The following is a 108844-nucleotide window of genomic DNA, read 5'->3' on the forward strand; positions in this document are numbered from 1 at the left end:
AACCTTCGCGTCGTCCAGACCGATGTCGAGCGTGGCCTGATCCTCGTCGAAGGCGCCGTTCCCGGCTCCAAGGGCGGCTGGATCCGCGTGCGCGACGCCGTCAAGAAGCCGCTGCCGAAGGAAGCTCCGAAGCCCGGCAAGTTCAAGGTTGCGGGCGGCGAAGCCGAGGCTGCGGCCCAGCAAGAGGGTGCGTGAGATGGAACTGAAGGTCACCACCCTTGAGGGTAAGGAGGCTGGCTCGGTCCAGCTGTCCGACGCCATTTTCGGCCTCGAGCCGCGCCAGGACATCATTGCGCGTTGCGTGCAATGGCAGCTCAACAAGCGCCAGGCCGGTACGCACAAGGCCAAGGGCCGCGCCGAGATCTGGCGCACCGGCAAGAAGATGTACAAGCAGAAGGGCACCGGCGGTGCTCGTCACGGCTCGGCCCGCGTGCCGCAGTTCCGCGGCGGCGGTCGTGCCTTCGGTCCGGTCGTGCGTTCGCACGCCACCGACCTGCCGAAGAAGGTCCGCGCGCTCGCTCTCAAGCATGCGCTGTCGGCCAAGGCCAAGGACGGCGATCTGCTCGTGATCGAGAAGGCCGCGCTGGAAGCCGCCAAGACCAAGGCGCTGCTCGGTCACTTCTCGGGCCTGGGCTTGACCAACGCGCTGATCATCGACGGCGCCGAGCTCAACAACGGCTTCGCCGCTGCGGCCCGCAACATCCCGAACATGGACGTGCTGCCGATCCAGGGCATCAATGTCTATGACATCCTGCGCCGTCAGAAGCTCGTTCTGACCAAGGCCGCCATCGATGCGCTGGAGGCGCGCTTCAAATGAGCAAGAACATCGAGCCTCGGCATTATGACGTGATCGTCGCCCCTGTCGTCACCGAAAAGGCGACGCTGGCATCGGAGCACAACAAGGTCCTGTTCAAGGTGGCCGCCAAGGCGACCAAGCCGCAGATCAAGGAAGCGGTCGAGAAGCTCTTCGACGTCAAGGTCAAGAGCGTCAACACGCTGGTCCGCAAGGGCAAGGTCAAGGTCTTCCGCGGCAATCTCGGCTCGCAGTCGAACACCAAGCGCGCGATCGTGACCCTCGAAGAGGGCCACCGGATCGACGTCACCACCGGTCTGTAAGGTCGCACGACGATGGCACTGAAGACATTCAATCCCACGACGCCGGGCCAGCGCCAGCTGGTGATGGTCGATCGTTCGGCGCTCTACAAGGGCAAGCCGCTCAAGGCGCTCACCGAAGGCAAGAAGTCCTCGGGTGGCCGCAACAACACCGGCCGCATCACCGTGCGCTTCCGTGGCGGTGGCCACAAGCAGACGCTGCGCACCGTCGACTTCAAGCGCGAGAAGACCGACGTTCCCGCGACCGTCGAGCGGCTGGAGTACGATCCGAACCGCACCGGCTTCATCGCCCTGATCAAGTATCAGGACGGCGAGCAGGCCTACATCCTGGCGCCGCAGCGCCTGGCCGTGGGTGACACCATCGTCGCCGGTAACTATGTCGACGTGAAGCCGGGCAACGTCATGCCGCTCGGCAACATGCCGGTCGGCACGATCATCCACAACATCGAGGTCAAGATCGGGAAGGGCGGTCAGCTCGCCCGTTCCGCCGGCACCTACGCCCAGCTGGTTGGCCGCGACCAGGACTACGTCATCATCCGCCTCAACTCGGGTGAGCAGCGCCTGGTGCACGGCCGTTGCCGCGGCACGATCGGCGCGGTGTCGAACCCGGACCACATGAACACCTCGATCGGCAAGGCCGGTCGCAAGCGTTGGATGGGCCGTCGCCCGCACAACCGTGGTGTCGCCATGAACCCGATCGACCATCCGCACGGCGGTGGTGAAGGTCGCACCTCGGGCGGTCGCCACCCGGTCACTCCGTGGGGCAAGCCGACCAAGGGCAAGAAGACCCGCACCAACAAGTCGACCAACAAATTCATTCTCCTAAGCCGCCACAAGCGGAAGAAGTAAGGAACGCCGGACATGGTTCGTTCAGTCTGGAAAGGCCCGTTCGTCGAGGGTTCTCTGCTCAAGAAGGCAGATGCCGCCCGCGCGTCCGGCCGTCACGACGTCATCAAGATCTGGAGCCGTCGCTCGACGATCCTGCCGCAATTCGTCGGCCTGACCTTCGGCGTCTACAACGGTCAGAAGCACGTGCCGGTGGCCGTCAACGAGGAAATGGTGGGTCACAAGTTCGGCGAGTTCTCGCCGACCCGGACCTTCCATGGCCACTCCGGCGACAAGAAAGCCAAGAAGGCTTGAGGATTAAACGATGAGCAAACCTAAGCGCGAACGGAGCCTCGCCGAGAACGAGGCCAAGGCGGTCGCCCGGATGCTGCGGGTGAGCCCGCAGAAGCTCAACCTGGTCGCCCAGCTCATTCGCGGCCGGAAGGCTTCCGCCGCGCTCGCCGACCTGCAGTTCTCGCGCAAGCGGATCGCGGTCGACGTGAAGAAGTGCCTGGAATCGGCGATCGCCAATGCCGAGAACAACCACGACCTCGACGTCGATGATCTCGTCGTGGCGCAGGCCTTCGTCGGCAACGGCCTCGTGATGAAGCGCTTTGCCGCCCGCGGCCGTGGCCGTTCGGGCCGTGTCTACAAACCATTTTCGCAGCTGACGATCATTGTTCGTCAGGTCGAAGCCGAAGCAGCAGCGGCTTAAGGGTCGCAGGAGAAAACGATGGGTCAAAAGATCAATCCGATCGGTCTGCGTCTCGGCATCAACCGGACCTGGGATTCCCGCTGGTTCGCCGGCAAGCAGGAATACGGCAAGCTGCTGCACGAGGACGTCAAGATCCGCGAGATCCTGCACAAGGAGCTCAAGCAGGCGGCCGTCGCCCGCATCGTGATCGAGCGTCCGCACAAGAAGTGCCGCGTCACCATCCACTCGGCTCGTCCGGGCGTGGTGATCGGCAAGAAGGGCGCGGACATCGACAAGCTGCGCAAGAAGGTCGCGGACATCACTTCGTCCGACGTCGTCATCAACATCGTCGAAATCCGCAAGCCGGAGCTCGATGCGACGCTGGTGGCCGAGTCGATCGCGCAGCAGCTGGAGCGCCGCGTGGCGTTCCGCCGTGCCATGAAGCGCGCCGTGCAGTCGGCGATGCGTCTCGGCGCGGAAGGCATCCGCATCAACTGCTCGGGACGTCTGGGCGGTGCGGAAATCGCTCGCATGGAGTGGTATCGCGAAGGCCGCGTGCCGCTGCACACGCTGCGCGCCGACATCGACTACGGCGTTGCGACCGCGTTCACGACCTTCGGCACCTGCGGCGTCAAGGTCTGGATCTTCAAGGGCGAGATCCTCGAGCACGATCCGATGGCCCAGGACAAGAGAATGGCCGAGGGCGAGACGGGTGGCAGTGGTGATCGTGGTGGCCGTCAGCGCCGCGATACGGCTGCGGCCTGATCAGCACAGGAATTTGAGGGCTTAAAGCCATGATGCAACCTAAGAAAACGAAGTTCCGGAAGGCGCATAAGGGCCGTATCCACGGCGTTGCGTCGTCGGGTGCGACGTTGGCGTTCGGCCAGTTCGGCCTGAAGGCGACCGAGCCGGAGCGCGTCACCGCGCGCCAGATCGAAGCCGCCCGCCGCGCGCTGACCCGCCACATGAAGCGCGCCGGCCGCGTCTGGATCCGGGTATTCCCCGACGTTCCGGTGTCGAAGAAGCCGGCCGAAGTCCGCATGGGCTCCGGCAAGGGGTCGCCGGAATTGTGGGTCGCCCGCGTCAAGCCGGGCCGGGTGCTGTTCGAGATCGACGGCGTCAACACCCAGACGGCGCGCGAAGCGCTGACGCTCGCGGCCGCCAAGCTGCCGATCAAGACGCGCTTCGTCGAGCGCATTGCGGAGTAATGGCCATGGCCCAGATGAAGATCGAAGACATCCGCGCGATGAGCCCCGACCAGCAGGACGATGCCGTCCTGAACCTGAAGAAGGAGCGCTTCAACCTGCGCTTCCAGCGTGCCACCGGGCAGCTCGAGAACACCTCGCGTCTGCGCGAGGCTCGCCGCGATATCGCCCGGATCAAGACCGTCGCCGCGCAGCAGCGCGCGAAGAAGAAGTAAGGGGCTAACGGATATGCCGAAACGTACTTTGCAAGGCGTGGTCGTCAGCGACAAGACTGCCAAGACCGTCGTGGTGCGCGTCGATCGCCGCTTCACGCACCCGATCTACAAGAAGACGATCCGCCGTTCGAAGAACTACCACGCGCACGACGAGAACAACGAGTTCAAGCCGGGCGACATGGTCTGGATCGAAGAGACCAAGCCGATCTCGAAGTTGAAGTGCTGGATCGTGATCCGGGGCGAACACAAGAAAAGCGCCTGATCTGTTGGCCTCGGCCGTTCATTTGGCCGACCGACTTCAGGGAAATGTTGAGCGCCGGCTAGGCTGGCGCAAAGAGAAAGAGGACGAGGTGCATCAATGATTCAGATGCAGACCAACCTCGACGTGGCCGATAATTCTGGCGCACGCCGTGTCATGTGTATCAAGGTGCTCGGAGGCTCCAAGCGCCGCTATGCCACGATCGGCGACATCATTGTCGTCTCGATCAAGGAAGCCATTCCGCGTGGCAAGGTGAAGAAGGGCGACGTGATGAAGGCCGTCGTGGTGCGCGTCCGCAAGGACATCCGCCGCGCCGACGGTTCGGTCATCCGCTTCGACCGCAACGCCGCCGTCCTGATCAACAACCAGGCCGAGCCGGTCGGCACCCGTATCTTCGGGCCCGTGCCGCGCGAGCTGCGTGCGAAGAACCACATGAAGATCATTTCGCTCGCGCCGGAGGTGCTGTGATGGCTGCGAAGATCCGCAAGGGCGACAAGGTCGTCGTGCTGACCGGTCGCGACAAGGGCCGCACCGGCGAAGTGTTCGAAGTTCGCCCCGACGCCGGCACGGCGCTCGTGCGCGGCATCAACATGGTCAAGCGTCACCAGAAGCAGACGCAGGCCCAGGAGGGCGGCATCATCTCGAAAGAGGCGCCGATCCAACTGTCCAACATCGCGTATGTCGGCAAGGACGGAAAGCCGACCCGCGTCGGATTCAAGATTCTGGCGGACGGCAAGAAGGTTCGCATCGCCAAGAGCTCGGGAGCTGAGATCGATGGCTGAGACCGCTTACACCCCGCGCCTGCGCGCGGAATACGATGCGAAGATCCGCACGGCGCTGACCGAGAAGTTCGGTTATCAGAACGTCATGCAGGTTCCGCGTCTGGACAAGGTCGTGCTGAACATGGGCGTTGGCGATTCCGTCAACGACCGCAAGAAGGCCGAGACCGCCGCTGCCGAGCTGACCCAGATCGCCGGCCAGAAGGCGATCGTGACCTACTCGCGGATCGCGATCGCGACCTTCAAGCTGCGTGAGAACCAGCCGATCGGCTGCAAGGTCACGCTGCGCAAGGCCCGTATGTACGAGTTCATCGATCGCCTGGTCAACGTCGCGCTGCCGCGCGTCCGCGACTTCCGCGGCCTGAACCCGAAGAGCTTTGACGGCCGCGGCAACTACTCGCTCGGCATCAAGGAGCACATCATTTTCCCCGAGATCGACTTCGACAAGGTCACGGAAGCCCGCGGTATGGACATCACCGTCTGCACCACGGCCAAGACCGACGAAGAGGCGAGGGCCTTGTTGACCGCTTTCAATTTCCCGTTCCGGCAGTGAGACGCTGACCTAAAGCCTCTCAAACGCGGATACCCAGGAGCCAAGCATGGCAAAGAAGAGTTCAGTCGAGAAGAACAACCGGCGCAAGCGGATGGTGAAGAACGCCGCCCCGAAGCGCGAGCGGTTGAAGGCGATCATCGCCGACAAGACGCTGCCGATGGAGGAGCGGTTCGCCGCGACCCTGAAGCTTGCGGAAATGCCGCGCAATTCGTCGGCCACCCGCATCCGTCTGCGTTGCGAGCTGTCGGGGCGCCCGCGCTCGAACTATCGCAAGAACAAGCTGTCCCGTATCGCGCTCCGCGACCTTGGCTCCAAGGGCATGGTCCCGGGCCTCGTGAAGTCGAGCTGGTAAGGAGGGTCGTTTAGATGTCTACGCACGATCCAATCAGCGATCTGATCACCCGCATCCGCAACGCGCAGATGCGCTCCAAGAGCAAGGTCTCCACGCCGGGCTCGAAGATGCGCGAGAACGTCCTCGAAGTGCTCAAGAGCGAGGGCTATATCCGCGGTTACGCGACCCTCGAGCACGCCTCGGGCCGCAGCGAGATCGAGATCGAGCTGAAGTATTTCGACGGTGAGCCCGTCATCCGCGAGATCGAACGTGTCTCCAAGCCCGGGCGTCGCGTGTACGCCTCGGTGAAGAACCTGCCGCGGGTCAATAACGGGCTCGGTATTTCGGTGTTGTCGACGCCGAAGGGGATCATGGCCGACCACAGTGCGCGTGAAGCGAACGTGGGCGGTGAAGTCCTCTTCACGGTGTTCTGAGAAGGGTTTTTGATCCATGTCACGAGTTGGCAAAAAGCCTGTGGCGGTGCCGTCCGGTGTGACCGCGACCGTCGATGGGCAGACCGTCAAGATGAAGGGGCCGAAGGGCCAGCTTCAGTTCGTCGTCCATGACGACGTCGAGGTGAAGCTCGAGAACGGCCAGGTCAAGGTCAAGCCGCGGGCCGAGACCAATCGCGCGCGGGCGCTGTATGGCACCGCTCGCGCCCAGGTCGCGAATCTGGTCGAAGGCGTCACCAAGGGCTTCGAGAAGAAGCTCGAGATCACCGGCGTCGGTTACCGCGCCGCGATGCAGGGCAAGAACCTGCAGCTCGCGCTCGGTTACAGCCACGACGTGATCTATCCGATCCCGGAAGGGATCACGATCGCCGTGCCGAAGCCGACCGAAATCACGGTCTCGGGCAGCGACATCCAGCGCGTCGGCCAGGTTGCCGCCGAGATCCGCTCCTATCGTCCGCCGGAGCCCTACAAGGGCAAGGGCGTGAAGTATGTGGGCGAATTCATCTTCCGCAAGGAAGGCAAGAAGAAGTAACGGAGCCGGTCATGTCCAAAGCCAAGGTTACCAATGCCCGGCGCAAGCGGAGTGTGCGGCTGAAGCTGCGCCGCTCCGGCGGTGGTCGTCCGCGTCTGTCGGTGTTCCGCTCGTCCAAGCACATCTACGCCCAGGTCATCGACGACCTGAAGGGCGAGACGCTGGCCTCTGCCTCCTCGCTCGAGAAGGCGATGCGCGACGGCGGCAAGACCGGCGCCGACATCGATGCGGCGAAGGCGGTCGGCAAGCTGCTGGCCGAGCGCGCTGCCGAGAAGGGCGTCAAGGAAGTCGTGTTCGATCGCGGCAGCTACCTCTACCACGGGCGCGTCAAGGCTCTCGCCGACGCTGCGCGTGAGAGCGGGCTGAGCTTCTAACAGAATTTGAGGATTGAGGCGCAAGCCTCTGAAGGATTGGAAAAATGGCAGAACGCGAACAACGTGGTGGACGCGATCAACGCGGCGGCGGACGTGAACGCAAGGAGCGCGAGGAGCGCGACAGCGAGTTCGTCGACAAGCTCGTCCACATCAATCGCGTGGCCAAGGTCGTCAAGGGCGGCAAGCGCTTCGGTTTCGCAGCGCTCGTCGTCATCGGCGATCAGAAGGGCCGCGCCGGCTTCGGTCACGGCAAGGCACGCGAAGTGCCTGAGGCGATCCGCAAGGCCACCGAGTCCGCCAAGCGCAACCTGACCCGCGTGTCGCTGCGCGAGGGCCGCACCCTGCATCACGACATCGCCGGCCGTCATGGCGCTGGCCGCGTCTATCTGCGTGCAGCTCCGGCCGGTACCGGCATCATCGCCGGCGGTCCGATGCGTGCGGTGTTCGAGACGCTCGGCGTCCAGGACGTGGTGGCGAAGTCGATCGGCTCGTCGAACCCGTACAACATGGTTCGCGCGACCTTCGATGCGCTGAAGCATCAGGATAGCCCGCGCTCGGTCGCGGCGCGCCGCAACATCAAGGTGTCCACCCTCCAGGGTCGTCGCATCGGCGGCGATGCCGAGGCGGCTGCGGACTAACCAACGCTTTTCGGAGTAGATCACGATGGCCAAGGACGCCGCTAAGTCCGCAAAGACGATCAAGCTCGAGCAGACCGGCAGCGCGATCCGCCGCCATCACTCGCAGCGTTCCACGCTGATCGGGCTCAAGCTCAACAAGATCGGCCGCGTCAGCGAATTGCCGGACACCCCGGCCGTCCGCGGCATGATCGAAAAGGTTCACCATCTCGTTCGCATCGTCGACGAGAAGTAAGATAGCGCGCATGATCCCGGTTTTCGGGCCAGATCATGCGCAAAACACAAGGAGCAGGGCGATGAAGCTCAGCGATATCGCCGACAACGCCGGCTCGCGCAAGAAGCGCATGCGCGTCGGCCGTGGCATCGGTTCGGGCAAGGGCAAGCAGTCGGGCCGCGGCGGCAAGGGCCAGACCGCGCGTTCGGGCGTGCGCATCAAGGGTTTCGAAGGCGGCCAGATGCCGTTGCATCGCCGTCTGCCCAAGCGCGGCTTCAACAACATCTTCCGCGTCGAGTACGCCGAGATCAATCTCGACCGGCTCCAGGATGCGGTCGATGCCAAGAAGCTCGACACCGGCAGCGTCGTGAACGTCGAGGCCCTGGTGAAGGCGGGCGTGCTGCGCCGCGCCAAGGCCGGTCTGCGGCTGCTCGGCCGCGGCGAGCTCAAGGCCAAGCTGAACATTGAGGTCCACGGCGCCACCAAGTCCGCAATCGAAGCGGTCGAGAAGGCCGGCGGATCGGTGAAGATCCTTGCCCCTGCGAAGGAAGAAGGCGAGGCGGCGTAACAACTGCGTCATTGGCCCGCGGCTCGCGGGCCTTTTCGCATGCGGGACGATGGACTTATCGAAGCCGAAGCGCCAGATAATGTCCGGCGTCCGCTAAAGTAGCCCGGCCGCGGGTATGACGGCGCAAAAGGCGGCGGGAGAAAGTCCAATATGGCCTCAGCAGCGGAACAACTGGCAGCCAACCTCAATTTCGGCGCGTTTGCCAAAGCCGACGAACTGAAGAAGCGTATCTGGTTCACCCTGGGTGCGCTGCTCGTTTATCGGCTCGGCACCTACATCCCGCTGCCCGGCATCGATCCCAACATCTGGGAGCAGGTGTTCAAGTCGCAGGCAGGCGGCATCCTCGGCATGTTCAACATGTTCGCCGGCGGCGGCATCCACCGCATGGCGATCTTCGCGCTGAACATCATGCCGTACATCTCGGCCTCGATCATCATCCAGCTCCTGACCACCGTCTCGCCGCAACTCGAGGCGCTGAAGAAGGAAGGTGAGGCGGGCCGCAAGACGCTGAACCAGTACACGCGCTATCTGACGGTGATCCTGGCCGCGTTCCAGTCCTACGGCATCGCGGTCGGTCTCGAAGGCGCCGGCAACGTCGTCAGTGACCCCGGCATGTTCTTCCGTCTCTCCACCGCGATCACGCTGACCGGCGGCACCATGTTCCTGATGTGGCTGGGCGAGCAGATCACCTCGCGCGGCATTGGCAACGGCATCTCGCTGATCATTCTCTCCGGCATCGTCGCCGAGCTCCCGGCGGCGCTCGCCAACATGCTCGAGCTCGGCCGTCAGGGCGCGATGTCGACCGGCCTGATCCTGATCGTGATCGTGATGGCAGTCGCCGTGATCGCCTTCATCGTGTTCATGGAGCGCGCTCAGCGCCGGCTGCTGATCCAGTATCCGAAGCGCCAGGTCGGCAACAAGATGTTCGAGGGCCAGTCCTCGCATCTGCCGCTCAAGCTCAACACGTCGGGCGTGATCCCGCCGATCTTCGCATCCTCGTTGCTGTTGCTGCCGACCACGGTCGCAAACTTCAACGCGGGCAAGGGACCGGAATGGTTCCAGTGGATCACCACCCAGCTCGGCCACGGCCGTCCCCTGTTCCTGGTGCTCTATCTCGCGTTGATCGTGTTCTTCGCCTTCTTCTACACCGCAATCGTGTTCAACCCGACCGAGACGGCGGACAATCTGAAGAAGCACGGCGGCTTCATCCCTGGCATCCGTCCGGGCGAGCGCACGGCCGAATATATCGACTATGTGCTGTCGCGCATCACCGTGCTGGGTGCGATTTATCTGGCGATCGTCTGCTTGATCCCGGAAATCCTGATCTCCTACGCCTCGGTGCCGTTCTACTTCGGCGGCACCTCGCTGCTGATCGTCGTCAGCGTCACCATGGACACGGTGGCGCAGGTGCAGGGCTATCTGCTGGCCCACCAGTATGAAGGCCTGATCCGCAAGTCGAAGCTGCGAGGCCGCCGCCGCTAGGGCTCGGCGTCCTCTCGCGGGCGGCACGCCTGTGCCACCCGATTCGCCGCGCAAGCGATGCGCGGCGTCCGCCAAGGCGATCAGCCCGTCCTTTGGTCGCATCGGATGAGCTGCTCTCACTGCAGCGCAATCCCTGATTTCAAAGGCCTTCTTGGCGTCCGGGCACTTGCTCCCTTATGATATGGGTAGCGGCGCGGCGCTGATTATGATTTGCACTGTTGCTGAAGTTTCAAACACGGGTGCGCGACGTATCGCTCACCAATCCGGGGGGCGTACGCCGATGAGAATTATACTTCTTGGACCGCCGGGGTCAGGCAAAGGGACCCAGGCGCAGCTGCTGGTGCAGCGCTATGGTATTGTCCAGCTCTCGACCGGCGAGATGTTGCGTGCAGCGGTCGCGGCCGGCACGCCGGTCGGGCTGAAGGCCAAGGAGATCATGGCAAGCGGCGGTCTCGTCCCTGACGATATCGTGGTCGGAATCATCTCCGACCGCATCGACCAGCCGGACGCCAAGCACGGCTTCATCCTGGATGGCTTCCCCCGCACCGTGCCGCAGGCCGAAGCGCTGGACGAGCTGCTGAAGCACAAGCACATGAAGCTCGACGCCGTGATCGAACTTCGTGTCAACGAGAGCGCGCTTCTGAACCGCGTCGAGACCCGTGTCGCCCAGATGCGGGAGCGCGGGGAGGAGGTCCGGGTCGACGACACCCCGGAGGTCCTGACCAAGCGTCTCGCCAGCTATCGCAGCCAGACCGAACCGCTGATTCACTACTATTCCGAGCGCCGCAAGCTTTCGACCATCGACGGCATGATGGCCATCGATGAGGTCACCCGCGCCATCCACCGCCAGCTCCTGGCGCTGGGCGCAATCGAGCCCAGAACTCACGCCAAGAGCGCCGCCAAGGCAGGGCCGGCCAAGAAGGCAGCCAAAAAGCCGGCGAAATCCGCCAAAAAGGCCGCCAAATCTACCAAAAAGGCCGTGAAGGGCGCCAAAAAGACGGCCAAGAAAACCGCCAAGAAAACGGCCAAGAAAACGGTCAAAAAGGCGGCCAAGAAGGCCGTCAAAAAAGGTGCCAAAAAGGCTGCAAAAAAGGTCACGAAAAAGCGAGCCAAGCGCTAGCGGCGGTTGACGAAAGCCCCCGGAATCCCTTAATAAGCCCCGCATCCAAGTCGGATAGTTTCAAACGATGCCGGGCCCCAGGAAGACCAGGGGTGGGCGTCGTGTTCGCGTTTGTGAACACCTGCCCGAGAAACATAAGCACTTAAAGCCCGATTCCTGACGAGGGGTCGGCAACAGGAGAGAAGGCCGTGGCCCGTATTGCCGGCGTGAACATTCCGACCAACAAGCGCGTGCTGATCGCGCTCCAGTACATCCATGGCATCGGCCAGAAGATCGCTGGTGAGATCCTCGAAAAGGTGAAGATCCCCGAGGATCGTCGCGTCAATCAGCTCAGCGACGCTGAAGTGCTCCAGATCCGCGAAGTGATCGACCGCGACTATCTCGTCGAGGGCGATCTGCGTCGTGAAGTCGGTATCAACATCAAGCGTCTGATGGACCTCGGCTGCTATCGCGGCCTGCGTCATCGTCGCGGTCTGCCGGTGCGCGGTCAGCGTACCCACACCAATGCGCGTACGCGCAAGGGTCCGGCCAAGGCCATCGCCGGCAAGAAGAAGTAAGTTTTCTATTCCAATCGCGGCGTGTGGCGATAGGGGAAACCCTTTCGCCACGCGCCTTTCGTTCCACAGGTGTAGCCGCTGGCATTACGGCGGCGTTTGAGATCTTCAGGAAAGGTACTCTATGGGCAAGGAAGCCACCCGCGTTCGTCGTCGTGAGCGCAAGAACATCGCCTCCGGCGTCGCGCACGTGAACTCGTCCTTCAACAACACGACCATCACCATCACCGACGCGCAGGGCAACACCATTGCCTGGTCCTCCGCCGGCACGATGGGGTTCAAGGGCTCGCGCAAGTCGACCCCCTATGCCGCGCAGGTCGCCGCTGAAGACGTGTCCAAGAAGGCGCAGGAGCACGGCATGCGCACGCTGGAAGTCGAAGTCGCCGGTCCCGGTTCGGGCCGTGAGTCGGCGCTCCGCGCGCTGCAGGCCGCGGGCTTCACCGTCACCTCGATTCGCGACGTGACCACGATCCCGCACAACGGTTGCCGTCCGCGCAAGCGTCGGCGCGTCTGATACGAAGATGCGGGCGCTGTGGTGCCCGCGATGCTTTTTTAAGAAGCCGCGGGTTTGATCTGCGGCCTTTCTCCAACGCCAGTATTTGAATTTTCAAATCGGCTGGCCTGTATGGGTGAAACAGTGACGATCCAGAAAAATTGGCAAGAACTGATTCGGCCGAACAAGCTCCAGGTGACCCCTGGCAGCGACCCCTCGCGTTTCGCGACCATCGTCGCCGAGCCGCTCGAGCGCGGTTTCGGCCAGACGCTCGGCAACGCGCTGCGCCGCATCCTGCTCTCCTCGCTCCAGGGCGCGGCGGTGCAGTCGGTGCACATCGACGGCGTGCTGCACGAGTTCTCCTCGATCGCTGGCGTCCGTGAGGACGTCACCGACATCGTGCTCAACATCAAGGACATCTCGATCAAGATGCAGGGCGAAGGCCCCAAGCGCATGGTCGTGAAGAAGTCCGGCCCGGGCGTCGTCACCGCCGGCGACATCCAGACCGTGGGCGACGTCGTGGTGCTCAACCCGGACCTGCAGATCTGCACCCTCGACGAGGGCGCCGAGATCCGCATGGAGTTCACGGTCTCGACCGGCAAGGGCTACGTGCCCGCCGAGCGCAACCGTCCCGAGGATGCGCCGATCGGCCTGATCCCGGTCGACAGCCTGTATTCGCCGGTCCGCAAGGTCTCCTACAAGGTCGAGAACACCCGTGAGGGCCAGATCCTCGACTACGACAAGCTGACCATGACGATCGAGACCAACGGCGCGATCTCGCCGGATGATTCGGTGGCCTACGCCGCCCGCATCCTGCAGGATCAGCTCAACGTGTTCGTCAACTTCGAAGAGCCGCGCAAGGAAGTCGCCCAGGAGATCATCCCGGACCTCGCCTTCAACCCGGCCTTCCTCAAGAAGGTGGACGAGCTCGAGCTGTCGGTGCGTTCGGCCAACTGCTTGAAGAACGACAACATCGTCTACATCGGCGACCTCGTGCAGAAGAGCGAGGCGGAAATGCTCCGCACTCCGAACTTCGGCCGCAAGTCGCTGAACGAGATCAAGGAAGTGCTGGCCCAGATGGGTCTGCATCTCGGCATGGAAGTGCCGGGCTGGCCGCCGGAGAACATCGACGAGCTCGCCAAGCGCTTCGAAGATCACTACTGAGAATTCGTCGTTCCGGGGCGATGCGTCAGCATCGAACCCGGAACCTCGAGATTCCGGATCGTCGCTTCGCGCCGTCCGGAATGACGACATGATCCAGGAAAAGTGCGGAGCGGTTTTCCGGCAAGGATCATGCTCTGACAAGAAAGCGAAAGCGCCTCGCGCTTTCGCGGGCGAACGCAGGCAGCCCACCTGAGCAACTGGTCCGACGAACCGTCGCGGCAGTTCTAGAACAAGGAATAGTTACATGCGTCACGGCAAGGTTCATCGGAAGCTCAACCGCACGGCCGAGCATCGCCGCGCGATGTTCGCCAACATGGCGGCCGCGCTGATCAAGCACGAGCAGATCGTCACCACGCTGCCGAAGGCCAAGGAGCTTCGTCCGATCGTCGAGAAGCTGGTCACCCTCGGCAAGAAGGGCGGCCTGTCGATGCGCCGCCAGGCCATCTCCGAGATGCGCGACAAGGACCAGGTCAAGAAGCTGTTCGACGTGCTGGCGCCCCGCTACAAGGATCGTCAGGGCGGCTATACCCGCATCATCAAGGCGGGCTTCCGCTACGGCGACAACGCCGCGATGGCCGTGATCGAGTTCGTCGATCGCGACGTCGATGCCAAGGGCCAGGACTCAGGTCCGGTGCAGGCGAAGGAAGCCGAGGCGGCGTAAGCCAACTCGCAGCATTGAGTTTGAAAACGGCGCCTTCGGGCGCCGTTTTTGTTTGGAGAATGTCGGCCTATCGATCCTACAGGTTCTCGCGCTGCCTTCGCTCTCCGGGCCACGGCGGCCGCGTTTGTCAGAACGCTGCAACCAAAGAAATAGGTGCTGTAGGGTGGGCAAAGGCGCGCGTGCTTCGCGCGCCGTGCCCACCACCTGCAGATGGTGGGCACGCTTCCGCCTTCGCTCTTCGAGCTTCGGCGGACAGGCCGCTCTGCCCACCCTACAAATTTGCCGTTGTGGCAGCTCTCACGCATCGGTGAGCGGTGATTGCACCCGCCCGTGCAGCGCACGATATCCGCTTCAACCTCAGCGGAGATGACATATGAAGATCGATCTTTCCGGAAAGACTGCCCTCGTCACCGGCTCGACTGCCGGCATCGGCCACGCCATCGCGAAGGGCCTTGCGGGCTCTGGTGCGAGCGTCGTGATCAACGGACGCGGCCAGGACAAGGTCGATGCCGCTGTGCGCAAGTTGGAGGGGGCGGGTGCCAAGGTGCGCGGCATCGCCGCCGACGTCTCGACCGCGGCCGGCTGCAAGGCGCTGGTTGCGGCGCTGCCCGAGGTCGACATCCTCATCAACAATGCCGGCATCTTCGAGCCGAAGGGCTTTTTCGAGATTCCGGACGAGGACTGGATCCGCTTCTTCGAGGTCAACGTGATGAGCGGCGTGCGGCTCTCGCGCGCCTACATGCAGGGCATGCTGAAGCGCAATTGGGGCCGCATCGTCTTCATCTCCTCGGAGTCCGGCCTCAATATTCCCGCCGAGATGATTCACTACGGCATGACCAAGACGGCTCAGCTCGCGGTCGCCCGTGGCCTCGCGCAGCTCACCCAGGGCACCGCCGTCACCGTGAATTCGGTGCTGCCTGGCCCGACCATGTCCGAGGGCGTCGAGACTTTCGTGAAGGATCTGGCCAGGCAGAACGGGCAATCGGTGGATGAAGCCGCCGCCAATTTCGTCAGGCAGCATCGCCCGAGCTCGCTGATCCAGCGTTTTGCCAGTGTCGAGGAGATCGCCAACATGGTGGTCTATGTCGCCTCGAAGGAGGCATCAGCGACCAACGGTGCGGCGCTGCGTGCCGAAGGCGGCATCGTCAACACCATCGCTTAAGCCGCGATTGGCGCTGGAGGGGCCGCCTAGCTGCTCTGCTCTTGCGCCCCCTTTCATTCGTGCCGGGACTGGCTAAAACGGGGCCTCCATGCTCTGGCCCTGGCCCCTCTCGACCCGCCACAAGCGCCTGTTCAGGCTGACCTCCGCACGCTGGCAGCGGCGGGCGATCTTTCTGCTCGGCGGGATCGGGGTCGGCGCAGCAGCCGTCGCGCTGGCGCAGCTTGCCGATCTCGCGCAGTACGCCTTCGCACTCCTGTTGGCGAAGTCGCGCTATGCCGTGCTCGCGGTGACGCCGCTCGGTTTCATGCTGTCGGCCTATATGACCCTCCGTTTGTTCCCGAATGCGCAGGGCAGCGGCATTCCACAGGCGGTTGCCGCGCGGCAGCTGACCGATCAGGCCGCCCGCGAGAGCCTGGTCTCGATCCGGATCGCGATCGGCAAGATGATCCTGACGCTGTTCGGGCTGCTGTGCGGCGGCTCCGTGGGGCGGGAAGGGCCGACCGTTCAGGTCGGCGCCTCCATCATGTTCGCGCTCGGTCGTGTCTCGCCGCGCCGCCAGCCTGGATTGATCCTGGCCGGAGCCGCCGCCGGTGTCGCCGCGGCCTTCAACACGCCGCTGGCGGGAATCGTCTTCGGCATCGAGGAGATGAGCCGCGCCTTCGAGACCCGCACATCCAGCCTGATCATTGCCGCCGTGATCGCGGCCGGCCTGACCTCGCTCGCGTTGGCCGGCAATTACGCCTATTTCGGCAGCAGCGCGATGACGCTTTCGCGGGGCGCCGACTGGCTGGCCGTTCCGGCCTGCGGCGTCGTCGGTGGCCTCGTCGGCGGCCTGTTCAGCCGCGTCGTCATCGCCATGGCGCGCGGTTTCAAGAGCCCGCTCGGACGCGCGATCAAGGGCCATCCGCTGTGGTTCGCCTTTGCCTGTGGCCTCGCGGTCGCCATTTGCGGACTGGTATCCGGCGACACCATCTACGGCACGGGGTACGTACAGGTGAAAGAGGCGCTGGATCACGGCACCCCGCTGCCGCAGGATTTTGGCGTGCTCAAGCTGCTGGCGACGAGCTTCGCCGCGATCAGCGGCATACCGGGCGGGATCTTTTCGCCCTCGCTCGCCGTCGGCGCCGGCATCGGCAGCAACATCGCCGCGTTCTTCCACGACGCGCCGCTCGGTGCGATCATGCTGCTCGGCATGGTGTCGTATTTCGCCGGCGTCGTGCAGGCGCCAATCACCGCCTTCGTGATCGTGACCGAGATGACCGACAATCACGGCATGGTCGTGCCGTTGATGGCGGCCGCCCTGATCGCGCATTTCGTCTCGCGGATGATCTGCGAGGAGGGTATCTATCACGCGCTCGCAAAGGGCTTCGTTGAGCGCGCCACGCGCCCGCGTGAGGGAGAAGGAAGATGAGCCGTTTCTGGAGCAGCTTGACGCATGAGCTGAAACCCTACGTGCCGGGCGAGCAGCCGCGCATGGCGGATCTGGTCAAGCTCAACACCAACGAGAACCCGCTTGGTCCGTCGCCGCGTGCGCTGGAGGCGATCCGGGGCGCGGCGGCCGATACGTTGCGTCTCTACCCGGACCCGCAGGCGACCGCGCTGCGGGCGGCCCTTGCCGCCTATCACGGCGTGAGACCCGAGCAGGTGTTCGTCGGCAACGGCTCGGATGAGGTGCTGGCGCACGCCTTCGTCGCGCTGCTGAAGCACGATGCGCCGCTGCTGTTTCCCGATATCACCTACAGTTTCTATCCGGTCTATTGCCGCCTGTTCGGCATCACCTGCGAGACCGTGCCGCTCGATCAGGCCATGCAGATCCGCACCGCTGATTATCGCCGGCCGGCCGGCGCGATCATCATCGCCAATCCGAACGCGCCGACAGGCATCGCGCTGTCGCGCACCGAGATCGCGACACTGCTCGACGACCACCCTGATGTGCCCGTCGTCGTGGACGAGGCCTATGTCGATTTCGGCGCCGAGACGGCGATTCCGCTGGTCGCGTCTCATCGCAATCTCCTGGTCGTGCAGACCATGTCCAAGTCGCGCGCTCTCGCCGGGCTTCGCGTCGGATATGCCATTGGGGACGCCGATCTGATCGATGCGCTGACGCGCGTGAAGGACAGCTTCAATTCATATCCGCTCGGCCGGCCTGCCCAGCAAGGTGCGATCGCGTCCCTCGAGGATGATGCTTATTTCCAGCAAGGCCGCCGTCGCGTGATCGAGGGCAGGGAGCGGCTGACCCGCGGCTTGAAAAGCGCCGGTTTCGAGGTGCTGCCCTCGCTCGCCAATTTCGTCTTCGCGCGCCATCCCGCGCACGAGGGGGCCAAGCTTGCGGCGGCGCTACGGGAGCAGGCGGTGATCGTCCGTCACTTCTCGGCGCCGCGCATCTCGGATTTCCTGCGCATCACCGTCGGCACCGATGAGCAGATCGATCGGCTGTTGTCGGCGTTGTCCGGGATATTGCGATAGAGCGAGAAATCGTAGGGTGGGCAAAGCGTAGCGTGCCCACCATCTCTTGCCGCCATTGCGAGGTGGTGGGCACGGCGCAAGTGCGCCTTTGCCCACCCTACGCAGCCGTTGCCTACCACCCTTCCAGCACGATCTTGCCGCGCGACTTGCCGCTCTCGAGCAGCGCGTGCGCGCGCTTGAGATTGGCCGCGTTGATCGTGCCAAAGGTCTGGTCGAGCGTGGTACGCAGCACGCCCTTGTCGATCAGATCGGCGACATCGTTGAGCAGGTGATGTTGCGCGATCATATCAGGCGTCTGGAACGAAGAGCGCGTGAACATCGATTCCCAGTGCACCGAGATCGCCTTGCCCTTGAACGTGCTCATGGTGAATTCCGGGGGATCGTCGATCAGGCCGAACCGGCCTTGCGGTGCCATGAACTCGGCGATGCTCTTGTAGTGCTGATCGGTGAAGGTAAGGCTCGCGACCAGCGCGACCGGCGGCAGCTTGAGCTTCTCGATCTGCTCCTTCATCGGCTTGCCATGATCGATCACCGCATGCGCGCCGAGATCGAGGCACCATTTCTGCGATTCCGGCCGCGTCGCGGTCGCAACCACGGTGAGGCCGGTGAGGCGGCGGGCGAGCTGGATCAGGATCGAGCCGACGCCGCCGGCGCCGCCGGTGATGAGAAGCGCGCGCGGATCGACACTCTTGCCCGGGACGGCGCCGAGGCGATCGAACAGCAATTCCCACGCTGTAATGGAGGTGAGGGGAAGCGCCGCGGCCTGCGCGAAGGAGAGCGATTTCGGCTTGTTGCCGACGATGCGTTCGTCCACCAGGTGGAATTCGGCATTGGTGCCCTGGCGCAGGATCGAGCCCGCGTAAAACACCTCGTCGCCCGGCTTGAACAGCGTGACCTCGGGCCCGACGGCTTCGACGATGCCGGCGGCGTCATAGCCCAAGATCTTGGTCTCGCCCTCGGGCGGCGCGGCGCGCTTGCGCACCTTGTAATCGACGGGATTGGCCGAGATCGCCTTCACGGCGACGCGGATGTCGCGTCCCTTCGGCTCTGGCTTGGCGGTCTCGAAATCGATCAACGCATCCTGATCCTCGATCGGAAGCGACTTCTTGTAGCCGACGGCCTTCATGGCTTGTCTCCATCAGATGGCGTTTTCGCCCGCGTCTTACCTGTCGCGCTGGCTCCAATTTGGCAAGTACTGTACATTCGGGGACATAGTCCCTGTTTGGATACTATTGGGAAAAACGCATGAAACGGCGCGATTTTGCCCGTCGTCCCGGCTGCTCGGTCGAGGCGACGCTGGATTTGATCGACGGCAAATGGAAGGGCGTGATCCTCTATCACCTGCAGAGCGGCACCCGGCGCTTCGGCGAATTGCGGCGCACGATGCCCGGCATCACCCAGCGCATGCTCACCAAGCAGCTTCGCGCGCTGGAGGAGGACAAGCTCGTCATCCGCAAGGTCTATGCCGAGGTGCCGCCGCGCGTGGAGTATTGCCTCTCCGAGTTAGGCGAGAGCCTGCGGCCGGTAATCGATATTCTGAAAGCCTGGGGCGAGAGCCATCAGCAGCGGCTGTCCTGCGCACCGCCGCCTGTGGTCGTGAAGAAGCCGAAGCGCGCGGCGTAGAGCTCCGGGAGCGGCGTGCCGCTCCCGGATGAGAGCCTCAGAACGCGACCTGCGTGCGCATCGCCACGGCGTTGAACGTCGAGCCCGTGTTCACCGAGGAGGTGGCACTTGCCTGCTTGGCGATGTCGCCATGCAGATAGTCGAGCATGAAGCGGACGTTGTTGTTGACGTACCAGTTCAGCGCCGCGGTGTAGATGGTCTGGCGTCCCCCCGCGATGCCGGCGGCGGTCGCGAGCTGATCGTTCAGATTCATCGTGCTCACGCGTCCGGCGATTTCCCAGGCACCCCAGCCGCCACCGGCCAGCGAGAAGGGATTGGCCGGCTTGATGCCGCCGTACGAGGCGCTCGCCGCATTGTAGGCTCGGCTCTCGCCGGTCAGCACGTAGCCGACCTGCGCGTAGCCGCCATCGAATTTCAGGCTCGACGCGCCGAATGGCGGCAGGCCGGTATTCGCGGTGCGGTCAACGTTGAACCAGTAATATTCGCCCTGCGCGATGAACGAGCCGTAGGTCGCGGCCGCTTCGACGCCGTAGACCTGCGCGCCTGACACATTGGCAATCGCGCCGGTCGAGATCAGCGTCGTCGGGTCGATCCGCAGTTCGGGCCGATCGCTGAGCGTCAGCGTCTGCGCCTGCGTCACCAAATTGCGCGGCGGCTGGATCAGCCATTCCGCATCGGCACCGATATGCAAGGAGTAGCCGTTGCCGCTGATCGGGTTGCCGGCAATGCGGGCGACTGCGCCATATTGCTCGCTGCTCCCGGGCGGGGAAACGCTGGAGGCCGAGTGGATCTGGCCTGTGGTCGGTCCGGTGACATAGGCACCCACCCAGAGCTTGTCATTCCACCAGCGGGTACCGACGGCGGAGCGGAAGTCACCGGCTGCGATGTTCTGCGCGATCACGCCAGCCGAGGCGCGCTCCAGGAACATGATGTCGTTGGAGCTGGTGGACTCGTCGAGCGTCCAGGCAATGTCCATGACGCCGGCTTCCACCGCCATCTTGCCGCCGAACGGCTTCAGGCCGGTGTAGCTGAGAAAGGCATTTTCGATGCCCGACGTGCCGCCGCCGGGCAGGAAGCCGACGGCGGTGGCGCCGGCCGCACCAGTGCCGCCAAAACCGTCGGACGTGCCGCCGAAATCGTAGATCAGGGAGTAGTTCCAGTCGCCGAAGAACTTGCCGACGATGCCGATACGGGCACGGCGGATGTTCTCGCCGCTGTCGAGCTTTTGCGGCACAGTTGATGCCGTGTCGGGGCGGTAATTGTACCCTCCGACATCCCAGTGCACGCGGCTCGTGATGGCAACGCAGTTCTGCTCGTCCGCGGTGCAGATGGTCGGCCGGTTGTTCGGCATCGTCACCACGACGCCTGATGGGGCCACCGGGCCCTTGACCGGAATGGCCGCGTTGGCATTGGCGAGGGCGGCTTTCGCCTCGGAGCGCGCTTCAGCCTTGGCCTCGGCCTTCGCTTCCTGCCTGGCTTTCGCCGTGGCGGCCGTGTTCGCGGCGGTCTGGCTCTGGAGCTTGTCGAGCTTCTGCTCCAGCATTTTCAACTGCTGCTTCAGGAGCGCGATCTCCTGCTCGCTGGTACTGGCCGATTGGGCCTGGGCCTGTGAAGCCGTCAGCACGCCGGCGAGACCGATCGCCGTGGCTGCTAGTCTTGTCCTGCTCATATCGTGCTCCATCCTTTGACGAACTTCCCCAAGTCGCAACGGGAGAGCCTAAGAGTGATCGATGACTGCCCCGCGACGCGCGCGCCCGGCTCTGCGGTTCCCACTGATGCCAATTCGCCGCAACCGAATCCGCCTGGCACGAGCATGCAGGATGATGCGCATCATGCCAATCCATCGTCGCGGCAGATTGTGATTTCGCACGCTGCGCTTGCAGGTGGGACACACCGGAAAGGGGCTGAATATTGCCGCCCGGCGCCCTTCTATTGGGGGGCGAACGCGCCTATATTCCGGCGTCTTTTCCAAGAGGTAGGGATGTTTCGAGCGAACTTGACCGCCGTCGTCACGGCATTGTGCATAGGCTTTTCGGCCCACTTCAATCCGGCTGCGGCGCAGGACCGTCGCGTGCCCTCGTCGCAGGCCGAGCTGCGGTTGTCCTATGCGCCGATCGTGCAGCGGGTGCAACCGGCGGTCGTCAACGTCTATGCCGCCAAGGTGGTACAGAACCGCAACCCGCTGCTGGACGACCCCATCTTCCGCCGTTTCTTCGGCGGCGGCCAGCAGCAGGAGCAGGTGCAGCGATCGCTGGGCTCGGGCGTGATCGTCGACGCCTCCGGGCTCGTCGTCACCAACGTCCACGTCATCGAAGGTGCCGACCAGGTGAAGGTGTCGCTGTCGGACAAGCGCGAGTTCGAGGCCGAGATCGTGTTGAAGGACTCCCGCAGCGATCTCGCGGTGCTGCGCCTGAAGGATGCCAAGGAAAAGTTCCCGGCGCTCGAATTCACCAATTCGGACGAGCTGATGGTCGGCGACGTCGTGATGGCGATCGGCAACCCCTTCGGCGTCGGCCAGACCGTGACCCACGGCATCATCTCGGCGCTGGCGCGCACCCAGGTCGGCATCACCGACTATCAGTTCTTCATCCAGACCGATGCTGCGATCAATCCCGGCAATTCCGGCGGCGCGCTGGTCGACATGAACGGCAGGCTCGCCGGCATCAACACCGCGATCTATTCGCGCTCCGGCGGCTCGCAGGGCATCGGCTTCGCAATTCCCGCCAATATGGTGCGCGTCGTCGTCGCCTCCGCCAAGAGCGGCGGCAAGGCGGTGAAGCGGCCATGGCTTGGCGCGAAGCTGCAGGCGGTGACGCCGGAGATCGCCGATAGTCTCGGCCTGCGTTCGCCAAGCGGTGCGCTGGTCGCGAGCGTCGTTCCCAATGGGCCCGCGGCGAAGGCCGGGTTGAAATCCTCCGACCTCATCACCGGCATCGACGGCCAGGCCGTGGACGATCCCAACGCGTTTGACTATCGCTTTGCCACTCGCCCGATCGGCGGCACGGCGCAGATCGACGTGCAGCGCGGCGGCAAGCCGATCAAGCTGACGATCGCGCTCGAGACCGCGCCCGATACCGGCCGCAATGAGCTCGTCGTCACCGCCCGCTCGCCGTTCCAGGGCGCCAAGGTCTCGACCATCACGCCTGCGGTTGCCGACGAGCTGCATCTCGACGCCGACACCGAAGGTGTCGTCATCACCGATCTCGGTGATGACTCGCCCGCCGCCCAGGTCGGCTTCCAGAAGGGCGACATCATCCTGGCCGTCAACAACCAGAAGATCGGCAAGACCGGCGACCTCGAGAAGGCGGCGGCCGTCAACCAGCGGCTCTGGCGCATCACGCTGGTGCGGGGCGGTCAGCAGATCAACGTCACGCTGGGCGGATGAGTCCGAAGCGACCACAGCAGACGCCAACTCTCTTCGCCGCGGCGGGGCTCGATCACGATGCCCCGCATCCGCTGCCTGACAGGCTGCGGCCGCGGACGCTGTCGGAGGTCGTCGGCCAGGATCACATCCTCGGGCCCGACGGCGCGCTGACGCGCATGCTGGAGACGCGCACGCTGGGATCGCTGGTGTTCTGGGGCCCGCCCGGCACCGGCAAGACCACCGTGGCGCGGCTGCTCGCGGATGCGACCGACCTGCATTTCGAGCAGATCTCCGCGGTGTTCTCCGGCGTCGCCGACCTCAAGAAGGCGTTCGATGCCGCGCGCGCCCGCCGCGAGATGGGCAAGGGCACCCTGCTGTTCGTGGACGAGGTGCACCGCTTCAACCGCGCCCAGCAGGATTCGTTTCTGCCTGTGATGGAAGACGGCACCGTGGTCATGGTCGGCGCCACCACGGAAAATCCGTCCTTCGAGCTCAACGCGGCGCTTTTGTCCCGCGCACGGGTGCTGGTGTTTCGCTCGCTCGATGCCGCCGCGATCGAAAAGCTGTTCGCGCATGCCGAGGCGGTGGAGGGCCGCAAGCTGCCGCTCGATGCGGAGGCGAGGGCGGTGCTGGTGCGCATGGCCGATGGCGACGGCCGCGCGTCGCTGACGCTCGCCGAGGAAGTCTGGCGCTCGGCGCGGGCAGATGAAATCTTCAACGCCGCGCAATTGCAGGACATCCTGCAACGGCGCGCGCCGATCTACGACAAATCGGCCGACGGCCATTACAACCTGATCTCGGCGCTGCATAAATCGGTGCGGGGCTCCGATCCCGATGCTGCGCTGTATTATCTCTGCCGCATGCTCGATGCCGGCGAGGACCCGCTGTTCCTGGCGCGCCGTGTGGTACGCATGGCGGTGGAGGACATCGGCCTTGCCGATCCGCAGGCGCTCGTCATCGCCAATGCGGCCAAGGACGCCTTCGACTTCCTCGGCCATCCCGAAGGCGAACTGGCGATCGCGCAGGCCGTGGTCTATCTCGCCACCGCGCCGAAATCGAACGCGGTCTATACGGCCTTCGGCACGGCGATGCAGGTGGCAAAACAGGCCGGCTCGCTGCTGCCGCCAAAGCACATCCTGAATTCGCCGACCAAGCTGATGAAGTCGGAAGGCTACGGCTCAGGCTACGAATACGACCACGACGCGCCCGACGCTTTTTCGGGGCAGGACTACTTCCCGGAGGCCCTGGGACGCCAGACCTTCTACGATCCGCCTGAGCGCGGCTTCGAGCGCGAAATCAGGAAACGGCTGGATTACTGGGCCAAGCTGCGCAAGGAGCGGGGTTCGCGTTAGAGGTGGCCATTTCGCCGTGACGAAGGGCCGCTTTTAGGGTACGCAGGCAGCCATGAGCCGCCGTATCAAAAGAACCAATCAAGAGCCCCGTTCGCGCGATGAGCGCAAGGATTCGCGTCCGCATCAGTCGCGGAGCGCGAAGAAAGCGGGACCGCGTCCGGGCGGCAAGCCCAGCAAACCGCCGCGCTTTGCCGGCGAGCGCGCCGAGCGACGTCCGCCCAAAGCTGCACAGAACAAGGCTGCACAGGAAAGGCCGGCATCGGAGAAGCCTGTCGAGGCGCTGCTGCCGACCAAGGTGCAGACCGTCACGGTGACGGCCGACGAGAACAATATGCGCGTCGACCGCTTCCTCGAAGCGCGCTTTCCCGGCCTGTCATTCTCCCACATCCAGCGCGTCGTCCGCAAAGGCGAGCTACGCGTCGACGGCAAGCGCGTCGACAGCAAGGACCGGCTGGAGGAGGGCCAGAGCGTCCGCATTCCACCGTTGAAGCTCGACACACCGAAGGCCGTCGGCGAGCTCTCGGAGGCCGCGCAGAAGACGCTCAAGGCGCTGAAGGAGATGACGATCTACGAGGACGACGACGTCCTCGTGCTGAACAAGCCCGCCGGCCTTGCCGTGCAGGGCGGCTCGGGCATGACGCGCCACATCGATCAGATGCTGGAGGTGATGCGCGATGCCAAGGGGCAGAAGCCGCGCCTCGTGCATCGCATCGATCGCGAGACCTCGGGCTGTCTGCTCATCGCCAAGACGCGATTTGCTGCCTCGCATCTCACCGGCGCGTTCCGCTCGCGCTCGGCGCGCAAGGTCTATTGGGCGCTGGTGCCGGGCCTGCCGAAGCCGAAGCAGGGCCGCATCTCGACCTTCCTTGCCAAGGAGGAGAGCGAGGACGACACCATCATGCGCATCGCCCAGCATGGCGACGAGGGCGCCAGCCACGCCGTGACCTACTATGCGGTGGTCGAGACCGCCGGCAACAAGCTGACCTGGGTGTCGCTGAAGCCGGTGACAGGCCGCACCCACCAGCTTCGCGCCCACATGGCCCATATCGGCCATCCCATCGTCGGCGATCCCAAATATTTCAACATCGAGAACTGGCAGCTGCCGGGCGGCCTGCAAAACCGCCTGCATCTGCTCGCGCGCCGCATCGTGATCCCGCATCCCCGCGGCGGCGTCATCGACGCCACCGCGCCATTGCCGCCGCACATGCAGCAGTCGTGGAATTTGCTCGGGCTCGATGCCAGCCGGTTCGACCCGATCGAGAACGCACCGGAGGAGTAGGTGTTGGGTGTCGTCCCGGCGAAGGCCGGGACCCATACCGCGGAATCTATCGGTAGCGGGCGGTGCTTGTACCGGCGAGCGGATTGGGACTACCGGTCTTCGCCAAAGCCCGCTGCGGAGTATGGGTCCCGGCCTTCGCCGGGACGACACCGAGGATTGGGCTGGCGATTGCAGCCCTAGTCAATTCCGAAACTGCTCCAGAAACATCCGCAAGCTGTCATGCGGGCTCTCGACATCCATGATCAGCCAGCCCTCGGGGCCGTTGACGAGGATGAAGTTCAGCGCGACCTTGCGGCCGTGATTGTCGAAATTCGCCGCGACATAGGTCTTGTCGTATTGCTTGCGGGTGATCGCGATCGTCACAGGGCCGAGCTTCCAGTTCGGGCTCTGCACCAGGAAGTCATAGGGCTCGCTGCGCGGCGCGGACCATGCCTTGCGCAATGAGGGGTCGAAGAATTGCCGGGTCGTGGCATCGTCCCGCGGCAGGCCTCTCGACAGCTCCGGCGCGCCGTTGCCGTAATGGGCATAGACGTTGCGGATCAGCGATTCCGGGGTCCGAAAGCCGGCCCCGGCCGCGACCGGCCAAAGCCCGGCGAACAGGGCCACAATGCCCGCAAGTTCCCTCATGCCCGCCGCTCGCTTTATCGGCCACAGGTCTTACTTTAGAAGCCTAAAGCATGATCCGGGAAAGTGCGAAGCGGTTTTCCGAAAAGATCATGCTCAAACAATAACCTAAAGCGCGATGACGTTCATCCTGATCTCATCGCGCTTTAGCACCCAGCGACCGGGACCGAAAACTCACATGCGCGAATTGTTCGAAGAAGCAGCCAGCCAGCCCCCGCCGGACCCACGGGAATCGGCACGCGCCTCCGCGCGGACGCCGCTGCGCAAGCGCTTCTACAAGGAGGTCGGCGTCACCGAGACCGAGGGCGGCTTTGCCATCACGCTCGATGGCAGGCCGATCCGCACGCCGTCCGGCCGCCAGGTGGTGATCCCGGCGCGGGCGCTGGCCGATGCCGTGGCCGCGGAATGGGCCGCCCAGGGTGAGGCGATCGACCCCGTGACCATGCCGCTGACGCGGATCGCCAACAGCGTGGTCGAGGGCGTGATCGACCGCGTCGAGCTCGTCAGGGACGATCTCGCCAAATACTTCGAGACCGACCTGCTGTTCTATCGCGCCGGCCATCCCGAGGGGCTGGTCGCCCGAGAGGCCGCGCATTGGGACGGCGTGCTGTTCTGGGCCGCAGAGGCGCTGGGAGCGCATTTCATCCTCTCCGAGGGCATCATGCATGTGAGGCAGCCCGATGAGGCGCTCCGGGCTGCCCGTGCGGCGCTGCCTGGCGATCCCTGGTCCTTGGCCGCGCTCCACATGGTGACGACCCTGACCGGCTCGGCGCTGCTGGCGCTGGCGCTGGCCCATGGCGTGCGCGACGCCGACCAGGTCTGGGCCGCGGCCCATGTCGATGAGGACTGGAACATCGACCAATGGGGCGTGGATGAGGAGGCGGCCGCCCGCCGGGCCACCCGCCTCAGGGATTTCGAGGCCGCCGTCGCGGTGCTGGCGGCGGTGAACCCGCCTTGGACCTAAGGTCCTTAACGAGAGGTTTACGCCGGGGCCCTAGGGTGGGATTCGCATTCCCCGGGCCCCTGAAATGCCGACGCCGATAAGCTCGATCCTTCCGGTCAGTGCCGCCAGCCCCGTGGCTGATGCGGCAACGCCCGACCTCGTGCTCCAGGCCGGCACCGTCGTCGATGCCAGGGTCGTCAGCTTGCTCGCCGACAATTTGGTGCGGATCGCGATCGCCAACCTCTCGATGGACGTGATGTCCGAGGTGTCGCTGACCCCGGGGCAAAATCTCCAGCTCGCGGTCTCGCAGAACGACGGCACGATCAGGCTCGCCGTGGTCAACGGGGCAGGCGAGGCCAGCGCCGATCAGGTCACGCTGACGCCGACCGCAGCCTCGCTGGTCGAGAGCCCGCCGCTGGCGCCGTCGGTCAATGCGGCCCGCAACACGCTGACACCTTTGGAGCAGGTCGCCGTCACCGCTGCCTCGGCCGAGGCAGTCACAAAACAGGGCAGCCAGGCGCCGCTATTCGCCAATCTCGCATCGGTCGTATCAGGCAGCGATCTGCCGGCCGGACTGAAGCAGGCCGTGCTGGACGTGCTGGCACAGCAGACGCCACTCAACATGGCGTTGGATGGCGGCGATATCGAATCCGCGTTCCAGAAATCCGGCCTGTTTCTCGAGGCTTCGCTGGCCGCGGGCGCAACGCCGCAGCCAGGGGCCGTGCCGGACTTGAAGGCCGCGCTGCTCGTGCTGCGCCAGACACTGGCGGCGACGTCAGTCACGCCAGCGCCTGCCGCGCCACAAGTCGCAGCACAGAACACAGCACCTGCGCCTGGCACGCCGGTTGTTCTGCAGACTGCAGTCTCAGCGCTGCCGGTGGCAGGCGAAACAGCACAGGCGGTGCTTGCGTCGCCTGCTGCGGCGATTGCTCAATCTGCACAATTGCCGCGCGAGGCTGCGCAGCCCGCTGCCGTTCTGGCCGACATCGCCGGCGAAACGCCGCAGGCGGCTCTGCCTCGCACCACCATGTCGGCGGGTGTCGCCGCGAGCCTGCTGCAAGAGGTCACGCAAAGCCTGCCGCGCCTGACCGGCAACGTGCCGGGTGCGACCAAGGCCGTTCCTGACGGCCATATCTTCGAGGCAGCTACGCGCACGACGACGCCACCGCCGTTCCGCGGCGCGCTACCGGCGCAGCAACCCGTCGCTTCGCCGTCGCTCGCGCCCACCACACCGCTCGCTGCCACCGTGCATCGCCTGCTCGGCGACACCGATGCTGCGATCGCGCGGCAGACGCTGCTTCAGGTCGCTTCGCTGCCTGATCGCGCTGACGCCAGTGGCCATCGCAGCGACCCGACCGCGCCGCAGTGGAATTTCGAGATTCCGTTTGCGACCCCGCAAGGTACCGCGATGGCGCAATTCGAGATCTCGCGCGACGGCGGCAACGAAACGCCCGATCCCGCCAAGCGCGCCTGGCGCGCGCGCTTCACCATCAATGTCGAGCCATCAGGACCCGTGCACGCGCTGATCACGCTCAACGGCGACAAGACTTTTGTGCGGATGTGGGCCGAACGGCCGGCGACCGCGCAGCAGCTCCGCGCCGGCATCGGCGAGCTCAATCAGGCGCTGACCAAGGCCGAGCTCAAGCCCGGCGACATCATCGTGCGCGACGGCACGCCGCCGCTGGCCGCGCCGGCGCGCGCCGGGCATTTCCTGGATCGCGCCACATGAGCGACGAATCCAAGCTCGCGATTGCGCTGCATTACGAGAAGGGTAGTGGTGCGCCCGTCGTGGTTGCCAAGGGCAAGGGCACCATCGGCGCCAAGATCGTCGAGATCGCCAAGGCTCATGACATTCCGATCGAGGAGAACGAGATTTTGGCCGGGGCGCTCTCCAAGGTCGAGCTCGGCGACGAAATCCCGCCCGACCTCTACAAGGCCGTCGCCGAAGTTCTGGTGTTCGTGCTGCGGCTGTCGGGCCGCGCGCGCTAGCGCACAACGCCAGCGCGTCTCTCTCCACACGTCATTGCGAGCCAACGGGACCGCGCAAAGCGCGGCCCGATGACAGGCTCCGCGAAGCAATCCAGAATCTTTCTGCGGAGGGGCTCTGGATTGCTTCGCTGCGCTCGCAATGACGGTGTGTGGGGTCGCTATCCCAGCTTGAACAGCGCCTGCAAAAACTCCACGACTGCTTTCTTCGACTCCGCGGCCGTTGTCGGATTGCCGCCGACATGCGGGTTGAGCTCGACACAAGCGTCCTTGTAGGTGAAGGGCGCGTTGGTATCGCCGTTCATCAGCACGCCGCCGTCGCCCTCCTTGATATGGCAGTTGCGCACGGTCTGAGCGTTGGCTGAAACCGTCACCGCATTGACGCCGAGCAATCCGCTGTCAAAGCCGTGCGCGCTGTCAGGATATTCGGTCAGCACCACGTTGCGGCCAGCAGCCTTGAGCCGTTCGACGAAGGCCTTGCAGCTCTTCACCGGGTTATAATCATCAGGCGTGCCGTGGAAGATGCGGATCGGGCGGGCCGCGACCTCGGTGTCGGTCTGATAGGTGGTCGAGCAGTCCGGATAGAACGGGATATAGCCCGCGAACTGGAGGCCAGACTTGTTCCAGAGTTTGTTGAAGCGGTCGAGGCTCGCATAGAGCGTCGCCTGCCCTCCGCGCGAAAAACCCATCAGCACGATGCGGTCAGGATCGACGCGCGGGTGCTTGGCCAGGATTTCCAGCGAGTGGTAGATGTCGATGATCAGGTTGAGCCGGCCGAGCAGGGCCTGGTTCGGCCCTGTCACCGTCAGCCCGCGGCCGGTGAAGCCGTCGATCACGAAGGTCGAGATGCCCATGGCGTTGAATTCGTGCACCCAGGCCTCCGTGGTGGCGCTGACACCGCCCGAGCCGTGCATCAGCACCACGACCGGCATCTTGCCGGTGCCCTGTGCCACGCGGAATTCGCCGGCGACGGTCACCGGCTTCCCGGCCGCTTCATCGCCGCTCAGAAATTGCTGGTCGGAGAGGGTGAGTGACGGGATCGGGAAGATCTCGGTGCGGGCGGGGGCTTCCTTGGGAAGCGATTGAGCGCTGGCGAGCCCTGATGAAACGCAGAGTGCGATGAGCGCCACAGCGACGCGGAATGCCGTCGGCATTGATCCTCCCCTAAAGTTTTGGGGAAGTAGATCAATGCCCATGCGCGCTGTCAATTTGCGCGCGGCAGTTTCACACCTTGTCGTCCGGCTTCTTCGCCGTCAGCGCCTGATCGATCGCAAAGCCTCCGATCTCGCTCATCGCCTGCGCGATCACGTCGCCCTTGCGCGCAAAGCCGCTGGAGAGATAGTCGAACTGGGTGCGCGCCAGCCGCAGCACCTCGATCGGCACGGTCACCGCGGTCTCGTTGAAAGCATCGACCGAGGCGCGCAACGTATCGAGCTCGGTGGCGAGCTTGCCGATATGGCTCTCCGCATCCTGCATCAGGCCGAGCAGCTTGCCGCGCTCGGTGTCGAACGCGGCACGCTCGCTGGCCGCGGCGGTCGTCACCTCGGCTAGCTGCGTCCGCAGCGCGGCGATCTGGCTGACCATCGCGTCGGATGCGAGTTCAGTGGCCTCGCGCAGCTCCCCCAGGCGCTTGTTCTCTTCCTGCTGCTCGTGAAACAGCCGTTCGGCCGACATGGCCCGCTGTTTGAGTGATTCAATCAGTGCGGCCGCGCGCAGCAGCATCTCGCCGTTCCGCCCCGACACCATGCTGGCCATGCGCCGCAGGAAGTCGGTGGTCTCGGACGCGCTGTTCGCAGGCAAGGGAACGACGGTGGCGGACATGAGGTGATGCTTGCAGCCGGACGTGATGACCGCCGCCGTACCGACTGAGCTCACGCAACATTCGGCGCCTGATCGCAAGCCTGGAGCAAGCCTGAATCGGCAGGCCCGGTCAACCGGCCAGCCGCGACAAAATCACGGTCATCCCGCCGCTCGCGCGGCAGCTCAGGCGCCGTTCTGCCGGCCGATCCGCCCCAGATGGGTGAAGCCGAACCCGGCGGAATATTTCAGGCCGTAGCCCAGCGCCCGGTCGATGCCGATATGAGCGAGCCAGATCAAGCCGATGGAGAGGGTGAGGGGCGCGGCGAGGCCAAACCCCAGCGTCAGCAGCGCCACCGGCGCCATGTAGCTGTGGGCGGCGTTGTAGACCAGCGCACCGAATTTGCCGTCCACGAGGTACGCCAGGAAGCTCAGATCCGGCACCAGGAAGAGCAGGGCATAGACCCACCAGGAGCCGCCCCAGGTCGCATAGAGCGCCGTCATGGCCGCGAACAGAGCGAGCCCCTCGAGCCGCAGCAGGGCCCTGACGCCGCCGGTCACGGCGCCGGTGTCAACAGCTCTCTCGTCCATCGTGGCCTCCAGGGCAAAACTTTGGAATTCCTTGCGCTTTCACGCTACGTCAAAGCAGCCCTGCGGCGCCGAAAGCCGCTTCCCGGCCTGCAAAATGCCGTGTTAGAACGCCCAGCACTTAAGGCTTAAGAACTGGCGGGAGCAAATGAAACATATCCTGGACGCCCTTGAAGATCGTCGCGCCGGCGCCAAGCTCGGCGGCGGGGAGAAGCGCATCGAGGCGCAGCATGCCCGCGGCAAGCTGACCGCGCGCGAGCGCATCGAGCTCCTGCTCGACAAGGGATCGTTCGAGGAGTTCGACATGTTCGTCGAGCACCGCTCCACCGAGTTCGGCATGGAGAAGACCAAGGTGCCGGGCGACGGCGTCGTCACCGGCTGGGGCACCGTCAACGGCCGCAAGACCTTCGTCTTCGCCAAGGATTTTACCGTGTTCGGCGGCTCGTTGTCCGAAACGCACGCGCTGAAAATTACAAAGCTCCAGGACATGGCGATGAAGGCGAGGGCGCCCATCATCGGCCTCTATGATGCGGGCGGTGCCCGCATCCAGGAGGGCGTCGCCGCGCTTGCCGGTTACTCCTACGTGTTCCGCCGCAACGTGCTGGCCTCGGGCGTGATCCCGCAGATCTCGGTCATCATGGGCCCCTGCGCCGGCGGCGACGTCTATTCGCCTGCTATGACCGACTTCATCTTCATGGTGAAGAACACCAGCTACATGTTCGTCACCGGGCCTGATGTCGTGAAGACCGTGACCAACGAGGTCGTCACCGCTGAAGAGCTCGGCGGCGCCTCGGTGCACGCCACGCGCTCGTCGATCGCCGACGGCGCCTTCGAGAACGACGTCGAGACGCTTTTGCAGATGCGTCGCCTGATCGACTTCCTGCCTGCTAACAACAGCGACGGCGTGCCGGAATGGCCGAGCTTCGACGACATCGGCCGCGTCGACATGTCCCTGGACACGCTGATTCCCGACAATCCGAACAAGCCCTACGACATGAAGGAGCTGATCCTGAAGGTCGTGGACGAGGGCGACTTCTTCGAGATCGCGGAAGCCTTCGCCAAGAACATCGTCACCGGCTTCGGCCGCATCGCCGGCCGCACCGTCGGCTTCGTCGCCAACCAGCCGATGGTGCTGGCCGGCGTGCTCGACTCTGACGCCTCACGCAAGGCCGCGCGCTTCGTGCGCTTCTGCGACGCCTTCAACATTCCGATCGTCACCTTCGTCGACGTGCCGGGCTTCCTGCCCGGCACCGCGCAGGAATATGGCGGCCTGATCAAGCACGGCGCCAAGCTCCTGTTCGCGTACTCGCAGTGCACGGTGCCGCTCGTCACCGTCATCACCCGCAAGGCCTATGGCGGCGCCTTTGACGTCATGGCGTCCAAGGAGATCGGCGCCGACATGAACTACGCCTGGCCGACCGCCCAGATCGCCGTGATGGGCGCCAAGGGCGCGGTCGAGATCATCTTCCGCAGCGACATCGGAGACCCCGACAAGATCGCCGCCCGCACCAAGGAATACGAAGACCGCTTCCTGTCGCCTTTCATCGCCGCCGAACGCGGCTACATCGATGACGTCATCATGCCGCATTCGACGCGGAAGCGCATCGCAAGGGCGCTGGCGATGCTGAAGGACAAAAAGACGGAGATGCCGGCGAAGAAGCACGACAATTTGCCGTTGTGAGAAATGAGTAGGGTGGGTTAGGCGAAGCCGTAACCCTCCCTACAGGTTCGATCAAAATCCCATGACCGAAGACGATCCGACCGACGAAATCGCCGACATCGAAGATCGCATCGAGCGGCTCGCCGAGATCGCCGAGCGGTGCCGGAAGTACATCCTGGCGTCCAAGATCGCGATTGGCAGCGGTGCGGTGCTGCTCCTGGCCACCATTCTCGGGCTGTTTGGATTTGGTCAGACCGCTGCGCTCGGCTCGATCGCCTTGGTGCTCGGCGGCATCGTCTCGCTCGGCTCGAACATCAGCACGTTGCGGCAGACGGACGACGCGATCGGGGCTGCCGAGGCGCGCCGGTCGGCGCTGATCGGCAGCATCGATCTGCGCGTGGTGGCGGATACGCCGATGAAGCTGGTGTGACGCCCCGGGCAGGCCGTACGCATCATGCGGCGGTCTTGAGGGTCAGCTCAGACAGTTCGGCGCGGCATTCGGCTGCGAAGGTTTGAAGCTGCTCCGCCGTCCGCCGGTCGAGGATGGCTTTCGCCAGCCGCTCGGCGCGGGCAATCTGTTCTCTGAGATATGCGATGCGGGACATGGGACACCTTTCTTTCTCTGAAATGGCTTCGCGGCAATTCGTTGTGGCTGTGATGACTGTAGAGCTACCGCGACGCCATGTGTGTGCGGTCGATCACATTGCCCGGGGCCTTATCGGCCGCCGCGACATGCGCCATGCGGTCTTCCGTCCGTGAGGTCGGCCATGGGCTGTCTCCGTGCTGTCTCAGCCCTAGGACGGATGGAGACGGCGCGCTCCGACGGGGGATGCGAATTTTTTGGCCGAGCGCAGGACGGATGGAGCTTCTTTCCATCGGGGCTCTCTGCAGTGAACCTGAACGGTCGATTCAGCGGCGGTTCATATCGGCGCCGCGACACTTGTTCTGCATCACTTGATCGATGAAGCAGAGGATTAAGTCATGGAGCGCCGGAACTTTTTGAAACTTGCATTCGGTGTCGCGGCGGGAGCTGCCGCGTTCACCGCCGCCGCGCAGGCCGCGCCGCTCGCGCCGCAAGTGCTGGGGAAAGACAGCCTGCCATCGGCGAATCCGGACGCTCATCCTGCCGTCACCACCAGCGAGGAAGCAGCCCAGCTCCAGCCGGAGCAGGTGCGTTGGGGTCACGGCCACTGGCATCACCGTCACTGGGGTTGGCATCACCGTCACTGGGGCTGGCGTCACCGCCACTGGGGCTGGCGTCACCGTCATTGGGGTTGGCGCCATCGCTGGCATCGTCGCCATTGGCGTCACTGGTAACGCCGCGTCCGGAATGAAAAAGGGGATCGCAATCGCGATCCCCTTTTTGCTGTTTCGCAATTGCGAGAGATCAGAACGGACGGCAGCGGCCGGCGTACCAGCGGAAGCCATAGGGGCACACGCGCGGACGCACCACGACAACAGGCGGAGCAACCACGACCGGCGCGGGAGCCACGACGACCCGCTCCATCGGACGGCAGCCGCCATAGGGGCCGCGGTACCAGCCCGGGCCGCAACCCCCGGCGGCGCTGGCGGACTCGCTGAAGCCGACGGCCGCGCTGGCGAGCATCGCGGCGGCGAAAAGATATTTCATCTGATTTTCCTTCTGGTCTCTGGGAGCAAGTTCTTGGAAGCAAGTTCTTGGAAGCAAGTTCTTGGAAGCAAGTTCTTGGAAGCAAGTTCTTGGGACAGGGGCTTAGCGCCTGCGGCGCGCAATGAATCAACAGACACGATTCGACACATTAAAACGAGTACGTGCCGTTACGTTGCGATCCAAACCTGCCAATCATGACCTGAATGCGGCATGAACATTTTTCGCGTGCGGCTTCGCGCGACATCGATGACGCGACAGCATGATCCGGAAAAGTGTGCAGCGGTTTTCCGAAAAGATCATGCTCAAACAAAGAGCTAAAGCGCGATGACGATTCAACCCAATCTCATCGCGCTTTAGCGGCCGAGAAAGCCCAACACGAGCTCTCGGTACTTCTCCGGCGCCTCCAGGAAGACGAGGTGACCGGTGTCCGGAATAATCTCGGCGCGCGCATTCGGCATCTTCGCAGCCAACGCTTTTGCAAGCTCGGCATTCTGCCCCATCTTTGCGCGCAACGCTTCCGGCGCATTCGGCCGGCCCGGGGCGTTGTGGTCGTCGGCGCCCATGATGAACAGTGTCGGCGCGGTGATCTCAGGAATTTCGTGCGCGACCGGCTCGCGATAGATCATCTGGCCGGATGAGACGAAGGCGCGCAGCCAGCGCGGATAGTCGGGGCTGCCCTTGATGTTGAAGCGGGCGTCGATGAACGGCGTGATCGCCTCCGGCGGCAGCTTGATCGCATAATTGGTTTGGAGCTGCTTTCGGTAGCCGTCGGCGGTGAGCTTGTCCTCGGTCTCGATGATTGTCTCGGTCGGAACCGGCGGCACGTAGAGACGATAGTCTTCGAGGCCGATCGGTGCGGTCAGCACCAAATGGGCGACACGGTCCGGATAGGCGCGGGCGATGCGCACCCCTAACATGCCGCCGAGCGAATGCGCGACGATGTCGACCTTGTCGATTTTGAGGTGATCGAGCAGCGCGATGGTGTTGCGCGCCAGATTGTCGAAATGCAACTCGCCCATCGGCTTGGAGGATTTGCCGAAGCCGATCTGGTCCGGCACGACCACACGATAGCCCGCGTCGTTGAGTATCTTGATGACATCAGCCCAGTAGCTCGACGGGAAATTGCGCCCATGCAGCAGCACGACGGCGCGGCCGTTCGGCTGAGCTGGGGCGACGTCCATATAGGCCATGGCGAGCTGCTCGCCGTCATTGACAACAGGCAGCAGATGCACGGGATAGGGATAGGCAAAGCCTTCGAGCGCAATGCCGTAAGGCTCGCGCTGGGGCGCGTCGGCGGCGTGGGCGGTGGCGAAGGGGGAAGCGAGCAGGGCGGCGGCGAGAGCGGCCGGGAGAATGCGGATCATAGTAGCGCGATCAGTCCTTGCTGTTCCCGAACAGCGCCGCGAATTGTTTCTCGCCGGTGCGGGTGAAATTCACCACACGGCTGCCGGGCGTGGCATCGCGCGCGGCCCATTTCAGCTCGGCAAAGCGCTGCATCATGGCAGCCCCGAGCGTGCCGGCGAGATGGTGGCGCCGCTCGCTCCAGTCGAGGCAGGCCTTGCAGACCGGGCGGCGCGGATGGCTGAGCATGTCGGGCGAGATCTGCAAATGCTTGGCGAGGAAGCGCTCGCCTTCCGTCGTCAGCTCGATCTCCTGCTTCTTCTGCTTTACGAGGTTGCGCGACCGAAGCGAGTCCAGCATCTGCACGCCGAGATCGCCGGCGAGGTGGTCGTAGCAGATCCGAGCCCGGCGCAGCGCCGGATCCTTCGGCCCGGTGCGCACGCGCATATGGCCGGTGCGCGCGGCAAGACCGGCGAGTCCTTCGAGCACGCCGGCGACGTCGTCGTCGGTGAGGCGGTAGTAGCGGTGGCGGCCCTGCTTCTCCGGCTCGACCAGCCCGCCGGCCTCGAGCTTGGCCAGATGCGAGCTCGCGGTCTGCGGCGTGATGCCGGCCTCCTGCGCCAGCTCGCTCGCCGTGAGCGCGCGGCCGTTCATCAGCGCCGTGAGCATGTTGGCGCGGGCGGGATCGCCGACCAGCGCGGCGACCATGGCGATGTCGGGTCCTGATTTCATGCTTCGATGGTAGCCGAAGCATTGTGGTCGAGCAAGAGCGTAGCGTCTCACCAAGTCGTCATCGCGGGACCCGTAGGGTGGGCAAAGGAGCGGAGCGACGTGCCCACCAATCGTCGTTGCAAGAGACGAGGTGGGCACGCTTCGCTTTGCCCACCCTACGAGACCTGCGCTCGCAATGACAGCGCGAAAACAGGAGCCCAACATGTCCGTCACCGTCTTCATCCGCTACCAGCTCGATCCCTTCAAGCGCGCGCAGTTCGAGGACTATTCGAAGCGCTGGCTGACCATCATCCCGAAATGTGGCGGCGACCTGATCGGCTATTTCATGCCGCATGAAGGCACCAACAACATCGCCTTTGCACTGATCACTTTCGAGAGCCTCGCCGCCTACGAGGCCTATCGCGCGCGGCTGCGGCAGGATGGCGAAGGCATCGCGAACTTCCATTTCGCCGAGGACAACAAGTTCATCCTGGCGGAAGAGCGCACCTTCCTGCGCAAGGTGGTATTGGACTAGCGCCGTCCTGCGAGCGTCCCTATCTCTGCGCGGCCAACAAGGGAGAGAAACATGCATGTGACAACGGCTGACAAGCGCGCGACGTTCAGGAAGCTGCACGAGAGCGGCTGCTTCATCCTGCCCAATCCGGTCGATGTCGGCGGCGCCAAGGCGTTGCAGCATCTCGGTTTCAAGGCGATCGCCTCGTCGAGCGCGGGCTTTGCCTGGACCATCGGCAAGGCCGACAATCGCGTCACCGTGGAGGACGTCTGTCAGCATCTGGCAGCATTGAGCTCGTCCGTCGACATTCCCGTGAACGCGGATTTCGAGGGCGGTTTTGCCGTCGAGCCGGACCAGGTCGCAGAAAATGTCGAGCGTGGCGTGCGCACCGGCGTCGCCGGCCTGTCGATTGAGGATTCCACCGGCGACAAGGACAAGCCGCTCTATGATCGCGCGCTTGCGGTCGAGCGCATCAAGGCCTCGCGCAAGGCGATTGGCGACAGTGGCACGCTGCTGGTCGGCCGCTGCGAGGCTTATCTCTGGGGCGTCACCGATCTCAAGCTCGTCATCGACCGGCTCACGGCTTACGCGGATGCCGGTGCCGATTGCCTCTACGCGCCGGGCTTGAAGACGCGCGAGGACATCGCCGCTGTGGTGAAGGCCGTCGCGCCAAAGCCGTTCAACCTGTTGATCGGCGGCTCCGGCTTGTCGCTGAAGGAGGCCGAAGATCTCGGCGTGCGTCGCATCAGCGTCGGTGGCTCGCTCGCCCGCGCTGCCTGGGGCGGCTTCATGCGCGCGGCGAAGGAAATGGCGGAGAAGGGGACGTTTAGCGAACTGGCCGGCGGCTATCCCGGCGGCGAGCTCAACAAGATGTTCAGCTAGCTCCCAACGAAAGCGGCGGGACCTTTCGATCCCGCCGCTCTCTCATCCTCTCGATGTCATGCCCCGCGCAGGCGGGGCATCCAGTAGTCCGAGGCTTATCGATTCGACTTCAACCGTCTCGGAGTACTGGATCGCCCGGTCGAGCCGGGCGATGACGTTTGTGTGCTACGCGAAGACGGTCGTGCCGTTACTTCGCGCCGTCAGACGGCGTCTGCGTATCCGGCGCCGGCTTGGTCGGCGCAGCACCCGTGGTTACGCCCGGCGCGGTGTTGTTGCGCGGCGTCACGTCACGCATGCCGGGAGGGGCGGCCGGATTGGTCGACGGAGCCTGCTGCGCGGTCTGCGTGGCCGGCGTATTGCTCGCCTGGTTGCCGGTGCCGGTGTTGTTCAAGCCATAGAACACGGCGCCCAACACCAGGGCGATCGCCACCGCGAACAGCGCTATCTTGCCGCTGGAGGCGGGGCCTTCGCCAAGCTCGGGATCTGCCTGAAGGTCGGCATCCCGGCGCGCCGCGCGAAGATACTCATCGTCGGCGAGGTTCGGGCGGTACGGATCGTTGGGAAAACGGTCGTCAGCCATCGATTGGGTCTCCTCGTTGATTGCCCTCAGACAACCCTCGGCTGCGAGATTCTGTTCCGGGTTCCCTAGTGCTTTCGTCGGATGTTGCCCTCGGGCGAGGAATCGGGAACCTGTTCATGCGGGAACTCGGCGCGTAAGTTCCGCCGCAAAAGAAGGGAACACAGCGATGTGGAGCCTGCCACCGACCGATAGCGTGCTCCATTTCATGTCGTTGGTCGCCGTCGCCGCGCAAGGCATGACGGCTGCGCTTGCGGCAGGACGGCGCAGCATGGATTGGCTCGGGGTCTGCTTCCTCGGTTGCATCACCGCGCTCGGCGGCGGCACGCTACGCGATCTCTTCCTCGGCCATTATCCGCTGGCCTGGGTGCAGAACCCGATCTATCTCGCGCTCGCCGGCGGGGCGGCGTTCCTCACGATCCTGTTCGCGCGTCTCGTGCACCGGTTGAAGATCGCCTTCATCGTGCTCGATGCCATCGGTCTTGTCGTCTTCACCATGGCCGGCTGCGACATCGCCTGGCAGATGGATGCCTCGCTGCCGATCGTGATCGTTTCCGGCATGGTGACGGGCTGCGCCGGCGGCGTGCTCCGCGACGTGCTCTGCAACGACGTGCCGCTCTTGTTTCGCTCCGAGCTTTACGCGAGTGTCTCCGTGGTGACGGGGCTGTTCTATGCCACCGCGTTCGGTTTGAATCTCAACGCCGGGCTATGGACCATCCTGACCTTCGCCCTCGGCATCACTTTTCGTCTCCTCGCCGTGCGCTACAAATGGGAGATGCCGAAATTCGTGTTCACGGGAGATGAGGAGCGGTAGCTCAACGACTTCTCGCGTAGTTCAGGGCCAGCGCTCTCCACGGCGTCATGGCCGGGCTTGTCCAGGCCATCCACGACCTTACCCGCAGCACAAAGAACGCAGATGCCCGGGACAAGCGCGGGCATGACGACCACTACGGCGCCTGCCTGCGCGCCTTCGCCACCTGCGCCGGCGTCACCAGCAGGCCGGCATTGCCCCAGGAATTGCGGATGTAGTTGGTGACCGCCGCGATCTCCTCATCCGATAATTGCTTGGCATAGCCGGGCATCTCGCCGGTGTTCGGCGCGCGCGGCGTCGTCACGGTGTGGGCGCCGTCGAGAATGACGCGCAAGGTCGAGGAGGGGTTGATGGATTGCAGCAGCGCATTGCCCGGAAGCGGCGGATAGATGCGGGGCGCGCCGGAGCCGTCGGCTTCATGGCAGGCGATGCAGAATTTTGCGTAGACCGCCTGGCCCGCTTTCATCTCGGCCGCCTCGGGCGGCGCCACGATGGTCTCGCGCCGCGCCGGCGGCAGGCTCTTCAAATAGATCGCGATCGCTCGGATGTCGGCATCGCTCATCTTCGAGGCCGAGTTGACGATCACCTCGGCCATCGGCCCGCCGGCATGGCTCCTGGCGTTGCGGCCGCTCTGCAGATATTCGGTAATGTCCTCAGTGCTCCACGATTGCAGCCCGGTCCGCGCAGCGCCATCGAGGCGCGGTGCGTACCAGCCGTCGATTTCGTTGCCGGTCAGCGCCTGCGCGCTCTTGTCTGCGCCCAAAGCGTTCTTCGGCGTGTGGCAGGCGCCGCAATGACCGAGCCCGGTGACGAGATAGCCGCCCCGATTCCACGCTGCGCTCTTGTTCTGGTCCGGCTCGAACAGCCCGGGCGTGAAGAACAGCAAGTTCCAGCCGCGCATCAGGAAGCGATAGTTGAGGGGCCAGTGCAGCTCCGGCGGCTTGTTGCGGCTGATGACGGGCGCGAGGGTGCCGAGATAGGCGCGGATCGCCAGCGTGTCGTCCTTGGTCATCCGCGTGAAGTAGGGGTACGGGAAGGCTGGATAGTAGAGCGAGCCGTCCGGCGCGGTGCCATAGCGCAAGGCGCGGGTGAAATCGGCGTCGGTCCAGGCGCCAATCCCGGTGTCGCGATCAGGCGTCAGGTTCGGCGCATAGATCGCACCGAAGGGCGTGTCGATGCGTCTTCCCCCGGCGAAGGGTTTGGCGGGATCGGCGGTGTGGCAGCCCGCGCAGTCGCCGGCCTCGACCAGCGTCTTGCCGTAGGCGATCAGCTCGGGCGACGGCTCGGCGGCGAGAGCGGCCTCCGCAACCGCACTGCACAACAGCGCAACAGCCAGAATCGTCCGCATCGAAAGCCTGCTCCTGCGACCATCAGTCGAATGCCCAATCATAGCGGCGTCATGTCGTTTCGCGACAGCGGGGGTATGGTGACACAAATTGAAAATCGCCAATGTCTTTCCGGCCACGAAATTGCGTTTTTTTCCCGTCGCCGCGGAAGGGCCAGATTTGTGATGCGCTGCGTTAAATATCCGACATAGAGTGGCAGAGGTGGTCGGCGTGCCCTAGCTGAAAACAACGGGCAGGCAACGGCTTAGGCAGCCAAACGCTCAAAAGGGCGGAAGAGGACAAGAATGGGCATCAACCAGGGTCCGATCAGTCTCGATCAGAAATACACGCAAGGCACCGGCCATATCTTCACGACGGGCATCCAGGCGCTGGTCCGTCTGCCCATGGCGCAGATCAGGCGCGACCGCGCCGCCGGCCTGAACACCGCGGGCTTCATCTCCGGCTACCGCGGCTCGCCGCTCGGCGGCTACGACCAGCAGCTTTTCGCCGCGCGAAAGCACCTCGAGCAGTACAACATCAAATTCCAGCCCGGCGTGAACGAGGACTTGGCGGCGACCGCCATCTGGGGCTCACAGCAGCTCAACCTCTCGCCCGGGGCCAAATATGACGGCGTGGTCGGTATCTGGTACGGCAAGGGCCCCGGCGTCGACCGCTGCGGCGACGTCTTCCGCCACGGCAATGCCGCCGGCTCCGCCAAGAACGGCGGCGTGCTATGCCTTGCCGGCGACGACCACGGCGCCAAATCCTCCACCGTCCCGCATCAGTCCGACCACGCCTTCATCTCAGCGCTGATGCCTTATCTCTATCCTTCGAGCATCCACGAGATGATCGAGATGGGCCTGCTCGGCATCGCGATGTCGCGTTATTCCGGCTGCTGGGTCGGCATGAAGGTGATCACGGAGACGGTGGAGACCACCGCCGAGATCGACCTCACCGACGAGATGAAGCCCTTCATCATCCCCAGCGATTTCGAGCTGCCGCCCGGCGGCCTCAACCTGCGCTGGCCCGACGATCGCTTCGAGCAGGACCGGCGCCTGCAGGACTACAAGGGTTTTGCTGCGATTGCCTTCGCACGCGCCAACAAGGTCAACCGCGTCACCATGGATTCGCCGAACGCCCGTTTCGGCATCATGGCCTCGGGCAAGAGCTATGAGGACGTGCGGCAGGCGCTGCGCGAGCTCGGCATCACCGAAGAGATCGCCGCTAGAATCGGCCTTCGTCTTTACAAGATCGGCATGCCCTGGCCGCTGGAGCCGGAGGGCGTGCGCCAGTTCGCCGTCGGCTTGGAGGAGATCTTCATCGTCGAGGAACGGCGCGAGATCGTCGAGAACCAGGTCAAGCAGGAGCTGTTCAACTGGCGCGACGACGTCCGCCCGCGCATCGTCGGCAAGATGGACGAGCACGACAAGCGCTTCCTGACCTTCGCCGCCGAGCTCAGCGTCGCCTCGCTTGCGACCTCGCTCACCGAACGACTGCTTCGACTTAATCTCAACCCCGAGATTGCGGAGATGCTTCGCGCGAAAGCCGACTGGTTCAACGGCCGGCAGGCGTCCCAGATGATCCCCACGGCGCCGGTTTCTCGCACCCCATATTTCTGCTCCGGCTGCCCCCACAACACCTCCACGAAAGTCCCTGAAGGCAGCCGTGCGCTCGCCGGCATCGGCTGCCATTTCATGGCGCTGTGGATGGACCGCTCGACCGAGACCTTCACCCATATGGGCGGTGAGGGCGTGCCGTGGGTCGGTATCGCCCCCTTCACCAACGAGAACCACATATTCGCCAACCTCGGCGACGGCACCTATTTCCACTCGGGCATTCTCGCCATTCGCCAGGCGATCGCCTCCAAGGCCAACATCACCTACAAGATCCTCTACAACGACGCCGTCGCCATGACCGGCGGCCAGCGCCATGACGGCGATCTTTCGCCGGAGAAGATCATGGCCCAGCTTCACGCCGAAGGCATCCGCGAGATCTATCTGGTCTCGGAAAACCCGGACGCCTATCCCGCCGACAGCATTGCGCCCGGCGTCAGGAAATATCACCGCGACGACTTGCAGAACGTCATGAAGATGTGCCGCGAGTACAAGGGCACCTCTGCGATCGTGTTCGTGCAGACCTGCGCCGCCGAAAAGCGCCGCCGCCGCAAGCGCGGCCTGATGGAGGATCCGGCGCGCCGCGTCATGATCAACCCGGCCGTCTGCGAAGGCTGCGGCGACTGTTCGGTGCAGTCGAACTGCATCTCGGTCGAGCCGCTGGAGACCGAGTTCGGCCGTAAGCGCGCCATCAACCAGTCCGCCTGCAACAAGGACTATTCCTGCCTCAAGGGATTCTGCCCGTCCTTCGTCACCGTGGATGGCGGCAAGCCGCGCCACCGCGCGCCGGCCGAGCTCGCCGATATCGGTGAGCTGCCCGAGCCGGCTTCGCGGCCGATGCTGGACAAGCCCTACAACATCGCCGTAGGCGGTGTCGGCGGCACCGGCGTGCTCACCATCGGCGCGCTGCTCGGCATGGCCGCCCATATCGAGGGCAAGGCCTCGATGATCCTCGACATGTCCGGCCTTGCGCAGAAGGGCGGCGCGGTGCTCAGCCACGTCCGCCTGTCGGATCATCCGGCCGAGGTGACGTGCTCGCGCATCGTCACCGGCACCGCCGATGTCGTGCTCGCTGCCGACGAGGTGGTCGCGGTCGCCAAGGACACCATCTCGCTGTGCGACACCAGCCGCACCCGCGGCATTATCAACAGTCACGTCATCCCCACCGCCGATTTCGTGCTCAACCGCGACTTCAACTTCCAGACCCGCAAGCTGACCGGCCTGCTGGAGACGGCGCTGCACAAGGATTCCGTGTTCTTCGATTTCACCAGGCCGGCCGAGCAGCTGCTCGGCGATGCCATCGCCACCAACATGATGATGATGGGCTATGCCTATCAGAAGGGGCTGTTCCCGCTGTCGGCGGAAGCGATCGAGCAGGCCATCGAGGTCAACGGCGTCTCGATCAAGATGAACAAGGAAGCCTTCCGCCTCGGCCGCCTTGCCGTCGCGGACCCTGCGCGCCTCGCCGAGATGCTGAGGGGCACGGACGAGGTTGCCGCGCCCAAGACGCTGGACGCCATGCCTCTCGATGAAGTCATCGAGCATCGCGCCAAGCATCTCACCGCCTATCAGAACGGCCGCCTGGCCAAGCGCTATCGCAAGCTGGTCGATCAGGTTCGCGATGCCGCGATCAAGGGCGGATATGGCGAAGTGCTGCCGCGCGCGGTCGCGATCAACTACGCAAAACTGCTCGCCTACAAGGATGAGTACGAGGTCGCGCGCCTGTTCTCTGACGGCGCTTTCGAGCAGCAGCTCCGCGACCAGTTCGAGGGCGACTACACGTTCAGCTTCAACCTCGCCCCGCCGATTTTGGCGTCCGGCGTCGATGCGCTGGGCCGCCCGAAGAAGCGCGCCTTCGGCCCGTGGATGCTGAAGGCGTTCCGCGTGCTCGCCAAGTTCAAATTCCTGCGCGGCACCCCCTTCGACATCTTCGGCCGCAGCGCCGACCGCAAGCTCGAGCGCGACCTGATCGCAGGCTACGAGAAGGACGTCGCCACCGTGCTCGGCCTGTTGTCGCCGCTCACGCACGACACAGCCGTCGAACTCCTCTCACTGCCCGACCGCATCCGCGGCTACGGTCCGGTGAAGGAGAAGGCCGTGGCCGACGCCAAGGCCCGCTACGCCCAGCTTGCCGCCGATCTGGCGAGCCCGCCCCCGGCGCCGCGGCAGATCGCGGCGGAGTAGGAAAGTCCCGTAGTCCCGTAGGGTGGGCAAAGGCGCGCTTGCGCCGTGCCCACCATCTCTCTCGACCACGAAAAAGGCGTGGGCACGCTTCGCTTTGCCCACCCTACAATTTCCTCTTTGAAATCAACCACCGTTCTACTGTGCATGGGGTTGTTTTCGATAAGGCGCTTCGATTTCGATAAAACGAAACGTCGCTTGTGCCGTCGGGCAAAACACCTGTAGGATTTGAGCTGTCTCGTCCGTCATTGCGCCCACCCGTTGCCCTCTCGCGAGGCGGAATATTTCGGCGCTTGCCAATCCGCCCATCGCGGTTCAGAAAAAAGAGCCAATAAGAGACGCGAGCGGAGACCTCTGTTTTGACCATCAAGGGCAAGGCCTACATTGCCGGGATCTACGAACACCCGACCCGGCATGCGCCGGACAAATCCACCGCCCAGCTTCATGCCGAGGTCGCCAAAGGCGCGATCGAGGATGCCGGGATCAGCAAGGACGATGTCGACGGCTATTTCTGCGCGGGCGATGCGCCCGGCGGCGCCTGGCCGATGGTCGACTATCTCGGGCTGAACACCAAAAAGCTCCGCCATGTCGATTCCACCGAGACCGGCGGCTGCTCCTACATCATCCATCTCGGCCATGCCGCTGAAGCCATCGCGGCAGGCAAGTGCTCGATCGCGCTCATCACGCTTGCGGGCAAGCCGCGCACCGGCGCGATGCCGCCGCGCGCGGCCGGCGCGGAAGCCGATTTCGAGTCTGCTTACGGTGCGACCACGCACAATGCCTATGGCATGTGTGCCATGCGCCATATGCACGACTATGGCACCACGAGCGAACAGCTCGCCTGGATCAAGGTCGCGGCCTCCCATCATGCGCAATACAATCCGCATGCGATGCTCAAGGACGTCGTCACCGTCGAGGACGTGCTGAATTCGCCGATGATCTCCGATCCGCTGCATCGCATGGATTGCTGCGTCGTCTCCGACGGCGGCGGCGCGTTGATCGTGACCACGCCTGAAATCGCCAGGAGCCTGAAGAAGCCGCTGGTGCGCCTGATCGGCCATGGCGAGGCGATGAAGGGTCCGCGGGGCGGCAAGGATCTCGATCTCACTTACTCCGCCGGTGTCTGGTCCGGCCCGCGAGCGTTCGAGGAGGCCGGCATCACGCCGAAGGACATCAAATACGCCTCGATCTATGACAGCTTCACCATCACGGTGCTGATGCAGCTCGAGGACCTCGGCTTCTGCAGGAAGGGCGAGGGCGGCAAGTTCGTTGCCGACGGCAATCTGATCTCGGGCGTCGGCAAGCTGCCGTTCAACACCGATGGCGGCGGCCTGTGCAGCAACCACCCCGTCAATCGCGGCGGCATGACCAAGATCATCGAGGCCGTTAGGCAGCTGCGCGGCGAGGCGCATCCGAAGGTGCAGGTTCCGAATTGCGATCTCGCCATCGCCCACGGCACCGGCGGCCTCTTGGGTGTTCGCCACGCCGCCTCGACGGCCATTCTGGAGCGCGTGTGATGAGCGAAGCGAGAAAATATCCAGCGCCGGTCACGAACCCCGAGACCGCTGCGTTCTGGGACGCGGCGAAAGCGGGCAGGTTCATGATCAAGCGCTGCACCGCCTGCGGCGAAGCGCACTACTTCCCGCGCTCGATCTGCCCGTTCTGCTACTCCGACAAGACGGTGTGGGAGGAAGCCTCGGGCGAGGGCACGATCTACACCTATAGCCTGATGCGGAAATCTCCGACCGGTCCTTACGCCATCGGCTACGTCACGCTGAAGGAGGGACCGTCGGTGCAGACCAATTTCGTCGACTGCGATCTCGAGAAGCTCAAGATCGGCCAGAAGGTGAAGGTGGTGTTCAAGCCGACGGACGGGGCGCCACTGCCGTTTTTTACGCCGGTGTAGGTCCTCATCCTGAGGAGCTTGCGAAGCAAGCGCCTCGAAGGATGGCCACGACAAGAAGCGTTTCGGGCATCCTCATGGTTCGAGACGGCGCAACAGCGCCTCCTCACCATGAGGATGAGAACCACCGGGAGGAAACCAAAAAATGTCCGCCAGATACGAAGAACTCAAAGGCCTGAAAAACCTCGGCCAGAAATATGCCTACACCGACCGCGAGGTGATGCTCTACGCCTACGGCATCGGTCTCGGCGCCGACCCGATGGACGAGAACGAACTCGCCTTCGTCAACGAGGGCACGCTCACGCCGCGGCCGCTGAAGGTCGTGCCGACCTTTGCCTCCGTCGCGGCCTGGGGCTCGGGCCCGGGCGAGATGAATCTCAACCGCGTCATGGTGGTTGACGGCGAGCGCGACATCACCTTCCACCAGCCGCTGCCGGTCGCCGCCAACATCACCGCCGATTCCTCCGTGCTCGAGGTCTACGACAAGGGCAAGGACAAGGGCGTCGTCATCAGCCACCAGACCGTGCTGAAGAACGAGAAGGGCGAGAAGCTCGCGACACTTGTCGCCTCGCGCTTCGCTCGCGGCGACGGCGGCTTCGGCGGGCCGAATCTCACCCAGCCCGATCCGCACAAGATCCCCTCGCGCGCGCCCGACAAGACCATCGACATCGCGACGCGCCCGGACCAGGCGCTGGTCTATCGTCTCTGCGGCGACCGCAATCCGCTGCACTCCGATCCCGAGTTCGCCAGGAAGGCCGGCTTCCCGCGCCCGATCCTGCACGGCATGTGCACCTACGGCATCACCTGCCGCGGCGTGCTGCAGACCTATGCCGACTACGATGCGTCAGCGTTCCGCCAGCACGTCGCGCGGTTCTCCTCGCCCGTCTATCCAGGCGAGACTGTCACCATGGACCTCTGGAAGGACGGCAACACGATCTCGTTCGAAGCCAAGGTGAAGTCGCGCGGGGTCACGGTGATCAAGAACGGCAAGACGGTGTTGGGTTAGCGTGCTTCGTCATTCCGGGGCAGCCCGCAGGGCTGAACCCGGAATCCAGAGGTTGTGGCGCGAGATTCCGGGTTCGCGCTTCGCGGGCCCCGGAATGACAACAAACAAGAACAGGGAGAAGCCACCATGGGACTACTCGACGGCAAGGTTGCGCTGATCACCGGCGCGGGCGGGGGGCTCGGTGAGGCCTACGCAAAGCTGTTCGCGCGGGAAGGGGCCTCGATCGTGGTCAACGATCTCGGCGGGCCCCGCGACGGCTCCGGTGCCGATAAGTCCATGGCGCAGCAGGTGGTGGACGCGATCAAGGCCGAGGGCGGCAAGGCGGTCGCCAACGGCGCCGACATCTCCACCATGGAGGGCGGCCAGTCGGTGTTCGACGACGCCATCAGGCATTTCGGCCGCGCCGATATCCTGGTGAACAACGCGGGTATCCTTCGCGACCAGACCTTTCACAAGGCCAGTGAGGCCGACTGGGACAAGGTCATCAAGGTGCATTTGAAAGGCACCTTCTGTTGCACCATGCCGGTGTTTCGCTGGATGCGGGAAAATGGCGGCGGCGTCATCGTCAACACCTCCTCGACCTCAGGCCTGATCGGCAATTTCGGTCAGACCAATTACGGCGCCGCCAAGGGCGGCATCTGGGGCCTGTCCAACGTGCTGGCGATCGAGGGTCGCAAGTACAACATCCGGATCTGGACGCTGGCGCCGGGCGCCCTGACCCGCATGACCGCAGACCTGCCCCGCTATAAGGAGAACCCAGGTGCAGCGCTGGGGCCGGACGGCATCGCGCCGGCCGTGCTATACATGGTCAGCGATTTGTCGGGCGACCAGACCGGCAAGGTGCTGGGCGTGTCCGGGCCCCGCGGCGTGCGCGAAATGCGGATGATGGAAATGGAAGGCTGGAAGCCGCCGCACTCGGGCTGGAAGGCCCAGGACATCGTCGATCACGCCAACGAGATCTTCTTCTCGGAGGAGCAGATCAAGATGGGGGCGCGGCGGTTTTAGCCACGGAAGAGACAAGGACGACGATGAAACTCACCGCCGACGCCAAGGGCACCTTCGCAATCGCGCCGACGCCGTTCCACGACGACGGCCGGATCGACGAGCGCTCGATCGACCGCCTGACCGATTTCTACGAGGAGGTCGGCTGCGACGGTGTCACGGTGCTTGGCATCCTCGGCGAGGCCCCGAAGCTCGATGCCGCCGAGGCCGAGCAGGTCGCGGTGCGCTACGTCAAGCGCGCCAGGAAGATGCAGGTGATCGTCGGCGTCTCCGCGCCGGGTTTTGCCACCATGCGCTCGCTGGCCAGGGCCTCGATGGACGCAGGCGCGGCCGGCGTCATGATCGCGCCGCCGCCCAGCTTGCGCACCGACGACCAGATCGTTGGCTATTTCAAGCAGGCGGCCGAGGCGATCGGCCCCGATGTGCCCTGGGTGCTCCAGGACTATCCGTTGACGCTCACTGTGGTGTTTACGCCCGCCGTGATCCGCAAGATCGTCATGGACAATCCGAACTGCGTGATGCTCAAGCACGAGGACTGGCCGGGTCTGGAAAAGATCACGACCCTGCGCGGCTTCCAGAAGGACGGCTCGCTCCGTCCGCTCTCGATCCTCTGCGGCAATGGCGGCACGTTCCTCGACTTTGAAATGGAGCGCGGCGCCGACGGCGCCATGACCGGCTATGCGTTCCCCGAGCTTCTGATCGACGTCGTCAACCTCTCCAAGGCCGGCAAGCGCGATGCCGCGCATGACATCTTCGACGCGCATTTGCCGCTGATCCGCTACGAGCAGCAGCCCGGCGTCGGCCTGACCGTGCGCAAATACGTGCTGCAGAAGCGCGGCATCATCGCCTCCAGCGCACAGCGCAAGCCGGGCGCGACGATGACGGCGACCGCGAAAGCGGAAGTCGACTATCTCTTGTCGCGCGTCGCCCGTTTCGACAAGCGCGCCAATCTCGGCCCGCAATCCAGTGCCGCAGGTTAGTTGAATGCCCGAGACATCAACATCGCGCCCGGCTTCGACAATCCTCCTGCTGCGTGATGGCGCCAAGGAGGTCGAAATCTTCATGATGGTCCGCCATCATCAGATCGAGTTCAACTCGGGCGCGCTGGTGTTTCCGGGCGGCAGCATCGATGCGGGCGATCAGGAAATCGTTGCCCGCGCCGATCTTTATTCGGGCGGCGAGGGCTTAAGCGAAGCTGACCGCGGTTTTCGTATCGCCGCGATCCGCGAGACGTTTGAGGAGAGCGGCATCCTGCTGGCACGGTCGAAAGGCTCGAACAGGCCTATTGATGCCAAACGCGCCGGCGAGATCGCCGAGGCGCATCGCGTCGCGCTCAACGAGCACAAGATCAGCTTCCTGAAAATCCTCGACGATAACGGCCTTCAGCTCGCGCTCGACACGCTCGTGCCTTACGCGCACTGGATCACGCCGGAGGGCATGCCCAAGCGTTTCGACACCTGGTTTTTTCTCGCGGCTGCACCGCCCGACCAGCTCGGCGCGCATGACGGGCGGGAGTCGACCGACTCGATCTGGCTGTCAGCACGCGAGGCGGTGGAGGGCGGTGAGAGCGGCCGCTTCAAGCTGCCGTTCCCGACCACGCGAAATCTGATTCGGCTGGCGAAGCAGCCAAGCGTGAGGGCTGCGCTCGATCATGCCAAGGGGATGTCGATCGTCACGGTGATGCCGGTGATGACGAAAACCGAAAGCGGGCGGCAGCTCCGCATCCCCCGCGAGGCCGGCTATGACGGCGAGGTGTTCGAGGTCGGCGCGGTCGGCTAGAACACTTCGATACCGAACGAAGTATTGGCGACCACTGATGAGCTAGGTTCCGTCCATCGCGAATGGATGGGACGGATCAGATGGACGCCAGGCAGGACACCAATATCGCCGTCGAGCTGGCGCTGCTGGTCGCGCTCGCAACCCTCTGGGGTGGCTCCTACACCTTCATCAAGCTCGGCGTCGCCACCATCCCTGCGGTCACGCTGATCGCCGCGCGCACGACGGTTGCGGGCCTGTTGCTGCTCGCGGTCATGTGGGCGAGGGGCATCAGCATGCCGACGGATGCCGCGACCTGGCAGCGCTTCGCGTTCCAGGCCGTGCTCAACAGCGTCATTCCATGGACCCTGATCGCCTGGGGCGAACGCCACGTCGATGCCGCGCTCGCCACCATCCTCAATTCGGCCGGGCCCATCTTCACCTTCCTGCTCACCGCGATCATCACCCGCCATGAGGCAACGACGCCACGAAAGCTGTTCGGCGTGGTCGCGGGTATGGCCGGCATCCTGCTGATCGTCGGCGTCGATGCGTTCCGCGAGATCGGGCGCGGCCTCGCTGCGGAGGCGGCAATCGTCGCCGCCACCATCTGCTACGCCTGCGCCGCGATCTTCGGCCGCAGCTTCAAGGGCCTCGATCCCATGGCGCCCGCCGCCGGCTCGCTGCTGGCGGGCGCGGCCGTGCTGATCCCGGCTTCGCTCCTGCTCGAGCAGCCCTGGACGCTGTCGCCGTCGCTAAGCTCCGTCCTCGCGCTGCTCGCGCTCGCGGTATTCTCGACCGCAGCCGCCTTCGCGATCTATTTCCGCCTGATCCAGACCCTCGGCTCGGTCGGCACCACCGCTCAGGCTTACCTGCGCGTCCCCATCGGAGTGGCCATCAGCGTCGCCTTCCTCGGCGAGACCCTGAGCCGGACCGCATGGATTGGCCTCGCCTGCGTCGTCCTCGGTGTCGCCGCCATGACGATCCCGGGGCGGCGGGCGGCTGTCGCTAAACCATCATGAAGAACAGCCCCTTCCGGCCCGTGGAGGCATGTTCCCCCGGAGGGGCGATACAGCGTATATTAGGGGCGTATGGAGTCCGGTTCCGTCCCAATGTCCGCCGAAACGCCACCGAATCCGCCGCCGAAGCGATCATTTTCGCTATCGATCGGCCAGATGACGTATGGCAGCTTCATCCTGGTGCTGGCGGTGATCATCGTCACCTCGACTGCGAGCGTGATCGCGATCCGGCACATCGATGCCACCTTCGCCGAACTCCAGCGGCTGCAAAGCGTCGGCGATCTCGCCGAAGACATCGACCGCCGCATGAACGATTTGCGGCTCGCCGCGCGTGACTTCGTCACCGATCCCGGCGCCGGCATCCAGTTCAAGCAGGTCGGCGAGGCCGCCTCGACGCTGAGCGACATCCTCAAGAAGACCCGGATCGAGCTCGCGCCCGAGCAGCAGGACATGATCGACGGCGTCTCCGAGCGGCTCGCGACCTATCGCAGCGGGCTGGATCGGATATCGACCCTGATCGATCGCCGCGCGCAACTGCTTGCCGGGCTGCCCCCGCTGCGCGACCAGTTCGACGCGGCGGTCTCCGAAAGCGGGGACCGTGATCTCGCCGCGCGCCTGTCGGAAGCCCAGAGCCGGATCGCGCTTGGGCTGCTCGCGCGCAATCCCTCGGCGGCCGAACAGGCCGCCCAGGGCATGCGGACGATGAACATTGCCGATGGCAAATTGAAGACGGCGGTGAACAATTACGCCGATGCCATCATCGCTGTCGCCGTGCGCGAACGGCAGATCGCCGATATCGACCGCGAGGTGCTGGGCACCGAGGGCCGGCTGATCGGGCGGGTCACCGAATTGCTGCGCGACGTCAGCGACCGCCGTGGCCATGTGCTGTCGCGCGACTTTGCCCGGACGCTGGCGGAGGCCCGCTGGCAGAGCATCGTGCTAGGCAGTATGGGCGTCTTGATCGGCATCCTCGCCGCCGTCCTCGTGGTGGGGCGCACGGTGCGGCCGCTGGCGCAGATCGCGCGCTCCATCCGCGCGCTTGCGGCTGGCGTGAAGGATACGTCGATCCCGTCGGCCGATCTCAACAACGAGATTGGCGATATCGCACGCGCGGCCGAAGTGTTCCGCCGTGCGCTGGAGGAGGCCGATACGGCCCGCGAAGCGGCGGTGCGCGCGCTCACCGAGCAGCGGCTGGCCGAAGAGAGCTACCGAAAACTGTTCGAGGGCTCGGTCGACGGCATCTACGTGACGACGCCGGCAGGCGATCTTCTCAACGCCAATCCGGCGCTGGCGCGGATGATGGGCTATGACAGTCCGCAGCACCTGATCGACAGCATCAACGACATCGCCCACACCATCTATGTCCATCCCGAGGCGCGCGCGGAATATCAACGGTTGATGCATCGCGACGGCATGGTGCGCGAGTTCGAGTATCAGGTGCGGCAGCGCAGCGGCGACATCCTCTGGCTTTCCGACAGCGCAACCGGCGTGCGGGACGAGCAGGGCACGATCGTCCGCTACGAGGGCACGCTGCGCGACATCACCGACCAGAAGCGGGCGGAAGATGCCATCGCCGAAGGCCGGCGCCTGTTGCAGCAGGTCATCGACACCGTGCCCGCGGTCATCAACGTCAAGGACCGCAATCTCCGCTACGTGCTGATGAACCGCTACATGGCCGGCATCTTCGGCATCGAGCCCGGTGATGCGCTCGGCCGCACCACCGCGGACCTGATGTCGCGCTATGGCGCTGCCAAGACCGACGAGAACGACAAGCGAGTGCTGAGCCAGCGCAAGGGGCTCGGATTCTACGAGGAGGAATACAAGGACGCCTCCGGCAACATGCGGCAATGGCTGGTCAACAAGCTGCCGCTGCTCGATGCCGAGGGCGAGATCGAGCGGATCGTCACCGTGGCGCTCGACATCGGCGAACGCAAGCGCGGCGAGCAGGAGATGCGCAAGGCCAAGGACGCCGCCGAAACCGCCTTGCGCAATCTGCGCGAGACCCAGGCCTCGCTGATCGAGGCGGAGAAGCTCGCCGCCCTCGGACGCCTGGTCGCCGGCGTCGCGCACGAGGTCAACAATCCCGTCGGCATCAGCCTGACGGTCGCCTCTGCGCTCGAGCGCAAGACCGCCATGTTCAGCGCCGAGGTCGAGCGCGGCGAGCTTCGCCGCTCGACGCTCAACGACTATCTCAACACCAGTCGCGATGCGTCCTCGCAGCTCGTCTCCAATCTGAATCGTGCGGCCGAGCTGATCCAGTCATTCAAGCAGGTCGCGGCCGATCGCAATTATTCAGACCAGCGCACCTTCGACCTCGCCGACCTCACCGAGCAGGTGGTGATGAGCCTGCGCCCGGGCCTGCGCAAGCAGAACCTGACGCTCAACGTTGAGTGCCAGCCCAATCTGACCATGAACAGCTATCCCGGCCCGTACGGCCAGGTGCTGACCAATCTGTTCCTGAATTCGGTGGCGCACGCTTTCCCCGACGGACGTCCCGGGATCATCGACATCCAGGTGCGCGAGTCCGGCAAGGACAATGTGGAGGTCATCGTCTCCGACAATGGCTGTGGCATGAGCCTCGACGTGCGGCGCCGCGCCTTTGATCCGTTTTTCACCACGCGGCGCGACCAGGGCGGTACCGGTCTCGGATTGCACATCGTCTACAGCATCGTTACCAACCGGCTCGGCGGCCGGCTCGATCTCGATTCCGAGCCTGGCGGCGGCACGCGCATCCAGATGATCTTGCCGCGCGTCGCACCACTGGAGCAGGCCGCAGAATAGTACGCGCTAGAGCCTTTCCCGTTCCGATGGAATCGGAACGGGGCTCCAGATTCTTGTTTTGACGCGTTTTCTTGACGCGAACCGGTATCCACTTCGCTCGAAAACGCTTTAATCGACGTCGACGAGCTTGTGCAGGGTCGCGCCGAAAATCAGGCTGGCCTTGCCGACCAGCGCCGTTCCCGTCATCTCCGCACGAGTATCGGTGTAGGTCCCGCTGACGCCGATGCCAACAGGGGCAGGGCCACCGAACAGCGGATTGTCATCGCCGCGCGGCGTGGTGTGTCGTTGCACCAGCACCTCGCCCTTGAACGTGTGGTCGTCCTTCACCACGTAGCGGCCGGTGTAATAGAGGTAGGCATCGCCGCCAAGGATCTTGCCGTCGCGAAAAAGAATCACGCCGCTGCCTTTCCCGACTCGACCATCGAGCAGGCTCACGTGAATCGAATAGAGGCCGTTCTTCATAACGTCCCATCGGCCGGCCACCATCGCCCAATGGCGTCACCGGTGAAGCTTTATGCCAAAGCGCAACCCCTCGCGCAACGCGGCAATTTTGCCGGCGGTGTCCTGTGCCGGCATGCGACCCGTAGTCGTCCCGGCTTGTCTGTAATGCAGATATGACGGTCTGATCATGCAGCGAGGCCAGTCGTTGCGAATCAGAGTTGGCCCGCGAAATGCATAACCATTGTTGCACTGGCCGCGGGGTGCTGGAGCAAGACGAACGTGAGCAACTGGATCAATTCCGGCGGCGAAGAGCCGCGTCTGTACGGTGCGACTACCACGATTTGTGAAATACAACGACGGCGGATCGGCCGTTCCACACGATGGCGAAGCGCGGCAAGTGTGGCTTGCGCGCTGGCGCTGATTGCCCCGCTCGGGCACGCGCGCGACCGCGGCCAGTTCGTCAACACCAGTACCGAGCTGAAGGCCTGGTTCGACAGCTTACGCAGCGGCAAGGGACCATGCTGCTCCGATGCAGACGGCTCGGCGATATCGGATTCCGATTGGGAGAGCAAGGACGGGCACTATCGTGTGCGCATCCCGCGCCTCGGCTACGTCATCGAAGGCAAGCAGCAAGAGCTGGTCTGGGTTGATGTGCCCGAGGAGGCCGTGATCTCGGAGCCCAATCGGGTTGGACGAACCATGGTGTGGCCGATCTATGGCTATATGGGCGTCACCATTCGCTGCTTTATGCCCGGTAGCATGACCTAGCTGACCGGGCGGCGCCTCGCCCGCCGCGTCAGGTATATTTCTTGTCGCGCTCGAGCAGCTCGACGGAGATGCCTTCGGGACCACGGATGAAGCAGATGCGTACGCCGGGCCGAATCGTGGTCGGCTCGCGCGTGAACGTCACGCCCTTGGCCTTGATTTCGGCAGCGACGGCGTCGATGTCCTTCACGGTGAGACCGAAATGGTCGAGGCCCTGATGCGGATGTTGAGGCGGCGGGTTGACGGCGCTGTCACCCTCCAGCGGCGCGATGAAGATCCTTGCGCCGCCGAGATTGACGTCGATTCGCCCCGGTGCGCGCACGATCTCGCCGCCGAGGATATCGCGCAGCCAGGCCGCGGTCGCTTCCGGATCGGGACTGCGCAGATGGACGTGATCCCAGGTGACGGCGAAAGGCATTTCAATTCCTCCCGATAAGGCCTTCGATGTTGCAGCGCATGTTAGCGATCCCCATCGACGATCGCCACTATGGCTCCGCCCTGAGATTTGCCACAGCGGCGGGAACCTCAATTCGTCTCGCGGATTAAACGAGGAGCGAGCAACGCATCCATGAAATCAGGGCTTGGCCGGATCGGACTGGGACCTTTCGTCGGGAACGGCGAGGAGCGGCAACGGGTCCAGGCGGCCACCAGCATTTGGTTGAAACGAGGCCTATTGTGGCTGCTGGCCGTGAGCGTGGTCGGCGCTTCCGTCTGGCTGTTGATGCCTCCCTCCGAAGGCAATGTCGTCCAAACCGAACCCGTGAAATTGGCACTGGCAAGTGACGATTCTGCTTCGCCAATTTCAGCCTCAGATACCTCGGCTCTGGAAGCCGCCGGGCTCGACCGGATGAAGATCTCGTCGCAGACCTGGCGTCGCGGCGGGCTCGGCTCGAAGGCGCTGGTGACGTTCACCGTGCGAAATGGCAACGACTATGCCGTAAAGGATCTTGAGATCGTCTGTGCGTTCATGCGGCGCGACGGCAGCCACCTGACCGACCGCAGCCGCGTTCTGGCGGATACGGTCAGCATGAAGAGCCGCAAGACTTTTGCGCGCGTTCCCGTTGGATTCGTCAACGTGAACGCCGATCAGGCGAAGTGTTCGCTGGTGACGGCGCGGCGGGCCTGAGGGGCCATTCCGCTAGCGGAAAAGTTACCGTCCTTGCCCCTTGGCCAAAAATCTTGGCGTTGCCAATTGAACCTAAGGCTGGGAGCAGGAACCAATTAGAGGATCGCCGGTTGAGGCGATGGGCCCACGCGGGGATGCGGGGCGGAGCGCGGTCAATGCCCATCTTTCGGTATTTCATGTTTGTCGGTGGAGCGCTGCTCGCATTGTTGTTTGCGGCAGATTTTGTTTGGCCGATAGCGCCGATTGCCCAAACCGTCGGCGTTGCGAGTTACGACCAGCCGCTGATCCGGATCCGGTCCGATCGCCATTTGCCTGACCGGGTCGTGCTCGACACCAACCAACCTACCGTTGCCGCGCCGATGGTGAGGACGGCTTCCGCCGCGGCGCCACAGCCGACCGCGCAGGCAGACGTGTTGGCTGACATGTCAGCCAAGGCACGGGTGCGCGAGACATTCGCTCAGCTCACGCCAGCCGATGCGGCTGCGGCCAAGAAGGCTGACGCCAATCCGCAAGCTCAGGTTGCCCAGGCCCAGACGCCCCAGGCGCCGGCGCACCCGAGGCGCAAGGTCGTCCGGGCGCGTCCGATGCCGCAGCGTGGCCAGCCGATGATGCTGGTGGCGCAGCAGCCGCATTTCGGTCTGTTCAACACCACTTGGTGAGAGCGCTTTTGACCCGTCTCGAAACGAGGCGGGAGGGCTTTTTATTGTCCGGCCTCTCTGCTAATTCGAACCGAACCGAACGTCGTCGGTGTGCTGGCCTGCCAGCATACGACCGCGGCGCTTCGGCTGGTGGCCCAATACCTGGGGTCAGGCGCTCGTAGCTCAGCTGGATAGAGCATCGGATTTCGATTCCGAGGGTCGGAGGTTCGAATCCTTCCGAGCGCGCCAGGCCGGGCCGTCAGCTGCGGATAATTTCCGGAACAGGGACCGCGTCATCACAGGGAAGCCGCCTGCGTTCATGGATAGGCGTTGCGTCTGGAAGACCGTGAACAGGGCCTGGTATGCGGCGGCGCGCTTGATGATGACTGCGCCATCCGCTGCGCGTTAAAAGGCCTGGAGCCGGGTTTGCCGGGCCCGCGCCAGTGTGTCCGAGGGCGCTTCGTGGAAGGTCGCGCGATAGGCCGCGGCAAACTCGCCGAGGTGATGGAAGCCCTGGGCGCGCGCGCACGAGGCGATTGAGGTGCCCCCGCTTCTGAGGAGTTGTGTGCGGGTGGCCCAAAGCCGCTTGAGGCGGATGTATTGATGCAGGCTCATGCCGCGCACCTTGGCCACGGCGCCCCCGAGCGTGCGGACCGAGACGCCGAATTCATCGGCGAGATCGGCCGTATAGATCGGAGCGGTCGGATAGGCACTGATGTAGTCGTCGATCTGCTGCACGAGCCTGGCCGACCGTGCGCCCGCTCTTGGGGCGCAGCGATCCGACAGCGGGTTCATTCGAAACAGGTCGTCGAAGGCGAGCAGGAGGCCCTCCTGAAGATGGGCGGCGGCCTCCGTGGTCTCGAACATCTGTGGCTGGACCGACGCGGTCCACAGGATGTCCTGCACAAGCTGCCGCGCGTAGGTTTGTGCGGAGGGGTCGGCAATGCGGACCCACAAGGCATCGGCATGATCGAACCAGCCGCGGTCCTGAAGCGTGGGCGAGAACATGATCAACGCGTGATGATTGATCTGGGGCTCGACGAAATGGCAATGGTGGTTGCCGCGCAGGGCGATGAAGAAGCGCGAATCGATTTCCATTCCGCTCGAACTGGCGCGCAGATCATCGCTCATGGGCAGGATCACCATGCCGCCCGGCGCGCGGTAGGTGGTCTCGAGGATGCGCGCAAACGACCTTGCGACGATGATCCGGCATGCCGGCAGGTTCACGATTGCTCGCGCTGCCGCGAAATTGGCGACGTCGAGGGGAATGCTCCGGGAATCTTCCAAGGCTTCGGCCGGTCGAAACGAGTCCACATCGGTAAACCGGGTTACCTGGAGTGCGGAGGAGGGGGCGAGAGCGTCGAAGAACATGCGTCTGGCCGGATGCTGCAATGTGACAATAAAATGAACGTCGATATGTGGCCATCCATGGCGAAACATGGCGATTCAGTAAACCGGATATCCGGCCTTAGTATTGCGGACATCATGCCGCCATCGATGTCACCGTCAACGGTCGCGGCTCATCGGCTGACCGGTGGTAAGGTCGATGAAATGGAGCCTTGTACAGGCGGGGCAGTTAAAGGATTCAAAGCTCCGGCCCTCGTGCTCCTGCCGCCTTTCGAGATGGGTTTGCACATTCATGCCCGTCTGCGGGCATCGGAAAACAATCAAATCAGCCATCAGAACAGAATGACAGCAGGGCAAATTTTATCTTTGATCTAGATCAGTTTTGGAATTGCGCCAGGCTGATCGGCCGTGGCAGTCCCGCTATCTCGCAAAAGCGAAGGGGCCCAGAGGGCCCCTGCAAATCTCACCAGCGGCGATAGCCGTAATAGCCATAATAGCGAGGGCCATAATAACGCGGGCCGTAATAGCGCGGCGGCCCATAATATCCATATCCGGGCCCGTAACCGTAATAGACGTTCGGCCGCCACCAGCAGCGTCCCCAGGCGTTGCAGACCATGCGGACCTGCTCGACGTCAGAGACCTGCGCGGTCGCAGGCGCCGGCGCAACCGGCATGGCCGACGCCGTCGACGATGCCGCAAGAGCACCGAACAGGGACGCGGCGACGAGGCCGATCTTGAGATTCATGATGTATTCCTCCGTTTACGCAACGAAGGATATCGAAGTTGTTCTGATGAAATTGTGGCGGAGCCGAAATGTAATGCTGATGAACAAATCTTCCGCTCTTCCGTCGTAGGCCCGACCATCACTTGCCGGGCCAGCTCCTCGATCATCGCCACCCTTGTTGATCCTGCGCAATTCGTCAGTGCGCCTTCGTGCCTAATCTTGCAATGGTGGCCGTCCTTCGCCGAATTCGAAGAATAGGCGCACAGATGGTTTGGAGCAGTGCAATGAACAAGATGAGGATCGACAAGGGCGACTGGCTCGTCGTGTGCGACGGACGCAAGGCGCTCATCCTGGAAAATCTCGGTGACGAGATGTTTCCGAACCTTCACACCAGGGAGGTTCGCGAGCAGGACAATCCATCCACGGCCGCGCAAGGGACCGACGCGCCTGGCAGGTTCCATGCATCCGTCGGCGGTGCCCGCAGCTCGGCGGAGCAGACCGATTGGCACGACGAAGCCGAACGCACATTCCTGCGCAGTCTGGCTGAGCGGCTCGATACCGCGCTCAGCACCGGAGAGACCTCAGGCCTGACCATGGTGGCCTCACCGCGCGCGCTGGGCATGATCCGGACCGATTATTCGGACGCTGTGCGCAGGGCGCTTCGCGGAGAGGTCGGCAAGGACCTCGTCAAGTTGCCGGTCTATGAGATCGAGAAGCAGTTGCTGCTGTCGGGTGCGGTCGGATAGGGACTGCCCGCCGGGAGAGGACGCTCGCGGCGCCCCTCAGTAGCAGGGGTGCCGGCGGCGGTCCTGACCGACATAGCCAGCCGCGCTCTGGTAGCAGTGGTTGGTCGACGGGCCGTCATAGTAGGCGAAGGTGCCCGGGGTGATACCCGGGCCATAATTGTGCAGATAGCTGATCGGGTAGGGCAGCGGATTGGCGTGATAGCGATGGTACCGGTGGTGCACCCGCGCCTCCGCGTAGCCAGGGGCAAGGACTGCCGCCGACAGGGCAGCAACAGCGGCTACAAGGGCCAACTTGCTCATCTCGATTCTCCGGAACCCGCAAATAAGTCTGTCATCTATAGCCATTTCGGGCCGCCGGGGCACCCGTCTGAAGCCTCGAAATCGGGGCAAATCCGGCAGATTCCTCGACGGGTGTGACAGAATTGCCGGTCCCAGGGGCGAACGCTGCCCATTTTTGGCCTTTTCGGGATGCTTAACGAATTCCCCACACAAGTATGGCCAAAGAGAATCCGGTTAAAGATTTCTCGCGCCGGCTCCTTTGGGGTTTTGTCTGGGGTGCTCTTCGGGGCCGGTTCGTTTCCTTGCAAGGTTTTCGTCGTCAAGCTGCCATGCGCATCACGCTCCTCAGCCTGCTGTTGCTCTTCGTCGCTGCCGCTACTCCCGCGCGGGCCCAGCTGCATATCACCCGCGACCACGGCGGCTATGTCGAGGAGTACAAGGCCAAATACAAGCGCGTCCGCGACACCGGCGAGCGCGTGATCATCGATGGCATCTGCAATTCGGCCTGCACGCTGGTTCTCGGCATCGTGCCGCTGAACAAGATCTGCGTGACGCCCAAGGCGAGCCTCGGCTTCCACCAGGCCTACTACGACAAGGCCTTCACCTTCGGCATCAAGGTCACCAGTGCGGAAGGGACGTCCGACCTGATGTCCTACTATCCGGATACGGTGAAAGACTGGATCCGCCGCAATGGCGGGCTCACCACCGACATGAAGAAGATCAAGAACGGGGTCGAACTCTGGAAGATCATCGATCCCTGTCCGGAAGAATGGTGAGCGGCTGATCTGAGCCGCCGCGTCCATCGCAGCGCAGCATCAGAAATTCGCATTGCCGCACGACCGCTCGCTCGGGCAATGAGGGGGCAATGAATCATAACCAAGATCATCTCGCTGCCCGCACAGCGCCGGTGCTGTTCGTCCTGCTCTGGAGCACCGGCTTTATCGCCACCAAATACGTCGTCGACAACGCCGATCCCTTCACCTACCTCGCCATCCGCATGGCGGTGGTGGTCGGCCTGATGGCAATCATCGCAGGCATCGCCCGACCGAAATGGCCTGATCGCGCAGGGATAGCGCACAGCGCCGTCGCCGGCGTCCTCGTCCACGGCTTCTATCTCGGCGGCACCGCGATTGCGATCGCGCATTCGATTCCGGCGGGGCTCTCCGCGCTCATCCCGGGGCTGCAGCCGATCCTGACCTCGACGATCGCCAACCGCTGGCTGGGCGAGAAGGTGACCCCGGTGCAATGGGCGGGCCTCGTGCTCGGCCTCGGCGGCGTCGGGCTGATCCTGCACAACCGCCCGATGTCCGGCGAAGCCGGGCTGGGCTGGCTCGCCTCGGTGGTTTCGCTGATCAGCATCACGCTTGGCACGCTCTACCAGCGCCGCTATTGCAACCACATCGACTGGCGTGCCGGCAATCTCGTGCAGTACGTGGCGGTGACGATCTTCTTCACGCTCGGCGCCTTTCTGTTCGAAGATCGGGTCGTGCACTGGACACGGGAGTTCGTGCTCGCATTGGCCTGGCTTGCGGTCGCGCTCTCGATCGGATCGATCGGCCTGTTGTACTGGCTGATCCGCCACGCTGCGGCGACATCGGTCGCGAGCCTGTTCTACCTGGTGCCAGCCGTGACTTCGCTGATGGCCTATCTGCTATTCGGCGAGAAGCTCGACGCGCTGGCGATCGCCGGCATGGCGATGTGCGCGGCTGCGGTGTTCGTGGTCAACCGCCGCTTCGGCGCGTAGGCGGGCTTGCCGGAATACATCCCTGACGTGCAAGGTCGATCATGTTAGGCTGACCGTATTTCAGCGGCCCGCGCACACGGTGATTTCCATGAAGACGGCAAAACGCGCATTGCTCGGCAGGTCCCTGAAGCCGGTCAGGATTGCCTGCATCAACTATGCCCGGGAGTCGATTGGCGACGGCGATATGAGGCTGCTCACCGCGGCACTGCAAAAGTGTTACGACAAACATTTCCTGCCGGTGTGGGGCTATCCGGTCGACCTCTATGTCACGCGCAAGCCGAAGGCCACCGATTGGCAATTGGTTTATTTCGACGATGCCCTGCACGAGAATATGCTCGGACGCCACGAGCTCACCTATCGCGGCCAACCGATCTCGAAGATCTTCGTCAAGGCGCTGGATGGCGAGGCGGTCAGCGTGGCGGCCTCGCACGAACTGTTTGAGATGGTGCTCGATCCCATGGCCAATCTCTGGGCCGACCAAAATCGGAACACCCAATACGCCTATGAAGTCTGCGACGCCGTGGAGGAAGACACCTTCAAGGTCGACGGTTTGCCGATGTCGAACTTCGTTTATCCGTCCTGGTTCGAGCCGTTCAGGCATCCCCGCGGCACCAAGTTCGACCACAAGGGAACGCTGAAAGCGCCGTTCTCGATGGCCGAGGGCGGCTACGTTATCAAGAAGGTCAACGGACGGAAGGTGATCAGGGCGTTCGGCTCACCTGCGAAGCGGCGACGCTTCGCGAAAGAGGACCGGCGGGGCCATCGCAGCGAGTTTCGCGATCCGAAGGGCCAGCATCACCCGGGGCGGCGCGCCGCCAAGCGGCGAGGGTAGGAGGGGCCTCCGGACGCGCCCACACCCGGAGACCCACTTTGCGCTGTGATCAGCGCTTGGCCTTCTTGGCCTTCTTTTTCGACTTGGTGGCTTTCTTCCCAGATTTCTTGGCAGCCTTTTTCGCAGACTTCTTGGCTGCTTTCTTCGAAGACTTCTTTGCAGCCTTCTTTGCAGCCTTCTTGGCTTTCTTCTTCGAAGCCTTCTTGGGCGCGGCTTTCTTCGCGACCTTCTTGGCGGCCTTCTTCACCTTCTTGACGGCGCTGACGGCGGCGTCCTTGGTTGCTTCCACGGCGGTGGTCATCGTCTCCATCACCTGCGCGGTGATCGGCTTGTCGTCGTCCATATCGTGTCCCCCACGGTTTGCATGGAACGATGACGATAGCGGGTTTCACGATTGTGTCAAAGCAACGCTCAACCTTTGCGGATCTTTGCGTAGGCGGCGAGCGCTCGCTCGCGTGCCCTGGCATGATCGATGAGCGGTTGTGGATAGGTCTTTCCGAGCGTAACGCCTGCGCTCGCAAGCTCAATTGGTGTGGCCTGCCACGGCTGATGGATCAGCTTTGCCGGCATGTCCTTCAGCTCCGGCAGCCAGCGCCGGACATAGGCTCCCTCAGGATCGAACTTCTCACCTTGGAGCACCGGATTGAACACGCGGAAATAAGGTGCGGCATCGGCGCCGCAGCCGGCGACCCATTGCCAATTGGCCGGATTGCTGCCGGCGTCCGCGTCGACCAGCGTGTCCCAGAACCAGGCTTCGCCATCGCGCCAATCGATCAGCAGGTGCTTGACCAGGAACGATGCGACCACCATCCGGACCCGGTTGTGCATCACGCCGGTGTGCCAGAGCTCGCGCATGCCGGCATCGACGATGGGGTAGCCGGTGCGGCCGCGCTGCCAGGCGGCGAACGCCTTCTTGTCAGCCTTCCAGGGGAAATCGTCGAAGTTGGTTTGGAGGTTCTCGGTGGCGAGATTCGGATGGTCGTGGAGCAGGTGGCGGCAGAACTCGCGCCAACCCAGCTCACTCAGGAACTTGTCGATGCCTGAGCCAATCCGCGGATTCGCCGCCGCGGCAAAGCGCGCCGCGTGCCAGATTTGGCGCGGGCTAAGCTCGCCAAACCGCAAATGCGGTGACAGGCCTGAGGTGCTCTGGCGATCGGGGCGGTCGCGGTCGCCGGCATAAGTGTGCACGGTGTGCTTGAGGAAGTCGCGCAGACGCGTCCGGGCTGATGCCTCGCCCGGCGTCCAGCTCTCGCGCAGGCCACCAGCCCAGTCGGGCTTGCTTGGCTCGAGCTGCCAGCTCTCCAGTCTGTCGCTCGCGATCTTCGGAGCCGGACGCAGCTCCTTCGGTGCGGGCAGCGGCTTGGGTGGGGCGCCGAGCGACAGCACCCGCCGCCAGAATGGCGTGAACACGCGCAAGCCCCGGCCTTCCTTGTTGCGGATCGCCGACGGCTGGACCAGCAAGTCGCCGGGAAAACTTTGCGAGTCCACGCCGAGCCTCGCCAGCGCTGTTTCGAGCTGTTTCTCGACGAGCTGATGCGGGGCCTGAGCGATCTCATTCCAATGGACGGCGCCTGCGCCAGTCTCCCGCACCACTTCGGGGATCACCCAGGCCGCCGATCCCTTGCGCAGGACCAGCGATCCGCCGTGCGCTGCAATGTCGGCGCCGAGCGCGCGCAGCGATTGGGCCAGCCACCAGCGCGCCGCGCCGCCAAGGGCCCGTCCGGCCGCTTCGTCGAGCACATAAAGGCAAATCACGGGCGCGCCGGATCTGGCGGCGGCGTGCAGGGCGGGGTGATCGGACAGTCGAAGGTCGTCGCGGAGCCAGACGATGACAGGCGGGGGGCTTGGCGGGGGCAGGTGCGTCCTCGTTTACGCTTTGGAAAGTATGCCGCGGGAGGTGGTGTGAACCAGCGTTAATGGGGCCGTAAGCGGATTGCATGAATATGCAGGAATTCCGGGGGTAGTTCCATTCATGACCAACTCGTTAACGGTGAAGTTCTTGCCTCGGTTCAAGCTGGGGACCAAGGCCGTCCTGTGCGCGGTCCTGCTGATTGCGATGAATACCGCATTGGTGGTCGGCGCCGGCTACTGGTCTCTTACCTCCGCCTTCAACGATCGCGCGTTGCGCGACATCGAGGTCAGCCTGCGCACGCTGGCGCTGGCCTTCGCCGAGGTCGTTCCTGACGCCAGGATCACCATGCGCGATGGTGCGGTGGCGCGCGCCGAGATCGCCAAGATGCCCGAGTTCAAAGATCACGCCATCGTCGATCGTGCGGTGTCCTATGTCGGGGGCAATGCGACCCTGTTCGTGTTCGACGATGCGAGCGGGCAGTTCGTCCGCCGCTCGACCAACGTGAAAAAGGAGAACGGCGACCGTGCCGTTGGCACCCAGCTTGCCGCCGACCATCCGGCACAAGCAGGCCTGCGCCGTGGCGAGGCTTATAAGGGGCCGGCCACGCTGTTCGGCAAGTCCTTCATGACGGCTTATTTCCCGATTTCGGATGCGACTGGCAAAATCGTCGGCATTCTCTATGTCGGCATCCCCATGGCGCAGTACGAGACCATGCTGTCTCAGGCCATCGCGAGCATGGCAATTGCGGCCGGCATCGCCGCGCTGCTGGTCCTGGTGCTGACCATGCTGGTCGTCCGCCGCGTCACCCGGCCACTGAGCTCGGTCACCCGTTCGCTGACGGCTCTCGCCAATGGCAAGAGCGATGTCGCGCTCGATTGCGAGGACCGTGCCGACGAGATCGGCGAGATCGCGCGCACCGTTGCGGTGTTCAAGAGCAATTCGCTGGAGCGGGCGCGGATGCGCAGCGAACAGGCGGAAGCCGCGACGGCGGCAGCCGAGCAGCGCAAGGCCGACCTTCGCAACTTCGTTGCTGAATTCCGCAGCGGCGTCGGTGGCATGCTCGACAAGGTCCTGCGTTCCTCCGGCGAGTTCGAGCGCGTGGCGCGGCAATTGACCGACACCGCGCGCTCCACCGCTGATCTGTCGGCGAAATCGGCCGGCGCATCCGAGCAGGCCTCCGACCACGTCCGAGCGGCGGCATCGGCCTCCGACGAGCTCTCGCAGTCGATCTCCGAGATCACAAAAAGGGTACAGGAATCCAACGCGATCTCCGCCGAGGCGGTGCAGCAGGCCGAGGCCACCGATCAGCGCATCGCGCAGCTCTCGGAAGCAGGCGCGCGCATCGGCGACGTCGTCAAGCTCATCACCTCGATCGCCGAGCAGACCAATTTGCTGGCGCTGAACGCCACCATCGAGGCGGCGCGCGCGGGCGATGCGGGCCGTGGCTTTGCGGTGGTGGCCCAGGAGGTCAAGACGCTCGCGGGCCAGACCGCGAAGGCGACCGACGAGATCTCGACCCAGATCGCGAGCATGCAGCTTGCGACCGAGGAGTCGGTGACCGCCATCAAGGCGATCACCGAGACCATCGAGCGCATCAGCGGCATCGCGGGCTCGATCTCGGCTGCGGTCGAGCAGCAGCGCAGCGCCACGCACAATATCGCGGCCAGCGTTCGCGCGGCGGCCTCGGGCACCGCCGACGTGGCCGTCAATGTCCGTCAGGCCGCCGAAGGCGCGAGCGAGACGGGCGAAACCTCGAGCCGGATGTTTGCCTCCGCCCAGGCATTGTCGGGCGAGAGCCGGAGCCTGAAGGCCGAGGTCGACAGCTTCCTCGATCGCGTGCAAGCGGCTTGATGAGCGAGGCGGGCCGAAACCATCGGCCCGCTGTGACGTAGCTGACGGCAAGATGTGACTGCCTGCGCCTTGCGGGCAGGGGAGGCCGCCAGTGAACCGCATCGCCGTGCTTTATGTCGCAACCCTTGTCGTGCTGACCGGGCTGGATTTCCTGTTCCTTGGTCTGATCGCCAAGGGCTTTTTCACCGCGGAAGTTGGCGACATGCTGGGTGAGCTGAAGCCTTTGCCGGCGATCCTGTTCTACCTGCTCTATGTCGGCGGCGTTCTGATCTTTGTCAGCGGCTCTGCGGATGCGACCTGGCAATCGACGCTGCTCTATGGCGCGCTGTTCGGCCTGTTTTGTTATGCGACGTTCGATCTCACCGCGCTGGCACTGCTCAAGCATTGGAGCTGGCCGGTCGCGTTCGTCGACATCGGCTGGGGCGCGGTGGTGACCGCGGTCTCGTCGACCGCGGGTCTGTTGCTGACGGATCGTTTTACTTGATGGCGTCATTCCGGGACGGTCCGCAGGACCGAGCTCAGGTGCGCGCTTGCGCACCGGAGAATCTCGAGATCCCGGGTTCGATGCTTCGCATCGCCCCGGGATGACGATTGGTTATTTCGGCTGCGGCACGATGCGGATGTAGGGCTTCGGTTCCTTCCAGCCCTGCGGATAGATCGTCTTGGCCTCGTCGTTGGAGACCGAGCCCGCGATGATGACGTCCTCGCCCTGCGACCAGTCGGCCGGCGTTGCGACGCGATGCTTGGCGGTGAGCTGGAGCGAGTCGATCACGCGCAGGATCTCCTGGAAATTCCGGCCGGTGGTCATCGGATAGACCAGCACCAGCTTGATCTTCTTGTCCGGCCCGATGATGAAGACGTTGCGGACGGTCTGGTTGTCGGCGGGCGTGCGGGTGAGGGGATCGCCCGAGGTCGAGGCCGGCAGCATCTCGTAGAGCTTCGAGACGTTGAAGTCGGTGTCGCCGATCAACGGATAGTTCGGCGCGGCGCCCTGGGTCTCCTTGATGTCTTCGGCCCATTTGGCATGGCGGTCGATCGGGTCGACCGAGAGGCCGATCAGCTTAACGCCGCGCTTGTCGAATTCCGGCTTCAGCTTGGCGAGTGCGCCGAGCTCGGTCGTGCAAACCGGCGTGAAGTCCTTGGGGTGAGAAAACAGCAGGGCCCAGCTATTACCGATCCAATCGTGGAACTTGATCTTCCCTTCAGTGGTCTCGGCTTCGAAGTCGGGGGCGGTGGTGCCGATCGGAAGTGTCATGGTTTGACCTCATCGCATTGAAATTGCTTGGAAATTACCGTCTGACCGTCAGGCCCAGTATAGGGACTTGTCGGCGCCAAGTGAACGCCAACTGAACGGCTTGAAGTAAAATGTGAATTCTTGCTCTGAAGGGCTGATTTCTCAGCACAATTTTGTTACGGCCGCACCTGCGGCGAAACATCTCCACCGGGGCTTCACGGTCTCGCTTGCCCCGATAATGCCTTTTATAACCCGCATCACGCCCGCCCGACGCTCTTACGGAACCGGAACGGTCCTCGCAGCGACTAATCGGCAACCATTGAGAAAAGTCGCGACCCCCGTATCCAATCATTAACCACCCCTTTACGCCCGCATGAAAATGCTGGTCGATCAGAAGAAATCTGGAAGTGAACTATGTCTGCCGCACTACCCAAGTCCCTTGAAGAGTCCGTTGAGTCGCCGTCGCTCGAACCGTCCTGCCGCGATACTGCGGCCCATGCCCTCACCATTGTGCGCGACGGCGTGATCACGGGGGAAGGTCCGACCACCAAGGGCCGGGTGCACTTTTCCCGCTCCATCGATGCCGATGACACCGCCTGGTGCGCGCGCATCCTGACCGCCGCCGCGGTCAACGACCAGCCGGTCAGCCGCGCCGAAGCCGAGGCGCTGTTCGAGATCAACGAGGCCGCGACCGAACGTGCCGACGGGGGCCGCTTCGACGATTTGCTGGCCAAGGCCGTCGCCCATTATGCCGCGAGCGCTTCGGGCTTGAAAGTGCCGCCGCGCAGCGTCGCGCTGGCTCAGGACACCGACATCGAGAGCTGGGCACCGTCCTATGCCTCCAAGGTCAAGAGCGAGATGTTGGAGTGGATCGCCGGTCAGATGCGCGGCAAGCGCCAGAACAACCGTCGCCTGATGGCGATGGTGGCGACGTTCCTGGGTGCCACCGCGCTGCCTCTGGCGGGCCAACTGCCAAGCGTCTTCGACATTGGAATGTAAAAGAATCTGGGCCTGTAAGAACCGAGATAGTCCCGCGCCCCTTGCGAGGCGCGAGAGCAAGCGGCGGGGTTATTTCCCCGCCGTTTTTTGTTTGCCGCTCGCCGGCTCGAGGCCCAGCGTGCGGCCGGGGAATCCGGCGGCGTCGAAATAACGCTGGCTGCCGACGCGCTGGACGTTGAGCACGGTCTCCAGACCGTTCTCGGACTTCTTCTTCGACCGCTCGACTGACTTGAACGCCTTCGGCACGACGCCGTTGGGCAGCGCCTCCGACATCACCCGGCCGACCAGGCCGCCATTCTGCGAACCGCGCAGGCCGAGCAGCTGCGCCGCCGTCATGCCGACGTCGGCATTGCTGACCGGCAGCTCGTCGACATAGCCGGCTTTGAAGTCCGGACCGATCGCAGCCATGAAGTTGTAGGTGTCGCCGCGGCTGAAGCTGCCGTGCATGCCCTGGCCCTGGCGCAGCACGGTGTCGGCCACCTGCACCGAGCAATTGGTCGGCGCCTCGCCGCATTCGCTGGCATAGGAGCGGAAGTTGACCACGATCGCCGGCGTCGGCGTCGCCGCCTTGCCGCGCAGATTGATGCTCGACAGCGGCAGGGTGCCGGGGAAGCGGCCGAGGGCGTCGTCGACGAACAGGCCGGAGACGTAGTCCTGCTCCAGCAGGGCGTTGATGGTCCTGGCCGCCAGCTTCTTGTCCTTGTTCGGCAGATAGATCAGGTCCGAGCCGCCATTGGTGGCAACGACGAGGTCGGGCTTGGTCGGGTCCTTGCCGAGCACGCCGTTGCCGGCCTTCGGATGAGCGTTGCCGGTGACGGCGGCGTTCTTGTCGTTGGGGTCGAATAGCGGCAGGTCGAGCGCCTTGGCCAGGTCGAGGGCGACGAAGCCCATCGGCAGGAAGTCCTTCGGTGTGTCGTCATAGCCGACCTTGGCCGAGGGGCTGGTCTTGCTCTCCTTGGAGATGGTCGAGAAGCCGTGGTCAGCCTGGATCATGATGTTGGTGCTCGCGGCAAGGCCGAGCTCGTCCAGCGCCTTGCGGATCTGGGCGAGGTTGTTGTCGACGTTCTTGATGCTCGCCATCGTGCTCGGTCCGTTGATGCCGGGCAGGATCTGGTTGAGGCTGTCGCCCTGATTGTGCTGGGTGCCGTCAGGGTCGCGCGACCAGAACACCAGCACGAACGGCTTGTTGCGTGCCTTGAACATCGGCAGCACCACCTTGGTGGCGACGTCGGCGAAATAGGCCTGCTGCGCGACGTTGGCGACCGTGGTGCCAGGCGTCTTGGCGTCGCCCGCCTTTGCGTTGTCGCCGCGCGACGGCGCAGCGAGGGGAAGGCTGGCCTTGGTCAGCGCCTCCTTGACCTCGTCCGACAGCGCCACGCCGTTCTTGCCGCCGGTGGCGTCATCGAACACGACCGAATGCAGGCCGGGCTTTTCGGGCTTGTCGGTGTGGTCGAACTGGTAGGTCGGACCATGCTTGCCCAGCGCGGCGGTGCTGTAGCCCTTGTCGCGGGCGATCTTCAGAATCGTCTCTTCGTTGAGATAGTCGCCCTTGAAATGCTCGTCGATGTCGCCGAGCACGGCGTCGTTCTCGATGAAGGGCACGACCGTGTCGCCGGCTGGCACCGAGGTGTAGTTGGTCCAGATCGTGTTGGAGAACACGCCGGTGTCGCCGAGATAGTGGCCGGTCGACATCGCCGAGCCGTTGGCCATGGTGAAGGTCGGGAACAGCGAATGCGAGTTCTTGAAGTTGACGCCCTTGTCGCGGACCTCGGCCATGGCCGGCGCGGTCTCGGGGGTGATCTTCAGGGCGCGCAGCCCGTCAGGAATGAACAGGATCAGGTTGCGGGGCGTGTTGTTCTCAGCGGAGGCAAAACCGCTGGACAGCAGTGTCAGCCCGGCCGACAGCAGCAGCAGTGAACGTCGCATCAAAATCTCCTAGCGGTGAGGCGGCTCGGCCGCCGATCCGCGGCCCCCGGCAATCGTTTAGTTTTGCTGTATGACGATTATGTTACAAGAGCGAGCGGGCATGCAGAAGTGATGGGGAGGGGGCAGGCATGCTGTGGCGTGGGCCCCGGCTCTGCAGCGCACCGCACCGGACGATGCTCCGCATCGCCGGGTACGCTGCGCTGCGTCCGGGGCACGAGTTTGCGTTTTGGGCGCACCTGCATCAACACCGTCATTGCGAGCGCAGCGAAGCAATTCAGAGTCTTTCCGCGGATACATCTCTGGATTGCTTCGCTGCGCTGGCAATGACGGAGTGTGTGGTGGCGGCGTCGCTCTTCAATCCGCATCTTCATCGCAGACACACTTTCGCATCCTCGCGGCTCATCTTGCCCGAGCTTTGTTTCATCGCCTTAACCCTCAATGAAAGAGGGTGCAGGGAAGGCCGGGTGCCCGACTGGCACCCGCGGTCCACTGTGCGATAGGTTGCGCTACAAGAGGCTGCACAGCGGCATACAGGTGAAGCCGAAACATCCGGCCTTCCCTGCGCAGTGGTTTGACGGCTTATGTCGTGATCTCCCCGGGGAGCGATGCACTATTGCCCCCGTCGTCTCGCAGATGACTGATGCAAGGACCCGGTCGGGTCACACGCATCACCACGAGCCTTGGCGCACAGGCTCCGGGCGCCAGGACCACACGATTTTGCCGTACGCGGACCACACCGGTCGTTTGCGCGATGTCTTCGCTCACGGTTGCCCGCCCTGCAAAGCCTGATCGCGCCGATGTGGCCCACGCCCACCGCCGTCCGGCCCGCGTCGTGACGATCGCGATACGCCCCTCTTCCATGGGCCGGGTTGCCTCGACATATACGCCATTTCCGAATTTCGGTAAAGTTGAATATTTTTAGGCGAGCGGATTGACCGGCATTTTGGGTGTTTTGCCCGACAGCCAACGCAAGATCTTGTCGCCCCTTCGTAGGGTGGATTAGCCGAAGGCGTAATCCACCACTGTCCTCTTCGCGGTGACAAACGCGGTGGATTACGCCGTCGACTGGGCTTCGCGCAGCCGTCGTCTAATCCACCCTACGAGACCACCGGGGTCCCATTAATCGCGTGCCTTAACCAATAATTAATTATAGGTTTGCGGGCAGGTGATGGACCGGCCTAGCGTTGCGATGGGGAGCAGTCTCGCGAAGCCAAACGAGTGTGGTGCGTATCATGATGTCCAGATCATATGGGGCCTTGTTCGCCTCGTTCAGCGCAGCCGCGCTGCTTCTCAGCTCCAGCGAAAGCTTTGCACGACCGGGCGGCGCCGCGCCGCACGGCATGGTGACCGCCGCGCCGGCAGTGCGCCCGCCGATCGCGCCGGGCGCGCGGTTCCATGGCCACGGCCATCGCTTCAACAATCCCTGGGTTTACTGGCCCGGTGGCGGCGCTTTCTACAGCGACGGAGCCGGCTACAGCGAGCCGTTCGCTTACGCCGACCAGCCCGCCACCAACGATGTTCGCTATACCTACACCTACGACGTTCCCTGGGACTGGGCGCATCGCTTCCCGCCGAACGTCGTGCCGTCCGACCGGCCCTATGTGTCGAGCTGCCCAACGGAGCAGGTGACGGTGCCGGGCCGCGGTGGTGCCGAGCACACGGTCAACATCACGCGCTGCTACTGAGCAGCGCGCCGCATTTCACGGCTTGCTACAAAATGCCTACGGCGGCCGCCTGGTCGCGCTCGGACTGTTTTCGCCTGACATTGGCGAGCTCACGGCTGCAGACGACAAACGCGTTCGTTCCCGGGCGCAGCCCGAACTGACCGCAGATATCCCGATCCTCATCGGCAATGACGCGCGCGAGCTCGGCCTGCGCGGCTTCCCGGATCGTCGGCACAGAGACGAGCGTGTGAAGTCCGAGGGCCGCCACAACGGCAAGCACCAACGCGGCCGCGATGCCGAGGCGCTCCGTGTCATCGCCCGTATGCTGGGAAGAGGGGATCTTGGTTCTGGCTTCGCTCATGAAATCCTCTCGATGAAATAGCGCTGGTCAAGAAATGTCGTTCGAGCCGTGCGGCAAAATTGGCGGATGCAACACGCATACACGCTGCGCCACAGCGGCGACGTGAACCAGATTACAAATTCCAGGACGGCACGTGCCTAAATCAAGATCGGGACTAGCCCAGTTCAAAGCTGGTTACGCCGAACACGCGGTCAAGCCGCAGTGACGGGATCGGTCCAGTGTACATTCGCGCCGTTTCGAATGTCGGCTTCAGCCCAAGGCATTCCGCAAGCGCAACAGCATCGCGGTTCATCGCGGGGATGTCGAGCACAAATTCGTTGCAGCCGGGGCTCGCCAGCAAGGCCTGCGCAACCGCTTCCGCCGCGGCACGGTCATCGGCTACCAGCGGGCCGATCTTGTGGCCGGTCCGGCAGGGGCGGATCACGCCCCACGCGGCAAGCTTGCCGTCGCGCAGCAGTGCGCGGCCGACGTGTCCTGGCGTATCGATCCAGGCGCGCAAGAACGCCGCGCGCGGGGCAGGGAAGACGGTGGCGTCGTCAGCTTGTACAAGCGCAAATGGGATCGTATCGAGCGCAACAATCTCGGCGGGTGGCTTTGGCGGCGATGCAACGATGCCGCCATAGCGCATATTGGCGTAAGCGAACTGGAAGCCTGACTTCTTGTAGTTGTCCTGCTGCGCCACGACGCCGTCGAGCCCGATGACCCGCGCGCCCGCATGCGCGATCGCGGCGTTCCAGATACGTAGGCCGTAGCCTCTGCCACGAAAGCCTGCGCGCACGATGTAGAAGCCGAGGAAGGCGAAGCGTTCGTCATAAGTGACGCAGGACACGGTCGCGACCGGCTCGCCGTCGATCTCGCCGACGAAGAAGCCTTTTGCGTCTGATATCGCGAAGCAGGCGGCGTCTCGCAGGCCGGGATTCCACCCTTCCGCCGCGGCCCAGTCGATGGCGATGGAGATCTCCTCAGGGCGCAGATTGCGGATCTGCAAATCACTCATGTCGTGGTGCCTCGTGACGATGGGCTTATTAGCAAGTCTGGCTTGCGGGCCAGTCTGGCTGTAGAAGGCCAGACGATAGGCTGAGCCATAGCAGCCTGAATTTGGGTTCGCCTCTACATTATCACAGGGATGATCAGTCATGGGAGCAGAGAAGGTCGCGCTCGTCACCGCAGGCGGCAGCGGCATGGGAGCAGGAGCCGCGCAGCGGCTTGCCGCCGACGGTTTTCACGTCGCGATCCTGTCGTCCTCCGGCAAGGGCGAGGCACTCGCAGCCGAGCTCGGCGGGCTTGGTGTGACCGGCTCGAATAAGTCGAATGACGATCTGAAGCGGCTCGTCGATGGGGCGCTGGCGAAGTGGGGACGCATCGACGTGCTGGTCAACAGCGCCGGCCACGGCCCGCGCGCCGCCATCACGGAGATCACCGACGAGCAGTGGCACATCGGTCTCGACACCTATCTGCTCAACGTGATCCGTCCTGTCAGGCTGGTGACGCCGGTGATGCAGGCGCAGAAGGGCGGCGCCATCATCAATATCTCGACCGCCTGGGCGTTCGAGCCGAGCGCGATGTTTCCGACCTCGGCCGTGTTCCGCGCGGGTCTTGCCGCTTTCACGAAGATCTTCACCGACACCCATGCGGCTGACAATATCCGCATGAACAACGTGCTGCCGGGCTGGATCGACAGCCTGCCGCAGACGGATTCGCGTCGCGACAGCGTGCCGCTGAAGCGTTACGGCAAGGTCGAGGAGATCGCGGCGACCGTCTCGTTCCTGGCGTCAGAGGGCGCGGCCTACATCACCGGCCAGAACATCCGTGTCGACGGCGGGCTGACCCGCTCGGTCTGAGGCAGGAGCTCAGGCGTGCGCCACCAGTCTCGCCAGCGCAGGCAGGATCTTGTAGCGGGCGATCTCGTGCGGATAGTCGCCGCGATTGGCGAGCAGCACGATGCCGATCCGGTGCGCCGGCACGAGGCCGATATAGCCCGATGCGTTGTTGAGGCCGCCCGGCTTGTCGACGATGGTGACGCCGGGCAGGTGGACGGTCTCCCAGGCCATGGCCTGGCCGAAGGTCGCCTGCTCGTATCTCTGGTCGACGTGGAAGGCTTCGCGCTGTGTCATGCGCAAAGCCTCCCGCAGACGCGGGTCGATGCTGCGGCCGTCGACACAGGCCGCGACGAATGTCGCGAGATCGCGCGCGGACGAGAACATCTGGCCCGTGCCGGGGAAGTCGAAATAACTCTGCTGGCCTCCGATCGGGCCGATCGCGCTGCCCTGGTCGGAATAGCCCTGCACGACGCGCCGCATTATGGCCTCATCCATGACCGCGCAGTTGTCCGGTCCTCGTTCGGGAACGGATGTTGCGCGCATGCCGAGCGGCTTGAGCACGCGGCTTTCGATCAGTCCGGCGATCGGCGTGCGATAGCAGCGCTCGAGCACGAGCTGAAGCAGGACGTAGCCGGCGTGGCTGTAGATGCGCTGCTTGCCCGGCGCGACGCCCGCGGGCGGCGCGAAGGCGTTGAGCATCGCGATGAACTGCTCCTGCGAATAGGACTCGTTGGGCCAGGGCGGGTGATCGGTCGGCAGCAGCAGTCCTGACGTGTGCGTGGCGAGCTCGCCGACTGTGACGTTGCGGATATAGTCACCGCTGAGTTCCGGCAGATATTTCGGCACGGGATCGTCGAGCCTGAGCTCGCCGCGCAGCGTGCCTGCTGCCACCAGCGCGGCCTCGAACGGCTTTCGCAACGAGGCGAGGTTGAACTGCGTGTCCGGCGTCACGGGCCGCCTGGTGGCGGCGTCGGCAAGGCCGTAGCTGAAGAATTCGACATGGCGGCCGGCATAGAGCGCGGCGGTGAGGCCGCCCGGGTGATCCGGCGTCGCGGTGGGCGCGAGCTCGGCAGCGACGATGTCGCGGATCTGGGCGATCATGTCGGAATCCGCCAAGGCACGGCGCGGCCTCGCCAGCGCGACCGCCAGGGGAACCAGCGCGGCGCGGGCGAGAGATCGCCGGGTGATGTAAGGGGAGATGGCAGCAGGCGGCACGTGCTCGGTCTGATCATGCGGTGCGCCCCCGAATGTTGTTCTAGCGGGGAGGGCTGCGCATCCCAATTCACGATTGCGCGTGCAGGTTCCGCTTCGGGCTACAACAAATACTTAGCTTCTGAGCTAACAATCATTGACGCCCGCTCGCGATGCGGTTATAGTTAGCTTCATGGCTAACCAATTAACCCAGCTCGACCAGGTCTTCGCGGCGCTCGCCGATCCGACGCGGCGCGCGATCGTGATGCGGCTTTGCGCCGGCGAGGCCTCGGTCGGCGAACTCGCCGAGCCGTTCGACATGGCGCTGCCGAGCTTCATGAAGCACATCCACGTGCTGGAGCTGAGCGGCCTCGTGCAGTCGGAGAAGTCCGGCCGCGTGCGCACCTGCCGCCTCAGTCCCGAGGCGCTGGTCGGTGCGGAAGACTGGTTCCAGCACCAGCGCGCGATCTGGGAGGCGCGGCTCGACCGCTTCGAGGCCTATGTGATGAAGCTCAAGAGGGAGAGGGCGGCCGCCAAGCGGCCGGCCAAGACAACAGAGAAGACAACCAACAAGCCAAGCAAACGGAAAGGTGCTGAGTAATGTCGTATTCTGCCAACGCTGCCCTGTCGCAATGGTCGCTCGACCGAGAGATCGTGATGTCGCGCGTGATCGACGCGCCGCGCGATCTGGTGTTCGAGGCGTGGTCCGACCCGAAACATCTGCCGCAATGGTTCGGGCCGAAGGGCTTCAGCATCGAGACCTTCGAGATTGACGTGCGGGTCGGCGGCGTCTGGCGCTTCAACATGATCGGCCCCGACGGCACCGTCTATCCGAACCGGATGCGCTTCCTCCGCATCGAGCGGCCGTCCCTCCTGGAGATGCACCACGGCGACGACCAGGACGATGATCCCGGCATGTTCCGCTTCACCATCACCTTTGCCGAGCAGGCCAACGGCAAGACCGTGCTGATGATGCGGCAGCTGGCCGCGAGCACCGAACAGCGCGACGGCATGATCGGCTTCGGCGCCGTCGAATACGGCTACCAGACGCTGGACAAGCTGGCGGCCTATGTCGGCGGGCTGAAGAAATAGATGCCGACGGGATTCGGGGGCGCCCTCGAAGTGGCGTCCCCGGAATAGACCTGGAAGCGCAGGCGCCTTTGCGATTATGACAGCGCGCCCAGGCCAATTATGACAGTGGCGTCACTCAGATTTCTGTCGCCGGGAACGAAGGATTTATGACAGGATTGCTACCGTTGGATGTCAAGATGACTACGGCGGAGCGGTTCATGTTGCGGTGGCAGGCACGGTCAAATCCCCTGGCGTGGTGGTGGGGGTCCCTGACGCTGGTCAGCGCTGCGAATATTCTCGTTTGGTTCATGCTGTATCGCGAGTTCTATCCGAACGTCGCCGGCAGCGTCGGCGGCGGCTCGGATATCGGGCTGATGTTCCTGCTCTGCGCGGCCTATGTGTTCGGCTGTGCCTTCCGCTCGGTATTGCCGCGCGCGGACGTGCAGCGCATCTGCCTGTTCGACACCTGGCTGTCGAGCGTGTTTGTCGGCCGCACGGTCGCGACCGTGGCCGAAGTCTGCTTCGCCGCGCAGTGGGCGATCATCCTGCATCAGCTCGGCCGGATGACGGGCGCCGACGCCGCGGTGAACATCGCGCTGGTGATCGTGCCTGTTATCATCATCGCGGAGTGCTTCTCCTGGTACGCGGTGGTGACGACCAATTTCCTCTTCAACGCGATCGAGAACTCGCTGTGGGCGGTGACCTTCTTCCTCGCCGGCATCGCGCTGTGCCGCCTGACGCCGGAATTCCAGGGCGTGGTGCGCTGGGCGCTCATCGCGGGGATTGTCGGCATCGCCTGCTTCCTCGCCTTCCTCGTCACCGTCGACGTTCCCATGTATCTCAGCCGCTGGCGGGCCGGGCACGCCGAGGGCGGAAGATTCCTGGGCCTCCTCGAAGGCCTGCATGACGTTGCGACGCGCTGGGTGGTCACTCACGACATCGCGCATTGGAAGGGCGAGCTGACCTGGATGTTCCTGTATTTCAGCGCCGCCGTATGGTCGAGCCTCGCGCTCTGCGCGCTCTATGCCATGGAAAGCTATCTCACGCGGTATCTCGCCTGAGGGTTATTTCCCGACCAGGCTGCACTTGCTGCGGTCGAGCGGGCGGAAGGCCTGGTCGGGCGGAATGGTCGCGACCAGCTTGACGAAGTCCCACGGGCCCTTGGATTCCGCTGGCGTCTTGACCTGCACCAGATAGAGATCGTGCACCATGCGCTGGTCCTCGCGGATGCGCCCGTTCGTCGTATAGGCGTCCGACACGGGCGTCGCCTTCATCTTTGCCATCACGGTCGCGCTGTCGTCGGAATCCGTATCCTTCACGGCTTGCAGATAGTGGCGCACGGCGGAATAGACGCCGGCCTGGATCTGTGAGGGCATCGCCTTGCGGCGGGCATAGAACGCATCGGAGAACTTTCGCGCGGCCGGTGAGACGTCCTCGAAGAACGAGGTGACGATGAGATCGCCGCGCGTCGCCTTGAGGCCGACCGCCTCGATATCGACGTTCTGGAACGACATCGGCACGATCTTGATGCCTTGATCTGCAAGGCCGAACTCCTCCGCTTGCTTGATCGCGGTGGCATTGTCGCCCGCGACATTGATCGCCAGGATCTTGGCGCCCGAGGACTGCGCCTGGAGCAGGAACGACGAGTAGTCGGGCGTGCCGAGCTGGGCCTTGACGCTGCCGGCCACCTTGCCGCCGAGTGCGGCGATCCGGTCGCGCGCGGTCGCTTCGATGGAGTGGCCGAAGGCGTAGTCGCCGGTGATGAAGAACCACGGCTCCTTGCTGGTCTGCATGACGCCGGAGACGACAGCAGTTGCGGTTGAATAGGCGTCCTGGGTCCACTGCACGCTCGACGGCGCGCAGGCCTCATCGGTGAGCTGGTTGGCGCCGGCGCCGGAGATCAGGAAGATCTTTCCGTTGCCGCGCACCAGCTCCTGCACGGCGAGTGCCGCGCCGGAGCTGCCGCCATCGGCGATCGCCTGCACCCCGTCGCTGAACCATTTTCGCGCGAGCGAGGCCGCAAGATCCGGCTTGTTCTGGTGATCGGCCTGCAAGATCTCGATCGGCTTGCCGTTGATCTTGCCGCCGAACTCTTCTGCCGCCATCCGCGCCGCCTCGACCGAGCCGGGGCCCATCGCGGTCGCGAAGATGCCGTTCATGTCGGTGAGGACGCCGACGCGGACGGCGTCGCTTTTGATCTCGGCGCGGGCAGTGCCTGCCAGCGCCAATGTGATCAGCAGGATGGCAGGGGAGGGGGTGCGGATGGCGGCCATGGCGTTTCCTGATTTTATCGTTGATGAATCGGCTGCAAGGGGTCAGGCTGCCTCGGCGATGACCTTGTTGCGCAAGATTCCGATGCCGGAGATCTCGACCTCGACGGTGTCGCCGGGGCGCATCCACAAGGGCGGCGTGCGCTTGGCACCGACGCCGCCGGGCGTGCCTGTCACGATGACGTCGCCGGGGGCGAGCGGGCAGATCGTCGAGATATAGGCGATCAGCTCGGGGATGGCGGTGATCAGCAGATCCGTCGTCGTGTCCTGCACCACGGTGCCGTTGAGGCGTGTCTGCAGCGTGAGCTTCGACGGATCGGGAATCTCGTCCGTTGTCACCAGCCAGGGGCCGAAGCTGCCGCTCTCGGCAAAGGTCTTGCCGGAGAGGAACTGGCTGGTGTGGCGCTGCCAATCGCGAATGCTGCCCTCGTTATAGCAGGCATAGCCGGCGATGTGGTCGAGCGCGCCGCTCGCGGGGATGTGGCGGCCCTGCTTGCCGATGACGAGTGCGAGCTCGCCCTCGTAGTCGAAATCGTCGCTCACTTTCGGCTTCACGATCGGCTGGAGATGGCCGACCTGGCTGCAGGGGAAACGGACGAACAGCGCCGGCTTCTCGGTGACGGTGCGCCCGGTTTCGGCGACGTGGTCGCGATAGTTGAGGCCGACGCAAATAATCTTGCCGGGATCGGGAATGACGGGCGCGAAGCTGATCGCGTCGAGCGGATGATCCGGCGCGGTGGACGCAACCAGCTTTGCGGCTTCTGCGATACGGCCAGTTTCGAGCAACTGCCGCAGGGTGGTGCATCCTGCCATGCGCGTGCCGAGATCGACGACGCCGTTGTCCTTGACGGCTCCGAAGGAGGCGCGGCCGTCGGCGATGAAAGAGAGCAGCTTCATGAGGTATCCTGCGTAGGGTCAGGCCGCGGACGGCACTTGGGTTGAAGGCGCAACGGTGGCGACAAGCCGGTCGAGCTCGGCATCGTTGCGCGCGGCGCCGCGGATGTAGCGGTCGGGGCGAACGAGCGCGGCGACGATGCCGTGCTCGCGCAGCCAAGGGCCAATGCCTTCGGCATCGTCGCTGGCGAGGATGTTGATCCCTGGCGGTGAACGAGCAAAGCGCGCCGCGCTTTCGACAAGCAGCAGGTGGCTATAACCAATCCGGTCGTCGCTGCGGCTGCCGTCCTTCAGCGCGAACTGCGGGGCGAGATGTCCGGCGAGCGGCAGATCGCCAAGCGCGAGCCCGGGGCCGAGCAGGGGCTTTTTGACTTCAAGTTTGACTGGCGCATTCTTGCGCGCTTGCCCGGCGGCGAGGCCGGCTTCGATCGCCTTGGTGTTGATGACGCCGCCGAGGCGGATGGCGAGCTCGATGAATTCGCGGACATGCGGCTGGCGCTCGCTCTGATAGGTGTCGAGCAGGCTGGCATCGGCGCCGCCGTTGATGACGCTCGCCAGCTTCCACGCAAGATTGGCGGCATCGCGGATGCCGGCGCACATGCCCTGGCCGAGGAAGGGCGGGGTCTGGTGCGCGGAATCGCCCGCAAGCAGCAGCCGGCCGTTCCGCCATTGCTGGGCGATCACGGAATGAAAGGTGTAGACCGCGGCGCGCTCAAGTTCGGCATCGTCAGGCGTGATCCAGCGCGACAGCAGCTCCCAGACCTTGGCGGGCTGCGCGACGTCGTTCGAATCCTCGTCCGGGAGAACCGTGATCTCCCAACGCCGCCGCGAGCCGGTGCCGCGGACATAGGTCGCCGGCCGCCTGGGATCGCAATGCTGCAGGCTGTAGTCGCCGAGATCGTCGCGCTCCCGCTTGAGCAGCGCGTCGATCACCAGCCAGCGCTCGTGGAAGCCGAGATCGTCCATGCCGGAGCCGATGAAGCGACGCACCAGAGATCGCGCGCCGTCGCAGCCGATGACGTAACCGGCGCGCACCTCGCTGAGCTTGCCGTTGGAGAGGTCCTCAAAGCGGACCCGCACGCCAGTCTCGTCCTGATCGAGTGCGAACACATCGCAGCGGCTCCGCAAGCTGACATGCGGCCAGCGCGCGAGGCCTGAGATCAGCACGTCCTCCAGGTCAGGCTGGTGGAAGCGGTAGCTGAGATTCCAGCCCATCGGCGTCAGCGTCTGCGGCCGCGACCAGTCCAGCAGCATCTTGCCCTGGGCATCGAGAAACAGCATGCCGGGGCTGAGGATGAGGTGCGGCAGGATGGCGTCGGCAAGGCCAATGGTCTGGAACACGCGCATGCATTCGTCATCGAAATGCACCGCGCGCGGCAGATGATAGGTCCGCGCCTCGCGCTCCAGCACCAACGTGCTGATACCGCAGAGGCCGAGCAGGTTGGCGAGCGTCGCGCCGACCGGGCCTCGGCCGACGATGACAACATCGAATTCTTCGAGGGTTGATTTATCTTGCATGGGGCTATCTCTTCCCCAAGCCGCGCCGCAGCATCAACGTCGTCGCGCCAAGTGTCCGCTCTGCGGACGGGCCCTAGACCTCGACCGGAATGGCCCGCGCCGTCTCCTGAAGCTGCGCCGCAAATTGCTTCACCGCTTCCTCGATCCCCAGCGCCGAGCGGATCCAGATGATGGAGATGCAACCGTAGACCGCGTCGTTCCGCACGATGGGGACGGCGATCGATGCCGTCTTCGGATTGTATTCGCCCTCGCTGCGGATCGCGTAGCCTCGCCCCTGCGTCTCCGCGATCATCTGGTCGAGGCGGCCCTGGTCGAGGAAGGGGCGGTCGTCGGCTTCGTCGATGCGGCGGAGATGGCTGATGATGAGGTCGCGCTCGCGCGCCGGGCAGGCGGCCAAATAGGCCCGGCCTGCGGAGGTCCGCAGCATCGGCAGGCGCTTGCCGATCATGCCGCGGTCGATCGAGAGCGGGCTGCGGGAATGCGTGGTCTCCTGCACCACCATCGCGGCATTCTCATAGGTCGAGAGATCGACCGGCCAGACCAGGGTTTTGCTGAGCTCGGCCAAATAAGGCGCCGCCGCCTGGCAGATCACCACGCCGGGGTCGTAGCCGTCGCCAAGGCTGAGGGCGAGCCGGGTGACGCGAAAGCGGTCGTCGCTGGCGCTGCGGGCGACATAGCCGAGTTCCTCCAGCGTTTCGAGCAGGCGGTAGACGGTCGGGCGGGGCAGGTCGAGCGCGCGGGCGACATCGCCAGCGCGGATGCCGCCGGAGCGGTTGACCTCCTGCAGCACGTCCAGACCGCGCTTGAAGGCGCGGACGCCTTCCGACTGCCGCGGTTGGCCGGTCCGCGTCCGCTCCTTGGACACTTCGTGTTTTCTCCCTTGTGGCAGATCGCGACGCGATTATCGTCTTTGCGAACGCGAAGCGATTGCGCCACCGTAGGATCGCGCGCGGCCGGTATCAAGATCGCCGCACTGCGGCGAAGGCGGTGCTCTCGGGAGGAATTCGATGGAAATCACCGCGCTCGGCTATATCGGCATCAATTCGTCGCAGCTCGATCAGTGGGGCCAGATGGCAACTAGCCTGCTCGGCATGCAGCAGGTCGATCGCGGCGGCAAGATGCGCGCCTTCCGCATGGACGACCGCAAGCAGCGCCTGATCGTCGACGGCAGCAGCGACGCCGGCCTTGCGGTGATGGGCTGGGAGGTTGCCTCGACCGCGGAGCTCGACCAGCTCGCCGGCCGGCTGGAAAGCCATGGCGTCAAGGTCACGCGCGGCTCGCGCGCGCTGGCTGACGAGCGGCATGTCGCCGAGCTCATCACGTTCGCCGATCCGGCCGGCAACAGGCTGGAAGCGTTCTGCAAGCCCGAGCTTGCGAGCGAGCCGTTCAAGCCGGGCCGCCCCATCTCGGGCTTCCGCACCGGCGCGCTCGGCATGGGACACGTGGTGCTCAATGTCGAGCATGTGGAGCCGTTGCTGCCGTTCTATCGAGACGTGCTCGGCTTCCATGTCTCCGATTTCGGGTTGAAGCCCTATGGCCTCTATTTCTTCCACGTCAATGGCCGCCACCATTCCTTTGCGATGGTTGGCTCGGGACGCAAGGCGATGCATCACTTCATGGTCGAGCTCGGCAGCCTCGATGATGTCGGGCAGGGCTACGACCTCGCGCAGATGGACGATGGCCGCATCGCCTATACGTTGGGCCGTCACACCAACGACCACATGACCTCGTTCTATGTGAACACGCCGTCCGGCTTCTTCATCGAATATGGCTGGGGCGGGCGTGTCATCGATCCCCAGACCTGGCAGCCGCACGAGACCTTCGACGGTCCGTCCCTCTGGGGCCACGAGCGGCTCAACATGCCGGATGAGCAGCGCAAGCGCCTGCGCGACATGCGGATGGATGCGGCCGCGCGCGGTGTGCGCGTTCCCGATCCGCGCGTGCCGCCGCTGAACTGCGCCTGGCTGGATCAGGTGGTCGCGCGCGAATGATCGGCTCAGGCCGCGCCGAGATCGGGCTCCGTGAGTATGCCCTGGCGCAGCGCCAATCGGACCAGCTCGATGTCGGAGCCGACGCCGAGCTTGTCCTTGATCAGCGAATGCAAATTGGCGACCGTTTTCGGACTGACGTGGAGCGTCTCGGCGATCTGCTCCGTCGTGTTCTCGGCGAGCAGCAGCCGCAGGACCTCGAACTCCCGCGGCGTGAGGACATCGGCGGCGGAGCTTTCGCCGCCGAGCCGGCTCAGCGCCAGCTCGTGGTCGATATCGGGGCTGATCGCGATCTTGCCGGCGAGCACGTCCATCACCGCACGCACCAGCGTCTCCGGCGGGCTGGTCTTGGTGACGTAACCCCGTGCGCCGGCGCGGATCGCCTGCACCGCAAACCCGGCATTCTCATGCATGGTGAAGACGAGGATTTTTGCCGCCTTGTCCCATTGCCTGATACGCCTGACGGCCTCGACGCCGCCAATGCCGGGCATGCTGAGATCCATGATGACGAGGTCGGGCGCTTCTGATTTGAACAGGCGATAAGCCTCCGCGCCATCGCCGGCCTCGGCAATGACGCGAAGTCCCGGCTGCTTCTGCAGCACGGAGCGATAGCCTTCGCGGACCACCGAATGGTCGTCGACCAGCAGGATCGTCGCGGTCATGCCGCGTGCTCCAGCGCCTGCGGCCCCGCTGATGCGAGCGGAATGACGACGCGCAGCGCGGAGCCGCCTTGCGGGCCGGCTTCAAAGCTCAGCCGGCCGCGCAGCGCCGCGACACGCTCGCGCATGCCGAGCAGACCCATGCCCGATTTCGCGACAGGATCGGTCGAGCGTCCGTCATCGTCGATGGCAAGCGCGATCTCGCCTTCATGCATGGTCAGCTCGAGATTCACCTTGGTGGCGCCGGCGTGCTTGGCGGCGTTGGTGAGCGCTTCCTGCACGATGCGGTAGAGATTGGCGCTGATCGAGGCCGGCAGGGTCTCGAACGTGCCGTCGAAGCGAATGGCAAAGCGCGTCTCGCCGCGGCTGCGTCCGTTCCAGCCTGCAACGAGGCCTTCGAGACTGGCGACGAGGCCGAGCTCCTCGACATCCGGCGGTCGCAGCCGGAACAGCGCGCCGCGCAGCGTCTCCATCATACCCGATGCGGTCCGCGCGATGCCGTCGCATTCGCCGAGCAAGGAGGGGCAGTCCTGCGCGGCGGTCTGGCGGGCGGAGGAGGCGAGGGCGCGGATCGCGGCGAGAGACTGGCCGAACTCGTCGTGCAGCTCGCGGGCGAGGTGGCGCCGTTCCTCGTCCTGGAGCGCGATCAGCTTTCGTGTCAGTTCGGCGCGCTCGGCGAGCGCGGTGTCGAGGCTTTCGGCGAGATGGTTGAAGACGTCGCGCACCGCCGAGAGCTCCGCGAGGTCGAATGGCGGCAGCCGCGTTGTGAGGTCGCCGGCGGCAATCCGCTCGAGGCCGGTGCTGATCAAGCGGGTAGGGCGCAGCGCGCGTGCCAGCGCGGCAAAGACCAGCACGCACAACAGCGGCAGGGCGATTGCAAGCGCCAGCATCAGGCGGCCAGCCTCGTGCCAGGCATCGGCCGTCTGCACCGCGGGGTCGACCGAGACCACCGCCTCGCCCAGCCTGCTTCCACGCAGCATCACCGGCCGTGCCGCCTCGCGGCCGGGGTCGAACAGGCCAAGGTAGAACGCCGTAAAAATCTGCGGCGGCGGGTCGGCCGTGACGGGCGCGCCGCTGCAGAAGCGCTGGATCATTTCGCCGCTGGGCCCCCGGAAGGCGAGGCACAGGCCGGGCGTCATCACATAGGCCGAAACGGGATCGAGGTTGGGAAAGTCCGGGCGCGGGTTCGCGGTCCAGAGCACCTTGCCCTGTTGCAGCTCCAGCGTCTTTGCGACGATGGCGGCAACGGCGTCGATGCGCCCATGTGCGGCGCGGTCCGCCGTGATCAGGAAATAGGCCGATATCGCGGCGAAGCAGGCGGCCGATATGGCGGCCACGCGCAAGGTCAGGCGGACCTTGAGATCGAATCTCGGACGGTTCCACATCGGCGCGCACCTGATGCGAACGGAATTGTCGCCTGCGCATTATCCGGCAGAACCCTGCCTGCGCAAAGCGCCACTCTTGCCGCGGTGCAACGTCGTGAAATTTTCCCGGTAACGGCCGGGAAAGCCACTGCTGCGGTGCTTCGCTGGCTCAGCCCTGAAGCCGGCCTGCCCTCAGAACGTCAGCTGCACCTTCATCGATTGCGAGCGGTCGCTGGCGAGCTCGAACGCCGCGACCGCGTTTTCGAACGGCATGGTGGCGGTGATCAGCGGCCTGACGTCGATCAGGCCCTCGCCCATCAGTCGCACCGCCAGCTCGAACTCGGGATCGAAGCGGAAGGTGCCGCGAAGCTGCAATTCCTTGGCGACGATGGAATTGATCGGCAGCGTCATCTCGCCGCCGAGGCCGAGCTGGACCAGTGTGGCGCCGGGGCGGAGCACGTCGAGCGCGGTGCGCAGCGCGGCCTGATTGCCTGATGCTTCGAACAGCGTGTCGAACACGCCCTTGCCGGCGCGCCAGGGGTCGAGCGCGGTGGCATTGGTCGCGACGTTGATGGCGTGCGTGGCGCCGAGCTTTTTCGCGACGGCCAGTGGAGCGTCGGCGACATCGGTCACCACGATCTCGGAGGCGCCACCGAAGCGTGACACCAAGATCATCAGCGCGCCGATCGGGCCGCAGCCGGTGATCAGCACGCGCTTGCCGAGCAGGGGGCCGGCCTGCTTGCCGGCGTGCAGGCAAACCGCGAGCGGCTCGGCCACCGCGGCTTCCGCCAGCGACAGCTTGTCGGAGATGGGGACTGCCTGCGTCGCATCGACCGTGATGAACTCGCGGAAACCACCCTGGACATGGGGAAAGCGCATCGCGCTGCCGAGAAAGCGCATGTCGAGGCACTGGTTGCGCATGCCCTCCTGGCAATGCAGGCACTGGCCACACGGCTTGCTCGGATTGACCGCGACGCGGGTGCCAGCCTTCACGCCGGTGACGCCGTCACCGACCGCCGCGACCACGCCGGCGATCTCATGCCCCAGCGCCATCGGCTGCTGGATGCGCACCACGCCGAAGCCGCCGTGGTGGTAATAGTGCAGGTCGGAGCCGCAGATGCCGCCATTGGCGATCTTGACACGGACCTCGCCGGGGCCGGGCGCGGGATCAGGATAATTGTCGATCCGCAGATCCTTCGGGGCGTGAATGACGACGGCGCGCATGTGCTGTTTCCTTGTTCGCGACTACATCGCGGCGATCATGCCGCCATCGACATAGATGATCTGGCCGTTGACGTAAGTGGAGGCATCCGAGGCGAGGAAGATCGCCGCGCCCACCAGCTCGTCCGGCTTTCCCCAGCGCTTGGAGGGGATGCGGCCCATCAGCCAATTGTTGAAATCGGGATTGTTGACCAGCGCCTCGTTCATGTCGGTGAGCATGTAGCCGGGGCCGATCGCATTGGCCTGGATGCCGTGCTGGGCCCATTCCACCGCCATCGAGCGGGTCAGGTTCTTGATGCCGCCCTTGGCCGCGGTGTAGGGCGCAATCGTCGGGCGCGCCAGCTCGCTGCCGAGCGAGCCGATATTGATGATCTTGCCGCGCTTGCGCGGGATCATGCGCTTGCCGGCCTCGCGGCCGATCACGAAGGCGCTGGTGAGATCAGTCTCGATCACCTTGCGCCATTCGTCGGTGGTGAATTCCGCCAGCGGCTTGCGGTGCTGGATCCCGGCATTGTTGACGAGAATGTCGACCGCGAGTCCTTCGCGGTCGAAGCGCTCGAACGCTGCAATGATCGCGGGCTCGTCGGTGACGTTGAAGGCCGCGCCTTCGGCCTGATGGCCGGCGGCGCGAAACTCGGCGACGGCCTGCTCGACCCGCTTCGGGTCGACACCGTTGATGATGATTTTCGCGCCGGCCTTGGCCATGCCTTCGGCGATGGCGCGGCCAAGCCCGCGGGAGGAGCCGGTCACGAGGGCGGTGCGGCCGGAAAGGTCGAACAGGGCGGTGCTCATCTCAAATAATCCTCAGGCGTTGGAGCGGCGCACGATCAGATCGGAGCGCTCGAAGACGGCGGGCAGAAGGTCGACGCCAAGGCCGGGGCCTTCCATCGGGAAGACGTAGCCGTCCTTGATCACGGGCATCGTGGTCACGAGCTCATTGTACCAGCCCTTGTAGAAGGCGCGCACGGATTCCTGGATCAGCGTGTTGGGCTGGCTGAAGGACATGTGGATGGCGGCGATGAAGCCGATCGGGCCGATGCAGTCATGAGGAGCAAAAGGCCGGTGATAGGTCTCAGCCATCGCGGCGATCTTGCGACCTTCGGTGAGGCCGCCGGTCCAGCACAAATCCGCCATCACCACATGCATGGCGTCGCGGTCGAGCATGTCCTTGTAGGGGAAGCGCGAGCCCAGCGTCTCGCTGGCGCAGACCCAGACATCGGTCGAGCGGGCGTATTCAGCGAGCGCCTGCGGCGAGTTCATGCGGATCGGGTCTTCGTACCACGTCGGCTTGTAGGGCTCGAGCGCCCGGGCGATCTGTTTTGCGGTCGGCAGATTCCACAGCGAGTGGAGCTCGACCATGATCTCCATCTTGTCGCCGACCGCTTTACGGATCTTCTCGAACGGCTCGATCGCCTGCTTCATCTGCGCGGCAGTGATGTAGAGCCCCTTGTTCTCCTGCGCCGCCGGATCGAACGGCCAGATCTTCATGGCGGAGATGCCGCTTTCCAGCAGGCTCTCGGCCAGCGCATCGGCGCGGTTCATGAAGCCGTCGAGATCTTCGTAGGGTCCCTTGGAGGCACCGAGGTTCCAGTTCGAGACCGGGCTGATATTGGTGGAGCGGACATATTGCGTGCCGGCGCAGGTGTTGTAGATGCGCTGCTTGTCGCGGCAGAGGCCGCCGAGCATCTGGTGCACCGGCTGGCTGCAGACCTTGCCGAACAGGTCCCACAGCGCGATGTCGATCGCCGAGGCTGCACGATATTCGACGCCGGTCGAGGACTGCGCCATCGGCAGGTTCAGCATGTCGCGATGGATCGCCTCGATGTGCAGGGGATTGCGGCCGAGCAGGCGGCCGGCAAAAGTATCGTGAATCTGCGCTTCGACTGCGCCCGCGCCATAGAAGGTCTCGCCGAGACCGATCACGCCGCTATCGGTGTGAACGCGCACCCAGATGACGTTGGAGAATTCCTCGGTGCGCAGCGTCTCGATCGACGTGATCTTCACGGCAAGTCCTCCCGTCAAAGGCGCCTCGCGCCATCGTGTTTTCATTTCGCACCGCAACATATTGCGGCGTCGGCGAAAGTCTTACCGTCGCTTGTAATATATCACAACATGTTTTAAGGGTGCCACAAATTAAGGCGCCGCCCTGCAGCGAGAGCGCAGGCGGTCGGGAGGACATGCGATGGCACGGCGCAAGCGCGCGCTCGAGGTGGTGAGACCAGAGGACGGCGGGGGCAGGCCCTCCCGGCGCAATCGTCTCAACTTCTTCGAGCTGGCCTATCAGCGGATTGAAGAGCTGCTGGTTCATTGCGAGCTCAAGCCCGGCCAGTTCATGACCATGCTGGAATTGCAGCAGATCACGGGCTTCGGCCGCACGCCGGTGCATCACGCCGTCAATCGTCTGTCCGCCGACACGCTCATCATCATCCGCCCGCGCCACGGGCTGCACATCGCGCCGATCGACCTCGCGCGCGAGCGCATGCTGCTGGACCTGCGCCGCGACATGGAGCGGTTTGTCATCCGCCTCGCGGCCGATCGCGCCAGTCTCTCGCACCGCAATCAGGCGCTGCACATCGAACGCCTGCTGCGTGAACGCCGCGCCACCTTGACCCTGGACGAGTTCAACAGCCTCGACCGGCGCATCGATGCGCTGGTGCTGGAAGCTGCCGGCGAGCCGTTCCTGGTGCATACGCTGCGGCCGCTGCACACGCTCTATCGCCGCATCGGCTACATCCATCATCGCTTCATGCCGGGACAGACCGATCTGTCAGGAACGATCGATCATCATCTCGGTATTCTCAACGCAGTTGCGAACCGCCGCGTCGAGGATGCCGTGAAGGCGAGCGACGCCTTGATCGACTACATGGGCGAGATGTTCTCAGGGATGGAGGCGGGGATCGATCCACGCCTGCTCGATTGCAGTATCGAGCCGCTGCTCGGCGCGTAGAGAGTTTTGAAGAGAGGACCAAACATGCAGACAATGGCCATGCCACAACCGACCGCGAGCGAAACCGCGGTCCGCTACCTCATCACCAATTACAGCCCCAAGGGCAACAAGGTCGGCTGGCTGATGATGGCCTCGATCCTGGTCGAGGCCTGGGATCTCTATTCGATCGCTTTCGTGCTGATCTTCATCAAGGAGCAGTACAATCCGGATCCCTTGATGCTCGGCCTTGCCGCCGCGGGCACGCAGGGCGGCGCGCTGATCGGCGCGCTGCTCGGCGGCTGGCTGTCCGACAAGATCGGCCGCCGCGTCATGTTCCTGATCACCATGGTGATGTTCATCGTGCTGGCCCTGGCGCAGGCCTTCGTGCCCAGCGTCGGCTGGCTGGTCGTGATCCGCTTCCTGCTCGGCGTTCCGCTCGGCTCCGACATCTCGACCGGTTACACCTACATCATGGAATCCATGGCCAAGGGTGAGCGCGAGGTGATGGGCAACCGCTGGCAGTTCATGTTCGCCGTCGGCGAGGTGCTGACCATCGGCGTCATCGTGATCTTCCTCTTGATCGACATGCAGCACGAGATGCTGTGGCGCGTGACGCTCGGCCTCGGCGCGGTGCCGGCGCTGATCATCCTGGTGATGCGCCACGACGTGCCGGAGACGGCGGTGTGGCTGGTGCAGAAGGGACGCTACCGCGAGGCCAAGCGGGTCGCGCGCGAGATGTTCAACGACGATCTCGCCATGCTGCCGGACCAGGACGTCGAGGTGCCGAAGGTTTCGACCCGGGCATTCCTCGCCGACCTCAAGAAGGATCCGATCCGCTGGCGCGCCACCGTCTACGGCTGGATCGCCTGCTTCGCGCAAGGCAGCGAATTCTCGACCTTCGCCTTCTACCTGCCGGTGCTGTTCGTGATGGTCGGCGTCTCCAGCGTGCTTGGCAACAATCTGGTGACGATGGGCCTGTTCTGCTTCGCCGCGCTGTCGGGCTGGGTCGGCCCGCTGCTGACGCCGAAGATCGGCCATCGCGGCATCGCCATTGCGGGCTTTTCCATCGTGTTGGCCTCGCTGCTGGTCGCGGCCTTCGCGCTCTACACCGACAACAAGATGCTGCTGCCGTTCGCGGCCGCCGCCATGCTCTGGGGGCATTATTGGGACGCGTCGAACTGCATGACGATCCCGACCATGGTCGCCAAGCCGAAGTACCGCGGCACCGCCAGCGGCTTCGCCTACATGTTCGTGAAGCTGCCGTCGTTCCTGGCGATCTTCCTGTTCCCGTCGCTGTTCGCGGCGATCGGGCAGGCCAGCGCGACGCTGTTCGTCGCGATCTTCCCGCTGATCGGATTGCTTGCGGCAATCTTCATCCTGCCTGAGGTCTACGGCTACGAGAACGACTAGGAGAGAAGCTACCTGATCGCGGCAGCCAGTGCCGCGATCAGGGCCGGCGGCGTCACCAGCACGCCGAGCTTGAGGAACGGCCAGGCGCCGACCTCGATCTTCTCCCGCCGCAACGCCACCAGCCACAGGATGGTGGCAAGCGATCCCGTGACCGACAGATTGGGCCCGAGATCGACACCGATCAGGATGGAGCTGACGACGGGCGTGGGCAGGTGATCGCTGGCAGCGACCGAGCCTGCGACGAGCCCGACCGGCAGATTGTTGGCGATGTTGGTGGCGATCGCGGTTGCGATGCCGACGCTCCAGGCCGCCTTCGGGACCGATTGCGCCACCGCTTCATGCAGCAGCGCGCTGAGCTGGCCGATGACGCCGGTCTTGATCAGCGCCTCCACCATCACGAAGAGACCGCCGACCAGCGGCAGCACGCTCCAGGATACGCCTCTCAGCACCGGCATCGGCGATTGGCGGCTGATCAGCAGCACGACGGCTGACGTCACCACGCCGCAGACGAAAGTCGGCAGCCCGAGCTGCTTGTCGAGTGCGGACGCTGTGACCAGCACGATTCCGACAGCGATGATGCCGACAGCCGTGAGCTTGCCGCCACGGCCGAGTATTGGATGCGGCACGCTGCTTGCGATCGTTTCCTCCTTCAACGCGTGATGCTGGGTCAGGCGCAACACGATATAGGTCAGCAGGATCGACGCCGCCGAGGGCAGGGCGAACAGGCGCAGCCATTCGCTGAGCTGCGGCATGCGCGCGCCGAACACGACGAGATTGGCGGGATTGGAGATCGGCAGCACGAAGCTCGCGGCATTGGCGATGAAGGCACAGACGAAGAGATAAGGCAGGGGTTTTGCGCCGGCCGCACGCGTCGCGGCGTAGACGGCCGGCGTCAGCACGATCGCGGTGGCGTCGTTGGAGAGCAGCACGGTGACGACAGTGCCGACGATGTAGATCAGCAGGAACAGCCGTTGCGGCGATCCGCCGGCATATTCCACCGCAACCGCGGCGAGATAGTCGAACAGGCCCTCGAGCCGCGCCAGCTCGGCGATCAGCATCATGCCGATCAGGAAGAGATAGACGTCGATGCCTTTCTCGATGCCGACAAGCGCATCCTGCCACGGCAGGAAGCCGAGCAGCACCAGCGCGCCGGCGCCGAGCACGGCCCAGACCGCCTCGGGCAGGTGGAAAGGGCGGATGATGACGCCGGCAGTCGCGGCGACGATGATGCTCCAGGCCCAGATGGCGTCAGACGGCAGGGTCGGCACGGACAGTCCTTGGCGTGGAATGAATTTGGAAGCGTCAGAATTTCACGGCGAGCAGCACCGCCCCGGCACCGATCATGGTGATCCCGGTCCAGCCCTGCGCGCTCGGCCGCTCGCCGAGAAAGACGAAGGCGAACAGCGCCACCAGCACGACGCTGAGCTTGTCGATCGGCGCCACCAGCGTCGCTGGCCCGAGCTTCAGGGCACGGAAATAGCACAGCCACGACGCGCCGGTCGCAAGCCCCGACAGCACCAGGAACAGCCAGGTCTTCGGCGAGACCGCCGACGGCACCGTGAACTGGCCGGTGAAGAACAGCAGTACCGAGAAGGCCAGCAGCACCACGATGGTGCGAATGAAGGTGGCGAGATCGGGATTGATGGCCTCGACGCCGACCTTGGCGAAGATCGCGGTCAGCGCGGCGAAGCAGGCGGAGAGCAGCGCCCAGGTTTGCCAGGCGGAGAAGAGGGCGGGTTTCATGAGGGACGTATCGCTCGGTTCGACATGATGCAGGCAGGTGCATCCTAGCACTCTGCCGTCGTCCCGGCGAAGGCCGGGACCCATACCCCAGGGAGGGGTTTGACACGAGATGGTTATTGGCAATCTTCCGCAAAACACCTTTTCGTGGTTATGGGTCCCGGCCTTCGCCGGGACGACAGCGGAGCGTGTGGCTCGCACTCAACGCGCCACCGACAGTTTCTCCATGATCGCCTTGCGCAGGATGCGCGAGAGCGATTCCACCGAATACGGCTTCTGGATCAATTCAAAGCCGCGGTGAGCATTTTCCGCGAGCACGTTGCTGTAGCCGGAGGTGAGCACGACGGGCAGGCCCGGATAGCGCTCGCGGATGATGCCGGCGAGCTCGACGCCGTTCATGCCGGGCATGATCACGTCGGAGAAGACGAGATCGACCGCGAACTCGTTCTCGCCAAGGATAGCGAGCGCGGCGTTGGCGTTGGCGACGCGGCGGGTGACGTAGCCGAGGTCCTCCAACAGCTCCGTCGAGAACTGGCCGACATCGTCATTGTCCTCGACCACGAGCACGCGATAGCCCCGGCCGGTGGTGGCGCCCTCAGTGGTCAGCGAGGACGCTTCCCTCTCGGCGCTGGGGCTCTGCGCCTGCGGCAGATAGATGGTGAAGGTCGCGCCCTGGCCCGGTGTGCTCGTCACGGCGATGTCGCCCTCGGACTGTTTTGCAAATCCAAAGGCCTGGCTGAGGCCGAGCCCGGTGCCCTTGCCGACCTCCTTGGTGGTGAAGAAGGGTTCGAAAATGGCGTCGATGTTCTCGGGCGCGATGCCGCTTCCGGTGTCCGCGATCGAGATCGCGACATAGTCGCCGCTGCGCGCGGACTGCGCGCGCAGGTTCGGAATGCCCTGGACCTTGCGCACTGAAATGGTGAGCCGGCCTTCATCGTTCATGGCGTCGCGGGCATTGATGGCGAGGTTGATCAGTGCGGTCTCGAACTGCGCGATGTCGGCTACGGTGAAGCAATCGGCATCGTCGATCTCGACGACAATCTCGATGCGGCCACCGACCAGCGGCCGGACCAGCTGCGCCACGCCCTCGACCTGGCTGCCGACATTGAAGATCTGCGGCTTCAGCGGCTGCCGGCGCGCGAAGGCCAGCAGCTGCGCGGTCAATTTCGAGGCGCGCTCGACGGTGTCGGAGATGGCGTCGACATAGCGGCGGCGGCGCTCCTCCGGCAGCTCGCGCCGGCGCAGGAAGTCGGTCGCCGAGCGGATGATGGTGAGCAGGTTGTTGAAATCGTGCGCGACGCCGCCGGTGAGCTGCCCGATCGCCTCCATCTTCTGCGACTGCCGCAGCGCTTCCTCGCCGCGGCGGCGCTCGGTGACGTCGACGGCTTCAGGCACCGCGCCGGTGATGTTGCCATGGCGGTCGAGCACGGGGCGGATGCTGAACTCGAAATCGCGCTCGCCGATGGGCAGACGCAGCCGCATCTCAAGCCGCACGGCTTCGCCCTTCAGCACGGTGTCGAAGGCCTCGCGCACGGTTGCGCTCATGCGTTCCGTACCGGTGAACCAGGGCGTGTCCCAGAACGGCTTGCCGATGACCTCAGCAGAACTCGCCTTGATACCGTCGAGCGCGGTCTTGTTGGCGTAGAGCAGCTCGCCCTTCAGGTTGACCAGCCCCTGATACTGGTTGCTGGTCTCCAGGATGGCGCGCAGCCGGGCCTCGTTGGATTCGAGCTCGGCGGTGCGCTCGACGATGCGCTCTTCCAGCGTCTCGTTGAGCTTCCGCAGCTCGATCTCGGCCTGCTTGGCGGCGGTGATGTCGTGGGCGACGCCGATGAATCCGATATGCTTGCCGGTCGGGTCCCAGCGCGGTTGCGATTCCGAGCGCAGCCAGCGCCATTCGCCTGATGCGTTCTTGTAGCGCGCCTCCAGCACGAACGGTTTGAGCGAGGCTTCGCCCTGGACCGATTGCTGCAACACATGCGGCAGGTCGTCAGGGTGCAGCACCTTGCGCCAGTCGAAGGCGATGGCCTGCTCGTAGGGCAGGCCGAGGAAGTCGACATAGGCCTGGTTGGCGAAGGAGCGCGTGCGGTCGAGCTTCGTCACCCAGATCGGCACCGGCGCGCTGTCGGCGATCAGCCGGAAGCGCTCTTCGCTCTCGCGCAACGTCTCGCGCGCCAGAGCCTGGTCGGTGATGTCGATATGGGCGCCAACCAGGCGGATGGCGCGGCCGTCGCGGTCGCGCTCGATCTTGGCGACGACACGGATCCAGCGAGTCTGACCGTCGCTGGGGCGGATGATGCGATATTCGGCCGCGTAGTCCTCGCCGGTCGCGGCCAGCGCATCGAAAAAATGCTTCACGGTGGCATCGCGGTCGTCGGGATGGATGCGGTTGACCCAAGCCTCATGCGTCTCGTCGACGGCGTCGGGCGGCAGCCCGTGGATCATCAAATATTCCGGCGAGCGGCGGTTCTTGAAGCCCTCGCGGAAGTCGACCTCGACCCCGCCGACCATGCCGATGCGCTGAATGCGCGCGAGGTCGGCCTCGCGCTCCTGCAGCGCGCGATAGGCCTCGTCCCGCTCGCGCGCGATTTCTTCGAGGTGCTGGCGCAGCCGTTCGGCGGCGATGGTCTCGGGCAAAGGATCGTTCAAGGTATCGGCCGTTGTGATGCGGGGGCGCACGTGCCGGACCGATATTCACATAGACACGGCGTGATAGCCATTGCTCAAAAGGGAATAGCTTGAGGAAACGCCCACCGCACCGCATCCGGTGATGTGAATGAACGTGGGGGCTGGCTATTTGTTCCTAAAGAAGGAACGATGAGCGGCCTGCGCGCGTATCTGCGTGGCGCCATAGTTGACATCAGTAAGACACACCTTCCCAAGAGGCTCGATCTTGAAGCTCTTTGTTTGCCAGGATTGCGGCAACGTTCTCTATTTCGAGAACCGCGCCTGCGGACGCTGTGGCCACCGGGTCGCCTTCCTGCCGGAAAAGGAGACGATGTCGGCGATCGAGCCCGATGGGGAGGGTTGGAAGACGCTTGCGGACAAGGGCGAACGCCGGATGCTCTGCCGCAATGCCGATTACGACGCCTGCAACTGGCTGACCGATGCCGGCGATACCACGGGCTATTGCCGCGCCTGCCGTCACAACGGCATCGTGCCCGATCTCTCCGACCCCGCGCAGCTCGCCGGCTGGCGCGAGTTGGAGGTGGCAAAGCACCGGCTGTTCTATTCGCTGATCCGCTGGAGGCTGCCGCTCCAGACCCGACAGGACAATCCCGAGCACGGCCTGACCTTCAATTTCCTCGCCGACGATCCCCACACCGGGCAAAGGATCATGACCGGTCATGACAACGGTTTGATCACGATCGCGCTCACCGAGACTGATACCATCGAGCGCGAGCGGCGCAGGCTGGAGATGGGCGAGCCTTACCGTACGCTGCTCGGGCATTTCCGCCACGAGGTTGGGCACTATTTCTGGGACGTGCTGGTGCGCGAGGGCGGCAGACTGGACGAATGCCGCGCCGTATTCGGCGACGATTCCGCCGATTACGGTGAGGCCCTGCAGCGGCATTATGCCCAAGGCGCGCCGCCGGACTGGCAGCAGAATTACGTCTCGTCCTATGCGACGACGCATCCCTGGGAAGATTTCGCCGAGACCTGGGCGCATTACCTCCACATCGTCGATACGCTGGAAATGGCCGGCGAGTTCGGCATGGAGGTGCGCCCGAAGGTCGACCGCGACGGGGAGCTGTCGACGCGGATCCGCTTCAACCCTTATGAGGCGCGGGACATTCAGGCGATTGTCGATGCATGGCTGCCCTTCACCTTTGCCATGAACAGCGTCAACCGCGCCATGGGCCTGCGCGACCTCTATCCCTTCATCTTGTCGCCGGCCGTGGTCGCCAAACTCGGCTTCATCCACAGCCTGGTCCGGAACGTGGCCAAGGGCGGAAAGCCATAGGGCGTCAAGGCCTCAGGCCCACACCGGTCTTGCGCTGGTACGCCAGAGCGGGCCGGATTTTGCCCGTTGCCTCCGGCCCATTTTGCTGTACCACGACAGGATACGGCCCCGTCCCACCGGCCCGCCAAGGCGTGGGGCAGGGTCCCGCCCAGGGGACGAAGCTCAAGAAAATCATGTTCAAACGCATCCTGATCGCCAACCGCGGCGAAATCGCCTGCCGGGTCATCAAGACCGCCCGCAAGATGGGAATTCAGACGGTTGCCGTCTATTCCGAGGCCGACCGCGACGCCCTCCATGTCGAGATGGCCGACGAGGCCGTCCTGATCGGCCCGCCGGCCGCGGCCGAGAGCTATCTGGTGATCGAGAAGATCGTCGAGGCGTGCAAAAAGACCGGCGCCGAGGCCGTGCATCCCGGCTATGGCTTCCTGTCCGAGCGCGAGGCGTTTCCGCGCGCGCTGGAAGCCGCCGGCATCGTCTTCATCGGCCCGAACCCCGGCGCGATCGCCGCGATGGGCGACAAGATCGAATCCAAGAAGGCGGCTGCCAAAGCCAAGGTCTCGACCGTGCCGGGCTATCTCGGCGTCATCGAGGACGACAAGCACGCGGTCAGGATTGCCGACGAGATCGGCTACCCCGTCATGATCAAGGCCTCCGCCGGAGGCGGCGGCAAGGGCATGCGCATCGCTCATTCCAAGGCCGAGGTCGCAGAAGGCTTCAATCTCGCCAAGGCGGAAGCAAAAGCCTCGTTCGGGGACGATCGCGTCTTCGTCGAAAAGTTCATCGTCGATCCCCGCCACATCGAGATCCAGGTGCTGGGCGACAAGCACGGCAACGTCATCTATCTCGGCGAGCGCGAGTGCTCGATCCAGCGCCGCAATCAGAAGGTCATCGAGGAGGCGCCGTCGCCGCTGCTCGACGAGGCCACCCGCCGCAAGATGGGCGAGCAGGCGGTCGCGCTGGCCAAGGCCGTGAATTATGATTCCGCCGGCACGGTCGAATTCGTCGCCGGGCAGGACAAGAGCTTCTACTTCCTGGAGATGAACACGCGTCTCCAGGTCGAGCATCCCGTCACCGAGCTCGTCACCGGCGTCGACCTCGTCGAGCAGATGATCCGCGTCGCCGCCGGCGAAAAGCTCGCCATCGCGCAGAAGGACGTCACGCTCACGGGCTGGGCGGTGGAGTCGCGCCTCTACGCCGAGGACCCGTTCCGCAACTTCCTGCCCTCGATCGGGCGCCTGGTGAAGTACCGCCCGCCGGCGGAGGTGAGCAAGGACGGCATCACGGTGCGCAACGACACTGGCGTGCAGGAAGGCGGCGAGATCTCGATCCACTACGATCCGATGATCGCCAAGCTCGTCACCCACGCGCCGTCGCGTGCGGCCGCGATCGAGGCGCAGGCGACCGCGCTTGACTCGTTCTATGTCGACGGCATCAGGCACAACATCCCGTTCCTGTCCGCGCTGATGCACCATCCGCGCTGGCGCGAAGGCAATCTGTCGACCGGCTTCATCGCGGAAGAATTCCCCAAGGGCTTTTCCGTGCGCGTGCCCGAGGGCGAGGTCGCGCGTCGCATCGCCGCGGTAGGCGCCGCCATCGATCACGTGCTGGGTGAGCGCAAGCGGCAGATCTCCGGCCAGATGGGCGGGCGCGTCGTGCAGCGCGAACGCCGCCGCGCGGTCTGGCTCGACCGCCAGGAGATTCCGCTCGAGATTGCCCGCGAGGGCGATGCGATCGCGATCCGTTTCGTCGATGCCGACGGCACGGCCGGCAAGGCGCATCTGTTGCAGTCGCCATGGAAGCCGGGTGACCCGGTCTGGCAGGGCACCATCGACGGCCACTTCGTTGCGGTGCAGGCGCGCCCGATCGCCAACGGCATTCGCCTCGCGCATCAGGGCGTCGAGGTGCCGGTCTATGTCTGGACCGAAGCCGAAGCCGCCTCCGCCCGGCTGATGCCGGTGACGGCGGCCTCCGACACCGGCAAGAAGCTGCTCTGTCCGATGCCCGGGCTCATCGTCTCGATCGCAGTGACCGAAGGCCAGGAGGTCAAGGCCGGCGAGACGCTGGCCGTGGTCGAAGCCATGAAGATGCAGAACGTGCTGCGCGCCGAGCAGGACGGCACCGTGAAGAAGATCCACGCCAGCGCCGGCGCGACGCTCGCGGTGGACGCGCTGATCCTGGAGTTTGCGTAAGTGTGTGAGTGGGGCCCTGCTGGCCCCACCAACATCGTCATTGCGAGCGCAGCGAAGCAATCCAGACTGCCTCCCTCGGAAAGACTCTGGATTGCTTCGCTGCGCTCGCAATGACGGAGTATGTTGCGGCTGCGTCGCAATAGTGTGAGAGGGCACCATGGCCTTTCGTTCCCGCCGCGAGAAACTGCGTTCGATCATTTCGGGCCCCAACTGCGTCCATCCCGGCTCGGTCTATGACGCGATCTCGATCCGCATTGCCGAGGATCTCGGCTTTCCGCTCGGCATGTTCGGCGGCTCGGTCGCCTCGCTCGCCGTGCTCGGCGACCCCGATGTCACGCTGATCACACTCACCGAGCTTGCCGAGCAGATGCGCCGGATGTCGCGTGCCGCAGGCCTGCCGGTGCTGGTCGATGCCGATCACGGCTATGGCAATGCGCTCAACGTGCGCCGCACGGTGCAGGAGCTGGAGACGGCGGGCGCCGCCGGCCTCACCATCGAGGACACGCTGTTGCCGGCGGCCTTTGGCGAGGCCAAGGCGCAGCTGATCTCCCTGGAGGAGGGCGTCGGCAAGATGAAGGCCGCGCTCGATGGCCGCGGCGATCCCTCGCTGGTCATCATGGGCCGCACCGGCGCTGCCTCGATCACCTCGGTCGAGGATGCGATCCGTCGCGCCAGAGCCTATGAGGCGACCGGTGTCGACGCATTGTTCTTCACCGGCATCAAGTCACGCGCCGAACTCGAGGCGATCGCCGGCGCCACGCGTCTGCCCATCGTGCTCGGCGGTGCACCGGACGAATTGAACGCGATCGACTATCTCGCGGGCCAACGCGTGCGCATCGCGCTGCAGGGCCACGCGCCGATCGCGGCTGCCATACAGGCGGTCTACGACGTCCAGAGAGCGTTGCGCGAGGGCACGCCGCCGAAGGCGCTGAAGGGATTGCCGTCGGCGGAGCTGACCAGTCGCGTCATGCGCGAGGCCGATGTCAAAGTGCGCAGCGCCGATCTCCTTGGACTGAAAAGATGAGCCGGGCGATCCTCCAGGTGATGATCCGTGGGCGCGTGCAGGGCGTCGGCTATCGGGCCTGGGTCGAATACCAGGCAACCGCGAGCAGCCTCGAAGGCTGGGTCCGCAACCGCCGCGACGGCAGCGTCGAAGCGCTGTTCGCGGGCGCGCCGAAGCATGTCGCCGACATGGTCGCGCTGTGCCGCCACGGTCCGCCATCATCGCGCGTGGACAGCGTGACCAGCGAGACGGCCAGCATCGATGAACTGAACCTGCGCCGGGCAGGGGAGGCATTCTCGGTGTTGCCGACGGTGTAGCTTCAAAAAAGATCGTCATGCCCGGGCAAAAGCGCGAAGCGTGTCTTCGCGCTAGATGTCCCGGGCATCCACGTGCCTCAAGCGCGCGAAGCGATCATCACCGCGGCAGCTTCGAAATCGCTTCGCTCAGTTCGTGGATCTCATACGGCTTGCGCAGGATCGGGAAGTCGCCGCGGACGCCGGCGGCGGCTTCGCTGTAGCCGCTGGCGAGCAGGATCGGCAGGTCGGGGTGGGTCTGGCGCAGGACGTGGGCCAGGCCGAGCCCGTCCATCTTGCCGGGCATGACGATGTCGGAGAACACGAAGTCGACGCCGTCGCTCTCGAGCTCGCGCAGCGCCGCTTCGGCATCTGCAACCCGGCGCACGCTGTAGCCGAGCTGTTCCAGCAGACCGGTGCTGACGAGTGCGACATCGGGATTGTCCTCGACCAGCAGCACCGTGCCGCTGCCGCGCACCGTCGCCGCCTCTGGCGTCTCGTTCGACGCGGTCGTGGTTTCGCGCGGCAACAGGATGGTGAAGGTCGTGCCCTTGCCGAGCTCGCTTGCGACTTTGATCGTGCCGCCAGCCTGATGCGCGAAGCCGTGCACCTGCGACAGGCCGAGGCCAGTGCCTTTTCCGACCGGCTTCGTCGTGAAGAACGGTTCGAAAATCTTGTCGACGACGTCGGAGGGGATGCCGAGCCCGGTATCGTTGACGGTGATGGCGACGTATTCGCCGTTATGGAGCGGATCGTCGAGGACGATGTTGTGCGCGCCGATCGTCACCGTGCCGCCGTCGGGCATGGCATCGCGTGCGTTGATGACGAGATTGAGCAGTCCCGTCTCGAACTCGGAGATGTCGGCCTTGACGGGCCAGACCTCGCGCTCGATGTCGAAGGCGAGATGAACCGCGCTGCCGACGCCGGCGTAAAGCACTTCGCGGATCGCCTCGATGCGGTCGGCCAAATGGATCGCCTGCGGATTGACGCTCTGCCGCCGCGCGAAGGTTAATAGCTGGCCGGTCAGTGCGGCGCCCCGCTTGGCGGCGGTCTCGATCGCCGAGATGGCGCGCTGGAACCTGGAATCCTCGGGATCGCCCTTCTTGAGGATGTGAAGGCTTCCGCTGATGATCATCAGGAGATTGTTGAAGTCGTGGGCGACGCCGCCGGTGAGCTGCCCGAGCGCATCGAATTTTTGCGACTCGGCAAGCTGTGTTTGCATCGCCTCGAGCCTGATTTGGGCATTGCGCCGCTCGGTGATGTCGCGCGTGATCTTGGCGAAACCGACCAGGGCTCCGTTCTCGTAGATGGGGTCAATCACCACGCTGGCCCACAAGAAGGTGCCATCCTTGCGGACGCGCCAGCCTTCCTCCTCGTAGCGGCCCTGCTCGCGGGCGATGCGGAGCGCACGGGCCGGCTTGCCGTTGGCCCGGTCGGCCTCGGTATAGAAGCGCGAGAAATGCTGGCCGAGAATCTCTTGGGGCGAATAGCCCTTGATCCGCTCCCCGCCAATGTTCCAGCTCGTGATGATCCCATTGGGATCGAGCATGTAGAGCGCGTAGTCCGCGACTCCTTCAACCAACAGCCGGAAACTCCGTTCGCTTTCGAACAAGTCTCTCTGTTGACTGGACTTTTTGACCATTACGTACCCCGCCTCGACCGGAGCAAACGCCTTGAAGGGCCTTTGGTTCCCATCTGCTGAGAGGTTTTTAGGCAAATGTTGCGGACGGTATGCAGGTGGGAAGGCTTCGACAAGTGCTTGACACGCGGGTCGATGTCGTCAGATATTTCTGTTATGACAGAAATAACCGGAAAGAAGAAACTCCCCGCCGCCGTCGAGCGCTTCATCCTGCATTGGGGCGACATGGGCGATCAGTGGGGCGTCAACCGCTCGGTCAGTCAGATCCATGGGCTGCTCTATCTCGCCGAGGCGCCGATGACCGCGGAGGACATCGCCGACACGCTCGGCATGGCCAGGTCCAACGTCTCCAATTCGTTGAAGGAGCTGCTCGCCTGGAACCTGATCCGGCGCGTGCCGATCCTCGGTGACCGCCGCGACCACTATGAGGCGGAGACCGACATCTGGGAGGTCGCAACGCGTATCGCGGCGCGGCGCAAGGAGCGCGAGTTCGATCCCGCGATCACGGCGCTGCGGGCCTGCGTGACCGATGCGGCCGACGATCCGACCATCAATCCGGTCGCGAGCAAACGGCTGAAAGAGATGCTCGCCTTCACCGAGCTCGCAGACCACTGGTTCATGCAGATGCTGAAAGTGCCGCGGCCGCGCCTGGTCGCCTTGATGCGGCTTGGCGAGAAGATCGCCAACCTGCTGCCGCTGGGCAAAGCCAAATAGGTTTGAGGAGGGTGCGATGACGTCGGCTCGATTATCAGGCTCCAACGCACCAACCACTGCTCACATCAAACTGCTCGATGATCGGCGCTTCCGCACATTGCTGTCGGACGAGGATTGGGGCCGGCTGCCGCTCGCGACCTGGCGGCGCTTCTCCAAGCGCGTCGCCGATGGCGACAGCGTGGTCTATGCCGGCGTGGTCGACGAGGTCGCCTTCAGCGACATCGGCTGGTGGTTCGCGCAAGCCGCGCGCCTGATCGGCGGGCCACTTCCCACGGGGCGCGACACCGGCGTGCCCATGATCGTGACCGTCACCGAGGACGGTACGACAGGCGGTCAGACCTGGACCCGGATCTGCGCGCGCAAGCGCGGCTTTCCGCAGGTGATCCATTCGGCCAAGCGTTTCGCCGGCCCTACCGGACTGGAGGAATATGTCGGCTTCGGCGTCTCGATAGCACTGCGCATCGCGGTCGAGGGTGAGACGCTGACCTTCCGCAGCGCCGGTTACGGCCTTCAGCTCGGACGCCTCTGGATCCCGCTGCCGCGATGGCTCGCGCCGGGCGATCTCACCGTGACGCATCGGGATCTCGGCGAGGGCGCCTTCCGCTTCACCCTCGATGTCATTCATCCGCGTTACGGCGCGCTGATCCACCAATCAGCATTGTTCAGGGAGGCCGTGTCATGACGCCGCTGTTGTGGACGCTCATCGCCATCCAGATCATGATGGGTGTGTTCGACACCTTCTATCATCACGAGTTCACCGAGCGCCTGGCCTGGCGTCCGTCGCAGCGTCTTGAGCTGAAGCTGCACGGCATCCGCAACATGCTCTATGCGCTGCTGTTCCTCATACTGGGCTGGCTCGAGGTCTATGGCGTGCTGGCGCTGCTGATCGTCGCGGTGCTGGTTGCCGAGATCGTCATCACGCTGATGGATTTCGTCGAGGAGGATCTGAGTCGCAAGCTGCCGCCGAGCGAGCGGATCAATCACACGCTGCTTGCGATCAATTACGGCGCCATCCTGGTGCTGCTGCTGCCGCTGCTGATCGCCTGGGCCATGCGGTCCTTTGGCGTCACCGTCGTCTATCAGGGCCTGCTCAGCATCGCTGCGACCGCCTGCGCGGTTGGCGCGACACTCTGCGGTATCCGGGATTTTGCCGCGATGCGCCGGCTCGGCCGCCTGCGAAGCGCTCCTACGGACGGTCTCGTCGAGAAGCTGCCCGGCCGCAAGACCGTCCTCATCACCGGCGCCACCGGCTTCATCGGCAGCCGTCTTGCAGCGAGCCTCAGCGGAGCAGGGCACCACGTCATTGCGCTGATCCGCAATCCTGCGAAGGCCGAGATGCTGCCGCCCCCGGTGACGCTGATCACCAGCCTTGATCAGCTCCCAGCCGATACGCATATCGACGCCGTCGTCAATCTCGCCGGCGAGCCGATCGGCAACGGCCTGTGGACCGAGGCCAAGCGCGCCAGGATCATCGGCTCGCGCATCGACATCACCGGCGAGGTCGTGAAGCTGATCGCAAGGCTCGAACGCAAGCCGGAGGTCCTGGTCAGCGGCTCCGCGATCGGCTGGTATGGTCTGTGGGCCGACCAGGTGCTCACGGAGTCCGCCAAGTCTCACGCCTGCTTCAGCCATGAGCTGTGCGCGGCCTGGGAGAAGGCGGCGCGGCCGGCGGAGGCGCTCGGCGTCCGCGTGGTCTTCTTGCGCATCGGCCTCGTGCTCGGCACCGAAGGCGGCTTCATCACGCGCCTCTTGACGCCGTTCGAGTTCGGGCTCGGCGGTCCCCTCGGCACCGGGCGGCAATGGATGTCCTGGATCGAGCGCGACGATCTGATCCGGCTGATCGCCTATGTAATCGCGACACCCGATCTCACCGGGCCCGTGAATGCGACCGCGCCGATTCCGGTGACCAATGCAAAGTTCACCGAGGAGCTCGGCCGCCGGTTGCGTCGACCCGCGGTGTTTCGCATCCCCGGTGGCCTGCTCCGCCGGATCGGCGGCGGCCTTGCCGATGAGCTGCTGCTCGGCGGCCAGCGCGTGCTGCCGAACAAGGCGCTGAGCCGCGGTTTCGTGTTCCGTCATGAGACGCTGCGCAGCGCGTTCGAGGCGATTTTGTAGATGCTCGCGGCGTTAAGCCGCCGCGCTCCGGAACGTCGCCGCCACCGCGCGCAGCGCGGTCAGCTTTGCGGGATCGCTGACCTTCGAATGCAGCATCACCTTCGAGCTGCCGAGTTTCGGGAGCTTGTGAGTGGGACCGATATCGACCAGCCCGGGAGGCGCGATCCGGCGTGCCAGCGGGGCGATCGCAAGCCCGGCAAGCGCGGCTGCGACCACCGCCGTCACGCCGCCGCCGACAAAGCGTTCGCGCCAGGGGAGGTCGGCCTTGTCGAGTGCCCGCACGGCAATCGCCCGGACGCCGCAGGGCGGGGCGAGCGTTGCCAGCGGCAACGCTTCGCCCTTCGGCAGCGTGAAGCGTCGCGACGCGAACCAGCCGAACTCGTCCTCGGCGAGCTTCTCGCCGCCGCGGCGGCTGCCCTCCTGGCGGACGATCACCGCGTCGAGCTCGCCGGCGTCATAGGCCTCCTGCATCTCGCGTGAGAAGCCGATGGTGACGGCAAGCGTCAGGTTTGACGACATCGCGTGCAGCCGTTCGAGCAGCGGCACCAGCTCGGGGCCGGCGGCATGATCGGAGATGCCGAGGGAGAGCGATTGCGCGGCCGGTGCGTCGCCCGACAGCGCGCGGTCGTGCGCCGCCATCAGCGCGCGGGCACGATCGAGGAAGCCAGTGCCGTCGGCGGTGAGCCGGACCGCGCGCGGCGAGCGCTCGACGAGACGTTTGCCCAGCAGCGTTTCCAGCCGTTGCAGCTTGAGGCTGACCGCAGCCTGCGTCGTGCCGAGCGCTTCGGCGGCGCGGGTGAAGCTCTGGAGGTCGGCGACCAGCAGAAAGGCCTGGACGGTCGTGATGTCGAGGATGGGCTTCATTACAAACCTTTATCACTGGTATCATCTGAGATAAGATATCAATATGACGGCGGAAGGTCTAGTTTTCTCACCAACGCCGCAAGTTCAGCGGCATCTGAGGAGAACAACCATGCCCCTGATCACCGTATCCTACAGCACCTCCCGCCAGTCGCCCTCGCTGAAGGCCGACATCGCGAACGCCGTCTCCGAGCTCACCGCAAGAATCCTGCACAAGGATCCCACGGTGACCGCCATCATCGTGAAGTCGGTCGATGCCGACGACTGGTTCGCCGGCGGCAAGTCGCTCGCCGAGCAGAAGCTCGCCAGCTACTGGATCGACATCCACGTCAGCGAAGGCACCAACACCAAGGACGAGAAGGCGGCCTATCTCGCCGCGATGTTCACACGCATGGCCGAGATTCTGGGGCCGCTGCATCCGGAGACGTACTTGCATGTCGACGAGGTCAAGGGCGATGCCTACGGCTTTGGCGGCCTGACCCAGGAGCGGCGTTACATCGCCGGCAAGCTTGCGTGTCGCTGAAGGCGGCGTGAAGCCTTCGAGCCGCGGGTGAGCGATCTCACCCGCGGCTCGCCGGTCAGCTTGCGGCCCGGAACTCGATCTCGGAATTGTTGATGAAGCAGGTCTTGTCGAACAGCTTCAGGTCGAGCGGGTTCGGCAGCCTGACGTCGCTGATGTCAGGGCAGGGCTTTGTTGAGGAATCATAGGAGCGGTCGATCTGCGAGATGAAGATGACGATCAGCCCCTTGTCGCGCGCGAAGGATCTTAGCGCACGCACCTGAACGGTGAGATCAGGGTTTTCGCGCCGCTGATCGAGCAGTTGCAGATAGTCGATGACCACGACCGTGCCGCGCGGCGCTGTGGCCATCTGCTTGACGACGTAGTCGGCGCTGATGGCATCGGAGCAATCGACCTCGAACAGCTTGTCGAACTGCACAGGCTCCACGCCGATCGCACGCAGGCGATCGAGCACGTCTTTCTCGGTGTATTCGAGCGAGAAGAACGCGGCGCGTTGGCCTGATTTCATCGCCTCCACGGCGAGCTCGAGACTCATCAGCGTCTTGCCTTGACCGGGCCGCGCCCCGACCAGCACGAGGTCGCCCGGCTGGACCTGCGGAAACAGCCTGATGGCCGGCGTTGTCGCCGCGGCTTTCGCCGCGAGCAAGCTCCAGGCGGAAAACCCTTCCGTCGTGGCGATGCGGTCGAGCGCGTCGTGGAGCGGGATGCCTTGCTCGCGGGACAGGCGCTTTGCTTTGCGCTTGAGATGATAGATAGGCGCAGACAATTTCATCGTCAGAACCTCCTGATGCGAGCGGAAAGCGCAATCCCTCCTTATGCCCGATGCTCGAACAGTCGGTCCGATGGCTTAGTCGCCCGGCATGATCTCTACTTTCCCGGCGGAGGGGGGAGGCGTGGGCGGCACCTGATGCAAGCGTAACTGATTCCGCGCGCGTGGAGAACGTGCAGCAGCTCATCGCCAACAGGAATGCATCAGGCGGCGGCTTCCGGCAGCATCGCGCGGGTCGTCCCGAACAGTTCTTCAAACGACTGCCGCAACGCGACGTCGACATCTGCCATGGTCACGAGCTGGCCGAGATCGACCAGCGAGGTGACGCCGTAGCGGGCGTCAGTGACGCCGCAGGGTACGATGCCTGCAAAGTGTTCCAGCTCCGGCTCGACATTGATGGCTATGCCGTGGAACGAGACCCAGCGCTTCAGCCGCACGCCGATCGCCGCGATCTTGTCCTCGTGCTCCGCCCCTTTGTCCGGGCGCTTCACCCAGACGCCGACCCGGTCCTCGCGCCGCTCGCCGCGCACGTTGAAGGCGGCGAGCGTCTTCAGGATCAGCTCTTCGAGGCTCGCGACATAGGCCCGGACATCAGGCCGGCGGCGCTTGAGGTCGAGCATGATGTAGGCCACCCGCTGGCCGGGGCCGTGATAGGTCAGCTGGCCGCCGCGCCCGGTCGCGAAGGTCGGGAAGCGGGAATCGAGCAGGTCGGTCGCCTTGCCTGATGTGCCTGACGTGTAGAGCGGGGGGTGTTCGAGCAGCCAGACCAGCTCCAGCGCCTCGCCGGCCGCAATCGCGGCGACGCGGGCCTCCATGGCGGCCACCGCATCCGGATAGGGTACGGGGCTATCCGAGATTCGCCACTCGACGGGCTCGCCGCCGGCGGCGGAAAACGACGTCAAATCGAGCTCTTGGCGCTTGTTCTGGCGGGGGTTTTGCGACGAATTAACCATTGGCTAACCATAACGTGGTGATCATCTGGGGAGCAAATGCCAAGTCCCTAGGTATCGTTCTCCAGTTGCGGCGGTCCTGACAGTGCCCACACTCGATAAAGTCACCGTGGATCTCATGGTCGTCCTCGGGACGACCACCATGCCGATCCATCAAGTATTACGTCTTTCCCGCGGCGCCATCATCGAGCTGGACGCAACTGAGGCCGACGAGGTCAAGGTTCTCGCCAATAATCTGCCTGTAGCTTCCGGCGTCGTGCTGGTCGACCGCAACAGGATCGCGGTCGAGGTCAAGCAGATGCTGCCGCGGACGCCCGGGAGCCGATAGCGGCCGGGGCACGCATTCGCAGCCGGATAGGGCCGATCCGGGCGGGGATAAGACTTTCCTGCCAGGCCTGTGGAATTCCCCGCCTTTGCAGGCTTGTATCCCCCTGATGGATTTGTTAGATCGGCGGCCGCTGATCCGGCCAGCCTCAAGACCTCAGGCCGGTATCTCCTAGCGCTCGTGGCGGAACTGGTAGACGCGCTGCCTTGAGGTGGCAGTGGGTAACACCGTGGGGGTTCGAGTCCCTCCGAGCGCACCACTTTCAAATCTCATTCCTGGAAGCCAGCGGCCCGCTCGGGCCTCTCAGCCATATTCCTCGCCGATCCCGTATTCCCGGTAGATCTCGAGCGGGTCGAGATCGGGGAACAGGCGGCATTTGGCCTGGGCCAAGTGCAGGCTCACGGCGTTCGGCTCCTTGCCGTGCGACAGCATCTTGCGGATGTCGTCCATGTGCGCGCTCGGCTGGTGCTTGGCCTCGAGCTGCTCCAGCGCGACCAGGGCGGTGGCGAGCGCCTCGGTCAGAACCCACTCGTCGTGGCCCGTGATTCCCTTCTTCGGCATCGGCAGACCTCACGCATCAGCGGCGGCAGCAGTCTACCGTAGCTTTCCTTGAATCTCCATCGAGCAGCACTGGGCGGCGGCGGCGCGCGCTCTCGCTTGCATTATGGCGGCGCGTGGCTAAAAGGCGGCGGCGCGCGGGCGATGGGCTTCTTGATACAATATTGGCGTAGACGGGCCTTGCGCGACCTCTCTCGGCTGGAGCCAGCATGGTCTTTCTAAGCTTCG

Annotated in this window: 121 protein-coding genes and 2 tRNA genes (2 of these 123 only partly in view); 82 read left to right on the top strand and 41 right to left on the bottom strand. The window is 64.4% G+C overall.

What is annotated here, in order from left to right; translation table 11 throughout:
* The 29 genes from rplC to hisC all read left to right on the top strand — a co-directional run.
* A protein-coding gene (rplC, locus tag XH98_RS23015; protein WP_188104661.1) for a 50S ribosomal protein L3 crosses the window boundary here: on the top strand, window positions 1–195 show its end. Its footprint begins 522 nt before the window's first position; the window shows 195 of its 717 coding nt (coding positions 523–717); its start codon lies off the left edge, out of view; its stop codon occupies window positions 193–195.
* Between the two features lies 1 nt (window position 196).
* Entirely contained in the window at window positions 197–817 is a 621-nt protein-coding gene (gene rplD / locus XH98_RS23020) for a 50S ribosomal protein L4 (RefSeq protein WP_057745497.1), read from the top strand.
* The gene (locus XH98_RS23025) at window positions 814–1116 is read left to right on the top strand and encodes a 50S ribosomal protein L23 (RefSeq protein WP_057745495.1); all 303 of its coding nucleotides are present in this window, start codon (window positions 814–816) and stop codon (window positions 1114–1116) included. The genes rplD and XH98_RS23025 overlap by 4 nt, the downstream gene beginning before the upstream one ends.
* Before the next feature lie 12 nt (window positions 1117–1128).
* Window positions 1129–1962 carry a 50S ribosomal protein L2 gene (rplB, locus tag XH98_RS23030; RefSeq protein WP_057745491.1) on the top strand — a complete coding sequence of 278 codons (834 nt, stop codon included), beginning with the start codon at window positions 1129–1131 and terminating at the stop codon, window positions 1960–1962.
* 12 nt (window positions 1963–1974) lie between these two features.
* Window positions 1975–2253 (top strand): 30S ribosomal protein S19, encoded by a 279-nt coding sequence (gene rpsS, locus XH98_RS23035; RefSeq protein ID WP_008136357.1) that lies wholly within the window; start codon window positions 1975–1977, stop codon window positions 2251–2253.
* 10 nt (window positions 2254–2263) lie between these two features.
* Window positions 2264–2653, top strand: coding sequence for a 50S ribosomal protein L22 (rplV, locus tag XH98_RS23040; protein WP_057745488.1), 390 nt, complete (start codon window positions 2264–2266; stop codon window positions 2651–2653).
* Window positions 2654–2671: 18 nt separating this feature from the next.
* Complete coding sequence (gene rpsC / locus XH98_RS23045) at window positions 2672–3397, top strand: 30S ribosomal protein S3 (RefSeq protein WP_014494500.1); 726 nt, start codon at window positions 2672–2674, stop codon at window positions 3395–3397.
* A 29-nt stretch (window positions 3398–3426) separates the two neighbouring features.
* Entirely contained in the window at window positions 3427–3840 is a 414-nt protein-coding gene (rplP, locus tag XH98_RS23050; RefSeq protein WP_008136349.1) for a 50S ribosomal protein L16, read from the top strand.
* A gap of 5 nt (window positions 3841–3845) precedes the next feature.
* A complete protein-coding gene (rpmC, locus tag XH98_RS23055) occupies window positions 3846–4052 on the top strand; it encodes a 50S ribosomal protein L29 (RefSeq protein ID WP_027520957.1) in 207 nt (68 codons plus the stop codon).
* Between the two features lie 13 nt (window positions 4053–4065).
* Window positions 4066–4314: a 30S ribosomal protein S17 gene (gene rpsQ, locus XH98_RS23060; RefSeq protein WP_057745481.1), complete on the top strand. Its 249-nt coding sequence runs from the start codon at window positions 4066–4068 to the stop codon at window positions 4312–4314.
* 96 nt (window positions 4315–4410) lie between these two features.
* Complete coding sequence (rplN, locus tag XH98_RS23065; protein WP_008549246.1) at window positions 4411–4779, top strand: 50S ribosomal protein L14; 369 nt, start codon at window positions 4411–4413, stop codon at window positions 4777–4779.
* Window positions 4779–5093 (top strand): 50S ribosomal protein L24, encoded by a 315-nt coding sequence (rplX, locus tag XH98_RS23070; RefSeq protein WP_011088142.1) that lies wholly within the window; start codon window positions 4779–4781, stop codon window positions 5091–5093. The genes rplN and rplX overlap by 1 nt, the downstream gene beginning before the upstream one ends.
* On the top strand, window positions 5086–5643 hold the full coding sequence (gene rplE / locus XH98_RS23075; RefSeq protein WP_057745478.1) for a 50S ribosomal protein L5: 558 nt from the start codon (window positions 5086–5088) through the stop codon (window positions 5641–5643). Before rplX ends, rplE begins: the two co-directional genes overlap by 8 nt.
* Window positions 5644–5689: 46 nt before the next feature.
* The gene (rpsN, locus tag XH98_RS23080; protein ID WP_057745473.1) at window positions 5690–5995 is read left to right on the top strand and encodes a 30S ribosomal protein S14; all 306 of its coding nucleotides are present in this window, start codon (window positions 5690–5692) and stop codon (window positions 5993–5995) included.
* A 14-nt stretch (window positions 5996–6009) separates the two neighbouring features.
* The gene (gene rpsH, locus XH98_RS23085) at window positions 6010–6408 is read left to right on the top strand and encodes a 30S ribosomal protein S8 (RefSeq protein ID WP_057745471.1); all 399 of its coding nucleotides are present in this window, start codon (window positions 6010–6012) and stop codon (window positions 6406–6408) included.
* A gap of 16 nt (window positions 6409–6424) precedes the next feature.
* A complete protein-coding gene (gene rplF / locus XH98_RS23090) occupies window positions 6425–6958 on the top strand; it encodes a 50S ribosomal protein L6 (protein WP_057745468.1) in 534 nt (177 codons plus the stop codon).
* 11 nt (window positions 6959–6969) lie between these two features.
* Entirely contained in the window at window positions 6970–7332 is a 363-nt protein-coding gene (gene rplR, locus XH98_RS23095) for a 50S ribosomal protein L18 (RefSeq protein WP_008549238.1), read from the top strand.
* A gap of 44 nt (window positions 7333–7376) precedes the next feature.
* Window positions 7377–7970 carry a 30S ribosomal protein S5 gene (rpsE, locus tag XH98_RS23100; protein ID WP_057745465.1) on the top strand — a complete coding sequence of 198 codons (594 nt, stop codon included), beginning with the start codon at window positions 7377–7379 and terminating at the stop codon, window positions 7968–7970.
* Between the two features lie 25 nt (window positions 7971–7995).
* Entirely contained in the window at window positions 7996–8202 is a 207-nt protein-coding gene (gene rpmD, locus XH98_RS23105; protein WP_057745463.1) for a 50S ribosomal protein L30, read from the top strand.
* Window positions 8203–8263: 61 nt separating this feature from the next.
* Window positions 8264–8749: a 50S ribosomal protein L15 gene (gene rplO / locus XH98_RS23110; RefSeq protein WP_057745461.1), complete on the top strand. Its 486-nt coding sequence runs from the start codon at window positions 8264–8266 to the stop codon at window positions 8747–8749.
* Between the two features lie 150 nt (window positions 8750–8899).
* Window positions 8900–10231, top strand: coding sequence for a preprotein translocase subunit SecY (gene secY / locus XH98_RS23115; RefSeq protein WP_057745459.1), 1332 nt, complete (start codon window positions 8900–8902; stop codon window positions 10229–10231).
* Window positions 10232–10511: 280 nt separating this feature from the next.
* Window positions 10512–11351, top strand: a complete 840-nt coding sequence (locus tag XH98_RS23120; protein WP_271620042.1) for an adenylate kinase — start codon at window positions 10512–10514, stop codon at window positions 11349–11351.
* A 188-nt stretch (window positions 11352–11539) separates the two neighbouring features.
* Window positions 11540–11908, top strand: coding sequence for a 30S ribosomal protein S13 (rpsM, locus tag XH98_RS23125; RefSeq protein WP_014494511.1), 369 nt, complete (start codon window positions 11540–11542; stop codon window positions 11906–11908).
* Between the two features lie 121 nt (window positions 11909–12029).
* Entirely contained in the window at window positions 12030–12419 is a 390-nt protein-coding gene (gene rpsK / locus XH98_RS23130; protein WP_007603045.1) for a 30S ribosomal protein S11, read from the top strand.
* Between the two features lie 111 nt (window positions 12420–12530).
* On the top strand, window positions 12531–13562 hold the full coding sequence (locus XH98_RS23135; RefSeq protein WP_057745452.1) for a DNA-directed RNA polymerase subunit alpha: 1032 nt from the start codon (window positions 12531–12533) through the stop codon (window positions 13560–13562).
* 244 nt (window positions 13563–13806) lie between these two features.
* Window positions 13807–14223, top strand: coding sequence for a 50S ribosomal protein L17 (rplQ, locus tag XH98_RS23140; RefSeq protein WP_057745449.1), 417 nt, complete (start codon window positions 13807–13809; stop codon window positions 14221–14223).
* Window positions 14224–14596: 373 nt separating this feature from the next.
* Window positions 14597–15385: an SDR family NAD(P)-dependent oxidoreductase gene (locus XH98_RS23145; RefSeq protein ID WP_271598931.1), complete on the top strand. Its 789-nt coding sequence runs from the start codon at window positions 14597–14599 to the stop codon at window positions 15383–15385.
* Between the two features lie 88 nt (window positions 15386–15473).
* On the top strand, window positions 15474–16796 hold the full coding sequence (locus XH98_RS23150; protein WP_271620043.1) for a chloride channel protein: 1323 nt from the start codon (window positions 15474–15476) through the stop codon (window positions 16794–16796).
* A complete protein-coding gene (gene hisC, locus XH98_RS23155; RefSeq protein WP_271620044.1) occupies window positions 16793–17851 on the top strand; it encodes a histidinol-phosphate transaminase in 1059 nt (352 codons plus the stop codon). The genes XH98_RS23150 and hisC overlap by 4 nt, the downstream gene beginning before the upstream one ends.
* Window positions 17852–17963: 112 nt before the next feature.
* On the opposite strand, the gene XH98_RS23160 is transcribed toward hisC, so the two are convergent.
* A complete protein-coding gene (locus tag XH98_RS23160) occupies window positions 17964–18977 on the bottom strand; it encodes a zinc-binding alcohol dehydrogenase family protein (RefSeq protein ID WP_271620045.1) in 1014 nt (337 codons plus the stop codon).
* A 119-nt stretch (window positions 18978–19096) separates the two neighbouring features.
* Here XH98_RS23160 and XH98_RS23165 point away from each other — a divergent pair, with 119 nt between their 5' ends.
* Window positions 19097–19474, top strand: coding sequence for a winged helix-turn-helix transcriptional regulator (locus tag XH98_RS23165; protein ID WP_271598927.1), 378 nt, complete (start codon window positions 19097–19099; stop codon window positions 19472–19474).
* Window positions 19475–19511: 37 nt separating this feature from the next.
* Here the strand turns inward: XH98_RS23165 and XH98_RS23170 are convergent, their stop codons facing one another.
* A complete protein-coding gene (locus XH98_RS23170) occupies window positions 19512–21143 on the bottom strand; it encodes an OprO/OprP family phosphate-selective porin (RefSeq protein ID WP_271620046.1) in 1632 nt (543 codons plus the stop codon).
* A 312-nt stretch (window positions 21144–21455) separates the two neighbouring features.
* Between XH98_RS23170 and XH98_RS23175 the strand changes: the two genes are divergently transcribed.
* Genes XH98_RS23175 through XH98_RS23185 form a run of 3 tightly spaced genes read left to right on the top strand, consistent with a single transcriptional unit; the run spans window position 21456 to window position 25469 of the window.
* Window positions 21456–22859 carry a DegQ family serine endoprotease gene (locus XH98_RS23175; RefSeq protein WP_271598925.1) on the top strand — a complete coding sequence of 468 codons (1404 nt, stop codon included), beginning with the start codon at window positions 21456–21458 and terminating at the stop codon, window positions 22857–22859.
* Entirely contained in the window at window positions 22856–24190 is a 1335-nt protein-coding gene (locus XH98_RS23180; protein WP_271598924.1) for a replication-associated recombination protein A, read from the top strand. Before XH98_RS23175 ends, XH98_RS23180 begins: the two co-directional genes overlap by 4 nt.
* 52 nt (window positions 24191–24242) lie before the next feature.
* Complete coding sequence (locus tag XH98_RS23185) at window positions 24243–25469, top strand: RluA family pseudouridine synthase (protein ID WP_271620047.1); 1227 nt, start codon at window positions 24243–24245, stop codon at window positions 25467–25469.
* A 180-nt stretch (window positions 25470–25649) separates the two neighbouring features.
* Here XH98_RS23185 and XH98_RS23190 read toward each other — a convergent pair whose 3' ends face one another.
* A complete protein-coding gene (locus XH98_RS23190; protein ID WP_271620048.1) occupies window positions 25650–26096 on the bottom strand; it encodes a hypothetical protein in 447 nt (148 codons plus the stop codon).
* Window positions 26097–26271: 175 nt separating this feature from the next.
* Here XH98_RS23190 and XH98_RS23195 point away from each other — a divergent pair, with 175 nt between their 5' ends.
* The 3 genes from XH98_RS23195 (at window position 26272) to XH98_RS40945 (ending at window position 29025) form a co-directional block, all read left to right on the top strand.
* The gene (locus XH98_RS23195) at window positions 26272–27057 is read left to right on the top strand and encodes an ATP12 family chaperone protein (RefSeq protein ID WP_271620049.1); all 786 of its coding nucleotides are present in this window, start codon (window positions 26272–26274) and stop codon (window positions 27055–27057) included.
* A 64-nt stretch (window positions 27058–27121) separates the two neighbouring features.
* Complete coding sequence (locus XH98_RS40940) at window positions 27122–28765, top strand: flagellar hook-length control protein FliK (RefSeq protein ID WP_333932671.1); 1644 nt, start codon at window positions 27122–27124, stop codon at window positions 28763–28765.
* Window positions 28762–29025 (top strand): EscU/YscU/HrcU family type III secretion system export apparatus switch protein, encoded by a 264-nt coding sequence (locus XH98_RS40945; RefSeq protein WP_057751754.1) that lies wholly within the window; start codon window positions 28762–28764, stop codon window positions 29023–29025. The genes XH98_RS40940 and XH98_RS40945 overlap by 4 nt, the downstream gene beginning before the upstream one ends.
* 158 nt (window positions 29026–29183) lie before the next feature.
* Here the strand turns inward: XH98_RS40945 and XH98_RS23210 are convergent, their stop codons facing one another.
* The 3 genes from XH98_RS23210 to XH98_RS23220 form a co-directional block, all read right to left on the bottom strand.
* On the bottom strand, window positions 29184–30176 hold the full coding sequence (locus XH98_RS23210; RefSeq protein WP_271598919.1) for a dienelactone hydrolase family protein: 993 nt from the start codon (window positions 30174–30176) through the stop codon (window positions 29184–29186).
* Between the two features lie 70 nt (window positions 30177–30246).
* Window positions 30247–30843, bottom strand: a complete 597-nt coding sequence (locus XH98_RS23215) for a hypothetical protein (RefSeq protein ID WP_271620088.1) — start codon at window positions 30841–30843, stop codon at window positions 30247–30249.
* A gap of 162 nt (window positions 30844–31005) precedes the next feature.
* A complete protein-coding gene (locus XH98_RS23220; RefSeq protein WP_271620051.1) occupies window positions 31006–31410 on the bottom strand; it encodes a DUF4260 domain-containing protein in 405 nt (134 codons plus the stop codon).
* Between the two features lie 145 nt (window positions 31411–31555).
* On the opposite strand from XH98_RS23220, the gene XH98_RS23225 reads away from it, so the two are divergent.
* Both XH98_RS23225 and XH98_RS23230 read left to right on the top strand, forming a co-directional pair.
* Complete coding sequence (locus XH98_RS23225) at window positions 31556–33088, top strand: acyl-CoA carboxylase subunit beta (RefSeq protein ID WP_271598917.1); 1533 nt, start codon at window positions 31556–31558, stop codon at window positions 33086–33088.
* Window positions 33089–33149: 61 nt separating this feature from the next.
* Window positions 33150–33497, top strand: coding sequence for a hypothetical protein (locus tag XH98_RS23230; protein WP_271598916.1), 348 nt, complete (start codon window positions 33150–33152; stop codon window positions 33495–33497).
* Window positions 33498–33519: 22 nt separating this feature from the next.
* On the opposite strand, the gene XH98_RS23235 is transcribed toward XH98_RS23230, so the two are convergent.
* On the bottom strand, window positions 33520–33672 hold the full coding sequence (locus tag XH98_RS23235; protein WP_167353995.1) for a hypothetical protein: 153 nt from the start codon (window positions 33670–33672) through the stop codon (window positions 33520–33522).
* A gap of 376 nt (window positions 33673–34048) precedes the next feature.
* Between XH98_RS23235 and XH98_RS23240 the strand changes: the two genes are divergently transcribed.
* On the top strand, window positions 34049–34384 hold the full coding sequence (locus XH98_RS23240) for a twin-arginine translocation signal domain-containing protein (protein ID WP_271598915.1): 336 nt from the start codon (window positions 34049–34051) through the stop codon (window positions 34382–34384).
* Window positions 34385–34454: 70 nt separating this feature from the next.
* On the opposite strand, the gene XH98_RS23245 is transcribed toward XH98_RS23240, so the two are convergent.
* From XH98_RS23245 to XH98_RS23255, 3 genes are all read right to left on the bottom strand, one after another.
* Window positions 34455–34697: a GCG_CRPN prefix-to-repeats domain-containing protein gene (locus tag XH98_RS23245; protein WP_271598914.1), complete on the bottom strand. Its 243-nt coding sequence runs from the start codon at window positions 34695–34697 to the stop codon at window positions 34455–34457.
* A gap of 353 nt (window positions 34698–35050) precedes the next feature.
* The gene (locus tag XH98_RS23250) at window positions 35051–36061 is read right to left on the bottom strand and encodes an alpha/beta fold hydrolase (RefSeq protein ID WP_271598913.1); all 1011 of its coding nucleotides are present in this window, start codon (window positions 36059–36061) and stop codon (window positions 35051–35053) included.
* A gap of 10 nt (window positions 36062–36071) precedes the next feature.
* Window positions 36072–36770 carry a metalloregulator ArsR/SmtB family transcription factor gene (locus XH98_RS23255; protein WP_057751729.1) on the bottom strand — a complete coding sequence of 233 codons (699 nt, stop codon included), beginning with the start codon at window positions 36768–36770 and terminating at the stop codon, window positions 36072–36074.
* Window positions 36771–36972: 202 nt separating this feature from the next.
* Between XH98_RS23255 and XH98_RS23260 the strand changes: the two genes are divergently transcribed.
* Together XH98_RS23260 and XH98_RS23265 are read left to right on the top strand one after the other, a co-directional pair.
* Window positions 36973–37284 carry an NIPSNAP family protein gene (locus XH98_RS23260; protein WP_271598912.1) on the top strand — a complete coding sequence of 104 codons (312 nt, stop codon included), beginning with the start codon at window positions 36973–36975 and terminating at the stop codon, window positions 37282–37284.
* A gap of 51 nt (window positions 37285–37335) precedes the next feature.
* The gene (locus tag XH98_RS23265; protein ID WP_271598911.1) at window positions 37336–38145 is read left to right on the top strand and encodes an isocitrate lyase/PEP mutase family protein; all 810 of its coding nucleotides are present in this window, start codon (window positions 37336–37338) and stop codon (window positions 38143–38145) included.
* A 187-nt stretch (window positions 38146–38332) separates the two neighbouring features.
* On the opposite strand, the gene XH98_RS23270 is transcribed toward XH98_RS23265, so the two are convergent.
* Window positions 38333–38725 carry a hypothetical protein gene (locus XH98_RS23270; RefSeq protein WP_271598910.1) on the bottom strand — a complete coding sequence of 131 codons (393 nt, stop codon included), beginning with the start codon at window positions 38723–38725 and terminating at the stop codon, window positions 38333–38335.
* A gap of 166 nt (window positions 38726–38891) precedes the next feature.
* Here XH98_RS23270 and XH98_RS23275 point away from each other — a divergent pair, with 166 nt between their 5' ends.
* Window positions 38892–39536 (top strand): trimeric intracellular cation channel family protein, encoded by a 645-nt coding sequence (locus XH98_RS23275; protein ID WP_271620052.1) that lies wholly within the window; start codon window positions 38892–38894, stop codon window positions 39534–39536.
* A gap of 133 nt (window positions 39537–39669) precedes the next feature.
* On the opposite strand, the gene XH98_RS23280 is transcribed toward XH98_RS23275, so the two are convergent.
* Window positions 39670–40881, bottom strand: coding sequence for a c-type cytochrome (locus XH98_RS23280; RefSeq protein ID WP_271620053.1), 1212 nt, complete (start codon window positions 40879–40881; stop codon window positions 39670–39672).
* Between the two features lie 282 nt (window positions 40882–41163).
* Here XH98_RS23280 and XH98_RS23285 point away from each other — a divergent pair, with 282 nt between their 5' ends.
* The 9 genes from XH98_RS23285 to XH98_RS23325 all read left to right on the top strand — a co-directional run bounded on the left by XH98_RS23285 (window position 41164) and on the right by XH98_RS23325 (window position 54115).
* A complete protein-coding gene (locus XH98_RS23285; protein WP_271620054.1) occupies window positions 41164–44655 on the top strand; it encodes an indolepyruvate ferredoxin oxidoreductase family protein in 3492 nt (1163 codons plus the stop codon).
* A gap of 356 nt (window positions 44656–45011) precedes the next feature.
* Entirely contained in the window at window positions 45012–46169 is a 1158-nt protein-coding gene (locus tag XH98_RS23290; RefSeq protein ID WP_271598906.1) for a thiolase domain-containing protein, read from the top strand.
* Window positions 46169–46558, top strand: coding sequence for a Zn-ribbon domain-containing OB-fold protein (locus XH98_RS23295; RefSeq protein ID WP_271620055.1), 390 nt, complete (start codon window positions 46169–46171; stop codon window positions 46556–46558). Before XH98_RS23290 ends, XH98_RS23295 begins: the two co-directional genes overlap by 1 nt.
* A gap of 142 nt (window positions 46559–46700) precedes the next feature.
* On the top strand, window positions 46701–47561 hold the full coding sequence (locus XH98_RS23300; RefSeq protein ID WP_057751689.1) for a MaoC family dehydratase: 861 nt from the start codon (window positions 46701–46703) through the stop codon (window positions 47559–47561).
* Window positions 47562–47687: 126 nt separating this feature from the next.
* Window positions 47688–48566: an SDR family oxidoreductase gene (locus XH98_RS23305; RefSeq protein ID WP_271598905.1), complete on the top strand. Its 879-nt coding sequence runs from the start codon at window positions 47688–47690 to the stop codon at window positions 48564–48566.
* A gap of 23 nt (window positions 48567–48589) precedes the next feature.
* Entirely contained in the window at window positions 48590–49543 is a 954-nt protein-coding gene (locus XH98_RS23310) for a dihydrodipicolinate synthase family protein (RefSeq protein ID WP_057751685.1), read from the top strand.
* Between the two features lie 4 nt (window positions 49544–49547).
* The gene (locus tag XH98_RS23315) at window positions 49548–50342 is read left to right on the top strand and encodes an NUDIX hydrolase (RefSeq protein ID WP_271598904.1); all 795 of its coding nucleotides are present in this window, start codon (window positions 49548–49550) and stop codon (window positions 50340–50342) included.
* An 80-nt stretch (window positions 50343–50422) separates the two neighbouring features.
* Entirely contained in the window at window positions 50423–51337 is a 915-nt protein-coding gene (locus XH98_RS23320) for a DMT family transporter (protein WP_271620056.1), read from the top strand.
* A 90-nt stretch (window positions 51338–51427) separates the two neighbouring features.
* Window positions 51428–54115: a PAS domain S-box protein gene (locus XH98_RS23325; RefSeq protein WP_271598903.1), complete on the top strand. Its 2688-nt coding sequence runs from the start codon at window positions 51428–51430 to the stop codon at window positions 54113–54115.
* A 108-nt stretch (window positions 54116–54223) separates the two neighbouring features.
* On the opposite strand, the gene XH98_RS23330 is transcribed toward XH98_RS23325, so the two are convergent.
* The gene (locus XH98_RS23330; protein WP_057751670.1) at window positions 54224–54577 is read right to left on the bottom strand and encodes a GrlR family regulatory protein; all 354 of its coding nucleotides are present in this window, start codon (window positions 54575–54577) and stop codon (window positions 54224–54226) included.
* Window positions 54578–54835: 258 nt separating this feature from the next.
* Here XH98_RS23330 and XH98_RS23335 point away from each other — a divergent pair, with 258 nt between their 5' ends.
* Complete coding sequence (locus XH98_RS23335; protein ID WP_271598902.1) at window positions 54836–55324, top strand: hypothetical protein; 489 nt, start codon at window positions 54836–54838, stop codon at window positions 55322–55324.
* A gap of 28 nt (window positions 55325–55352) precedes the next feature.
* Here XH98_RS23335 and XH98_RS23340 read toward each other — a convergent pair whose 3' ends face one another.
* Window positions 55353–55739: a VOC family protein gene (locus XH98_RS23340; protein WP_057751664.1), complete on the bottom strand. Its 387-nt coding sequence runs from the start codon at window positions 55737–55739 to the stop codon at window positions 55353–55355.
* A gap of 150 nt (window positions 55740–55889) precedes the next feature.
* Here XH98_RS23340 and XH98_RS23345 point away from each other — a divergent pair, with 150 nt between their 5' ends.
* The 3 genes from XH98_RS23345 (at window position 55890) to XH98_RS23355 (ending at window position 57334) form a co-directional block, all read left to right on the top strand.
* Window positions 55890–56447 carry a hypothetical protein gene (locus XH98_RS23345; RefSeq protein WP_057751661.1) on the top strand — a complete coding sequence of 186 codons (558 nt, stop codon included), beginning with the start codon at window positions 55890–55892 and terminating at the stop codon, window positions 56445–56447.
* Between the two features lie 155 nt (window positions 56448–56602).
* Entirely contained in the window at window positions 56603–57106 is a 504-nt protein-coding gene (locus tag XH98_RS23350) for a hypothetical protein (RefSeq protein WP_271598901.1), read from the top strand.
* A gap of 151 nt (window positions 57107–57257) precedes the next feature.
* Window positions 57258–57334, top strand: a tRNA-Arg gene (locus XH98_RS23355).
* A gap of 156 nt (window positions 57335–57490) precedes the next feature.
* Here the strand turns inward: XH98_RS23355 and XH98_RS23360 are convergent.
* Window positions 57491–58456 (bottom strand): AraC family transcriptional regulator, encoded by a 966-nt coding sequence (locus XH98_RS23360; RefSeq protein ID WP_271620089.1) that lies wholly within the window; start codon window positions 58454–58456, stop codon window positions 57491–57493.
* 33 nt (window positions 58457–58489) lie between these two features.
* On the opposite strand from XH98_RS23360, the gene XH98_RS23365 reads away from it, so the two are divergent.
* Window positions 58490–58807: a hypothetical protein gene (locus XH98_RS23365; protein ID WP_271620095.1), complete on the top strand. Its 318-nt coding sequence runs from the start codon at window positions 58490–58492 to the stop codon at window positions 58805–58807.
* An 88-nt stretch (window positions 58808–58895) separates the two neighbouring features.
* On the opposite strand, the gene XH98_RS23370 is transcribed toward XH98_RS23365, so the two are convergent.
* Window positions 58896–59177 carry a hypothetical protein gene (locus XH98_RS23370; protein WP_271598900.1) on the bottom strand — a complete coding sequence of 94 codons (282 nt, stop codon included), beginning with the start codon at window positions 59175–59177 and terminating at the stop codon, window positions 58896–58898.
* A gap of 263 nt (window positions 59178–59440) precedes the next feature.
* Here XH98_RS23370 and XH98_RS23375 point away from each other — a divergent pair, with 263 nt between their 5' ends.
* Window positions 59441–59902 (top strand): baeRF12 domain-containing protein, encoded by a 462-nt coding sequence (locus tag XH98_RS23375; protein ID WP_057751655.1) that lies wholly within the window; start codon window positions 59441–59443, stop codon window positions 59900–59902.
* Window positions 59903–59938: 36 nt separating this feature from the next.
* Here XH98_RS23375 and XH98_RS23380 read toward each other — a convergent pair whose 3' ends face one another.
* Window positions 59939–60202 (bottom strand): hypothetical protein, encoded by a 264-nt coding sequence (locus XH98_RS23380; RefSeq protein WP_271598899.1) that lies wholly within the window; start codon window positions 60200–60202, stop codon window positions 59939–59941.
* A gap of 308 nt (window positions 60203–60510) precedes the next feature.
* On the opposite strand from XH98_RS23380, the gene XH98_RS23385 reads away from it, so the two are divergent.
* From XH98_RS23385 to XH98_RS23395, 3 genes are all read left to right on the top strand, one after another.
* On the top strand, window positions 60511–60957 hold the full coding sequence (locus XH98_RS23385; protein ID WP_057751653.1) for a hypothetical protein: 447 nt from the start codon (window positions 60511–60513) through the stop codon (window positions 60955–60957).
* Window positions 60958–61046: 89 nt separating this feature from the next.
* Window positions 61047–61925, top strand: a complete 879-nt coding sequence (locus XH98_RS23390; RefSeq protein WP_271598898.1) for a DMT family transporter — start codon at window positions 61047–61049, stop codon at window positions 61923–61925.
* Window positions 61926–62013: 88 nt separating this feature from the next.
* Window positions 62014–62757 carry a hypothetical protein gene (locus XH98_RS23395; RefSeq protein ID WP_271620057.1) on the top strand — a complete coding sequence of 248 codons (744 nt, stop codon included), beginning with the start codon at window positions 62014–62016 and terminating at the stop codon, window positions 62755–62757.
* A 49-nt stretch (window positions 62758–62806) separates the two neighbouring features.
* Here XH98_RS23395 and XH98_RS23400 read toward each other — a convergent pair whose 3' ends face one another.
* Complete coding sequence (locus XH98_RS23400) at window positions 62807–63100, bottom strand: histone (RefSeq protein ID WP_271620058.1); 294 nt, start codon at window positions 63098–63100, stop codon at window positions 62807–62809.
* 68 nt (window positions 63101–63168) lie between these two features.
* A complete protein-coding gene (locus XH98_RS23405) occupies window positions 63169–64560 on the bottom strand; it encodes a cryptochrome/photolyase family protein (protein ID WP_271620090.1) in 1392 nt (463 codons plus the stop codon).
* Between the two features lie 169 nt (window positions 64561–64729).
* Here XH98_RS23405 and XH98_RS23410 point away from each other — a divergent pair, with 169 nt between their 5' ends.
* Entirely contained in the window at window positions 64730–66460 is a 1731-nt protein-coding gene (locus XH98_RS23410) for a methyl-accepting chemotaxis protein (RefSeq protein WP_271620059.1), read from the top strand.
* 91 nt (window positions 66461–66551) lie between these two features.
* Window positions 66552–66944, top strand: coding sequence for a DUF2177 family protein (locus XH98_RS23415; RefSeq protein ID WP_057751635.1), 393 nt, complete (start codon window positions 66552–66554; stop codon window positions 66942–66944).
* 111 nt (window positions 66945–67055) lie between these two features.
* Here XH98_RS23415 and XH98_RS23420 read toward each other — a convergent pair whose 3' ends face one another.
* Window positions 67056–67715, bottom strand: coding sequence for a peroxiredoxin (locus XH98_RS23420; protein WP_057751633.1), 660 nt, complete (start codon window positions 67713–67715; stop codon window positions 67056–67058).
* A 393-nt stretch (window positions 67716–68108) separates the two neighbouring features.
* Here XH98_RS23420 and XH98_RS23425 point away from each other — a divergent pair, with 393 nt between their 5' ends.
* Window positions 68109–68693 carry a hypothetical protein gene (locus XH98_RS23425; RefSeq protein WP_271620060.1) on the top strand — a complete coding sequence of 195 codons (585 nt, stop codon included), beginning with the start codon at window positions 68109–68111 and terminating at the stop codon, window positions 68691–68693.
* A gap of 69 nt (window positions 68694–68762) precedes the next feature.
* Here the strand turns inward: XH98_RS23425 and XH98_RS23430 are convergent, their stop codons facing one another.
* Window positions 68763–70619, bottom strand: coding sequence for an alkaline phosphatase family protein (locus XH98_RS23430; protein WP_271620061.1), 1857 nt, complete (start codon window positions 70617–70619; stop codon window positions 68763–68765).
* 1232 nt (window positions 70620–71851) lie between these two features.
* On the opposite strand from XH98_RS23430, the gene XH98_RS23435 reads away from it, so the two are divergent.
* Window positions 71852–72304, top strand: a complete 453-nt coding sequence (locus XH98_RS23435) for a hypothetical protein (RefSeq protein WP_271598873.1) — start codon at window positions 71852–71854, stop codon at window positions 72302–72304.
* Window positions 72305–72329: 25 nt separating this feature from the next.
* Here XH98_RS23435 and XH98_RS23440 read toward each other — a convergent pair whose 3' ends face one another.
* A complete protein-coding gene (locus XH98_RS23440) occupies window positions 72330–72644 on the bottom strand; it encodes a hypothetical protein (protein WP_271598872.1) in 315 nt (104 codons plus the stop codon).
* A 154-nt stretch (window positions 72645–72798) separates the two neighbouring features.
* Window positions 72799–73641, bottom strand: coding sequence for a GNAT family N-acetyltransferase (locus tag XH98_RS23445; protein ID WP_271598871.1), 843 nt, complete (start codon window positions 73639–73641; stop codon window positions 72799–72801).
* A 139-nt stretch (window positions 73642–73780) separates the two neighbouring features.
* Between XH98_RS23445 and XH98_RS23450 the strand changes: the two genes are divergently transcribed.
* Entirely contained in the window at window positions 73781–74485 is a 705-nt protein-coding gene (locus XH98_RS23450; RefSeq protein ID WP_271620062.1) for an SDR family oxidoreductase, read from the top strand.
* Window positions 74486–74494: 9 nt separating this feature from the next.
* Here XH98_RS23450 and XH98_RS23455 read toward each other — a convergent pair whose 3' ends face one another.
* The gene (locus XH98_RS23455) at window positions 74495–75679 is read right to left on the bottom strand and encodes a serine hydrolase (RefSeq protein ID WP_442868625.1); all 1185 of its coding nucleotides are present in this window, start codon (window positions 75677–75679) and stop codon (window positions 74495–74497) included.
* Between the two features lie 169 nt (window positions 75680–75848).
* On the opposite strand from XH98_RS23455, the gene XH98_RS23460 reads away from it, so the two are divergent.
* From XH98_RS23460 to XH98_RS23470, 3 genes are all read left to right on the top strand, one after another.
* A complete protein-coding gene (locus tag XH98_RS23460; RefSeq protein WP_271620063.1) occupies window positions 75849–76256 on the top strand; it encodes an ArsR/SmtB family transcription factor in 408 nt (135 codons plus the stop codon).
* A complete protein-coding gene (locus XH98_RS23465) occupies window positions 76256–76747 on the top strand; it encodes an SRPBCC family protein (RefSeq protein ID WP_271598868.1) in 492 nt (163 codons plus the stop codon). The genes XH98_RS23460 and XH98_RS23465 overlap by 1 nt, the downstream gene beginning before the upstream one ends.
* Window positions 76748–76944: 197 nt before the next feature.
* Window positions 76945–77787: a hypothetical protein gene (locus tag XH98_RS23470; RefSeq protein WP_271620064.1), complete on the top strand. Its 843-nt coding sequence runs from the start codon at window positions 76945–76947 to the stop codon at window positions 77785–77787.
* 3 nt (window positions 77788–77790) lie between these two features.
* Here the strand turns inward: XH98_RS23470 and XH98_RS23475 are convergent, their stop codons facing one another.
* The 4 genes from XH98_RS23475 to XH98_RS23490 all read right to left on the bottom strand — a co-directional run bounded on the left by XH98_RS23475 (window position 77791) and on the right by XH98_RS23490 (window position 82273).
* Entirely contained in the window at window positions 77791–78999 is a 1209-nt protein-coding gene (locus tag XH98_RS23475) for an ABC transporter substrate-binding protein (RefSeq protein ID WP_271620065.1), read from the bottom strand.
* 42 nt (window positions 79000–79041) lie between these two features.
* A complete protein-coding gene (locus tag XH98_RS23480) occupies window positions 79042–79893 on the bottom strand; it encodes a fumarylacetoacetate hydrolase family protein (RefSeq protein WP_271620066.1) in 852 nt (283 codons plus the stop codon).
* 18 nt (window positions 79894–79911) lie between these two features.
* Window positions 79912–81408 carry a bifunctional 3-(3-hydroxy-phenyl)propionate/3-hydroxycinnamic acid hydroxylase MhpA gene (gene mhpA / locus XH98_RS23485; RefSeq protein ID WP_271620067.1) on the bottom strand — a complete coding sequence of 499 codons (1497 nt, stop codon included), beginning with the start codon at window positions 81406–81408 and terminating at the stop codon, window positions 79912–79914.
* 73 nt (window positions 81409–81481) lie between these two features.
* Entirely contained in the window at window positions 81482–82273 is a 792-nt protein-coding gene (locus tag XH98_RS23490) for a DNA-binding transcriptional regulator (protein WP_271598863.1), read from the bottom strand.
* A gap of 142 nt (window positions 82274–82415) precedes the next feature.
* On the opposite strand from XH98_RS23490, the gene XH98_RS23495 reads away from it, so the two are divergent.
* Window positions 82416–83399, top strand: coding sequence for a VOC family protein (locus tag XH98_RS23495; protein WP_271598862.1), 984 nt, complete (start codon window positions 82416–82418; stop codon window positions 83397–83399).
* Window positions 83400–83404: 5 nt separating this feature from the next.
* Here the strand turns inward: XH98_RS23495 and XH98_RS23500 are convergent, their stop codons facing one another.
* From XH98_RS23500 to XH98_RS23520, 5 genes are all read right to left on the bottom strand, one after another.
* A complete protein-coding gene (locus XH98_RS23500) occupies window positions 83405–84058 on the bottom strand; it encodes a response regulator (protein WP_220005258.1) in 654 nt (217 codons plus the stop codon).
* Complete coding sequence (locus tag XH98_RS23505) at window positions 84055–85440, bottom strand: sensor histidine kinase (RefSeq protein ID WP_271620068.1); 1386 nt, start codon at window positions 85438–85440, stop codon at window positions 84055–84057. The genes XH98_RS23500 and XH98_RS23505 overlap by 4 nt, the downstream gene beginning before the upstream one ends.
* Window positions 85441–85611: 171 nt before the next feature.
* On the bottom strand, window positions 85612–86643 hold the full coding sequence (locus XH98_RS23510) for an L-idonate 5-dehydrogenase (RefSeq protein ID WP_271620069.1): 1032 nt from the start codon (window positions 86641–86643) through the stop codon (window positions 85612–85614).
* A gap of 21 nt (window positions 86644–86664) precedes the next feature.
* Entirely contained in the window at window positions 86665–87432 is a 768-nt protein-coding gene (locus XH98_RS23515; protein ID WP_271598859.1) for an SDR family oxidoreductase, read from the bottom strand.
* A gap of 12 nt (window positions 87433–87444) precedes the next feature.
* Window positions 87445–88644, bottom strand: a complete 1200-nt coding sequence (locus XH98_RS23520) for a mandelate racemase/muconate lactonizing enzyme family protein (protein ID WP_271620070.1) — start codon at window positions 88642–88644, stop codon at window positions 87445–87447.
* Between the two features lie 178 nt (window positions 88645–88822).
* Between XH98_RS23520 and XH98_RS23525 the strand changes: the two genes are divergently transcribed.
* Together XH98_RS23525 and XH98_RS23530 are read left to right on the top strand one after the other, a co-directional pair.
* A complete protein-coding gene (locus tag XH98_RS23525; protein WP_271598857.1) occupies window positions 88823–89587 on the top strand; it encodes a GntR family transcriptional regulator in 765 nt (254 codons plus the stop codon).
* A gap of 24 nt (window positions 89588–89611) precedes the next feature.
* The gene (locus tag XH98_RS23530) at window positions 89612–90976 is read left to right on the top strand and encodes an MFS transporter (protein ID WP_333932676.1); all 1365 of its coding nucleotides are present in this window, start codon (window positions 89612–89614) and stop codon (window positions 90974–90976) included.
* Between the two features lie 8 nt (window positions 90977–90984).
* Here XH98_RS23530 and XH98_RS23535 read toward each other — a convergent pair whose 3' ends face one another.
* From XH98_RS23535 to XH98_RS23545, 3 genes are all read right to left on the bottom strand, one after another.
* Complete coding sequence (locus tag XH98_RS23535; protein ID WP_271620092.1) at window positions 90985–92235, bottom strand: arsenic transporter; 1251 nt, start codon at window positions 92233–92235, stop codon at window positions 90985–90987.
* A 43-nt stretch (window positions 92236–92278) separates the two neighbouring features.
* On the bottom strand, window positions 92279–92719 hold the full coding sequence (locus tag XH98_RS23540) for an EamA family transporter (protein WP_271620071.1): 441 nt from the start codon (window positions 92717–92719) through the stop codon (window positions 92279–92281).
* 198 nt (window positions 92720–92917) lie between these two features.
* The gene (locus XH98_RS23545; protein WP_271620072.1) at window positions 92918–95395 is read right to left on the bottom strand and encodes a hybrid sensor histidine kinase/response regulator; all 2478 of its coding nucleotides are present in this window, start codon (window positions 95393–95395) and stop codon (window positions 92918–92920) included.
* 214 nt (window positions 95396–95609) lie between these two features.
* Between XH98_RS23545 and XH98_RS23550 the strand changes: the two genes are divergently transcribed.
* The 4 genes from XH98_RS23550 to XH98_RS23565 all read left to right on the top strand — a co-directional run bounded on the left by XH98_RS23550 (window position 95610) and on the right by XH98_RS23565 (window position 100189).
* The gene (locus XH98_RS23550) at window positions 95610–96680 is read left to right on the top strand and encodes a zinc-binding metallopeptidase family protein (RefSeq protein ID WP_271620073.1); all 1071 of its coding nucleotides are present in this window, start codon (window positions 95610–95612) and stop codon (window positions 96678–96680) included.
* 173 nt (window positions 96681–96853) lie between these two features.
* Window positions 96854–98869 (top strand): acetyl-CoA carboxylase biotin carboxylase subunit, encoded by a 2016-nt coding sequence (locus XH98_RS23555; RefSeq protein WP_271620074.1) that lies wholly within the window; start codon window positions 96854–96856, stop codon window positions 98867–98869.
* Window positions 98870–99026: 157 nt separating this feature from the next.
* Window positions 99027–99893, top strand: a complete 867-nt coding sequence (locus tag XH98_RS23560) for an isocitrate lyase/PEP mutase family protein (protein WP_271620075.1) — start codon at window positions 99027–99029, stop codon at window positions 99891–99893.
* The gene (locus XH98_RS23565; protein WP_271620076.1) at window positions 99890–100189 is read left to right on the top strand and encodes an acylphosphatase; all 300 of its coding nucleotides are present in this window, start codon (window positions 99890–99892) and stop codon (window positions 100187–100189) included. Before XH98_RS23560 ends, XH98_RS23565 begins: the two co-directional genes overlap by 4 nt.
* Window positions 100190–100286: 97 nt before the next feature.
* Here the strand turns inward: XH98_RS23565 and XH98_RS23570 are convergent, their stop codons facing one another.
* Window positions 100287–101807, bottom strand: coding sequence for a PAS domain-containing sensor histidine kinase (locus tag XH98_RS23570; protein ID WP_271598850.1), 1521 nt, complete (start codon window positions 101805–101807; stop codon window positions 100287–100289).
* A gap of 153 nt (window positions 101808–101960) precedes the next feature.
* Here XH98_RS23570 and XH98_RS23575 point away from each other — a divergent pair, with 153 nt between their 5' ends.
* The 3 genes from XH98_RS23575 to XH98_RS23585 are packed head-to-tail and all read left to right on the top strand — an operon-like array spanning window position 101961 to window position 104633.
* Window positions 101961–102518, top strand: coding sequence for a GbsR/MarR family transcriptional regulator (locus XH98_RS23575; RefSeq protein WP_271598849.1), 558 nt, complete (start codon window positions 101961–101963; stop codon window positions 102516–102518).
* A gap of 16 nt (window positions 102519–102534) precedes the next feature.
* Window positions 102535–103200 carry a DUF4166 domain-containing protein gene (locus tag XH98_RS23580; protein WP_271598848.1) on the top strand — a complete coding sequence of 222 codons (666 nt, stop codon included), beginning with the start codon at window positions 102535–102537 and terminating at the stop codon, window positions 103198–103200.
* Window positions 103197–104633 carry a TIGR01777 family oxidoreductase gene (locus tag XH98_RS23585; protein ID WP_271620077.1) on the top strand — a complete coding sequence of 479 codons (1437 nt, stop codon included), beginning with the start codon at window positions 103197–103199 and terminating at the stop codon, window positions 104631–104633. The genes XH98_RS23580 and XH98_RS23585 overlap by 4 nt, the downstream gene beginning before the upstream one ends.
* Before the next feature lie 12 nt (window positions 104634–104645).
* On the opposite strand, the gene XH98_RS23590 is transcribed toward XH98_RS23585, so the two are convergent.
* A complete protein-coding gene (locus XH98_RS23590; RefSeq protein ID WP_271598847.1) occupies window positions 104646–105497 on the bottom strand; it encodes a LysR family transcriptional regulator in 852 nt (283 codons plus the stop codon).
* Between the two features lie 109 nt (window positions 105498–105606).
* On the opposite strand from XH98_RS23590, the gene XH98_RS23595 reads away from it, so the two are divergent.
* Window positions 105607–106017 carry a tautomerase family protein gene (locus XH98_RS23595; protein ID WP_271620078.1) on the top strand — a complete coding sequence of 137 codons (411 nt, stop codon included), beginning with the start codon at window positions 105607–105609 and terminating at the stop codon, window positions 106015–106017.
* Window positions 106018–106072: 55 nt separating this feature from the next.
* Here XH98_RS23595 and XH98_RS23600 read toward each other — a convergent pair whose 3' ends face one another.
* A complete protein-coding gene (locus XH98_RS23600) occupies window positions 106073–106786 on the bottom strand; it encodes a DNA helicase (RefSeq protein WP_271620079.1) in 714 nt (237 codons plus the stop codon).
* Between the two features lie 200 nt (window positions 106787–106986).
* Complete coding sequence (gene lipB, locus XH98_RS23605) at window positions 106987–107736, bottom strand: lipoyl(octanoyl) transferase LipB (RefSeq protein WP_271620080.1); 750 nt, start codon at window positions 107734–107736, stop codon at window positions 106987–106989.
* Window positions 107737–107818: 82 nt separating this feature from the next.
* Between lipB and XH98_RS23610 the strand changes: the two genes are divergently transcribed.
* Together XH98_RS23610 and XH98_RS23615 are read left to right on the top strand one after the other, a co-directional pair.
* Window positions 107819–108061, top strand: a complete 243-nt coding sequence (locus XH98_RS23610; RefSeq protein ID WP_057751563.1) for a FliM/FliN family flagellar motor switch protein — start codon at window positions 107819–107821, stop codon at window positions 108059–108061.
* A gap of 171 nt (window positions 108062–108232) precedes the next feature.
* Window positions 108233–108317 (top strand) — tRNA-Leu (locus tag XH98_RS23615).
* Window positions 108318–108361: 44 nt separating this feature from the next.
* Here XH98_RS23615 and XH98_RS23620 read toward each other — a convergent pair.
* The gene (locus XH98_RS23620; protein ID WP_271598843.1) at window positions 108362–108619 is read right to left on the bottom strand and encodes a hypothetical protein; all 258 of its coding nucleotides are present in this window, start codon (window positions 108617–108619) and stop codon (window positions 108362–108364) included.
* 206 nt (window positions 108620–108825) lie between these two features.
* On the opposite strand from XH98_RS23620, the gene XH98_RS23625 reads away from it, so the two are divergent.
* A protein-coding gene (locus XH98_RS23625) for a hypothetical protein (RefSeq protein WP_057751504.1) crosses the window boundary here: on the top strand, window positions 108826–108844 show its 5' end (the start). Its footprint extends 356 nt past the window's final position; 19 of the gene's 375 nt are visible here — the first part of the coding sequence; it begins with the start codon at window positions 108826–108828; its stop codon lies off the right edge, out of view.

The organism is Bradyrhizobium sp. CCBAU 51745 (assembly GCF_028128715.1).
GTDB classification, from domain to species: Bacteria; Pseudomonadota; Alphaproteobacteria; order Rhizobiales; family Xanthobacteraceae; genus Bradyrhizobium; species Bradyrhizobium manausense.

Bases quoted from the DNA above. Each gene is read 5' to 3' on its own strand.
- rplD (WP_057745497.1), top strand. From the start codon at position 197: ATGGAACTGAAGGTCACCACCCTTGAGGGTAAGGAGGCTGGCTCGGTC.
- XH98_RS23025 (WP_057745495.1), top strand. From the start codon at position 814: ATGAGCAAGAACATCGAGCCTCGGCATTATGACGTGATCGTCGCCCCT.
- rplB (WP_057745491.1), top strand. From the start codon at position 1,129: ATGGCACTGAAGACATTCAATCCCACGACGCCGGGCCAGCGCCAGCTG.
- rpsS (WP_008136357.1), top strand. From the start codon at position 1,975: ATGGTTCGTTCAGTCTGGAAAGGCCCGTTCGTCGAGGGTTCTCTGCTC.
- rplV (WP_057745488.1), top strand. From the start codon at position 2,264: ATGAGCAAACCTAAGCGCGAACGGAGCCTCGCCGAGAACGAGGCCAAG.
- rpsC (WP_014494500.1), top strand. From the start codon at position 2,672: ATGGGTCAAAAGATCAATCCGATCGGTCTGCGTCTCGGCATCAACCGG.
- rplP (WP_008136349.1), top strand. From the start codon at position 3,427: ATGATGCAACCTAAGAAAACGAAGTTCCGGAAGGCGCATAAGGGCCGT.
- rpmC (WP_027520957.1), top strand. From the start codon at position 3,846: ATGGCCCAGATGAAGATCGAAGACATCCGCGCGATGAGCCCCGACCAG.
- rpsQ (WP_057745481.1), top strand. From the start codon at position 4,066: ATGCCGAAACGTACTTTGCAAGGCGTGGTCGTCAGCGACAAGACTGCC.
- rplN (WP_008549246.1), top strand. From the start codon at position 4,411: ATGATTCAGATGCAGACCAACCTCGACGTGGCCGATAATTCTGGCGCA.
- rplX (WP_011088142.1), top strand. From the start codon at position 4,779: ATGGCTGCGAAGATCCGCAAGGGCGACAAGGTCGTCGTGCTGACCGGT.
- rplE (WP_057745478.1), top strand. From the start codon at position 5,086: ATGGCTGAGACCGCTTACACCCCGCGCCTGCGCGCGGAATACGATGCG.
- rpsN (WP_057745473.1), top strand. From the start codon at position 5,690: ATGGCAAAGAAGAGTTCAGTCGAGAAGAACAACCGGCGCAAGCGGATG.
- rpsH (WP_057745471.1), top strand. From the start codon at position 6,010: ATGTCTACGCACGATCCAATCAGCGATCTGATCACCCGCATCCGCAAC.
- rplF (WP_057745468.1), top strand. From the start codon at position 6,425: ATGTCACGAGTTGGCAAAAAGCCTGTGGCGGTGCCGTCCGGTGTGACC.
- rplR (WP_008549238.1), top strand. From the start codon at position 6,970: ATGTCCAAAGCCAAGGTTACCAATGCCCGGCGCAAGCGGAGTGTGCGG.
- rpsE (WP_057745465.1), top strand. From the start codon at position 7,377: ATGGCAGAACGCGAACAACGTGGTGGACGCGATCAACGCGGCGGCGGA.
- rpmD (WP_057745463.1), top strand. From the start codon at position 7,996: ATGGCCAAGGACGCCGCTAAGTCCGCAAAGACGATCAAGCTCGAGCAG.
- rplO (WP_057745461.1), top strand. From the start codon at position 8,264: ATGAAGCTCAGCGATATCGCCGACAACGCCGGCTCGCGCAAGAAGCGC.
- secY (WP_057745459.1), top strand. From the start codon at position 8,900: ATGGCCTCAGCAGCGGAACAACTGGCAGCCAACCTCAATTTCGGCGCG.
- XH98_RS23120 (WP_271620042.1), top strand. From the start codon at position 10,512: ATGAGAATTATACTTCTTGGACCGCCGGGGTCAGGCAAAGGGACCCAG.
- rpsK (WP_007603045.1), top strand. From the start codon at position 12,030: ATGGGCAAGGAAGCCACCCGCGTTCGTCGTCGTGAGCGCAAGAACATC.
- XH98_RS23135 (WP_057745452.1), top strand. From the start codon at position 12,531: ATGGGTGAAACAGTGACGATCCAGAAAAATTGGCAAGAACTGATTCGG.
- rplQ (WP_057745449.1), top strand. From the start codon at position 13,807: ATGCGTCACGGCAAGGTTCATCGGAAGCTCAACCGCACGGCCGAGCAT.
- XH98_RS23145 (WP_271598931.1), top strand. From the start codon at position 14,597: ATGAAGATCGATCTTTCCGGAAAGACTGCCCTCGTCACCGGCTCGACT.
- XH98_RS23150 (WP_271620043.1), top strand. From the start codon at position 15,474: ATGCTCTGGCCCTGGCCCCTCTCGACCCGCCACAAGCGCCTGTTCAGG.
- hisC (WP_271620044.1), top strand. From the start codon at position 16,793: ATGAGCCGTTTCTGGAGCAGCTTGACGCATGAGCTGAAACCCTACGTG.
- XH98_RS23160 (WP_271620045.1), bottom strand. From the start codon at position 18,977: ATGAAGGCCGTCGGCTACAAGAAGTCGCTTCCGATCGAGGATCAGGAT.
- XH98_RS23165 (WP_271598927.1), top strand. From the start codon at position 19,097: ATGAAACGGCGCGATTTTGCCCGTCGTCCCGGCTGCTCGGTCGAGGCG.
- XH98_RS23170 (WP_271620046.1), bottom strand. From the start codon at position 21,143: ATGAGCAGGACAAGACTAGCAGCCACGGCGATCGGTCTCGCCGGCGTG.
- XH98_RS23175 (WP_271598925.1), top strand. From the start codon at position 21,456: ATGTTTCGAGCGAACTTGACCGCCGTCGTCACGGCATTGTGCATAGGC.
- XH98_RS23180 (WP_271598924.1), top strand. From the start codon at position 22,856: ATGAGTCCGAAGCGACCACAGCAGACGCCAACTCTCTTCGCCGCGGCG.
- XH98_RS23185 (WP_271620047.1), top strand. From the start codon at position 24,243: ATGAGCCGCCGTATCAAAAGAACCAATCAAGAGCCCCGTTCGCGCGAT.
- XH98_RS23190 (WP_271620048.1), bottom strand. From the start codon at position 26,096: ATGAGGGAACTTGCGGGCATTGTGGCCCTGTTCGCCGGGCTTTGGCCG.
- XH98_RS23195 (WP_271620049.1), top strand. From the start codon at position 26,272: ATGCGCGAATTGTTCGAAGAAGCAGCCAGCCAGCCCCCGCCGGACCCA.
- XH98_RS40940 (WP_333932671.1), top strand. From the start codon at position 27,122: ATGCCGACGCCGATAAGCTCGATCCTTCCGGTCAGTGCCGCCAGCCCC.
- XH98_RS40945 (WP_057751754.1), top strand. From the start codon at position 28,762: ATGAGCGACGAATCCAAGCTCGCGATTGCGCTGCATTACGAGAAGGGT.
- XH98_RS23210 (WP_271598919.1), bottom strand. From the start codon at position 30,176: ATGCCGACGGCATTCCGCGTCGCTGTGGCGCTCATCGCACTCTGCGTT.
- XH98_RS23215 (WP_271620088.1), bottom strand. From the start codon at position 30,843: ATGTCCGCCACCGTCGTTCCCTTGCCTGCGAACAGCGCGTCCGAGACC.
- XH98_RS23220 (WP_271620051.1), bottom strand. From the start codon at position 31,410: ATGGACGAGAGAGCTGTTGACACCGGCGCCGTGACCGGCGGCGTCAGG.
- XH98_RS23225 (WP_271598917.1), top strand. From the start codon at position 31,556: ATGAAACATATCCTGGACGCCCTTGAAGATCGTCGCGCCGGCGCCAAG.
- XH98_RS23230 (WP_271598916.1), top strand. From the start codon at position 33,150: ATGACCGAAGACGATCCGACCGACGAAATCGCCGACATCGAAGATCGC.
- XH98_RS23235 (WP_167353995.1), bottom strand. From the start codon at position 33,672: ATGTCCCGCATCGCATATCTCAGAGAACAGATTGCCCGCGCCGAGCGG.
- XH98_RS23240 (WP_271598915.1), top strand. From the start codon at position 34,049: ATGGAGCGCCGGAACTTTTTGAAACTTGCATTCGGTGTCGCGGCGGGA.
- XH98_RS23245 (WP_271598914.1), bottom strand. From the start codon at position 34,697: ATGAAATATCTTTTCGCCGCCGCGATGCTCGCCAGCGCGGCCGTCGGC.
- XH98_RS23250 (WP_271598913.1), bottom strand. From the start codon at position 36,061: ATGATCCGCATTCTCCCGGCCGCTCTCGCCGCCGCCCTGCTCGCTTCC.
- XH98_RS23255 (WP_057751729.1), bottom strand. From the start codon at position 36,770: ATGAAATCAGGACCCGACATCGCCATGGTCGCCGCGCTGGTCGGCGAT.
- XH98_RS23260 (WP_271598912.1), top strand. From the start codon at position 36,973: ATGTCCGTCACCGTCTTCATCCGCTACCAGCTCGATCCCTTCAAGCGC.
- XH98_RS23265 (WP_271598911.1), top strand. From the start codon at position 37,336: ATGCATGTGACAACGGCTGACAAGCGCGCGACGTTCAGGAAGCTGCAC.
- XH98_RS23270 (WP_271598910.1), bottom strand. From the start codon at position 38,725: ATGGCTGACGACCGTTTTCCCAACGATCCGTACCGCCCGAACCTCGCC.
- XH98_RS23275 (WP_271620052.1), top strand. From the start codon at position 38,892: ATGTGGAGCCTGCCACCGACCGATAGCGTGCTCCATTTCATGTCGTTG.
- XH98_RS23280 (WP_271620053.1), bottom strand. From the start codon at position 40,881: ATGCGGACGATTCTGGCTGTTGCGCTGTTGTGCAGTGCGGTTGCGGAG.
- XH98_RS23285 (WP_271620054.1), top strand. From the start codon at position 41,164: ATGGGCATCAACCAGGGTCCGATCAGTCTCGATCAGAAATACACGCAA.
- XH98_RS23295 (WP_271620055.1), top strand. From the start codon at position 46,169: ATGAGCGAAGCGAGAAAATATCCAGCGCCGGTCACGAACCCCGAGACC.
- XH98_RS23300 (WP_057751689.1), top strand. From the start codon at position 46,701: ATGTCCGCCAGATACGAAGAACTCAAAGGCCTGAAAAACCTCGGCCAG.
- XH98_RS23305 (WP_271598905.1), top strand. From the start codon at position 47,688: ATGGGACTACTCGACGGCAAGGTTGCGCTGATCACCGGCGCGGGCGGG.
- XH98_RS23310 (WP_057751685.1), top strand. From the start codon at position 48,590: ATGAAACTCACCGCCGACGCCAAGGGCACCTTCGCAATCGCGCCGACG.
- XH98_RS23315 (WP_271598904.1), top strand. From the start codon at position 49,548: ATGCCCGAGACATCAACATCGCGCCCGGCTTCGACAATCCTCCTGCTG.
- XH98_RS23320 (WP_271620056.1), top strand. From the start codon at position 50,423: ATGGACGCCAGGCAGGACACCAATATCGCCGTCGAGCTGGCGCTGCTG.
- XH98_RS23325 (WP_271598903.1), top strand. From the start codon at position 51,428: ATGTCCGCCGAAACGCCACCGAATCCGCCGCCGAAGCGATCATTTTCG.
- XH98_RS23330 (WP_057751670.1), bottom strand. From the start codon at position 54,577: ATGAAGAACGGCCTCTATTCGATTCACGTGAGCCTGCTCGATGGTCGA.
- XH98_RS23340 (WP_057751664.1), bottom strand. From the start codon at position 55,739: ATGCCTTTCGCCGTCACCTGGGATCACGTCCATCTGCGCAGTCCCGAT.
- XH98_RS23345 (WP_057751661.1), top strand. From the start codon at position 55,890: ATGAAATCAGGGCTTGGCCGGATCGGACTGGGACCTTTCGTCGGGAAC.
- XH98_RS23350 (WP_271598901.1), top strand. From the start codon at position 56,603: ATGCCCATCTTTCGGTATTTCATGTTTGTCGGTGGAGCGCTGCTCGCA.
- XH98_RS23360 (WP_271620089.1), bottom strand. From the start codon at position 58,456: ATGTTCTTCGACGCTCTCGCCCCCTCCTCCGCACTCCAGGTAACCCGG.
- XH98_RS23365 (WP_271620095.1), top strand. From the start codon at position 58,490: ATGAACGTCGATATGTGGCCATCCATGGCGAAACATGGCGATTCAGTA.
- XH98_RS23370 (WP_271598900.1), bottom strand. From the start codon at position 59,177: ATGAATCTCAAGATCGGCCTCGTCGCCGCGTCCCTGTTCGGTGCTCTT.
- XH98_RS23375 (WP_057751655.1), top strand. From the start codon at position 59,441: ATGAACAAGATGAGGATCGACAAGGGCGACTGGCTCGTCGTGTGCGAC.
- XH98_RS23380 (WP_271598899.1), bottom strand. From the start codon at position 60,202: ATGAGCAAGTTGGCCCTTGTAGCCGCTGTTGCTGCCCTGTCGGCGGCA.
- XH98_RS23385 (WP_057751653.1), top strand. From the start codon at position 60,511: ATGCGCATCACGCTCCTCAGCCTGCTGTTGCTCTTCGTCGCTGCCGCT.
- XH98_RS23390 (WP_271598898.1), top strand. From the start codon at position 61,047: ATGAATCATAACCAAGATCATCTCGCTGCCCGCACAGCGCCGGTGCTG.
- XH98_RS23395 (WP_271620057.1), top strand. From the start codon at position 62,014: ATGAAGACGGCAAAACGCGCATTGCTCGGCAGGTCCCTGAAGCCGGTC.
- XH98_RS23400 (WP_271620058.1), bottom strand. From the start codon at position 63,100: ATGGACGACGACAAGCCGATCACCGCGCAGGTGATGGAGACGATGACC.
- XH98_RS23410 (WP_271620059.1), top strand. From the start codon at position 64,730: ATGACCAACTCGTTAACGGTGAAGTTCTTGCCTCGGTTCAAGCTGGGG.
- XH98_RS23420 (WP_057751633.1), bottom strand. From the start codon at position 67,715: ATGACACTTCCGATCGGCACCACCGCCCCCGACTTCGAAGCCGAGACC.
- XH98_RS23425 (WP_271620060.1), top strand. From the start codon at position 68,109: ATGTCTGCCGCACTACCCAAGTCCCTTGAAGAGTCCGTTGAGTCGCCG.
- XH98_RS23430 (WP_271620061.1), bottom strand. From the start codon at position 70,619: ATGCGACGTTCACTGCTGCTGCTGTCGGCCGGGCTGACACTGCTGTCC.
- XH98_RS23435 (WP_271598873.1), top strand. From the start codon at position 71,852: ATGATGTCCAGATCATATGGGGCCTTGTTCGCCTCGTTCAGCGCAGCC.
- XH98_RS23440 (WP_271598872.1), bottom strand. From the start codon at position 72,644: ATGAGCGAAGCCAGAACCAAGATCCCCTCTTCCCAGCATACGGGCGAT.
- XH98_RS23445 (WP_271598871.1), bottom strand. From the start codon at position 73,641: ATGAGTGATTTGCAGATCCGCAATCTGCGCCCTGAGGAGATCTCCATC.
- XH98_RS23450 (WP_271620062.1), top strand. From the start codon at position 73,781: ATGGGAGCAGAGAAGGTCGCGCTCGTCACCGCAGGCGGCAGCGGCATG.
- XH98_RS23460 (WP_271620063.1), top strand. From the start codon at position 75,849: ATGGCTAACCAATTAACCCAGCTCGACCAGGTCTTCGCGGCGCTCGCC.
- XH98_RS23465 (WP_271598868.1), top strand. From the start codon at position 76,256: ATGTCGTATTCTGCCAACGCTGCCCTGTCGCAATGGTCGCTCGACCGA.
- XH98_RS23470 (WP_271620064.1), top strand. From the start codon at position 76,945: ATGTTGCGGTGGCAGGCACGGTCAAATCCCCTGGCGTGGTGGTGGGGG.
- XH98_RS23475 (WP_271620065.1), bottom strand. From the start codon at position 78,999: ATGGCCGCCATCCGCACCCCCTCCCCTGCCATCCTGCTGATCACATTG.
- XH98_RS23480 (WP_271620066.1), bottom strand. From the start codon at position 79,893: ATGAAGCTGCTCTCTTTCATCGCCGACGGCCGCGCCTCCTTCGGAGCC.
- mhpA (WP_271620067.1), bottom strand. From the start codon at position 81,408: ATGCAAGATAAATCAACCCTCGAAGAATTCGATGTTGTCATCGTCGGC.
- XH98_RS23495 (WP_271598862.1), top strand. From the start codon at position 82,416: ATGGAAATCACCGCGCTCGGCTATATCGGCATCAATTCGTCGCAGCTC.
- XH98_RS23500 (WP_220005258.1), bottom strand. From the start codon at position 84,058: ATGACCGCGACGATCCTGCTGGTCGACGACCATTCGGTGGTCCGCGAA.
- XH98_RS23505 (WP_271620068.1), bottom strand. From the start codon at position 85,440: ATGTGGAACCGTCCGAGATTCGATCTCAAGGTCCGCCTGACCTTGCGC.
- XH98_RS23510 (WP_271620069.1), bottom strand. From the start codon at position 86,643: ATGCGCGCCGTCGTCATTCACGCCCCGAAGGATCTGCGGATCGACAAT.
- XH98_RS23515 (WP_271598859.1), bottom strand. From the start codon at position 87,432: ATGAGCACCGCCCTGTTCGACCTTTCCGGCCGCACCGCCCTCGTGACC.
- XH98_RS23525 (WP_271598857.1), top strand. From the start codon at position 88,823: ATGGCACGGCGCAAGCGCGCGCTCGAGGTGGTGAGACCAGAGGACGGC.
- XH98_RS23530 (WP_333932676.1), top strand. From the start codon at position 89,612: ATGCAGACAATGGCCATGCCACAACCGACCGCGAGCGAAACCGCGGTC.
- XH98_RS23540 (WP_271620071.1), bottom strand. From the start codon at position 92,719: ATGAAACCCGCCCTCTTCTCCGCCTGGCAAACCTGGGCGCTGCTCTCC.
- XH98_RS23555 (WP_271620074.1), top strand. From the start codon at position 96,854: ATGTTCAAACGCATCCTGATCGCCAACCGCGGCGAAATCGCCTGCCGG.
- XH98_RS23560 (WP_271620075.1), top strand. From the start codon at position 99,027: ATGGCCTTTCGTTCCCGCCGCGAGAAACTGCGTTCGATCATTTCGGGC.
- XH98_RS23565 (WP_271620076.1), top strand. From the start codon at position 99,890: ATGAGCCGGGCGATCCTCCAGGTGATGATCCGTGGGCGCGTGCAGGGC.
- XH98_RS23570 (WP_271598850.1), bottom strand. From the start codon at position 101,807: ATGGTCAAAAAGTCCAGTCAACAGAGAGACTTGTTCGAAAGCGAACGG.
- XH98_RS23575 (WP_271598849.1), top strand. From the start codon at position 101,961: ATGACAGAAATAACCGGAAAGAAGAAACTCCCCGCCGCCGTCGAGCGC.
- XH98_RS23580 (WP_271598848.1), top strand. From the start codon at position 102,535: ATGACGTCGGCTCGATTATCAGGCTCCAACGCACCAACCACTGCTCAC.
- XH98_RS23585 (WP_271620077.1), top strand. From the start codon at position 103,197: ATGACGCCGCTGTTGTGGACGCTCATCGCCATCCAGATCATGATGGGT.
- XH98_RS23590 (WP_271598847.1), bottom strand. From the start codon at position 105,497: ATGAAGCCCATCCTCGACATCACGACCGTCCAGGCCTTTCTGCTGGTC.
- XH98_RS23595 (WP_271620078.1), top strand. From the start codon at position 105,607: ATGCCCCTGATCACCGTATCCTACAGCACCTCCCGCCAGTCGCCCTCG.
- XH98_RS23600 (WP_271620079.1), bottom strand. From the start codon at position 106,786: ATGAAATTGTCTGCGCCTATCTATCATCTCAAGCGCAAAGCAAAGCGC.
- lipB (WP_271620080.1), bottom strand. From the start codon at position 107,736: ATGGTTAATTCGTCGCAAAACCCCCGCCAGAACAAGCGCCAAGAGCTC.
- XH98_RS23620 (WP_271598843.1), bottom strand. From the start codon at position 108,619: ATGCCGAAGAAGGGAATCACGGGCCACGACGAGTGGGTTCTGACCGAG.